Source organism: Bacillus sp. TH25, from assembly GCF_016650935.1.
Lineage (GTDB): Bacteria > Bacillota > Bacilli > Bacillales > Bacillaceae_G > Bacillus_A > Bacillus_A mycoides.
The window spans coordinates 1095761-1211103 of sequence record NZ_JAEKEU010000009.1; the positions used below are offsets into that span (position 1 = coordinate 1095761).

96 protein-coding genes and 18 pseudogenes (1 of these 114 cut by a window edge) are annotated in these 115343 nt (G+C 32.4%); 84 read left to right on the plus strand and 30 right to left on the minus strand.

All coding sequences use genetic code 11. The features are described 5' to 3' along the window. Together JFT89_RS10015 and JFT89_RS10020 are read right to left on the minus strand one after the other, a co-directional pair. Window positions 1-61, minus strand: partial view of a hypothetical protein gene (locus JFT89_RS10015; RefSeq protein ID WP_201039886.1) — the start only. 893 nt of this gene lie to the left of the window's left edge; 61 of the gene's 954 nt are visible here — the first part of the coding sequence; the start codon lies at window positions 59-61; its stop codon lies beyond the left edge, outside the window. A gap of 706 nt (window positions 62-767) precedes the next feature. Further along, window positions 768-1901 (minus strand): hypothetical protein, encoded by a 1134-nt coding sequence (locus JFT89_RS10020; protein WP_201039887.1) that lies wholly within the window; start codon window positions 1899-1901, stop codon window positions 768-770. 2090 nt (window positions 1902-3991) lie between these two features. On the opposite strand from JFT89_RS10020, the gene JFT89_RS10025 reads away from it, so the two are divergent. Continuing rightward, complete coding sequence (locus JFT89_RS10025; RefSeq protein ID WP_002069459.1) at window positions 3992-4732, plus strand: MerR family transcriptional regulator; 741 nt, start codon at window positions 3992-3994, stop codon at window positions 4730-4732. 34 nt (window positions 4733-4766) lie between these two features. On the opposite strand, the gene JFT89_RS10030 is transcribed toward JFT89_RS10025, so the two are convergent. Together JFT89_RS10030 and JFT89_RS10035 are read right to left on the minus strand one after the other, a co-directional pair. Next, window positions 4767-6221 carry an FtsZ/tubulin family protein gene (locus JFT89_RS10030; protein ID WP_002069458.1) on the minus strand — a complete coding sequence of 485 codons (1455 nt, stop codon included), beginning with the start codon at window positions 6219-6221 and terminating at the stop codon, window positions 4767-4769. Window positions 6222-6235: 14 nt separating this feature from the next. Then, a complete protein-coding gene (locus tag JFT89_RS10035) occupies window positions 6236-6649 on the minus strand; it encodes a hypothetical protein (RefSeq protein WP_002069457.1) in 414 nt (137 codons plus the stop codon). Window positions 6650-8194: 1545 nt separating this feature from the next. Between JFT89_RS10035 and JFT89_RS10045 the strand changes: the two genes are divergently transcribed. From JFT89_RS10045 to JFT89_RS10060, 4 genes are all read left to right on the plus strand, one after another. Then, on the plus strand, window positions 8195-9478 hold the full coding sequence (locus tag JFT89_RS10045; protein ID WP_201039888.1) for a replication-relaxation family protein: 1284 nt from the start codon (window positions 8195-8197) through the stop codon (window positions 9476-9478). 190 nt (window positions 9479-9668) lie between these two features. Further along, window positions 9669-10061, plus strand: coding sequence for a hypothetical protein (locus JFT89_RS10050; protein WP_016096937.1), 393 nt, complete (start codon window positions 9669-9671; stop codon window positions 10059-10061). Window positions 10062-10078: 17 nt separating this feature from the next. After that, window positions 10079-13576 carry a DNA translocase FtsK gene (locus JFT89_RS10055; RefSeq protein WP_201039889.1) on the plus strand — a complete coding sequence of 1166 codons (3498 nt, stop codon included), beginning with the start codon at window positions 10079-10081 and terminating at the stop codon, window positions 13574-13576. A gap of 97 nt (window positions 13577-13673) precedes the next feature. Further along, complete coding sequence (locus JFT89_RS10060) at window positions 13674-14300, plus strand: CPBP family intramembrane glutamic endopeptidase (protein ID WP_002069449.1); 627 nt, start codon at window positions 13674-13676, stop codon at window positions 14298-14300. 28 nt (window positions 14301-14328) lie between these two features. On the opposite strand, the gene JFT89_RS10065 is transcribed toward JFT89_RS10060, so the two are convergent. Next, entirely contained in the window at window positions 14329-14814 is a 486-nt protein-coding gene (locus tag JFT89_RS10065; protein ID WP_033707478.1) for an LMxysn_1693 family intestinal colonization protein, read from the minus strand. A gap of 358 nt (window positions 14815-15172) precedes the next feature. On the opposite strand from JFT89_RS10065, the gene JFT89_RS10070 reads away from it, so the two are divergent. The 3 genes and pseudogenes from JFT89_RS10070 to JFT89_RS10080 form a co-directional block, all read left to right on the plus strand. Further along, the gene (locus JFT89_RS10070) at window positions 15173-16156 is read left to right on the plus strand and encodes a hypothetical protein (RefSeq protein WP_002069446.1); all 984 of its coding nucleotides are present in this window, start codon (window positions 15173-15175) and stop codon (window positions 16154-16156) included. A gap of 9 nt (window positions 16157-16165) precedes the next feature. After that, window positions 16166-17092 carry a hypothetical protein gene (locus tag JFT89_RS10075; RefSeq protein ID WP_033707477.1) on the plus strand — a complete coding sequence of 309 codons (927 nt, stop codon included), beginning with the start codon at window positions 16166-16168 and terminating at the stop codon, window positions 17090-17092. A 75-nt stretch (window positions 17093-17167) separates the two neighbouring features. After that, a pseudogene (locus JFT89_RS10080) lies at window positions 17168-17533 on the plus strand (RNA-guided endonuclease TnpB family protein); the annotation flags it as partial. Between the two features lie 28 nt (window positions 17534-17561). On the opposite strand, the gene JFT89_RS10085 reads toward JFT89_RS10080, so the two are convergent. After that, on the minus strand, window positions 17562-18509 hold the full coding sequence (locus tag JFT89_RS10085; protein WP_002069440.1) for an AraC family transcriptional regulator: 948 nt from the start codon (window positions 18507-18509) through the stop codon (window positions 17562-17564). A gap of 177 nt (window positions 18510-18686) precedes the next feature. On the opposite strand from JFT89_RS10085, the gene JFT89_RS10090 reads away from it, so the two are divergent. From JFT89_RS10090 to tnpB, 12 genes and pseudogenes are all read left to right on the plus strand, one after another. Next, window positions 18687-19718: a Gfo/Idh/MocA family protein gene (locus JFT89_RS10090; protein WP_201039890.1), complete on the plus strand. Its 1032-nt coding sequence runs from the start codon at window positions 18687-18689 to the stop codon at window positions 19716-19718. A 14-nt stretch (window positions 19719-19732) separates the two neighbouring features. Next, window positions 19733-20770 (plus strand): Gfo/Idh/MocA family protein, encoded by a 1038-nt coding sequence (locus JFT89_RS10095; RefSeq protein ID WP_434087959.1) that lies wholly within the window; start codon window positions 19733-19735, stop codon window positions 20768-20770. Then, window positions 20771-21739, plus strand: a complete 969-nt coding sequence (locus JFT89_RS10100) for a sugar phosphate isomerase/epimerase family protein (protein ID WP_002069434.1) — start codon at window positions 20771-20773, stop codon at window positions 21737-21739. 261 nt (window positions 21740-22000) lie between these two features. Then, on the plus strand, window positions 22001-22288 hold the full coding sequence (locus JFT89_RS10105; protein WP_016096929.1) for a hypothetical protein: 288 nt from the start codon (window positions 22001-22003) through the stop codon (window positions 22286-22288). Window positions 22289-22724: 436 nt separating this feature from the next. After that, window positions 22725-22988: a hypothetical protein gene (locus tag JFT89_RS10110; protein WP_016096927.1), complete on the plus strand. Its 264-nt coding sequence runs from the start codon at window positions 22725-22727 to the stop codon at window positions 22986-22988. A gap of 101 nt (window positions 22989-23089) precedes the next feature. Continuing rightward, on the plus strand, window positions 23090-23212 hold the full coding sequence (locus JFT89_RS30465) for a hypothetical protein (protein ID WP_002069431.1): 123 nt from the start codon (window positions 23090-23092) through the stop codon (window positions 23210-23212). A 267-nt stretch (window positions 23213-23479) separates the two neighbouring features. Beyond that, window positions 23480-23764 carry a hypothetical protein gene (locus JFT89_RS10115; protein ID WP_016095224.1) on the plus strand — a complete coding sequence of 95 codons (285 nt, stop codon included), beginning with the start codon at window positions 23480-23482 and terminating at the stop codon, window positions 23762-23764. 67 nt (window positions 23765-23831) lie between these two features. Beyond that, complete coding sequence (locus tag JFT89_RS10120) at window positions 23832-24023, plus strand: hypothetical protein (protein ID WP_002068896.1); 192 nt, start codon at window positions 23832-23834, stop codon at window positions 24021-24023. Between the two features lie 859 nt (window positions 24024-24882). Continuing rightward, the gene (locus JFT89_RS10125) at window positions 24883-25773 is read left to right on the plus strand and encodes an aspartyl/asparaginyl beta-hydroxylase domain-containing protein (RefSeq protein ID WP_016096917.1); all 891 of its coding nucleotides are present in this window, start codon (window positions 24883-24885) and stop codon (window positions 25771-25773) included. A gap of 103 nt (window positions 25774-25876) precedes the next feature. Continuing rightward, window positions 25877-26779: a DMT family transporter gene (locus JFT89_RS10130; RefSeq protein ID WP_113937390.1), complete on the plus strand. Its 903-nt coding sequence runs from the start codon at window positions 25877-25879 to the stop codon at window positions 26777-26779. A gap of 163 nt (window positions 26780-26942) precedes the next feature. Next, window positions 26943-27407, plus strand: a complete 465-nt coding sequence (locus JFT89_RS10135; protein ID WP_201039892.1) for a hypothetical protein — start codon at window positions 26943-26945, stop codon at window positions 27405-27407. 157 nt (window positions 27408-27564) lie between these two features. Beyond that, window positions 27565-28496, plus strand: a pseudogene (tnpB, locus tag JFT89_RS10140) (IS200/IS605 family element RNA-guided endonuclease TnpB); the annotation flags it as partial. A gap of 269 nt (window positions 28497-28765) precedes the next feature. Here tnpB and JFT89_RS10145 read toward each other — a convergent pair. The 3 genes and pseudogenes from JFT89_RS10145 to JFT89_RS10155 form a co-directional block, all read right to left on the minus strand. Further along, a pseudogene (locus JFT89_RS10145) lies at window positions 28766-29588 on the minus strand (tyrosine-type recombinase/integrase); the annotation flags it as partial. A gap of 181 nt (window positions 29589-29769) precedes the next feature. Continuing rightward, window positions 29770-29913 (minus strand): hypothetical protein, encoded by a 144-nt coding sequence (locus JFT89_RS10150; RefSeq protein WP_201039894.1) that lies wholly within the window; start codon window positions 29911-29913, stop codon window positions 29770-29772. A 940-nt stretch (window positions 29914-30853) separates the two neighbouring features. Then, window positions 30854-32563 carry a hypothetical protein gene (locus JFT89_RS10155; RefSeq protein ID WP_201039895.1) on the minus strand — a complete coding sequence of 570 codons (1710 nt, stop codon included), beginning with the start codon at window positions 32561-32563 and terminating at the stop codon, window positions 30854-30856. A 1115-nt stretch (window positions 32564-33678) separates the two neighbouring features. Between JFT89_RS10155 and JFT89_RS10160 the strand changes: the two genes are divergently transcribed. Together JFT89_RS10160 and JFT89_RS10165 are read left to right on the plus strand one after the other, a co-directional pair. Beyond that, window positions 33679-35376 (plus strand): helix-turn-helix domain-containing protein, encoded by a 1698-nt coding sequence (locus tag JFT89_RS10160; protein ID WP_002068881.1) that lies wholly within the window; start codon window positions 33679-33681, stop codon window positions 35374-35376. Between the two features lie 183 nt (window positions 35377-35559). Beyond that, the gene (locus JFT89_RS10165; RefSeq protein WP_201039896.1) at window positions 35560-36210 is read left to right on the plus strand and encodes an RpiB/LacA/LacB family sugar-phosphate isomerase; all 651 of its coding nucleotides are present in this window, start codon (window positions 35560-35562) and stop codon (window positions 36208-36210) included. 13 nt (window positions 36211-36223) lie between these two features. Here JFT89_RS10165 and JFT89_RS30895 read toward each other — a convergent pair. Together JFT89_RS30895 and JFT89_RS10170 are read right to left on the minus strand one after the other, a co-directional pair. Further along, window positions 36224-36404, minus strand: a pseudogene (locus tag JFT89_RS30895) (IS256 family transposase); the annotation flags it as partial. A 64-nt stretch (window positions 36405-36468) separates the two neighbouring features. Next, on the minus strand, window positions 36469-38166 hold the full coding sequence (locus JFT89_RS10170; protein WP_002068878.1) for a helix-turn-helix domain-containing protein: 1698 nt from the start codon (window positions 38164-38166) through the stop codon (window positions 36469-36471). Window positions 38167-39257: 1091 nt separating this feature from the next. On the opposite strand from JFT89_RS10170, the gene JFT89_RS10175 reads away from it, so the two are divergent. The 19 genes and pseudogenes from JFT89_RS10175 to JFT89_RS10260 all read left to right on the plus strand — a co-directional run bounded on the left by JFT89_RS10175 (window position 39258) and on the right by JFT89_RS10260 (window position 60640). Then, window positions 39258-40967, plus strand: a complete 1710-nt coding sequence (locus JFT89_RS10175; RefSeq protein ID WP_016096908.1) for a hypothetical protein — start codon at window positions 39258-39260, stop codon at window positions 40965-40967. Window positions 40968-41968: 1001 nt separating this feature from the next. Then, window positions 41969-43068, plus strand: a pseudogene (locus JFT89_RS10180) (conjugal transfer protein). Between the two features lie 8 nt (window positions 43069-43076). Next, window positions 43077-43265, plus strand: a pseudogene (locus JFT89_RS10185) (hypothetical protein); the annotation flags it as partial. Between the two features lie 703 nt (window positions 43266-43968). After that, window positions 43969-44247, plus strand: a complete 279-nt coding sequence (locus JFT89_RS10190) for a hypothetical protein (RefSeq protein ID WP_016096904.1) — start codon at window positions 43969-43971, stop codon at window positions 44245-44247. A gap of 640 nt (window positions 44248-44887) precedes the next feature. Next, window positions 44888-45292: pseudogene (locus tag JFT89_RS10195) on the plus strand (S1C family serine protease); the annotation flags it as partial. 263 nt (window positions 45293-45555) lie between these two features. Beyond that, window positions 45556-46980 (plus strand): ABC transporter permease, encoded by a 1425-nt coding sequence (locus JFT89_RS10200; RefSeq protein ID WP_201039897.1) that lies wholly within the window; start codon window positions 45556-45558, stop codon window positions 46978-46980. Between the two features lie 11 nt (window positions 46981-46991). After that, window positions 46992-47678 carry an ABC transporter ATP-binding protein gene (locus tag JFT89_RS10205; RefSeq protein ID WP_016096900.1) on the plus strand — a complete coding sequence of 229 codons (687 nt, stop codon included), beginning with the start codon at window positions 46992-46994 and terminating at the stop codon, window positions 47676-47678. A gap of 251 nt (window positions 47679-47929) precedes the next feature. After that, window positions 47930-48013 (plus strand): annotated as a pseudogene (locus JFT89_RS30635) (GNAT family N-acetyltransferase); the annotation flags it as partial. Between the two features lie 283 nt (window positions 48014-48296). Beyond that, window positions 48297-48773: a GNAT family N-acetyltransferase gene (locus JFT89_RS10210; protein WP_016096899.1), complete on the plus strand. Its 477-nt coding sequence runs from the start codon at window positions 48297-48299 to the stop codon at window positions 48771-48773. Between the two features lie 711 nt (window positions 48774-49484). After that, window positions 49485-50813, plus strand: coding sequence for a nucleotide sugar dehydrogenase (locus JFT89_RS10215; RefSeq protein WP_016096898.1), 1329 nt, complete (start codon window positions 49485-49487; stop codon window positions 50811-50813). Window positions 50814-50821: 8 nt separating this feature from the next. Continuing rightward, entirely contained in the window at window positions 50822-51979 is a 1158-nt protein-coding gene (locus JFT89_RS10220; protein ID WP_002068789.1) for a DegT/DnrJ/EryC1/StrS family aminotransferase, read from the plus strand. Window positions 51980-51985: 6 nt separating this feature from the next. Further along, window positions 51986-52909, plus strand: a complete 924-nt coding sequence (locus JFT89_RS10225) for an NAD-dependent epimerase/dehydratase family protein (protein WP_201039898.1) — start codon at window positions 51986-51988, stop codon at window positions 52907-52909. Continuing rightward, window positions 52884-54125, plus strand: a complete 1242-nt coding sequence (locus JFT89_RS10230) for an aminotransferase class V-fold PLP-dependent enzyme (protein ID WP_201039899.1) — start codon at window positions 52884-52886, stop codon at window positions 54123-54125. Before JFT89_RS10225 ends, JFT89_RS10230 begins: the two co-directional genes overlap by 26 nt. 11 nt (window positions 54126-54136) lie before the next feature. Continuing rightward, window positions 54137-55018, plus strand: a complete 882-nt coding sequence (locus tag JFT89_RS10235; RefSeq protein WP_201039900.1) for a GNAT family N-acetyltransferase — start codon at window positions 54137-54139, stop codon at window positions 55016-55018. A 3-nt stretch (window positions 55019-55021) separates the two neighbouring features. After that, window positions 55022-55711 carry a WbqC family protein gene (locus tag JFT89_RS10240; protein ID WP_201039901.1) on the plus strand — a complete coding sequence of 230 codons (690 nt, stop codon included), beginning with the start codon at window positions 55022-55024 and terminating at the stop codon, window positions 55709-55711. A 6-nt stretch (window positions 55712-55717) separates the two neighbouring features. Next, window positions 55718-56395 (plus strand): PIG-L deacetylase family protein, encoded by a 678-nt coding sequence (locus tag JFT89_RS10245; protein WP_002068796.1) that lies wholly within the window; start codon window positions 55718-55720, stop codon window positions 56393-56395. Window positions 56396-56406: 11 nt separating this feature from the next. Then, window positions 56407-57342 (plus strand): apurinic/apyrimidinic endonuclease family protein, encoded by a 936-nt coding sequence (locus JFT89_RS10250; RefSeq protein WP_016096893.1) that lies wholly within the window; start codon window positions 56407-56409, stop codon window positions 57340-57342. A 105-nt stretch (window positions 57343-57447) separates the two neighbouring features. Continuing rightward, the gene (locus JFT89_RS10255) at window positions 57448-58845 is read left to right on the plus strand and encodes a M28 family metallopeptidase (RefSeq protein WP_201039902.1); all 1398 of its coding nucleotides are present in this window, start codon (window positions 57448-57450) and stop codon (window positions 58843-58845) included. Between the two features lie 520 nt (window positions 58846-59365). Continuing rightward, complete coding sequence (locus tag JFT89_RS10260; protein ID WP_016096891.1) at window positions 59366-60640, plus strand: MDR family MFS transporter; 1275 nt, start codon at window positions 59366-59368, stop codon at window positions 60638-60640. 179 nt (window positions 60641-60819) lie between these two features. Here the strand turns inward: JFT89_RS10260 and JFT89_RS10265 are convergent, their stop codons facing one another. Continuing rightward, window positions 60820-61287, minus strand: a complete 468-nt coding sequence (locus tag JFT89_RS10265; RefSeq protein WP_016096890.1) for an RsfA family transcriptional regulator — start codon at window positions 61285-61287, stop codon at window positions 60820-60822. A 687-nt stretch (window positions 61288-61974) separates the two neighbouring features. On the opposite strand from JFT89_RS10265, the gene JFT89_RS10270 reads away from it, so the two are divergent. The 7 genes and pseudogenes from JFT89_RS10270 (at window position 61975) to JFT89_RS10300 (ending at window position 69377) form a co-directional block, all read left to right on the plus strand. Continuing rightward, entirely contained in the window at window positions 61975-63615 is a 1641-nt protein-coding gene (locus JFT89_RS10270) for a S8 family peptidase (protein ID WP_016096889.1), read from the plus strand. Between the two features lie 428 nt (window positions 63616-64043). Then, window positions 64044-64391, plus strand: coding sequence for a YxeA family protein (locus JFT89_RS10275; RefSeq protein ID WP_016096888.1), 348 nt, complete (start codon window positions 64044-64046; stop codon window positions 64389-64391). A 233-nt stretch (window positions 64392-64624) separates the two neighbouring features. Then, a complete protein-coding gene (mntA, locus tag JFT89_RS10280) occupies window positions 64625-65032 on the plus strand; it encodes a type VII toxin-antitoxin system MntA family adenylyltransferase antitoxin (RefSeq protein WP_016093855.1) in 408 nt (135 codons plus the stop codon). Then, the gene (gene hepT, locus JFT89_RS10285; protein WP_016093854.1) at window positions 65022-65435 is read left to right on the plus strand and encodes a type VII toxin-antitoxin system HepT family RNase toxin; all 414 of its coding nucleotides are present in this window, start codon (window positions 65022-65024) and stop codon (window positions 65433-65435) included. The genes mntA and hepT overlap by 11 nt, the downstream gene beginning before the upstream one ends. Window positions 65436-65787: 352 nt before the next feature. Further along, window positions 65788-66198 (plus strand): annotated as a pseudogene (locus tag JFT89_RS10290) (hypothetical protein). A 1046-nt stretch (window positions 66199-67244) separates the two neighbouring features. Next, entirely contained in the window at window positions 67245-69002 is a 1758-nt protein-coding gene (locus JFT89_RS10295) for a methyl-accepting chemotaxis protein (RefSeq protein ID WP_201039903.1), read from the plus strand. A 159-nt stretch (window positions 69003-69161) separates the two neighbouring features. After that, a complete protein-coding gene (locus JFT89_RS10300) occupies window positions 69162-69377 on the plus strand; it encodes an alpha/beta-type small acid-soluble spore protein (protein WP_001167047.1) in 216 nt (71 codons plus the stop codon). 75 nt (window positions 69378-69452) lie between these two features. Here the strand turns inward: JFT89_RS10300 and JFT89_RS10305 are convergent, their stop codons facing one another. Next, complete coding sequence (locus tag JFT89_RS10305; RefSeq protein WP_016096884.1) at window positions 69453-69866, minus strand: hypothetical protein; 414 nt, start codon at window positions 69864-69866, stop codon at window positions 69453-69455. Window positions 69867-70515: 649 nt separating this feature from the next. Between JFT89_RS10305 and JFT89_RS10310 the strand changes: the two genes are divergently transcribed. After that, window positions 70516-71613, plus strand: a complete 1098-nt coding sequence (locus JFT89_RS10310; protein ID WP_201039904.1) for an S-layer homology domain-containing protein — start codon at window positions 70516-70518, stop codon at window positions 71611-71613. Between the two features lie 414 nt (window positions 71614-72027). Here the strand turns inward: JFT89_RS10310 and JFT89_RS10315 are convergent, their stop codons facing one another. Beyond that, window positions 72028-72381: a hypothetical protein gene (locus tag JFT89_RS10315; RefSeq protein ID WP_201039905.1), complete on the minus strand. Its 354-nt coding sequence runs from the start codon at window positions 72379-72381 to the stop codon at window positions 72028-72030. Between the two features lie 720 nt (window positions 72382-73101). On the opposite strand from JFT89_RS10315, the gene JFT89_RS10320 reads away from it, so the two are divergent. The 3 genes from JFT89_RS10320 to JFT89_RS10330 all read left to right on the plus strand — a co-directional run bounded on the left by JFT89_RS10320 (window position 73102) and on the right by JFT89_RS10330 (window position 75516). Then, on the plus strand, window positions 73102-73428 hold the full coding sequence (locus JFT89_RS10320; RefSeq protein WP_002068824.1) for an ArsR/SmtB family transcription factor: 327 nt from the start codon (window positions 73102-73104) through the stop codon (window positions 73426-73428). Between the two features lie 447 nt (window positions 73429-73875). Then, window positions 73876-74100, plus strand: coding sequence for a hypothetical protein (locus tag JFT89_RS10325; protein ID WP_207197290.1), 225 nt, complete (start codon window positions 73876-73878; stop codon window positions 74098-74100). Between the two features lie 990 nt (window positions 74101-75090). Beyond that, entirely contained in the window at window positions 75091-75516 is a 426-nt protein-coding gene (locus tag JFT89_RS10330; RefSeq protein WP_002017095.1) for a DUF4879 domain-containing protein, read from the plus strand. A gap of 100 nt (window positions 75517-75616) precedes the next feature. Here the strand turns inward: JFT89_RS10330 and JFT89_RS10335 are convergent, their stop codons facing one another. The 3 genes and pseudogenes from JFT89_RS10335 to JFT89_RS10345 all read right to left on the minus strand — a co-directional run bounded on the left by JFT89_RS10335 (window position 75617) and on the right by JFT89_RS10345 (window position 77711). Beyond that, the gene (locus tag JFT89_RS10335) at window positions 75617-75730 is read right to left on the minus strand and encodes a YjcZ family sporulation protein (protein ID WP_113937363.1); all 114 of its coding nucleotides are present in this window, start codon (window positions 75728-75730) and stop codon (window positions 75617-75619) included. A 563-nt stretch (window positions 75731-76293) separates the two neighbouring features. Continuing rightward, window positions 76294-77488, minus strand: a pseudogene (locus tag JFT89_RS10340) (IS3 family transposase). Window positions 77489-77600: 112 nt separating this feature from the next. Then, a complete protein-coding gene (locus tag JFT89_RS10345; protein ID WP_113937362.1) occupies window positions 77601-77711 on the minus strand; it encodes a YjcZ family sporulation protein in 111 nt (36 codons plus the stop codon). A gap of 247 nt (window positions 77712-77958) precedes the next feature. Here JFT89_RS10345 and JFT89_RS30470 point away from each other — a divergent pair, with 247 nt between their 5' ends. Continuing rightward, on the plus strand, window positions 77959-78093 hold the full coding sequence (locus tag JFT89_RS30470; protein ID WP_002016520.1) for a hypothetical protein: 135 nt from the start codon (window positions 77959-77961) through the stop codon (window positions 78091-78093). Between the two features lie 217 nt (window positions 78094-78310). Here the strand turns inward: JFT89_RS30470 and JFT89_RS10350 are convergent, their stop codons facing one another. Further along, a complete protein-coding gene (locus JFT89_RS10350; protein ID WP_016093847.1) occupies window positions 78311-78775 on the minus strand; it encodes a hypothetical protein in 465 nt (154 codons plus the stop codon). A gap of 143 nt (window positions 78776-78918) precedes the next feature. Next, complete coding sequence (locus tag JFT89_RS10355; protein ID WP_201039906.1) at window positions 78919-79464, minus strand: excalibur calcium-binding domain-containing protein; 546 nt, start codon at window positions 79462-79464, stop codon at window positions 78919-78921. Between the two features lie 273 nt (window positions 79465-79737). Between JFT89_RS10355 and JFT89_RS30475 the strand changes: the two genes are divergently transcribed. The 5 genes and pseudogenes from JFT89_RS30475 (at window position 79738) to JFT89_RS10375 (ending at window position 81448) form a co-directional block, all read left to right on the plus strand. Continuing rightward, window positions 79738-79872: a hypothetical protein gene (locus tag JFT89_RS30475; RefSeq protein ID WP_002016524.1), complete on the plus strand. Its 135-nt coding sequence runs from the start codon at window positions 79738-79740 to the stop codon at window positions 79870-79872. Between the two features lie 389 nt (window positions 79873-80261). Continuing rightward, window positions 80262-80420, plus strand: a complete 159-nt coding sequence (locus JFT89_RS10360) for a hypothetical protein (RefSeq protein ID WP_002069381.1) — start codon at window positions 80262-80264, stop codon at window positions 80418-80420. After that, window positions 80411-80605 carry a hypothetical protein gene (locus JFT89_RS10365; RefSeq protein ID WP_201040020.1) on the plus strand — a complete coding sequence of 65 codons (195 nt, stop codon included), beginning with the start codon at window positions 80411-80413 and terminating at the stop codon, window positions 80603-80605. Before JFT89_RS10360 ends, JFT89_RS10365 begins: the two co-directional genes overlap by 10 nt. Next, a pseudogene (locus tag JFT89_RS10370) lies at window positions 80602-80782 on the plus strand (hypothetical protein); the annotation flags it as partial. The gene JFT89_RS10365 and the pseudogene JFT89_RS10370, both read left to right, overlap by 4 nt. 330 nt (window positions 80783-81112) lie before the next feature. Next, window positions 81113-81448, plus strand: coding sequence for a CopG family transcriptional regulator (locus JFT89_RS10375; RefSeq protein ID WP_242488381.1), 336 nt, complete (start codon window positions 81113-81115; stop codon window positions 81446-81448). Between the two features lie 152 nt (window positions 81449-81600). On the opposite strand, the gene JFT89_RS10380 is transcribed toward JFT89_RS10375, so the two are convergent. Then, entirely contained in the window at window positions 81601-81816 is a 216-nt protein-coding gene (locus tag JFT89_RS10380) for a spore germination protein (protein WP_002069384.1), read from the minus strand. A 253-nt stretch (window positions 81817-82069) separates the two neighbouring features. Here JFT89_RS10380 and JFT89_RS10385 point away from each other — a divergent pair, with 253 nt between their 5' ends. The 4 genes and pseudogenes from JFT89_RS10385 (at window position 82070) to JFT89_RS10400 (ending at window position 84396) form a co-directional block, all read left to right on the plus strand. Then, window positions 82070-82192, plus strand: coding sequence for a DUF3983 domain-containing protein (locus tag JFT89_RS10385; protein WP_087943100.1), 123 nt, complete (start codon window positions 82070-82072; stop codon window positions 82190-82192). A 127-nt stretch (window positions 82193-82319) separates the two neighbouring features. Continuing rightward, window positions 82320-82519 (plus strand): annotated as a pseudogene (locus JFT89_RS10390) (hypothetical protein). Further along, window positions 82516-82782: pseudogene (locus JFT89_RS10395) on the plus strand (ArpU family phage packaging/lysis transcriptional regulator); the annotation flags it as partial. The pseudogenes JFT89_RS10390 and JFT89_RS10395, both read left to right, overlap by 4 nt. Window positions 82783-83025: 243 nt before the next feature. After that, on the plus strand, window positions 83026-84396 hold the full coding sequence (locus JFT89_RS10400; protein WP_201039908.1) for a lytic polysaccharide monooxygenase: 1371 nt from the start codon (window positions 83026-83028) through the stop codon (window positions 84394-84396). A 194-nt stretch (window positions 84397-84590) separates the two neighbouring features. On the opposite strand, the gene JFT89_RS10405 is transcribed toward JFT89_RS10400, so the two are convergent. Beyond that, entirely contained in the window at window positions 84591-85061 is a 471-nt protein-coding gene (locus JFT89_RS10405) for a hypothetical protein (protein WP_002069395.1), read from the minus strand. Between the two features lie 777 nt (window positions 85062-85838). On the opposite strand from JFT89_RS10405, the gene JFT89_RS10410 reads away from it, so the two are divergent. The 7 genes and pseudogenes from JFT89_RS10410 to JFT89_RS10440 all read left to right on the plus strand — a co-directional run bounded on the left by JFT89_RS10410 (window position 85839) and on the right by JFT89_RS10440 (window position 91493). After that, window positions 85839-86618 carry a zeta toxin family protein gene (locus JFT89_RS10410; RefSeq protein WP_201039909.1) on the plus strand — a complete coding sequence of 260 codons (780 nt, stop codon included), beginning with the start codon at window positions 85839-85841 and terminating at the stop codon, window positions 86616-86618. 534 nt (window positions 86619-87152) lie between these two features. Beyond that, window positions 87153-87442 (plus strand): annotated as a pseudogene (locus JFT89_RS30640) (HNH endonuclease); the annotation flags it as partial. Window positions 87443-87759: 317 nt separating this feature from the next. Then, window positions 87760-88269 (plus strand): annotated as a pseudogene (locus JFT89_RS30210) (HNH endonuclease); the annotation flags it as partial. A gap of 57 nt (window positions 88270-88326) precedes the next feature. Then, window positions 88327-88689, plus strand: coding sequence for a hypothetical protein (locus JFT89_RS10425; protein WP_098776523.1), 363 nt, complete (start codon window positions 88327-88329; stop codon window positions 88687-88689). Between the two features lie 68 nt (window positions 88690-88757). After that, on the plus strand, window positions 88758-89087 hold the full coding sequence (locus tag JFT89_RS10430) for a nucleotide pyrophosphohydrolase (protein WP_078205664.1): 330 nt from the start codon (window positions 88758-88760) through the stop codon (window positions 89085-89087). A 147-nt stretch (window positions 89088-89234) separates the two neighbouring features. Continuing rightward, window positions 89235-90917, plus strand: a pseudogene (locus tag JFT89_RS10435) (DNA/RNA helicase domain-containing protein). A 297-nt stretch (window positions 90918-91214) separates the two neighbouring features. Next, window positions 91215-91493, plus strand: a complete 279-nt coding sequence (locus JFT89_RS10440) for a hypothetical protein (protein ID WP_234881326.1) — start codon at window positions 91215-91217, stop codon at window positions 91491-91493. A 444-nt stretch (window positions 91494-91937) separates the two neighbouring features. Here JFT89_RS10440 and JFT89_RS10445 read toward each other — a convergent pair whose 3' ends face one another. The 3 genes from JFT89_RS10445 to tnpA all read right to left on the minus strand — a co-directional run bounded on the left by JFT89_RS10445 (window position 91938) and on the right by tnpA (window position 94262). Continuing rightward, complete coding sequence (locus tag JFT89_RS10445) at window positions 91938-92336, minus strand: DUF3221 domain-containing protein (protein ID WP_002068844.1); 399 nt, start codon at window positions 92334-92336, stop codon at window positions 91938-91940. Window positions 92337-92781: 445 nt separating this feature from the next. Beyond that, entirely contained in the window at window positions 92782-93855 is a 1074-nt protein-coding gene (locus tag JFT89_RS10450) for an RNA-guided endonuclease InsQ/TnpB family protein (RefSeq protein WP_201039910.1), read from the minus strand. Window positions 93856-93860: 5 nt separating this feature from the next. Then, entirely contained in the window at window positions 93861-94262 is a 402-nt protein-coding gene (tnpA, locus tag JFT89_RS10455) for an IS200/IS605 family transposase (RefSeq protein WP_085313281.1), read from the minus strand. A 1091-nt stretch (window positions 94263-95353) separates the two neighbouring features. Between tnpA and JFT89_RS10460 the strand changes: the two genes are divergently transcribed. The 4 genes from JFT89_RS10460 to JFT89_RS10475 all read left to right on the plus strand — a co-directional run bounded on the left by JFT89_RS10460 (window position 95354) and on the right by JFT89_RS10475 (window position 98170). Next, window positions 95354-95974: a DsbA family protein gene (locus tag JFT89_RS10460; RefSeq protein ID WP_201039911.1), complete on the plus strand. Its 621-nt coding sequence runs from the start codon at window positions 95354-95356 to the stop codon at window positions 95972-95974. Between the two features lie 295 nt (window positions 95975-96269). After that, complete coding sequence (locus tag JFT89_RS10465; RefSeq protein ID WP_201039912.1) at window positions 96270-97091, plus strand: MBL fold metallo-hydrolase; 822 nt, start codon at window positions 96270-96272, stop codon at window positions 97089-97091. A gap of 4 nt (window positions 97092-97095) precedes the next feature. Beyond that, window positions 97096-97488 (plus strand): nuclear transport factor 2 family protein, encoded by a 393-nt coding sequence (locus JFT89_RS10470; protein WP_085313303.1) that lies wholly within the window; start codon window positions 97096-97098, stop codon window positions 97486-97488. Window positions 97489-97642: 154 nt separating this feature from the next. Further along, window positions 97643-98170, plus strand: a complete 528-nt coding sequence (locus JFT89_RS10475) for a nuclear transport factor 2 family protein (protein WP_113937350.1) — start codon at window positions 97643-97645, stop codon at window positions 98168-98170. 538 nt (window positions 98171-98708) lie between these two features. On the opposite strand, the pseudogene JFT89_RS10480 reads toward JFT89_RS10475, so the two are convergent. Next, window positions 98709-98936: pseudogene (locus JFT89_RS10480) on the minus strand (IS4 family transposase); the annotation flags it as partial. A 54-nt stretch (window positions 98937-98990) separates the two neighbouring features. Continuing rightward, entirely contained in the window at window positions 98991-99560 is a 570-nt protein-coding gene (locus tag JFT89_RS10485) for a TetR/AcrR family transcriptional regulator (protein ID WP_201039913.1), read from the minus strand. Between the two features lie 401 nt (window positions 99561-99961). Between JFT89_RS10485 and asnB the strand changes: the two genes are divergently transcribed. Then, window positions 99962-101788: an asparagine synthase (glutamine-hydrolyzing) gene (gene asnB, locus JFT89_RS10490; RefSeq protein WP_201039914.1), complete on the plus strand. Its 1827-nt coding sequence runs from the start codon at window positions 99962-99964 to the stop codon at window positions 101786-101788. A gap of 1348 nt (window positions 101789-103136) precedes the next feature. Further along, on the plus strand, window positions 103137-104663 hold the full coding sequence (locus JFT89_RS10495) for an FAD-dependent oxidoreductase (RefSeq protein WP_201039915.1): 1527 nt from the start codon (window positions 103137-103139) through the stop codon (window positions 104661-104663). A 297-nt stretch (window positions 104664-104960) separates the two neighbouring features. Here the strand turns inward: JFT89_RS10495 and JFT89_RS10500 are convergent, their stop codons facing one another. Then, window positions 104961-105233: an HU family DNA-binding protein gene (locus JFT89_RS10500; RefSeq protein WP_001043941.1), complete on the minus strand. Its 273-nt coding sequence runs from the start codon at window positions 105231-105233 to the stop codon at window positions 104961-104963. A 133-nt stretch (window positions 105234-105366) separates the two neighbouring features. Then, on the minus strand, window positions 105367-105732 hold the full coding sequence (locus JFT89_RS10505) for a hypothetical protein (RefSeq protein ID WP_201039916.1): 366 nt from the start codon (window positions 105730-105732) through the stop codon (window positions 105367-105369). 799 nt (window positions 105733-106531) lie between these two features. Between JFT89_RS10505 and JFT89_RS10510 the strand changes: the two genes are divergently transcribed. Genes JFT89_RS10510 through JFT89_RS10520 form a run of 3 tightly spaced genes read left to right on the plus strand, consistent with a single transcriptional unit; the run spans window position 106532 to window position 110215 of the window. After that, the gene (locus JFT89_RS10510; RefSeq protein WP_201039917.1) at window positions 106532-107839 is read left to right on the plus strand and encodes an ABC-three component system protein; all 1308 of its coding nucleotides are present in this window, start codon (window positions 106532-106534) and stop codon (window positions 107837-107839) included. Continuing rightward, window positions 107832-108326, plus strand: a complete 495-nt coding sequence (locus JFT89_RS10515) for a hypothetical protein (protein WP_201039918.1) — start codon at window positions 107832-107834, stop codon at window positions 108324-108326. The genes JFT89_RS10510 and JFT89_RS10515 overlap by 8 nt, the downstream gene beginning before the upstream one ends. Further along, window positions 108323-110215, plus strand: coding sequence for a hypothetical protein (locus JFT89_RS10520; RefSeq protein WP_201039919.1), 1893 nt, complete (start codon window positions 108323-108325; stop codon window positions 110213-110215). The genes JFT89_RS10515 and JFT89_RS10520 overlap by 4 nt, the downstream gene beginning before the upstream one ends. A gap of 300 nt (window positions 110216-110515) precedes the next feature. Here the strand turns inward: JFT89_RS10520 and JFT89_RS10525 are convergent, their stop codons facing one another. After that, window positions 110516-111289: a hypothetical protein gene (locus JFT89_RS10525; RefSeq protein WP_201039920.1), complete on the minus strand. Its 774-nt coding sequence runs from the start codon at window positions 111287-111289 to the stop codon at window positions 110516-110518. 631 nt (window positions 111290-111920) lie between these two features. On the opposite strand from JFT89_RS10525, the gene JFT89_RS10530 reads away from it, so the two are divergent. The 4 genes and pseudogenes from JFT89_RS10530 to JFT89_RS10540 all read left to right on the plus strand — a co-directional run bounded on the left by JFT89_RS10530 (window position 111921) and on the right by JFT89_RS10540 (window position 113863). Beyond that, window positions 111921-112856: a hypothetical protein gene (locus JFT89_RS10530; RefSeq protein WP_201039921.1), complete on the plus strand. Its 936-nt coding sequence runs from the start codon at window positions 111921-111923 to the stop codon at window positions 112854-112856. Window positions 112857-112875: 19 nt separating this feature from the next. Then, window positions 112876-113013, plus strand: a pseudogene (locus tag JFT89_RS10535) (DDE-type integrase/transposase/recombinase); the annotation flags it as partial. 43 nt (window positions 113014-113056) lie between these two features. Next, on the plus strand, window positions 113057-113191 hold the full coding sequence (locus tag JFT89_RS30480) for a hypothetical protein (protein WP_265328786.1): 135 nt from the start codon (window positions 113057-113059) through the stop codon (window positions 113189-113191). 48 nt (window positions 113192-113239) lie between these two features. Continuing rightward, a complete protein-coding gene (locus JFT89_RS10540) occupies window positions 113240-113863 on the plus strand; it encodes a hypothetical protein (protein WP_201039922.1) in 624 nt (207 codons plus the stop codon). 154 nt (window positions 113864-114017) lie between these two features. On the opposite strand, the gene JFT89_RS10545 is transcribed toward JFT89_RS10540, so the two are convergent. Continuing rightward, the gene (locus JFT89_RS10545; protein WP_201039923.1) at window positions 114018-114341 is read right to left on the minus strand and encodes a helix-turn-helix domain-containing protein; all 324 of its coding nucleotides are present in this window, start codon (window positions 114339-114341) and stop codon (window positions 114018-114020) included. Between the two features lie 160 nt (window positions 114342-114501). Here JFT89_RS10545 and JFT89_RS10550 point away from each other — a divergent pair, with 160 nt between their 5' ends. Both JFT89_RS10550 and JFT89_RS10555 read left to right on the plus strand, forming a co-directional pair. Beyond that, complete coding sequence (locus tag JFT89_RS10550) at window positions 114502-114690, plus strand: helix-turn-helix transcriptional regulator (RefSeq protein WP_078205477.1); 189 nt, start codon at window positions 114502-114504, stop codon at window positions 114688-114690. A gap of 115 nt (window positions 114691-114805) precedes the next feature. Further along, entirely contained in the window at window positions 114806-115216 is a 411-nt protein-coding gene (locus JFT89_RS10555) for a hypothetical protein (RefSeq protein ID WP_201039924.1), read from the plus strand. The last annotated feature ends 127 nt before the right edge of the window (window positions 115217-115343 follow it).

Below are 115343 nucleotides of genomic sequence, written 5' to 3' on the forward strand. Positions count from 1 at the left end.
TTGAATTATCCTCACAATACTTTGCAAATCTCTCTTTACTCATGCTTACAATTTCATTCATAGTTCTGATTTCTCCCTTTCAAATGTTATTAATACATAAAAAAAGACACACCGATGGCAGGTTATGTGCCTTCGGTGTGTCCGTTTAGCTAAAGAACGCATCTATTAATTTGTATATTTCTCTTAGTGAATTGTTGTTCATGTATAAGAATACATCTCTGAATTTTAAAAGTCAACAGTTTCAAAAAATTATAATGCTAATATATTCACTTTTATTTTTCTTATTTTTTATGTATCTAATCTAAAGAAAACAATATTTCAAATAAAAATATATTCAAGTATTTTATATAAACAATACAAGAATCATATATAACTAAACTCAATTATTAGATATAAAGAGAAAATACAAGTGCTTATGAATCCTTATATACCATACGTTCTTTTATAATGTATCAAATTACATATCGTACTATCCCCATTACATACAAGTAATGAATCATAAAAAACACAAATTAAGAAGCTAAATATCATATTACTAAGAATTCACAGGTTTTAATATATAGTATTAAGATAATCACAAGTATTGAATCGAATTATAAACAAAATGAATCGTATCCAAAAGCAGCATAAACTGTTTATATATTTACGTAAAAGCGCCGGTAAAGACATTTCCTTAACAAAAAAACATGTCCTCAAATTAAAGAACATGCCAAATAACCCTTGCTTTTATGTGATTTTTTAACAAGGGCTGCTGCTTACTATATTTTTTAAGATTTTATGAAGTCTGGATAGGCACCATTTTGATTATAATAATTCATCATTACATCGTATCTTTCTTCTACAGACAAGCTTTTTTCCGTAAAATTAGTCCAGGATTCTCTAAATTGTACTCGCATAAATGCAGGAATAGAGAATATTTCTTGCTCTTTCGTATAATTTTCAACCTGATCTAATGCATAAGTCATTGCGGTAATCAGTAATACGTTTTGTTTTTCCTTTGTTGGCATGTATGCAGCAATGTCCACAATTTCCTGTTTAAATGCAATCATCATATTTTCACGATCTTTCTTTCGTAATGATTGTCCCATATACTTTAAACGAGATACTGCTTCCTTTCTGCATTTCGCTACTGGCCTATGTAAATCTTTTTTATCATTCTCCATTACACAGTTTGAAGAAAACACCACATTGAACTTTTCAATGATGACTTGCTTCACCTGTTTTCTAACACGCGCTATGCGAGAGTCGCTAGACTTCTTTTCCTTAGAATCAATTGCTGTAAATTTCACAATTGGTTTTAAAATTTCTATGTATTGTCGTACCTTCTTTGCATTACGATTCAATTTATCCTTTAAAAAAGCCATTCTTCTTGTAATCTCGAACTCTTGAATCTGGTGCTTATAATGCTCCATACCAATTTTTCTCGAAAAAGTATTTATTAATTCTAATAGGAACATAATCCCTCTGTTATCACGAGCCTTTACAAGACTACTAAGTATAGTTGTTTGAATAAGATGAAATGGAATTCGGAAATATGATAGTGATATATCTGTAGTTTTTGCAGCAGTATGGTTATACAAGGCATAACCTACAACCTCATATACAGTACGATTTCCAACAGGTGTCTCTTTTACGAGCCTACGCTCCAAGCAAACTTGAAACCCCGTATAAATTGTTGTGTAGGGAATCCCACTTTTCTTAGCAAGATCCATGATTTGAAATTCACGTGGTAGCATACCAATATCATTACATTCAAAGTGAAGCAAGATATAAGTAGCTAAAGCTGAAGATGGTAATTCTTTTCGTTCATTTTCTAGTTTCACGATGTTTAATAATCCATCGAAAAACTTAACCCCATGAACCTTAAAGTTCTGTTGGGAAAAAGCCATTTGCGCATTCATAGTCTTCTTTTACTCCCCTCCCCAAAAACACAAAAAAGACACACCGCTGGCAGGTAATACGCCTTCGGTGTGTCCGTTTAGCAAATTTTTATTTATTTATTTGTATATAACCCTTAAACAATTGATATTCATGTATAGATTATCTTTATAAAATTAAAATGTCAATACATTTTCTCATTTAAATTTTATAAGAAATAAAACCTATAATTGATTTAATTAGAAGTTGTACCGTAGATATCCTCTTACTGTTAATAATATGCGTTCGACTTCCTATCATTTCCATTTGAATAGACTTTCCCCATAACAACCACACTTTTTTTAGCGTAACACTATCAGTATGTCCAAGTTTAGAAGATTACTTGCAAAAACTTTAGAGTTTTTGCACCAAAACCTTTCAACCTTTATATACAGCCGGATTTTCAAAACTACTTAGTACATAATTAACTCACATATTAATGTTATGTAAACAATTAAAATTCATTCCAGAGAATGCATTCACATTAACATATCAACTGACATTAACATGTAATCAAATTCCCGCTGTTAAATGTTGATTTCATATCAATATCTAACAGCGGAGAACAAGTATACACACACATTCATTTGACATCATTAACAACCTTATAAGAAACATTTCTAAATGACTAGAATTATAAATACCTATAGAACCTGCCCAGGCTTGCACCATAGTTAAAAGCTAACAAAATATAATAAAACTTATAAACCAATACATACTTCAGTGTATTAATAACCTCTATAACAAATCTCAATTATTTTTTTGATATATTTCACCTAAATAAACACTACTTCGATGGAGCTTCAAAATTCACTCTTAACTCTATGAAACTAAACCCTTAACAAGTTGTCCTTTTAGTTGATACAAAATTAACAACAAGTATAGCATCGTATTCAAATATCAATCTCTTGTTAATAGCATTATAGTTTCATGTTAATGATAATAATATAGATATTCTTAACAATATCACTCAATAACCGGTCAACATGTTAATTTCATTCTCTTTATTCACTTTGTTATTTGCACACATAATTAATCAATTAACACCGAAAAGGTATTGATCGATTTATTTAGATGATCAAAAGGAAACTTTAGCATATTTAACCTCCATATCAAAGTGTTCTATAAAATCCATCACTATATATTTATTTTATTTATATATTAATCAAAGCGATTATTGAACATTCTATGTTGAAAGTGCCCCTTTATGGAAGACCGCCATAGATACAGCAGGCGCCTATGGTTATTTTAGTTGATAAAACATTAACATTGATAGGAGGCTGTTCTTGTGTAATTTATTTCATATCAATGTCACATTCCATGTTAATGTCAATACAAACCCAAGATTCGCCCCTGGATCGGATGATTTTCACCTTTATTAAAAAACAAGGCGTTTTATGTTAGATAAATAACGTCTTTAAGTTGTTTAAAAGCTACCAGTATTAAATTAACTATGCAAATCCAACCAAGTATCCTATACCATATTAAAATACTCGTACATTTCACATTAATGGCAGCGTAGAGTGGGAATTAACTCTTACAGTTTATTTATCTTGATTCTGATCCTATATCGCTAAGTACATTTAAATTCACCAAATAATACTACTACATTAGTATTATTACCTTTTTCTCTAGTTTTTATACATTATAATTTAAATTCCTTAGTTTAGTATGCTTGTTTTTCCATAGTATACTTTAATTATATCCTTATAACTTATTTACAAAACACCTATATTTCCTTATCATTAATATTAAGTGACATGATTTGTTAATCTCATGGCAACTATCATTAATCTTACTAACATAAAAGATAGGTATTTTCATCGATAGAACATTACCATTTAGACACTTAGAGTTAACAGTAATATCAACAAATCAAGCATATTACGTGTTAACAGTTAATGTTTTGTTAACAAACATTCGGTTACATGTTAATTTTATATTTCATGTCAATTACTGAACAGGTAGGGATTTACATGATTATTATCGAATTAATGCCTAACATGTCAATTTCAGTTTACATGTTAATTACAAATAGGGTGTTTATGAGTTGATTTTTAAGGAGGTAGTTACAGTGATTGACCAAAAAAACGAATCACAAGACCATCAAACTAATGATGATGACATATTAAATGATACTGTTTTTGAAAAAGCATGGCGAATAACTGAATTTTCTAAACTAGTAGGGCGTCATCATAATACTGTTTATAATTGGTTCAACATTCTAGAGGAAAAAGGGCTTCACGAAACTTTAAGAACCCAAAACACAAACGAAAAACTCTATAATACGTTAGATCTTGAAATTGCTCTATTTATAAAACAAAAAAGAGATGAAAAATGGTCTTTAGATGCCATTATTGACCTTTTACCACACCAGTTTGATTTAAGACCAGTTTCACCAGAGAATCAAACAAATGAAGTATCTACCGAATTAAACCTTCAAGCCGCTGCAGAAATTATCGAAAAAATGGTAACTAAGCAGTTAGAAGAAAAAATAAAACATATTGAATCTCATTATGAAGAAAGGGTTGAAAATATACTGAAACAGTTACCACAACCAGAAGATGTAGAAACCATAAAATTACGCCAACGCCAAGATAGACTGGATAATTTCATTATTGAGCATAGAGCACGTCAGGAATTAAGAAAACAAGCAGAAAGCCTGTGGAATAGTAAACCTGAAGAAGAGCGTACTAGAAAAGTAGGGTGGTTTAAAAAAGAGGAAGATTTGGGTAGAAAACAACTCTTCATTGAGCAGTACATACAGGATAATATTATTGATTATATAAAATCTCTTATGAATACTGTGGAATAACAAAAAAGTCTGGATCTTTATCCAGACTTTTTCTTTATTTTGTAGTACCGAACATCTTATCTGGATCTAGGAAATCCGCAAATTCATCATCTTCATTTGCTCCAGCATCTTTATTTTCTTCATCACTACCCATATCAATAAAATCTCCAAATGCAAAGCCTAAGTCGTCATCATCATCTACATTCTCTATTGTACTAATTTGAGACTTTGTGTACTGAATTTGGCTTTGTCTTTCTTTAAACTCATTAAATTCTTCAACTAAACCTTTAGATAACCTTGATGGTAATGCATCAGTTTTATAGAACGTATATACACTTCCTAAGAAATCATTCTTACTTACTAAATACCCGTTAAAAACGGTACCATTTATAGGTAGATTATTTGAAACTTCTACTTTAGCATCATCCATAAAGGAATCATCAATGTTTTTTTGCTCATCTAAGATAGCCAGCATGCCAAAATGATGTACTCTTGACGCTTCAACAGAACCATCGTTATTTTTCTTCATCAAATCAATTGGAGGATGGAATGAGCTTCCTCTTAATGACTCTTGGAACATCTCTATAATTGCATGGCTATTTTCTATCTGGTTCATATTGCGTGAAACCTTATTAATAACTAAACAGCCCGTTTTCTCAAGTAAAATACGTTTAAAGTCTTGAGAATCAAGTATTACAGATGTACCAGATCCATTGGCAGCAGTATTTAACTCATGAATAATCTCACTAATGCGTTGATTTGCATAGTCTCGTGAATTGGCAATACCTTTTTTCTCATTTTCATTTAATTTCTTAAATTCATCATAAAAGTGCTGGTTATCAGCAAATACTACAAATGCTACACCTTTTGATTTATCATTTGCTAATTTCCAAATCTCCTGTGAAAATTTATTTACTTGTCGTAATACATCTGGCCCATCTGCTCGGACAGGCAGTGTTACAACAATCCCCATTTTTATAAAGTCTTTGCGTTCAATAGCATTTTCAAAGGCGATTCTCGTAAACTTCGCTTGATTTGCTTTTATTTCAGCCATTGGGTATTGCTGTGCAACTTTTTGTAATTCTTGTCTAATTACTGGCTTATTATGAAAAGCCGAAAACTCTTCAATGGCCTTAATGATTGTAGAAGTTCCTGTGCCTCCACCAAGTCCTGCAAAAAACAAAACAAGTTCATCAGATGGTCTTACACGTTCAGTTATAAATTCTTTTAATTTTTCTTTTGCGTCATCATTTGAATCAAGAACCTTTACCGCACGCTCAGGGTTTTTACCTAAACCACCTAATTTAAGTGAAACTTGATTGCTTTTTGGTACATTTTTTAGTTCGGCTAGATCCCCATCATTACTATTTAGCGCTAAGCAGTTATATACTGCTGTTCCGTCTGTATGTTTATATTCCGCAAATTTATCTACCATTCTAGTACCAGCTTGACCAAAACCAATCATCGTCATTTTAACTGCTACTTCATTCTTCAAAAAGTTCTTTGCCATTATTTTATCTCTCCTTATTCACTTTTTTTTCTTTTTCCTAATTCAATAAGTACTTGTTGTCCTCTATAAGTTAAGATTAAAAATTTATATGGGTGCATAGTCTTTTCATAAATTAAAGACATTGATGATAATGTACTCACACTTATTTCAGCCGAACGCCTTGATATATTTGTACGTTCAACTTCTAATGAATAAGATTTTCCTTTTGTTTTCTTTACTCTCCTGTCTATAACTACATTTTCCACTATTTCATTAATGGATATGCCCCTCATATATGTTGTCTCTTGAAATTGTTTGTTTACTACGTTTCCTATGTATAGAAATACACTGTATAGTATCTCATCTTGTTCAAGAATATCAGCAAACATGTTTACTACTTCATCTGTAAACTTGATTGTTTGATATTTTTCACTTAAAACCTCGTTCAAGTTGTCCCCCCCTTAAAGCATTGGTTAATTATTCCTAGAAACATAGTACATCATTATACGTCGTATATCAAGTCATTCTATATAAAACTTATATATAAAACTTATATATAGAACTTATAAGTCTCTTAATAAAAGAAATCCTTATTTTACATAGGTTCTTATATACGATGTATATATAAAGCGTATATATGATATATCAATCTCACACTTCATGTAATTCACATTTTAACAAGGATTGATTTACTATCATGACTACATGAAATGAACATATCAAAAAATAGCTCTATTTTATTGACATAAAACTTATAAATTATCAATCCAAAACCTTGTGCATTTTATATATACACTTTGTATATACAGCGTACATTAAACGCTATATATATCAATAAATTCCATTCTTATATATATCAATTTCACATCAACACTACATAGTAAGCGGTACATGTAAGTTGTGTGTATAAGAATTATATGTACCGCTTATATAATAATGAGGGGAAAGTTCTGTATTTTAATAATTAACATTGCACTCATCTATTTATATTGATTAAAAGCTTCCATTAAGTTTCTATAAAAATTCATACTTCATTTTCCCTTCATTAACAATTTGCTTTTACATGATTCATCTCTTGTTAGAAAAGGGATTGTTAATGTTATGTTAATGCATTTCTTCACTTAACTTAACTCTTTTATTAATTCGCACAACTGTGTATGCAGTAAAAACAAGGGTGCTGCATGTGAATCCAATTTCTTATCAATTTCAGTCATTCCTAAAAATCTATTAGGGAAGATTGTTAATTTCATATCCACAAAATTACTCAATCATTTTAAACACTTTGTAGTTTAAAATGATTGAGTAGTTTACTTCGATCGTTCTGACATTTTCACTCCATTATTTTCATATGAACAAAAGACGGTATCTCAAAATTTATTATGTAGTTTTATGGTTTAGTGAATGGGGATCTATATTAAGGTAAAGAGCCCATGGACGTATTTATACCATGCCGTTGATTCAGAAAGAAATAACATTAATTTTCATCTAAGTAAATTGATGATTCAACACAAAAGGAAAAGCCTACAAAAAATTGAATCTCGCACTGAACCAGTAATAGAAGTAGACACTCAATCACAAAAAAGAAATTAATAATCTAATAACGAGGAAAGAAAATCACTCTTTGTTATCAAAATCCTTTTTATAATTCTTGAATAATTTCAATCCATAAAAATCTTAATATTCCTATCTACGTCTTGTTAGGGCGGTATAACATCACTTTATTAGTAATTTTTCTTTTGAATGCTTGTTAGGTATCTAGCAGTACCCCGTCCTAACAATCAGAACAATCTCGTAAATCCCATTAAATCAATAATTTTCTACAGATTTATAAAGCAAGTTATCATCCCAACTTTGGAGTACAAGAGTAGATATCTCTAGAAGGCAAATCCTCTCATTCATTTTTTCTTGTTTTACAACCAATATTTAGATGTACTAGTATATATAAAATGATACTTATTTAGTTTTAGTTTAATTTAAGATACGAGGTGTATATAATGTTCAAAAAACTGTATAAATATAAACGACCAGGTACCCAAAAATATTTTCATCTAAAAGAAGCAGACATATTTGTTTTTACAGTTTTATATTACAAAAGAGCCCTTACAACACGTCAAATCACTACGTTATATAGTGCATTTGAGGGGAGGGAATATTCAGAAGCAAGCGTATTTACAAAACTCGACCGATACTCCCAATATGGTGCTATCCTAACTAAAAAAATAGATAAAAGGGATGACAGTATAACAAAACGCGCTTTATTTTCCTTGAAAGAGAAAATAATTGAATTCTTAAAAGAGATAGGGAAGCTCCCACCTGGCGCTTCAAAAAAAAGATATTCACGTATAAATTCACTTCACACTTTATGTTCACGTGAGGTTCTTGTTCGTACTCTACTAGCTACTACAGAGAAGACACAAAATAATGAGATTTTATATGAATTAGATATCCGCTCTTATTACCTGAAGAAAAATATGAGAATTGAGGATGGCCAGTTACCGGTGATACCTGATGAACACATTTCATATCAAGATAAAAATATCTATATTGAAATGGATATGTGTAAAGAAACCAATTCTACCTTAGTTGAAAAAGTAGGCAAGTATGTAGAATATGCTCAAAAAACGAAGGACAATGTTTCAGTTATTTTTGTCATGTACGACAAATCAATGTTCCTTGCAGAAGAAGCAGAACCACCATACGTACGTATGAAGAATCTATTATTTTCTATGAGGGAGTATCACGAACTTTTAATGACAATACCTAATCTAAATATGTACGTCTGCTCACTTAAAGATGCTGGAGACGTTATTTCAGATATCATTCTTGGAAAAGATGACAACCAAAATTTCGAACAAGATATTCTTGTGCCTTTATCTCAACGTACAGTAGGAGATGCTGAATGGCGTTATGCATTTGTTGAGAACGTACAAATATTTAAGGAACCAATAGATGGCGGTCTACGTCGAACTTATAGGCGAGACAAAGACGTTATACAAGATTTCTTCTTTATTTTTGGGAACGAAAATGATTATCGAATGATCGCTAGATTAGATGACGTCGTGTTTTCAAGAAGAGAAGGGGATGACGGTGTTCCACTTGTAGTTATCTATCCTAAACGTGAAAAGCCCAGAGATATTCTTCTGATGGACACTTATGAAAATGTACGACTGCTATCAATCCAAAATAAAAGTATCCATATAGACATGGATGAACAGATCATGGTACGTACTGCAAATAACGTTCATCCGAAAAGACGTAAACTTGTTGAGTTATATTAATCTATTATTTTTTTATATAACACTATATAATTTTATTGATTTTCATTATTTAAGGTGGTAGAATAACGTTTGAACATATAATTAAAACTACAATCAAATCAGAACATATGAATTAAGGCAAGCGACACACGCTGTTTTTACAGTGGGTGTCGCTTGCCTTTTTTTATTTGGAGAAAGGTGGAAAATGAAAATGAATTTGCAATTTACAACTGCATCAACAGCCAATGGGGGAGTGCTTTCTGTGAGAGAGGCATTAGCAAATCCAGAACTAGTACTTGAACATATTACAGAAGAAGGTGCGGAGTTCAGCGTTTCACTACAAGATATTCAAATACCTGGTAAGCCTAATTATTATTGGTACGACGTATTGATTGAAACTGCAACTGCTAAGAAAATAGAAGTGAATATTGCTGTACTTTCTCAAGAAGAATATGACAAGCTTTGTGAAAAAGCTAGTATCGACCTATATTTAAAACAGACTGAAGATGCAGCAAAGTTCTTTCTAGAAAAGTCAAAAGAGCGATTTAATCCAGAGTTACAAGAACGTTTTACATTCCGCCATAAAGCTCAGCTGTTTCTGTAAGGAATAGGTGAGCCTTTATGAATACGTTTAAGCAAAGGTTGCCTTTATTTACAACTATTACACTAATTAGCGCATTTATTATTTCTTTTGGAGTCGGTTTAATAAACTATATAAAGTTACTATACTATGCATTTGAACTACCGTCTTATCCTATAGAAATTACATATGTACCACTTATCTTAATGTTCTTCTCTTTATTTCTAGGAGAATTTAGTTTTCGTTTCTACAGCCGTATTCCAGCTTTACATGTGAAAAATGGGAAACTTTTCATTCTAATTGCTTCACACATCGCAGTTGATATCCAATTCTTATGGTTTGCAACTGCTCCTATCCATGCAAAGGTTATCCCTTATCTCACGGATAAAGCAACGCATGTTAATTTTGGTGAATATCAGGCAGTAGGCCATGTATTAACGGGGAATTTCCACACATTAACCATGATATTTGTGTTTTTACCTACTGTATTTATGATCTTGTTTACTCTTTGGTATAGCGGGCATATTGTTCGTTACCGGGAAGAAATTTTAAAATGGGTACAAAAATATGAGTACAAAAACCACAAGTTACAAAAATGGTTTAATAGTCAGGAACAACAAATATATCCTGATGTAGAAATTGGTCCTCATATTGAGCATAAAGAAATGGTTCGTATCAAAGGGAAAGATAGAACATTAAATGGAATCATTATTGGTCCAATTGGTTCTGGTAAAACATCTAGTTTAATCATTCCAATGATTAATCAAGATTTACACTGGATGGTACGTTTCATTAATAAGTTCGAGAATGCTTATAAAAAAAATGATTATGATATGGAAGAAGTAAAAGGGACGTTTTTAAATGGTGTCACTGTTATTGAACCGAGTAATGATTTATGTCAAAAAGTATTTAAGTTAGTACAAGCACACAAAATTCCTGAAAGCTCTGTTTACTATATTGATCCAACTAACCCTGATACAAAAAACATAAACATTCTGCGTGGACCAGTTGATAAAGTAGCAGAGGTTTTCGCAATGGTTATTCAGGGTTTATCTGAATCCAATAATGCATTCTTTGAACAAGCACAGCGTAACCATCTTAAGCAACATATCTATTTATTAAAGCTGCACAACCCGCAAAAAGATGTAACCTTCGACGACTTGATAGAGATGTATGATGATGTAGAACGTGTCCATCGTATGCATAAACTGTTAAAAGTACAGGTGGAAAGGTTATACGATTTTGTTCAAACTGGCGCTGCTTCGCGGGACCAGAACAACGAATATAAAATTATAAAAGGGATAGATGAGTGGTTTGATAATACAATTCGAGAAAAAACAGATTCTCAAGGCGAACCTGCGGTTTATAAAAAAGGGAAATACCGCGGGCACCCCATGCATTATGATAGAGAAGAAGAATATGTAAAAGGATTACGTAATATTTTAAAAGACCTTGCTTCGAACGTACTAATACGACGAGTTTTATTTGGTAAATCCGATTTCGATTTTGATGTACATTTAGAACAAGGTGGAATTTTATTAGTAAATACGGCAAAAGGGGAATTGGCAGACCTTTCTAATGTATTAGGAAAATTCGTCTTACTTAGTATGCAGAATGCTGTATTCCGTAGAGAACCAAACGTTTCACCATACCACCATATAATTGTCGATGAATTCCCAGATTACGTTGTCCGCCCGTTTAAAGAATTCCCTGCACAATCTCGTAAATATAAAGTAATCCTGACAATTGCAAGCCAAACACTATCTCAATTAGCTCTCGATTTCACAGAGCAGTACATGTTTACCTTGCTGGGCTCATTCCGTAACAAAATGATATTTGGAGATGTTACGCCATATGATGCAAAGATTTTCTCTGACATGTTTGGCGAAAAAGAGGAATTTAAAGAATCTGAATCTGAACAAGGCATTTCTCCTATGCAAGAGAATCCCGTTAGTCGTTTAGGATCAACCTATCAAAAAACAAAAGAAGTGGTTATGTCGCCAGGGGATATTATGGCACAAGGTGCATTTATTTGTGCTGCTCGTATCGTACAAGATAATCATGTGCAGCCTGTACAACAAATCACAAGTAATTTTGTACCCAAAGAAGAGTTTGCTAAAGCGATTATTCAAGTTGACGAAAAACTAGGGCAATATTGGGGAAATGAGCGTCTCATTCTAATTAAGGAATCTATTACTAAAGCAAATCCAATGAGGCACGTAGATGCGGAGAATATGAAAACAAAAGAACCATTACCACCTATACAGATTGATACGATGAAGCAGAACAATTCTATAGGAACAGACGAGGGACAACAGCAAATTGTCTCATTGGATAATTATAAGGAGAATAAATCTGAACCTGAAACAAAAGAAGTCGAAGATATAGTTGTATCAAATACATCCATTGCTAATGAACAACAGACAAGCCACAACGAGAAAGATGAAGAGGACACTTCTCTATATGAAGAGATTAAAAGCTTCGTAATTGAATCACAGCAAGTCTCGCCATCCCTGCTGCAAAGAAAATTTAGGATTGGCTATATGAAGACAGCGCGATTAATTGAGAAGTTAGAACAAAATCTAGTTGTCAGCTCCTATACAGGAAAAGAACCTCGTAAAGTTCTAATTTCAAAAGACAATAGTAGTCCACTATCGCCAGAGGCGTCTGATATAAATTCTACCGTCTTGTACGAAACAAATCCCGATAAAAGTATTCCTCAAGAAGTAGCCATTCCAAGCGAAGACAAGGAGGCCGCGCTTGAAGAGACAAGCTTTTTTAAAGATATCTTATATGATGATGTTGTAATTTTTGTGAAGCAGTCCAGGGCGGCTTCCCTATCGGCATTGCAGGATAAATTTAATATTGGTTCTACACGTGCCTCACGCTTACTAGATGCCTTACAACGTCATGGAGTCTTAAATGACATAGACACGCAACAAAAGTTGGAATGTGTAACACCTGAAATACATGAAGAGATAGTTGAAGAAATAATCAAGGAAGTAATTGAGCTAAAGCCAGAGGATATAGTAGATTCCTATGAAATAGATATGGATGTGGCCGAACTTAACAAAGGTTTATCCATTTCTATAATGGAACAAGAGTGGAACACAGATGCTTCAATTGAGATGGAGCTTTCAGTTAGAACCGAACCATTCCAAGAAGAGTTACAAGAAGAAGTAAATACACTGCAAATAGCGGAAGAATCAGAAACAGATATTGGTGAAAAGCTGATTCCAGTTATAGAAGCAGTAGATTTTACAGAAGAAAACAAACTAGATGACGAAGTTGCAAAAGTTTACGAATCAATTAGTGCTACTGTTCATAAAAACTTAGAAAAAAACATGGTAGAAAACACAAAAAACACTGAAGAGCAACAAGAGTATAGCCGTATGACCTATAAAGAACGTCAAGAACGCCTCAAGGCTCAACAGAAAAATAAGTATAGTGGTGCACAGCCACTGTCATATAGAAATGAACAACCTAAGAAAAATACATCTAACGTGATGAGCAAAGAATTAGACGAGTTTTTTAATTGATAATTTCATAGAACCCATACTACCTAAAATATGATAAAATAAAACTAATAGATATGTAAAAAATATACACAAATTGAAATTAATAACAGAGGGGCCGATGGATATCAAAAAATCTAAGGATTTATTGTATTGTACCTTAATTTTTATAGGCATAGTTTTACTTTTGAGGTTCTTTGAATATTTGTTTAATATTACAATATATACTCAAATGAGTGATTCTTTTATAATAACTCTGATTTTTTTGATAATGTTTTTTCTTCCTAAAAAGGTAAGGCAGTATATGCTACAAAAAATTCATTGGTCGTTTTTTGTCGACTTTAAAAATTACTTATATGTATTTGGGGGATATATCATAATATTTGTTTTATCACAGACAGGGAATTTAATCGTTATAAAAGATCAAGCAATAGATACCGAGACAATACAGATTACATCCATGACCCACATAGCTATAGTTATTTTAGGCGTGGTTATTATGACACCATTTTGGGAAGAGATGTTTTTTAAAAGAATTGTATTAGATACATTAGAGTGTTACATTCCATTTTGGCTTAGTATCTGCATAGTATCCATTATTTTTGCCTCATTACATAGTATGCCAATGGAGTATCGTATTTTTCCATTTATATTGAGTGTTGTAACTAGTTTTATATATAAAAAAACAAATTCATTATTAGCACCATTTTTTATCCACTGTCTATGGAACTTAACCAGTATTATTTGAAAGAGCCCTTTTTACAAAGGGCTTTCTTTTAAACTGGTACTCTATCAAGAGTTGTAATTCTCTTATTTACTGTTTCGTCAGAAATAAGCTGTCCAATTGGATTATATGTTTTAACTCTTATACGATAATCTTTTACTACAGAATACTCTTTGAATTTACGGCTTGATGAATTCACTTTAGAGCCTCCAAGTTTAACCGTAGCTCCTTTATATGAAAATGATATCTCTCCTGAAAGTGTCGAAGTACTACTTAATGTAACAGTTCCCTTATACGTTCTAGAAACTAAGGATTCAGAAACGATACTACTTTTATACTGATTACAAGTAGCACATAAAAGTTTTGGTTCTTGAACACCGAAATTTGCTGGATTTAATACAGCATTTTCATCTAAAATTTCAATTTCATATGTGTTTTGAGGTTCCATTTCGGCTGAAGCAGACGGGGTAAATCCTACTAAAATAGGTATTGCCAGTAATGAAGTTGAAAGACTAGTTATAATACTTTTCTTTAACAATTAAATCATCCTCCTTTATTATCGTTCAACCAAAAAATAACATATTTGTATTAATAATGGAATATTTTGTTAGCATTTTATATATAGAGATCAATTGGTAATTATTGGTACAGCGGGGATTGTTACTGTTTTTTTATTCCTCTACTTAATGTACTTGTATTATAGATTTAATAATATTTCTACTTACAATTTTTCTATTAAACTCATATTAATTTTATACTTGCAAAATTTTTGAAATACCATTATATTAGAATTAATAACTATATAAATAAACTATAACTTACGTGAAGGACACACCTTACGTACCATTCCAACGGTACAGGTGTGTCCTTTTTTACGTTCTAGGAGGAAAAATAGGATGACAGTAGAGAAAGAAACAACACACGTTGCAGAAGAACTAGGAATGGCTTTTGAACAAGAAATCACAGCAGGGGACACACCAGTAGAAACAAACTTCAACCAATTTGAACGAGTACGTGAGCATGAATTAGAAGAGTTAGCTCGTATGAAACGGGAACGTATTATAGGTAAAGGCTTAATTACAGTAGTCTCTGAAAAGTTGTTCCCAACTAAAAATGGTAAATCAGAACGCATACCCGTACTTACGATGCAAATTGGTACCCATACAACTGCATATTGCCCTATTACAGAGGCAGGGATAACAATTCCTAAAAATCCTCAATGGCTAGTTGGTAAAACAAAACCTGTTATCATTGAGCATTTCCAAAAGACAGAGGAAGGGAACTTTGCCGTTGTATCAATCACAGCAGGAGAGCTCGCATTACAAAAAAGATTATATGATGAAGTAACCTCACAAGGTGGGAATAAAGTATACACAGGAACAGTTTCAGGTCATATTCCAACTGCACAAACCGTTCTGGTTGAAGTCCATGGTGTAACTATAGGGGTAAGGTACTCACATTGGTCACATTCATTTGTACGTCCGGAGGATATTATTATTGGTGATGTTGTAGAGCTCATTATCGATAAAGTAGTAGAAAAGAACGGCCGCTATGAATTTAGAGGAAATAAAAAGAAACTAGAAACAGATCCAATGGAAAAGCTATTAGATCTTAAGAAACGACGTGACCGTTTTGTAGGTAAAATTGTAGGTGTAGATGCCATTGCTGGTATTTTCGTAGAAGTTGCACCAGGTATTCAGTTTAAAGGCTTAAAGAGCCGTAATCTTGCCAATCCAACTCCAGAAGATGCAATTAACCAAACAATCGTTACATGTGAGCTGCTTAATATTGATCCAAAAAATCGCAGAGGAACTGTACGTATTTTAAATTATCCTCAAGGCCAAAGTAAAAAATCTAGTTCTGCAATCTTTCAATTTTAATGAATGACTATGCGTACAATAGAGAATCAAATGTCTCCATATCTCCCTTCCGTCCCACATTTATCAAATGAGGACGCACAGGGACTTCAGGTATATCGGATACATAGTCTGGATAAAACCTATGTATTCCATTCCTATGACGAATTAGTTACGTTTAAGCAGCGTTTAACAGAAGAACAGCATGCAATACTAACTTTCATCGGTATTCATACATCTGTTCGTTTTAATCATTTATTATATCTATTCAAAGATAAGTTTTCGCGTAAGAGAATTAATGATGCACTTCAAGGACTACTTTACTATCGTCTCATTGAAAAATGGCAAGTAGAGAATTTTGATATGGAAATTCTTGAGGAGGCTTATACGTTATCCGATAATGGGTTTAAGCTCTTAAAGTACTGGCAAGGAAATATGTTTTACTTTGCTCCGGAGCGCCTTGATAATCACGGCAAATACGTTCACCTACGTTATTGGCATGATATAGACTTACTCTGCCATCTACGCTATGCTCCGTCCTTTGTGGGGCATATTATGCATCCATCTATAAGTAAAGGGGTTTTTACCCCTCCTTTAAGTTTTGTAGTAAGCGGTGGAGAAGATCGTAAATTTAATTTTGTTGTATACTCCACCTTATTATCAGATACAAAGGATCGATTAAAGCGGATTATCGCTAGATGGAAGACTTTTGTAGAGTCAGGGAAAGATGTTATTATGCAAGACTTAGGGAATAATCCTACAATCTTAGTTGTTTATGTTTCTACTGAAAAACAGGCAAAGCAAATTAATAATGATCTACTACTTGATTTAATTCCTGGTAAAGTATTGCTATGTATAGGAGAAACCTTACATTCTCAAGGATTACAACATGCTTTTTATCAGCCTCTTGCAGAAGGGGAGATTAAACAATTAAATACAAAGCTATTCGCAACAAACTAAGCCATCCTTACAAGCTATTGCTTTCTTTTAAAGGGTGGCTTGTTTACTTTTACAAATAGAGATGATTTGCGTGTTTTATCATTTGAAATCATCAAAAACCATGATGTTATCGGTATAGAAGATTTGCAAGTATCGAATATACTAAAGAATCATAAGTTAGCAAAAGCAATTAGTGAGGTATCATGGTCACAGTTTTGAACCATGTTGGAATATAAAGCAAAATGGTACAGCAAACAAGTCATTGTCGTATCGAAAACATTTGCTTCAAGCCAATTATGCTCTTGTTGTGGATATCAAAACAAAGACGTTAAACACCTAAACCTACGTAAATGGGACTGCCCTTCTTGTCGTAAACACCATGATAGGGATATTAACGCAAGTATCAATCTAAAGAATGAAGCAATACAGCTTCTAACCGCAAGGACTGCGGGGATAGCCTAATAAATTAGAGTTCGATAGAACTCTTTACTTAGGAATCCTCCACTTCTAAACGAAGTGAAAGTGGGGGTAGTTCAATGCTTTGTATTCGCTGCTTAAACTCTTTCGGTAAACAGTTATTTTCTTTTTTAAACAACTTATAAAACTGTGACATGTTTGCAATTCCAACTTCGCATCCGACATCTGTAATACTAAGGTCACTTGTTATTAATAAACTTTCAGCTTGTTTGATGCGCTTATAATTCACATAATCTAAAAAGGAAATACCCATAATTCTTTTAAAGTATTTGATGAAATAATGATAGCTTAAATTTATTAATGCACATGCTTTGGTTACGGTTATCTTTTCTCCTAAATGATCTTCTACATAATCAAGTACTGGTTTTAAACGAGCAAAGTCGTCTTGTTCACTATAATTTAATATGTTATGCGTGTCGTTTCTTACTAGTAATAAAAGTAATTTCTTAATGGCAGCACTAATTGCGATTTCATATCCGTTCATTTTCATTTTTGATTCTGTAAAGATTTCTGTAATAAGAACATAAGCCTCATGTTTCACCACTTCATTTTGTTCAAAAATATAATTTAACTCATTTAAGGATTTTGTTTGTTCTGAAAAGCAATGTAAATATTGTATAATGCTTCGGTCAAAGTGTTGTTTTAAATTTACTTGAAACACAACGTAGTGTAACGAACCTGCAGAAGGTTTATGTGACCGATGCAACTCAGATTTCCCAAAAATAAAAACATCTCCAGGGCCAAGAACAATATACTTATCTTTATTTTGTATGCCTAAATCTCCTTCTATAATTGCTAGAAACTCAATCTCTTCATGATAATGCCAAGGGGCACTCTCAATTTGATTATTATAAGAGGTTTCCATAACAATGTCCCATACCTTTAAAAATAGTAATGGATTTTGATAAATAACCTTTTCTTCAATTGCTTCAGCAAGCTTATTACAAATCCCTTCTGACATAGACGTTTACACCTCCTTATTAGCAATATAACACCTTTATCAAAATGCGATAAGTAAGTTGCCTTATTTCTTATAGAAAAAGGCAACTTTTGATAAAAACATAACGATATATAGCATATTTTTTCAGTAAAAAAATTTCTATAATAATTTCAAATCAAGCAAAAGGAGGATATGATAGTGAATATTTTAAAAGTAGGTGTTATTGGCTGCGGAAGCATCGCGCAGTATCGTCATTTACCAGAATACGAAGCAAACCCATATGTACAGATTGTGGCTGTTTGTGACAGTAATAAAAAGCGCGCAAAAGAAGTTGCCAATAAGTATGGTGTAAATATGTACACTGACTATAACGAGCTTATCAATTGTGAAGAGTTAGATGCAGTGAGTGTATGTACACCAAATGATTTACATGCATCAATTTCTATCGTTGCTTTACAATCGGGCATCCATGTACTATGTGAAAAGCCAATGGCGACGTCAAAAAAAGATGCGGAAATGATGATTGAAGCTACTGAAAAAAGCGGTAAAAAGTTAATGATTGGTCATAACCAGCGATTTGTTACTTCTCACCAAAAGGCAAAACAATTGATTAAAAATGGAGAAATCGGAAAAATATATAGCTTCCGTACAGCATTTGGTCATAGTGGTCCTGAAAATTGGAGTGTAGATGGAAAAGAGAGCTGGTTCTTTAAAAAAGATGAAGCGTTTCTTGGTGCAATGGGTGATTTAGGTGTACATAAAGCGGATTTAATTCGGTATATTCTTAATGAAGAAATTACAGAAGTTGGTGCCTTTGTTGAGACGAGCGCAAAAACATTTTCGAATGTAGATGATTGTGCTGTATGTATGTTGAAAAGCGAAAGTGGCATTATCGGAACACTTGCAGCAAGTTGGTCTTACGTTAGCAAAGAAGATAATTCAACAATTATTTATGGTGAAAAGGCCACTCTTCGACTAGAAGATGATCCGACTTACTCACTCATTCTTCAATATAAAAATGGTGAAGTTTTAAAATATGAGCTTGATAAAATTCAATCGAATGCTGCAGTTGGTCAAAGTAATTCACATGTAATTGAGCAGTTTGTAGAGTCTATCCTTTCTGATAAAGAGCCGTTAATTAATGGTGTAGAAGGAATGAAATCGTTAGAAGTCATTTTAGCAGCCATACAATCAAGTGAAACAAAACAAATTGTTACAATTCCATTATGAGAAAAGGTGAAGACATGAAGAAACTACGCATTGGAATAATAGGGGCCGGAGGAATTGCACAAGGTCGCCATATCCCTGCATTTGTAAAGTTACATCAATATTGTACGATTACGGCTATACATGATAGAAACATAGAACACGCAAAACAAATCGCTGAAACATATAACATTCCTTATGTATTTGAAACGTATGAAGAAGTCTTTAAAGAAGTTGATGCTGTTTGTATTTGTACACCTAATAAGTTTCATGCTGAGATTTCTATCGCAGCATTACAAGCAGGGAAACATGTATTATGCGAAAAACCGATGGCTTTAGCAGCGGCAGAATGCGAAAAAATGATAGAATCTGCAAAAAACAACGGTAAAAAACTTGCTATCGCTTATCATTATCGTTACATGAAAGAGTCGCAAGTTGCAAAACAAATGATGATAGGTGAGATTGGCACACCTCTTGTTGTTCGTGTAAAAGCACTCCGTCGCCGAAAAGTACCAGGCTGGGGCGTTTTCACAAATAAAGAATTACAAGGCGGAGGAAGTTTAATAGATTACGGTTGTCATCTTCTTGATTTAGCACTTTGGTTAATTGGAAATCCAAAACAAACAGAAGTCATTGGTAGTGTCTATAATGCCGTTAGTAAGCAACCAAATCAAGTAAATATGTGGGGAGAATATGATTATAAAACGTTTCAAGTTGATGATCATGTTACCGCATATATAAAGTTTGAAAATGGGGCATCATTGTTATTTGAAACTTCTTGGGCAGCAAATATTAAAAATGATGAAGAACATGTGAGTATTTCCGGAGTAAACGGTGGAATAAATGTTTTTCCAATTGAATTATATACAATAAAACATAATATGATATTAAATAGTGAACCAGTCTGGATAGCAAATAACGGCGATCCTGGAATTTTGCAAGCAGAAAACTTTGTAAAAGCTTGCTTATACGATGAAGAATTAATTGTAAAGCCTGAGGAATCGCTGCAAGTATCGCAAATTATTGATGCAATTTACGAAAGTAGTAACACACATGCAGAAGGGACGGGAAGATAAATGAAATTAGGAGTATTTACAACACTTTTCTCTCACATGGAATTTGAAGAAATGCTTGATTATGTACAAGCAGCCGGTTTGCATGCAGTAGAAATTGGTACAGGTTGTTATCCTGGAGGTTCGCACTGTAACTTAGATGTATTATTAGAAAGTGAACAAGCCAGAAGCGTATATATAGAACATGTACAAAAAAGAGACTTAATCATTAGCGCTTTTAGTTGTCACGGAAATCCATTATCCCCAGATGCTGCTTTTGCAACAGAATCTCATGAAACATTGTTAAAAACCATTCAACTAGCTTCACTACTAGACGTACCTGTTGTGAATTGTTTTTCAGGCGTAGCAGGTGACCATGAAAGCGCAAAATACCCGAATTGGCCTGTTGCACCATGGCCAAATGAATACAATGATATTTTAAAATGGCAATGGGAAGAAAAGCTCATTCCTTATTGGAAACAAGTTGGTGAATTTGCCAAAGAACATGGTGTAAAAATTGGTTTAGAACTTCACGGTGGTTTCTTAGTACATACGCCATATACATTACTAAAACTACGTGAAGAAACATGCAATGCGATAGGTGCTAACTTAGACCCTAGTCATTTATGGTGGCAAGGAATTGACCCTGTCGCTGCTATTAAGTTATTAATGAAAGAAAATGCAATTTATCACTTTCATGCAAAAGACACTTACATCGATCAAGATAATGTAAATATGTATGGTTTAACAGACATGCAGCCCTACGGTAAACTGAAAACAAGAGCTTGGACATTCCGTTCTGTTGGCTGTGGTCATAGCTTAGAAGAATGGTCGCAAATGATGAGTGCACTTCGTACATATGGATATGATTATGTTGTAAGTATCGAACACGAAGATCCACTCATGTCTATTCAAGAAGGATTTAAACGTGCCACAAAAAATCTTCAATCTATTTTAATTGAAGAAAACCCTTCACAGATGTGGTGGGTGTAACTTCGTTTAAAAAAAAAATAAGTAACATTTTTTTCAGAGAAGCCATTCGTAAAAGAATATTAGCTTCTCTTTTTTTTAAAGAAACGTTTAAAAAAGGAAGAAATATTCAAAAATAAATTGCGAAAACTAATTATCCTGTATCTACCTCTATACAAAGTATGGATTTTACGAAATAATATTGTTTGATACCTGTTTCAACAATAATGATATATACAGATGTAATTATTGTTGAAATAGAATATATAAGAAAGGAGTAATACATTGCTACGTATACAAAGAGGGTACATGTACAATCCAGATGATAATAAGGTAATTGTTAATGAAATTTTCTACGATGCTACATCAGAACAAAAGCTAGGAAGCAAAATGGGTGTGTTCGATGCGGTTAAACTACCTACTGCTATTTTTCAAAAGGTCCAAGAAACTGAAAGTATGTCCTACATGGAGACTGTTGAAGTTGAAGCAGAAACCATTAAAGAAATACTTTGTTATTTAGACCAACATCAAAAGCCAGAAAAACTATATTTTGAAATGCAGTATATGAAGTAACACCAAGAAATGAAAATAAGAGGGGATTTATAGCAGGGGAAACAGGGGCATTATTATACAATACATATAACATCTGCATAATAAATTCCTTCTTATCTTCATTTCATTAAAAACAATTGAATATAATATAAAAATAGTTTAATATAAATTTATATTTATTGTTTAATTGATTCCGTTTATTCCCACACCTTATGTGTTGTGGTTGAGTTGTAGAAGCAAGTTGTGTTCTTGTTTCAATTATGAAAGGGCTTCTTTGAGCCGATTAGTGTATATATAGCTTATTTTACTATGCACATTTTAATCGACTTGAAGAAGCCCTTTTTGTGTTGTCTTTAAGTTAGGAAGAACATGTAAATAGACCTTCGGGGCTAATAATATGCTAAATGAAAAAGCACTTATCTTGTGCTTTTTTTGTTTAATTAAGAGGAGAGATAATATGAAATTTTACAAGATAGGAAGTTCAAAAGAGTTTATGAGAGTAATTTATGCTCGAAATTCATATGAGGCAGCTGGGGACTATTTATTAGAAACAAATCACAATTGTACAGACTTAAATGAGTTATTCATTCAAATAACGGGCCTCTCAGAGCATATTCAGGTTCTGTACAATGGTTATCCTGTTACTAAATCTTTACAAGAAATCTCTAAAGAGAAGCGCTTTACAACATGTCCTTGTACTGTAGTAGAGATACTAAACTAAGCAAGAATGAGAAGGCTAGATATTTAGGTATTATAACTAAAAAATACTGTGAAGAAATAGCACATGATTTGTGATTTTTTTATTTGGAAAAGGAGATATTTATGATGAAACATGAACATGCAATTACATTAGATGAACTAGCATTATCACTAGGGGAACTTATATTAACCTTTCAAAATAAAGAAATCACCGAACCCATTAAAAGTCGTTTCCTGCACACTTAGGTGTACAATTTTCTTATAAAAAAGAATCGCAGGAATTCTATTTCTATTATGGAGAAAAACACTTACCAGGTCTTTATCGACTCTTACTATTGTTAAAGATTTTTGAATTTGACAGCAAAGAAAGAGATTAATTTCTAATTTATAGTAAACTAGATAAAGAATGGAATATAAAAATTAAGAACTAGAGTATTTATATACGTAAGATACTTGTTGCAATGCTAAAAGCACAAGGGATTAGAATGTGAAACTTGAGAGGAGTACTTTAATATGATTACAGTTAACCGAGGATATATGTATGATCCAGATGATAATGAGGTCTTAATTACCGAAATTTATTATGAGGCTGCTACAGATACTAAATTAGGAAGTAAAATGGATAGCTTATCTTACGCAGTTATTCCTAATGAAATTAAAGAAAAAATAGAAGCAGCTGCTTCATTATCCTATATGGAAAGCATTGAGATGTCTCAACAATTAGCTGTCGTATATCAAAATGAAATTAACATGTATGGAAAACCTGAAAAATTGTACTTTGAGTTAAAGAATATATAAGAGGGAAAAAGGCATTGGACGAATTTGTTCAATGTCTTTTTTATTAATCTGCAGAGGAGCATATATAATGAATGTTGTAACTGAAATTGAAACGAGTCTTTGGACAATTTGTGTAGGGGATGTTTTTAGCAATGGCCGTATGCCGTACCATCTAAAAGTTGTAAACATTGAAGTAGAAGATATGACGAAACCAGACGATGCCAAGATATTAGCCATGGGAATGAGGAACAGCTTAATCGCTGGTTATCTACCTATATAACTGGCGATATCACGTCTTTTAGAGAATGGTTACTTCATGGTCATGCAGAAGCCATTCATCAACTCATAGCAAAGTTGAAACTATAATTTGAGCGTAGAGAAAGGAATGTAGAATGTCACTTAAGACTCTAATGAAAGAATATAGAGTAAAGTTTAATATGGTTCTGGAAGATGGACGAATTCTGATTTTAAACTAATATGTATAACTAGATTATTACACCAAATAATTAGTTATATAAACACAATAAATATTTCTCAATTTTTTACAAAATTTTCAGTTTTTGCCGATAAAACCGCGTCGCTATAGCATTTTATGGAAGTTTAACATCAATCGAATTCACTAAATTCAGAATTTTTAATGAAATAGATATAGACCTGTTGTTATTTTTTTCCTATAATCAATCTGTAGTTTTGATATTTAACTTTCTGTGAATTCGCGCGAACTAGGAATTGTTTTAAAATATCTTTTACTAAGTAAAATAAAAACTACAAAAATCAATTATCATTTTATGGAAATAAGGTGATTTTTTGTTTGTTTGCAAAGAACATGTATTAGAAGTGATTCAAAATCTAAATGTACCGCATATTTGTGAAACAGACAAAAATATAAAATGTAGGTACTGTGACCATGTCTCTCAATATGAATTGTATATATTTGATTTCAGGAATATATCAAAAACATTAAGAATGATCAGTACCCAATAGGTTATGTTATTTTTAAAAAACACTATATAGATTATTAGTCTATGCAAATAATCTTTTAATCTAGATTCTGAAAAGAATACATAATCAGATTATTACGTCACTTATATTGCGGTTTAGTAATGTTCACATTATAATTAAAGGGGAGAATAGTTAATATGGCATCTTATATCATTGGTAAATTAAATTTAAACGAGGAATTATTAAAGAAAGATTTAGTTACAATCGCGAACTTTCCAGTTATCCCAGAAGAGTATGATGAATTCAGTTCAGGTTATTGGATGAACAATTCTTTATGGAATGCTTCAAATGATAAAAATGATACAATGTATCGTGATTTTGATCATGCAGCGCAACAAACGGAGTACGGTAAGCAGTTACCATACATTAACTCACTTCTTGAAGAATACTTCACTTTTGACAATTTAAAAATGGTTCGTACACGTAATTTAGTGGATGCAATGGTTATCCCACATAGAGATTTCGTTGAATTCTCTCATAGTACAAAACAACGCTTCCGTGTCTTCTTAGCTTTAGAAGATAATGAAAAGGCTTTCCATTCAGATGAAGAAGCAGTATTCCGCATCAGAAAAGGCGAAATTTGGTTCCTTGATGCAGCAATTGGACATGCAGCCGCTAATTTCTCTAAAGATAGCCGCGTTTTCCTTTGCCTAGACTATGTATTTGATGGTGATTTTGATCCATCTGATATCTTCAAAGATAAAAAGACATATAATCGTGATTTAGAAAGATTTATTGTCAAACGCGATACACTAGATGAAACATTTGAAGAGGAGTTAATTACTTCACTATCTAAAGTAATTTCAAGAATTAATTTTAGAGATGTTGTATTCTTCTTATCAAAAATTCATTTTGAAAAAGATATTCCTGTTGCAAAATGCTACGATTGGCTAGATCAAATCGCAGAAAGAAGCGGTGACAAGGCAATTGTTCAGAAAGCAAAACATTTACGTGCGTATATTATTGAACATCGTGATTTAGGTGAGCGTTTCAGTATGGATAACTGGAAAGAAGAAGTTACCGTCTGATTTTAGAACTGGTAATGTATAGTTCTTCACATAAACAACCGATTTTATCAAAATAAAATCGGTTGTTTTACTATTTTTAATGTAGGAAAGGAGAATAGTTCGTATGGAGATATTAATTGGTATATTGTTTAGTATTTTATGGGCATCTGGTGCTATCGCCACAAAAATTGGTCTTTTATCTTCATCCCCTTTAATGTTTGCGACAACGAGGCTTATTAGTGCTGGTCTTATCATGTTTGTCTTTACTTATTTTATCAAATCCAACAGATGGCCTAAAGGAGTAGAGTGGAGGCAGTTAGTTGTACTAGGTATATTAAATACTACTTTGTATGTAGGCTGCTGTTTCTTGTCGCTAAAGTTAGTATCATCTAGTTTATTTAACTTGTTTATCACTGTAAATCCATTTGTTGTTGCTTTGTTGTCTTCTATCTTCTTAAGTAGAAAAGTAACAAAACAAGAGTGGACTGGGATGTGTATTGCAGCGCTTGGTTTATTCATTGCCGTATATCCCTACCTAAAAGATACGCAAGCCACTGTATCGGGCGTCATTATTCTCGCGATTGGCATGTTATCTATGGGGATTGGGAGTGTATGTTTCACAAAATATGATATGAAGATCGATCGCCTGGTCATTAATACTTGGCAAATCATCTTTGGTAGTCTATTTGCGGTTCCTTTAAGTTTCTTATTAGATACAAATCCGTACATTTATTTAGATATGAATTTTGCTATTGGTCTATTTTGGCAGGTCGTGATGACTTCAATTGTATCTATGTTACTATGGTTTTATTTATTAAAGAAAGATCCTATAAAAGCAAACAACTATCTATTCCTAACTCCGATTTTTGGTTATTTACTAGCTTGGTTAATACTCAAAGAAAATATTACAATGTATCATCTATTTGGTGCAATTCTAGTAATAGGTGGTTTGTTGATCTCAGGAACTATGAACATAAAAAAACTACTACGGTCAAAAGGAGGAAGTGAAAAACATAAATCTGTTTAAAGTTGAAATAATCGGCCCCTCAATCCAACTATGTACGTAGTGAATGCTCTTGATAACTTCTAATGGAGTTATCTTGGGCATTTTTTATTTTTTAGATTTTATCCCATTCCATTCAAGAATGTATGCCAAAAAGCTACATACGTTATAAAAGGGAGGGAAAGGAATGAAAAAATCTTGGTTCGTTATTTTGTTTTTTGTTACTATGCTTACAGGCTGTTTTGCAGAAGATTCAAATTTGTATCCGATATCACAAGAAGTCATGGCTACTGCACCAAAAGAACTCCCTTTTCCAATATCATATCCTACTAAATTACCTTTTGAAGTAGATTCGATGACGGTTGCAAATGAAAATGCAGAACATGTTTCCATCGTTTATTCAAGTAAAGAAGATCAGAAACTAATTGTTGAAATAACAAAAGGAAAAGAAGTGCTTCCACAAAAATTCTTTCAAGAAATCAATGCATTTGATAAAACTCGTCAAGCATTCAATCAGACAAAGAATGAATTCCATCATATAGATTGGAATGAAAAAAACGTTCATTATCAGATTTATTCTTCTAATGAAAAGAAGCAACAATTAACAAAAGCAGAACTTCGTGCAGTTCAAAAATCTTTTTCTGCGAAATAGTATATTCACTTTTTCCACGTAAACATCAGATATAACAGATGAAAGAGATGCTGAAAGGATTGTGCGTCATTGTTTAGAGATGAAAATGTACCATGGAAAAAGAGCAGAGCAGCACAAACAAATGCTTATTTAGCTCTTAATTCAATCCATGAAGAATGACACGATATGGTTAAAAGAAGTAGACAGTATTGCTCTTCAATCCACATTAAAACAGCTAGCAGATGCTTTTTCTCGTTTTTTTAGAAACAGAACGATCCTCCACGATTCAAGTCCAAACGCAATAAAATTCAATCTCACACGACGAAACAAACAAATGGAAACATTGCTGTAATAGGTAATCAAATGAAATTACCTAAAATTGGACTTGTGAAGTTTGCAAAGAGCCGTAAGGTAACGGGACGTATTATGAGTGCTACCATTAGACGGAATCCAAGAGGTAAATACTTTATATCTTTGCTAGTTAAGACAGAAGTAAAAGAACTTCCGAAAACAGAATCTTCTGTCGGTATTGATATGGGCTTAAAGGACTTTGCTATTCTTTCAAATGGAACTACATACAAAAATTCTAAATTCTTTCGTACATTAGAAAAAAAGTTAGCGGATGCACAACGCATCCTTCCCAGAAGAACGAAAGGTTCTTCTAACTGGAATAAACAACATGTGAAAGTGGCACGAGTCCATGAACATATTACGAATGCAAGAAAAGATTACTTAGATAAAATTTCTACTGAGATTATCAAAAACCACGATGTAATTGGTATTGAAGATCTACAAGTAAAGAATATGCTAAAAAACAGTAAACTTGCCAAAGCAATCAGTGAAGTATCTTGGTCACAATTTCGAAATATGTTGGAATACAAGGTAAAATGGTACAGGAAGCAAGTTGTAGTTGTCTCAAGAACATTTGCCTCTAGTCAGTTATGTTCAAGTTGTGGTTACCAAAATAAAGACGTTAAAAATCTAAATCTTCGTGAGCGGGATTGTCCTTCTTGTGGCACACATCACGATAGAAATATTAACGCAGGACTGAACCTTAGAAACGAAGCGATTCGGTCCTACTATTCCCAAATTTTTTATCCGTTTTGTTAATCAGAGAATCATATAGTGAGGTTAATATGTGTAATTTAAATCAAATATTTTTATAAAAACCAATCTTAAATCTACTGGAAAAGAATCTAATTTGATTAATCTTTCTTCAAATTAGATTCTTTTTATATTCCGTAGAGTAAGGGTGGTGTAGATATTTTTAATCAAACTTTATTTTAAAACTACATTCGATAGAGTAAAGCCCATAATAGAGGAGAAAAAAATAAATGAGCAAAATGTGTATTATTTTGAACGTGCTTGAGTGGAACTTGTTGTAAATATCGGAAATATCTTTTTAGAGATATCTTAGTTTTGAACCCCATTCTACTTACCAATTCATCTTCATTTATTCCTCATCTGCTGTGCAGAAATACGCCTATTTACCGCCGCACGTTTTACTTCAAGTCGTATCATCTTTTGAACAGCAACTTCAGACAAAGCCTTTGGCGCATCCTTTTCGTACACCCAACGATAAGTACCTCTATTAAAATCAAATGCCACAAATAGGGGATTATCTGTGTGTTGTCGAGGCCTTACCGGTTCCGGAATAGTCGTATAATATTTGTAAAGCTGCTGTGTATCTTCCCCAGGTACCACTAAGGTATTTCTAGCAAACTGTATATGGCTCATATTAAGCGATATAAGCTCTTGCAAGGATAAACCGTAGTTTACTATTAAATTAATTATACAAGCGTTTCTATCCATAATTAGAGGACGATATTTAGCTCGTCTTTCTGTTAATCCCTTTGGCGATAGTACAGTGTGTTTTAAAAGCTTTTCTTCCGCTTCGGTAATAAAATCACTGTCACTTAGTGATTGATCAGGAATTAAGGAGAGGTGAAACTCATCTAATGGACTATCTATCCCTAAAAACATGTTCAATTTCTTTAAAACCACCCATATTCTGTGCCTTGTTTTCTGGGAATATTTGCGCTTGCTTTCTAACTCAGAGAAATACCCCTGATAATCTTTTGGAGATAATTCATTCCACGATTTAATATGAAAAAGTATCTCATTTACTTCTAACCATTTAAAAAAATCCTTAATATCGTAAGAATAACGTTGTATCGTAGAATGTTTTCGACCTTTTTCAATTAAGTAATTAGAAAAAGCTTATAATGTTTCTTCTAACCTAATTGTCTCGTTCATTATAATCACCTAATTTCTTTGGGTATATTATAACAGAAAACAGGTGAAAGACCTGCTACGCAAGGTTGCTGGCATATCAAAAACGCAAACGGACAAACAACCCTTTGCATTTTTGATATGTTGATTATTATTTACAAAGCCAAATGAATAAGGCTATCATAATACTCCAAAAAGGGAGTACAAGTAATAATCCCCAAAAAAACCCTTTAAAAAATCTAACTTCGTTATATTCATTCATTGCTATATTAGTTGTATTCTTTAGTACGACCATGTTTAATCCTCCAATTATTAATTGATTATAAAATGAAAAAAGGACAAACCTCGTCCTGGTAGGGATACGTAGGTTTGTCCTTTTGTATGTGGGTAATGATATGTTTAATTACCATTATTATAACTTAATTAACAAATATTTTCAATTAGGTCAGACTTCTTATTAACAATCATACTAGTAATAATAAAATCTATTATAAATATATATCTTATATATTAAAAAGAAATAAAGATAAAACTTTTATAGGTTATCAAAAATAGGGAAAAGACCTACTCCTACAAGGGATAATTTGATGTTAGAACGTAAAAAATCATAAATAGTAGAAAATGTATCCGTAGATTCAACGATTGTTAGACTTTCAATTCTACAAAAAAGCAGAAAGAAAATCATATGTTTCTACATGAAATCGGAAAGAAATTGATACAAATCATATTATATTTATTCAACCATGGAAATTGGGCTTATTTTCTTTATTTTGGTAAATGGAGCAGTATGTAGCGTCCAATTATCCACAATTTGTTCAGATAATGTAGCTATTTGTTAACATTACTCAGTGTTTACACATAACTCACATTATTATTGATGATTTTTATTAGATAAATGCAACGACACTAGTATTTTCAAGGATATTGGGGAAATATTATTCACATTTGATCATATTTGTCCTCATATCCACTATTTTTATAAATATCTTTCTGATTTTTTGTAGATATAAAATCGGATGTTTTACTACACGTGAAGAATATTCAATGTGTAGTGTGGAGATTCTTCTATAGGTAGAAGAGGATTTGTATAGAAATGTATAAAAAAAGACTCCATTTTACATGAAGTTCTTCTGATGTGGTATTTATAAATAGAGTAGTAGAAAAGGGGTGTTAATGAAACAAATACGAATAGCCCTCTACTTTCGATTTTTTCAAAAATAGAGAGCTTGTTGCTATTATTTTATTTCCATTGCGGTTAGCACCTGATCTGGAGCTGTTATTGTTACACCAGCACGTACTAAACGTTCGAAGGTACGCATAAACTCTAGTAAATTAAACTGCTTTGGCAGCTCAATAACACGAAGTTTTTCTTGTGGCAGCTTATCAATTGCCTCGATAAACCATTCACGTACATCACTTGGAATCGTACGTTCTTTATGGCCACGAACTTTTAATTTTTCACGCATTTCAATTTCTAAAGCGATATATGTATGGAGATTCACTCCCTGATCATATGCATATTTTCTAAATAACGTTTCTTCCTGGTATTTTAGATAATTACGGTGATAAGACTCTTCCGTCACTGGTACCGCAAACTTCTGCTTCAGTAGTGCATGCACACTTTTAAACATCTTCTTAATGTTGCGAAGAGAGTACATGGAATAATGTAGACCAAAATTAAAGACAGCTTGTTCACGGTCACTATTTCTCTCTTTTGGTACATGTTGCGCAATAAGAGGGTAGATGCCTTCTTTCGCCGCAGTATCAAGAATTTGATATTGAGATGTTTGATGTAATAGTTTTTTCAATGTATATACAATTTTAGTTGGATATCCTTCTTTTCGGTCAACCATGTCACGAAGTCCACGAATTACACTGCGAATTTGACGATGACAAGTATACTTTAATACATGAATGAATTTATTCATGTCTGCAGACAGTTCGCCGATATGCATCTCTTGTAAGACTGCTTCGATAAATTTGGCTTTACGAGCATAGGTAGCTTTTGGAGTAAATGGATCCCTGTGCTGCTCTTCTCCAGATTCTTTCGTACATAAGAAGTCCGAATGGATAGATAGATATAATGTTGTATATCGTTTTGTATGCTTTACACCTTTTTGCATTTTGCAAATTTTGAATAGGGGATTACCCGTACATGGTAATGCAGTTGTTAATTCTTCGATAACCGCACGGATCTGGTGCGGATATTTTTTATGTAAGAAACGATACATCCCGCCAAAGTGAGTTATGTTGCCTCTTTCGTCCTGCTTGTCCAAAGAACGCTTTAACGTTGTTTCTGTATGTTGTTGCATAGCAATGTCTAAGAATAGTTTCTTAGCTGCTACAGATAGCTTAAAGAAAGCCTTTGTAAATACAACAGGACTAATATATACGTACGGATTTGCTTTTTCTGTTTCCTCATTCATAAAATGAGTGAGTTTGATTGTATATCGGCCATCTACGCCATTTTCGATAGAGATTATGTTATGTATACTTAATTTCTTTAGAGCAATATAGAACTGAGAATGCTGGATGTATGCAAATTCTTCTTTATATTGCTTGTAATCTTCCCACATCATATGTATCGTTACATTTGGAATGACACCATTAGTAAAGCATTTTTTATGTAGATATAAGAACACTTCAAGATCTGCATTCGTAATACCATATAACTTATGTTTTCTTCCTGTTTTTTCTGCAAGTGCAGACATTGCTCGACGTGAAAAAGATGGTTTCGCTTGTTCGACAAAGCCTTCTACATCCGCAATACGTTCTTCGTATGTCATGTGCTGCAGAATATCTTCTAAATATGTATCTTTATAGCTGTAGTACTTCTCCTCAAATGTTGCAACAAACTTCTGCCAAGATTTTAGTGTAACTAAAACAGCATTTGTTGTTTTTCCATTTAAGCTACGCTGATTTTGAATAATAAATGATTTCCCCATCTTTTTCACCTCCGTTCTGCAAATTCAGAAATATATGTCAAAATACTATAAAATATACCAATTTTGATTATAGCAAATCGAAAATTGGCGAAAGGTGCTCCTTTAAGAAGAAAGATAGCAACTTGCAACAGCTTATAAAGCTAGGTGTATCAAGGGATATGAGAATTCTATTAATTTTTTTTGTGTTAAGGATACCGCAAACGTGTTGCAAGTTGAATTATATGTATAAGAATAAGTAAAAAGTCATCTCCCCACTTGATATATAAGGGATTAGATTGAAAATGACAAAAAAGTTAGGGTAAGGATACCGCAAACGTGTTGCAAGTTAAGAAGTACGCTTATTAATCATGAAATATAACGATTATCGTTGATGTGATAGGTTTAATTAGATTTGTATGGATTACGATAGGGTGAGGATACCGCAAACAGTGTTGCATCTTATGCGAAAAATAAGGGTAAGGATACCGCAAACGTGTTGCAAGTTGAATTATATGTATAAGAATAAGTAAAAGCACCTAATTCCTTGATATATAAGGGATTCGATTAAAAAAGACAAAAAAGTTAGGGTAAGGATACCGCAAACATGTTGCATTTTATTTGAGTAACTTGTTGTAAATATAAAAAAATCACTCAAAAATTTAAAAATAGAACGATTTTTTGTGTAATGTATTAGGTTGAGAAAAAAATATACTGTTGCAAGTTAGACGAAATAGGGTAAGGATACCGCAAACATGTTGCAAGTTGTAGAGGAAAGGAAAGAAAAGCGCAAAAGGAATGCAAGTAAAGAGGAATAGGGAAAAGAAAGAGCAAACATGTTGCAAGTTGAAGAGGAAAGGAAAGAAAAGCGCAAAAGGAATGCAAGTAAAAAGGAATAGGGAAAAGAAAGAGCAAACGTGTTGCAAGTTGAAGAGTAAAGGAAAGAAAAGCGCAAAAGGAATGCAAGTAAAGAGGAATAGGGAAAAGAAAGAGCAAACATGTTGCAAGTTAAGGAATTAAGGAGAAGAAACCGCAAAATCTTGTAAATATCTGTTACAATAAATTAAATATAATAGTAGTAAAGATTTTTATGATGAAAACTACTTTGTTGTGATCCATGGTTTAGGGAGGAATATAAAGTGGATAACTTATTACAAATGTTCCGAGATGCATTGCTAATCTCTGAGCCAATTTATAAAACGAACGAGCTATTATGGAACAAGTGGAATGCGTACTTTAAAGATGTTGAAAATAATAATAACAAAGTACTAACCTCACACTATGCTTCTCCATCATTTACTGCATTAGTATCTTGGTTAGAGAAAAAGCAAGAATCCGGAATTACATTAGTACAAATTTATGCGAAGATTGATTCTTATAAGGAAGAAATATATAAGGAAATTGAAGAGTATATAGAAAAAGAATTTCAGAATGTAGCGCATTCAAATTCCATAATATTAGAAAATGATCAAAATATAGATAAGACAAATATAGTGAACCATGAGGATTATTACGAAGTAAATAATTCTGCTGTTTATTATAAACTAAGAGATGGAATTGCAAAGAATCAATTTGAAGAAGATGAAAAAAGTAAAGTCCTACAGTATCCCATTGAAACGAAGTCTTCTAATGGTGTAGCTCAACTTTCTTCACACAAAGACGAGGATTTAAGACTTACAAACAATGAAGAATCAGCTCGATGGAATACCCTTGTTGATGATGTAATGAGTAATATGGATGATTTGACGGCAGACTGTTTAGATGCAATTACAATACAGTGGATAAATGAGGCGAAATCTCCAGATGAATTCATTGATTTTTCATACGAGCAAGTTTTAGAGATGTGCAATATTCCAAAGACAGTCGTTAAAAATAAAGAATATTATCGAGCGGAAGATAAAATTAAAATAGCGAAGAGGATTGCGGCTTTAGCAAGTATTTTTATCTATTTAAATGATGATAATGAGGTCGTAGTACTAAACGATCGTGATGACGAAGGAGAACGAGTAGAATTAAAGCGTGAGGTTATTAAAAGGTTATTTGTTTTAGATTCGGTTGTATTGTGGAGACATAGTGTTACAAACGAATATATGGGGATTGAATCTTGTCGTATTAAGCCAGGTAGTTTTTTAACGAATTATTTATACGGATCAAATAATACAACAGCATTATTGTCAAAAAAAGCACTTGAATACAATAGTTATAGACATAAATATCATAAAAGGTTAATTCGATATTTAACATGGCAATGGAGAATTAGACAAATGTATTCATCATTGAAAAAGCCATATTCTATAGGAGGGGACAAGGGTTTACTATCAGTAATGGATATTCCAAAAGATTGGAAGCCAAATCGAATTAGAGAACAGCTAGAGAATGTTTTAATGGATTTAGAAAATGAGAAGGTAATTTCTCATTGGGAGTATAGTGACCCGCTTGATGAACAACAAGTTGGGAAACGTAACTGGTTTAAAAATTATTACTCTAACTTAGGTATAACTATTTTACCGCCTGAGGAAATGCTACAGTCAATGGATAGTGGAATAGGAAAGAAATTTATAGAGGAACCACAAGATCAATTACCTGTAGTAACAGTTGTTGAAGAGGTTAGGGAGACTGTGGAACCAGTCGAACAAAGAGAGAAGAAAATCCGGGATCAAATACTGAAAGTGCATAATGAAAAAAATGTAAGTATTCGTGAAATAGCAGATGAAGTTAGTATTTCGCCATCTACGCTGTCTAGATTTTGTAATTATAAAACAAAACGCTTGTCTAAAAAAGCATTAGAAAAGTTAACAAAATGGTGTGAAAGACAAGAAATATTAGAGAAAATGTAACGTAGACTAAAAACTACTTATAGAAATAGTTATAAATAAAATATTGGGATTGTCAAGAAATCTGTGTAAGTTTTTGAAACGAACACATAGAATCGCAAATATTAAGGCAAGATCGCTTCTGTCTTTTTTATCTTCTTTTGACTTTCGGTTTGTGTGATAATTAAATCGAAAGGTCGTGGAAGAATGAAGATAGCGGTGATACAAGCAAGTACCCAAATTAGCAAAAATGAACTGATTTTTGAAGAGACAAAAAGGGCTGTGGCGAGGCATGGATATGAAGTGCTCAATTTTGGTGTTACAGTTGAAGAATCCGAGTTAAGCTATATCCAAGTGTCCTTAGCTGTTGGTCTACTTCTAAATTCAGGTGCAGTTGATTTTGTCGTCACTGGATGTAGTAGCGGTGTTGGTATGTCGATTGCCTGTAATACACTTCCGAATGTCATTAGCGGTTATCTGCCAACTCCAACAGATGCGTTCCTATTCGGTAGGATAAATAACGGAAACTGTGCATCACTGCCACTTGGATTGAACTTCGGTTGGGCGGGCGAATTAAATCTTCGCTTCACGCTTGAGAAATTATTTGAAGAACCGTTCAATACTGGGTATCCTGAAGAATCCGCCGAACGAAAGAAACGTGATGCAGAACTTTTTAAAGCAATCAAGAGTTTTTCACATCATGGCATCGTTGAGATTCTAAGTCAGCTAGATGGAGCCGTTATTAATCCTGTTCTTCAAAAGCAAGATTTAGTGGAATTCCTCTTGCGAAATGGCACCAACACAGATATATCAAATTATCTTATCGAACAAACGAAGCATTTAAATTACGATAGGTAAATACTGTATTTTTTCAATACGTTTTGGCGAATTTATCGTTATCTATAAGTTGATTCAACACCATTGACCACTTGCGGATATGACCGACATTCCATTTGTTTTGGATTTCTTTTACACGTAAAAACAGAACTTTTATTAAGGCGTTTCCGATCGGGAAAGCGCTTTTTCGTTATCTTACGGAAACTTGAATTGACACATTCGGCAACATTACACTCTCTAAAAAAGAAGCAGGTACCTCTTAAAGGTATCTGCTTCTTTTCACATAGATTCTATAATCATTTGTCTTTCATACCACTTGTTAAGTTTTTCATTAACACTTTTTGAAATGCGTTTCATTTTTTTATTACAAAATCTTGATAGCGTAGCAGGGGATAAACCTATTTCATCTGCTATCTCACGCATTGTTTTATTTTGATGCATATGCTGATGCATAATTTTTTCCCGAATCATATCCTCTGATCCTATAGTAGTTTGTTTTACTGTATCTGCAGTATAAGGTTCTTCCTGCTTCTCTTGCATATCTATTGTTTTTTTCTTCACCATACTATCTATATTATTCATCAGTTCTTTTGGAGGTAAGATAATGATTCCCAACTTTTCATAGTAATTCTTAAACCAATTACGTTCGCCTATCTTTGTTTCATCCAATTCTTCTGCATATGCCCAATGTGAAATGACATTTTCTTTTTCTAAGTCAATTAAAACATTTTCCAGTTGTTCTCGGATTCGAGTTGGGCGACCCTTCGTTGTTTTAATACCTATTACAGATAGTAGACCTTTTTCTCCACCAATGGAGTATGGCCTTTTTAAAGTACTGTATTGTTGACGAATTCGCCACTGCCAAGATAAATAACGTATTAAACGTTTATGAAACTTGTGTCTATAGCTATTATACTCTAATGCTTTTTTCGACAATAAAGCAGTTGTACTATTAGATCCATACAAATAACCTGATAAGAAACTACCTGGCTTAATCTTACAGGATTCTATTCCCATGTATTCATTAGTATTCTTATCTCTCCATAACACTACAGAATCAAGTACGAACAGCCTTTTGATTACTTCACGTTTCATTTCGAATTGTTTCCCAGTTTCTGCTTGATCGTTCAATACTACAACTTCATTATCATCATTCAAATAAATAAAGATACTAGCTAAAGCTGCAATACGTTGTGCTATTTTTATCTTATCTTCTGCGCGATAATACTCTACACCATTTGCGGATGCTTTTGGCATATTGCACAATTCCAATACGTTTTCATAACTAAAATCTATGAATTCATCTGGTGATTTAGCTTGATTTAGCCACTGGATTGTAATGGTATCCAAACAATCTGCTGTAAGGTCATCCATATTACTAATTACTCCATCGACCAATATGGACCATCTCTCTGCTTCGTTTGTGTTAACTAGTCTCAAATCCTCATCCTTATGTGAGGATAGTTGTGCAACTCCACTTGAATTTTTCGTTTCTAATGGCAATACCGGTTTTGCTACTGCTTCATCTTCCTCAAAATGATTTTTTGCTATTCCATCACGTAATTGATAGTACATTGCGTCATTAGTTACAGGATAGTAATCATCCGATATATCTGCTATATGTTCTTTTACCTGACTATCTTCAAAAATTGAAATTTGAGTTGGCTCAACTGCTTCAACTTTTCCTCCGAATTCTTGTTCAATGATCTTATCTAGTACATTTTGAATCTCAATTTTATATTTATCCAGATTGGCATAAATGTTCAATACCGATACTCCTTGCTCTTGTTTCTGACCTAACCAAGAAACAAGCGTTGAAAAGGAAGGGGACATATTAGCAGATGTTACTAATTTATCGTGATTCTCTTGTACTTCTTTATAATATTTATTCCATTTGCCCCATAACTGCTTATTTTCTTCATAAATTGGAGCAGCAAGTAGGAGGGCATCACTGAACAATACTAATACTTTTTCCATATTTAAATACCTCCTAACAATGTTAATTACAAACATAATTTGCATCTTAAAAATGTGAAACGTCATAGCTATATGATGGCTACATAGCCTTGAAGTTAAAATATTATCAGAATAGTCCTTACAAGTATCAGCTTTCTTATACAATCTAATTATGGACTCATTTAATTTCTTCTGTGCTTGTCTTTATTATATAAAACTGTTTCTATTTGTAAAATTACTACTTTACAATACAGTTTCAATTTTTAAAAGTAAATTAACTATTTACACTGATTTTCTTCCTACAGCTTAGATAACTTACTACATTAGGTTACACCCTTTATAACCAGCTGCTTCTTACTTGAAATCATACAGCCTTATCATGGCTATAACTCCTTACTTGAAATCATACAGCCTTATCATGGCTATAACTCTTTACTTGAAATCATGCAGCCTTATTGTGGCTGCAATTCCTTATCTTTAATTAGACATAGCTCTATTGTGGCAACAATTTAGTAATTTATGAAACGTTATAGCTATATGATGGCCACAACTATCATCATAAAAACTCATGAAAACCCTTATATACCAAGGGTTACAGCGGTTTTTTATATAAGTTAAGTTGTTTTGAAAACATGAAACGCTATAGCTATATGACGGCAGGAAATATGAAATAAAATGAAACGTTTATAGCGGTATGATGGCTACAACTTTTCAAATAAAAGCAAATCTATATCCCTATATAACAACGTTTATGTGGTATTTACAAAATATTATTATTCAACCAAAACATGAAACGTTATAGCTATATGATGGCTACAACTTTAAAACGAAATCAGCGAAAAACCCTATTAAATCAATGCTTAATAAAGATTTACTACAATTTATACTACGTTTCATATTTACTAAACTTCATAGACCTATGGTGGCAACAAACTTTTTTTCATGAAACGTCAAACCCCTTGTCGCACAAGGGATTGAGGCACGTTTCATTTTTTTGTTTTTCCTCTTAAAGGGACAGATTTCACCAGCATTCGATTTGATATAATCAAAAATGTAATTCTATACCTAATTGTGGGGAAAACTGCAACTTAAAATAAAAGGAGGTGAAAAAGATGGAAAAACCTTTCGTTATAAAGAACAAACGTAGTTTGAATGGTGAAACAACAACACCGGTAATTGTAACAATTAAATCATGGCAAAAGTTAGTAGAAGCTTTGGAAGGTAAGTATTACAGTTTTAAAGATACTTATTTAGAAGACATTGTGAAGTCAATGTCCTATGAAGAACGAATTGCAGATGAAGAGGGGTTTGTTGAACAAGCAAAGCCATCTTTTTCACTGAAAATGAAAAAAGTTTTAGATAAAGTAAGTGTATTTGATAAAAATGAGGGCAGAAAACATAAGCTATATGGTATTACAAATGCTGATTTAGAAGTATTTCTATTTCTTTATAAAAAATGTAATACATATGGTGAGCTTTCGCATGTATCGATCCACATGCTTTGGGAAGATTATAAAAATTATAAAGAAGCATTTGCACATATTCACCACTCACAATTTTATGTGGCTTTGAAGAAGTTAAGTTTCCATAACATCATTACAATCGAAAATGAGTACAGTGGTAAATATAAAATCATCTTAACTGATTTCATGAATAAGGAAACGAATAAAGCAAATGCATATACATTTATTAGCCCGATAGTATTTACCAAAGAATTCTTTGAGTTATCCATTGCAGCTAAGAAACTATTCATGGATGTAGCAATGCAGCAGAAACGCGAAACTACCCTGAAACGTTCTTTATTCAAAGTTGATGAACAAGGAAACTCAACACACTTTGGTGGTATGTATCGTTACTTACATAAGAAATACCCACATCAGATTCGTGCTGTACTTGAGGAATTAGAAACAAAACTTTCTGCTACTGGATCTCCTTTATTTAAAATTTGCAAGTTAGAAAAAGGGAAGAGGAATAAAAAGCAATACACAACATTGCATTTATCTGTACATCCTGATTTCTTATGCGCGAAAGAAGAAGGAGCAGAATACCGTGATCCATTTACACCACGAGATACATATAAGCGTAAAGTTAAATTCATTGAGAACTTGTTAGTTGAAATGAATATTGCTGAATTTGCAAAGGATATGAACCAATTCATTAACGTTTTAAAACACTCTTGTCATCGTCAAATTCGCCAAGTAGTTCGTGGATTACGAGAAATGATTGATCGACAAGAAGGATATCCGAAAAAGCTTGTTTATACACTAAGTAAATTATTAAAGCAATCTTCTCAATATCGTGTATTAGACACAGCCGCTAAAACTGGTATTTATCCTTTAATTACACACAATGTACCAAAGCATGAACAAGAAGAGGCCATTTTTAAATTTGGTACTCATTTTGCTATATACTCTTTACGCAATGTTCAAAAGCTATTCCGGAAAGCGCATGACCTGCTTCATGCGAAATATGCTGTACCTGTAACCATAGATGCTTATCACCGTAATTACATGCAGTATCAAGAGGAATCACTATTTAGGAAATATGCTTATGAGCAAGGAGTAAATATTAACGCATATACAGCATTAGAAATTGAAATTCGCGAACTATTAAAATCTAGTGGGCATAAAGGAAATCAAATCCCTAGCGATATTCGTGAACTGTTCATTGAAAAAATTGATAAATTGCCGAAGGAAAAGATTCGTGTAATTGAGGTCGCTGAAGACTTTGATTTAATTCAGTTTCTACAGTCCTTAGAAGCATATTACCGTTCAACTAGTGAAGTACCGCATACGGTCGATCAGCTGCTTCCAGCAATGTAAAGATAAAGCTCTCTATTTTTGAAAAAACAAAAGTGGAGGGCTATTCGTATTGGAGATAACATGTGGAATGCATTACTTCAAACAAAACAGAGAGAAAGTTTTCAATCTTAATGATTACGACTCTCTATTTTTTATGCAATTACATACATTGCACGTGAAACAAAATGAGATATTCACAATTTTCGAGTTGAAGAATCTGAATTTTTATTTTTTTATGCCATTTCATCTACAAAAAAGCATAAATATTTTTTATTATTCTGTTGATATCTTAATAATTTTGTCCTGATGTGTATAATAGAAAGCTTTAAGTACTGTTCTTATCATGTTCTATCTCTAAATCTACTTAAAATCAGAAAAAATTCTGTTAGTTATGTTTAAAAAGTTGATTCTGTTCCTAACTATGACCAATTTGTTAATAAATTGGTCATAGTTTTTAAGAAATGTGGAAAGTTTGTTCGTAAGTCAGCGAAATTTGCATTTATTATTTATTCATTCACTCGAATCAAATTAACGATGATTATATGTAGATTTTATATACCTACTTTACGATATTTTGTAGTTTTTAATCATCATCCAGCTCATTAAGTACGTTCCCAGTATTTACTTTTTATGATTTTTTGCGGCTAGAGTAATTATGAACCCTTAGCACAGCACTGTTTTAACACTATTTTCCCTCTGTATAAAAGTATTATCTTTTTTCTTTATATATATTAAAGATATATATTATATTAGGTTTTAATATTGTTTAATGCTTACTATAGAGAATAGGTCCTGTGTAAAACCAATTTCATTTCTTAATGGAATTGGTTCTTTTATGTACTGTAATAAACATTTTATTTAGTATTAATCATTCCTAAAAAACTTTGATATAAAATATAAATTTTTTTTATATTCTCTTAGATTTCCGAAAAAAGTAAATCATACTTAAAGTAGATAGTTGATTAATGGAAATTATAATAAAATTTGTAATTTCCTAACCATTTAATAAGAGAGGGGAAGACATGGTAAAAAAGAAATCCCAGAAAAACTCCGAAAAAAAGAAATTCACATTTTTTAAAAAAGCAAAGAATAAAAAAACTGAAATATTAGATATGCAACAAGAAAATTCAGAAGCGCTTAAAGAAAAAAAGAAACGTAAAACAAGGGAGAAAGTTCCAGCTATTACAGGGAAAAAAGTAGGTAAGGTTACATTTTGGTGTGTGATGGGATTCGTGTTTGCAGGAAGCTCCCTTTCATTTATCCAACTTGCCGGTCCTCCTAGAGCAGTAGCTGTTCAAGAAAAGAAGGAGGACCCGTAAAAATTAAAATGTCAGAAGCAGAATTAATTGCATATGCTAATAGTTTTGCCGCTGATTATTTTAACTGGAAGGTTGATATGAATGTAGCTGAAGCGCGGAAAAAACGATTAGAAAAATATTTAGTTGAAGGATTCGATGAGCAAGGAGGATTAAATAGAGATACTTAAAAAAATGCTTCTAGTACTTTAGTTAAGTCGGAAGCAGTAGAAGTCCGTCAAAAAGGAAATGAAGCAGAAGTTACATTGAAAAGCATTCAGAAGCTAGAAACTGTAAATAATCCAGCTCCTGGAACGACTCAAGCCCCAGTTACATCAAAAGAACCTAAAGAGGTTACAAGGTACTTTTCTATTCCTATTTTAATGGAGAAAGGCAAAATGGTAGTTCCTAATAACCCTACTATCGTCCATGGAGAGAAAGCAAAGGCTCTATACAAAGTAGCTACATTCAAACCAGAAGGACGAGAAATTAATGACGATGCAGAAGTGAAAAAAGTAGAACAATTTTTTCAATCTGTATTTAAAGTCTACACAGAAGGAACACCAGAAGAAATTGCTTATTACTTTGAAAAAAGTAATATATCAAACGGACTTAAAGGCATTATGACATTTAGCAAATTAGAAAACCTTCGTATTTATGAAGATAAAGGTTATAAAGTCTTAGTTGATGCAAAATTAAAAGACAACGATAGCAGCTTAGAGTACACATACACATATGACTTAAATTTAGTAAATAAAGATAACAAGTTTTCAATTAGCTCTATGAAAAACTTTGAAAATACGTTAGAGAAAGTGGAGGATAAATAATTATGGAGCTTTTGGGATTAGATATGTTAGTAGAGGATTCAAATCCAGAACACAATGTAGGTTCGGAATATAGTAATGTAACTTTGTTTGAAGTCGATGAAAATGGTAAGTACACTATAATTGCTACTCCTAAATACGATGAGTTAAGGGACAATTACTTTTATGGTGATTACGCAGCTAAAAAAAATATAGAATAGAATTTTAGGTTGAATTATCACAAAGTTCAATCGTTTATTTAATTATATAGACGAAATAATTATTTTCCCTAAAAATATTGGGGACTTAAGGGGATAGAATGAATCTTCTTCAACAATTGGGCGCTATTTTTGAAGAAACCTTAGATTTTTAAACGACTTTATTGTTATATTTTTGAGTACAGTTAAGTATCTTATATCGAAAATTAAACAACTATATTTTAACCCCGTCCTAAAATTAGAACGGGGTTATGCTTGTTTTAGGTTTTAAAAATTTAATAGCTTTATTGTCTTTTTACATTTAACACTTAATCAATTATTTTTGCAACTTTATATAAGGATTTAAATATTTATGAATTATCACGTTGTGTAACCATAATCGGTTAGCAAAGGCGATGGGACAACTGAAGTATTGAACGAACCTATGGAGGATAAATGAGAAGATTCTTAGTCTTCTCTCAACCACCAAACGTAAAGCGAATAGCTAAGATAGATAGAAAATTATATGATGCGGTGGCTTAGAGAGGGTTGAGAGTAATCTTGACCTTGGAAGAGGAACTTTTCCATTTGTTTTTAATAATTTCGCTCTATTAGATATGTGAACTATGGGGAATTTAATAAAACATAACTTTTGAATTATTTAATACAAATATATATAATTATATTGATTTTAATATATTAACTAGTTAAAAATGGAGAAATAAAAATGAAGATAACATTTGAGGTAGTTAAAGATGAAAATTTTGATTTTACTTTATTAGAAACAAAATTGCTTAAAACTTTTAAAGAAGTGGATAATGTAGCAATAGTTGAAAAGGTTGAAGATAAAATTTTTGAAAAAGATGATGTGCAAACCCATTTAGCGGAGATTACTATTAACGTTACAGGAAAGAATATCGGATATAGATTGGTTTCAGCTAGTATATTTATTGTTCTAGAAAGCCTATCAATAAAGCTATTCAATATTAATATTAGTATACATTAAGCATCCAAAATGGGTGCTTTTTTTGTTATATAGAAATTACACATTACACATTAAACATATATTCACACGCATTGTTACTACACGCTAAGGAATAGTAATAAAACGATGAAACTGATGAAACCGTATAAAAACAAAAAGAATCCTAAGATGGGTAGTGTTTTATGAAAGTTGAGCATGATAAACCTCCTTGGGTATATAAAAAATTATAATACATCGTTGGTCTATTTAGAATATTAACCATGAATTGGATGGAATTATGTATGGTTAAATCAATAGAAATTATATATTAAACGTATTTAATGAGTTTGCTAGGTATAAAGATAATTGAGAATCATACAATGATATGGAAGGGTCTTTTCTAGCGTTTTAGTTACCTCAATGTATATGTATCTTTTGGTGCCTGGGCGAGGGTGCTTTTTTTATTGCACGTTATATTACGGACAAGCATATTATGTAATAGGACGAGTTCTTCGTGTCCTATTCAATGCTCAGGATTAACCCCTATTCACGTTGAGAGCATCCAATAGCGAGGGTGCTCTCTTTTTATTGAAAATTATATATAAATGTATATAATACAATTATTGGATTTTGATTTCAATCTGAGGGGTACAAATTTGATGCGACGTAAAAAGGATTTGTTGAAACAATGGAAGGTGGATTTGCAATCCCGATTCATATAGCCAAAACAATCCTAGGGTCTCTTGAAAAAGAGGGAACAGTTAAACGTCCAATGATGGGTGCACAGTTATTAGATGTAGAGAAAATGACAGATTCTGCACGTAATCAATTAAAATTACCAAAAGAGATATCAAATGGTGCCATGTTGGGGAATATCTCAAATCAATCACCAGCAGAAAAGGGCGGCTTACAACAGTATGATGTTGTGATTGCATTGGATGAACAAAAAATAGAAAATGTCGTTCAATTCCGTAAATATTTATATGAAAAGAAAAAATTGGGGGATACAATTAAAGTAACCGTTTATCGAAATGGTGAAAAACTAACAAAAACCGTGAAATTAATGGAACAAACACGTACCGCTTAACAGCCACCTTTCGGTGGTTTTTTCTATTTTACTAGTTTTATATGTACGATCATTCCATTCGTCCTCACTCCACATTAATGGACTGGCTCTCTACCAATATTCAAAGTCGATTGCGTATTCTAATTTGTGTTCCAGTTTTTCTTGCCTAGGTCAAAGAATCACTACACATAAACTCCTTATATCTCTAGATAAACTACTGAGTAACTCCATACAAACTCTAGATAGCGTATATAGAATAACAGCTATCAAGGAGGTTAGGAAAAATGAATTTTATAAAACGTGCAATGCTCAGTATGAAAAAAAGAATAGGAACATCATTAATTTTGATGGCAGTCTTCCTGATTGTTACAAATTTAGTGCTGGCAGGATTCACAATCCAAAATGCATCAAAAAAAGCTGCTGATGCAGCAAGAAAAAAACTAGGTGCAGATGTTACTTTAGGTCTTGATTTTGACAAATTAGGTCAACAAGCTAGGGAAACTGGCGAGATGCCTAAGCCGCCGAAGCTCAACACAAAAGAAGCAGACCAATTAGCGAAGTCCAAGCATGTAAAAGACTATAATTATATAACCAATAATTTCGGAATTGCGGATGGGTTTAAATTAGTAGGAGCTTCAGAAGGAGAAGGAAAAGGAAAAGGTAACGTTGCAATGGTGGGAGGATCAGGTTCAGGTTCAGAAATAGATATGAATTCTTCTCTTATGATAGAAGGAGTTCGCAAGACTTTATTACAAGAAAGTTTTAAAAATGGAAAAAGTAAAATCGTTGATGGAAAACCAATTACAGAACAGATGCAAGATCAGAATGTAGCTTTAATGGAAAAACGATTAGCGGAACAAAACAATTTGAAAGTAGGAGATAAAGTTAAAGTTCAATCAGGGGATAAGAAGGAAACTCTTGAAGTTGAAATTATCGGTATTTACGAAACGAATGAGCAACCAATGGGTCAAAACCCCCCTCCTATGATGAATCCAGCTAATAAACTATATATGCCTTACTCTACTTTAAAAAAATTAGAAACAGATGAAGGTATGAGTAGTAGTATTCAAGTTGTGTACTTATTGAACGATCCACAATACATTGATGCATTTAAACAAGAAGCAAAAAAATCTGATATTGATTTTAATTATTTTAAGTTAGATGTACAAGATTCATTGTACAAGCAAATGATTGGTCCTATCGAAAATATCGCTTCTACGTCTCAAATGATCATCTATATGGTATCTATTGCAGGTGCGATTATCTTAGGATTAATTATTATGTTATCGATTAAAGCACGTCGTAAGGAAATGGGGATTTTATTGTCCATTGGAGAGAAAAAATGGAAACTGATGGCGCAGTTCGTAGTAGAAGTAGTATGTATTGCTATTTTAGCGTTTGGATTATCCCTAACAACAGGAGCTAAAGTTTCTCAATTCGTAGGGGATAACTTACTTTCGGGTGAAATTGCTACAGCAAGTGAAGAAACAGACACCTCACAAAATAGTACTGTAATGGTGGCTGGACCTGGTGGTAGTCTACAAGACCAAAAAAAGGAGCCAATTGATAAAATTGATGTAAGTGTAACGGGAGAGGATGTAGGGAAAATGGGGGGAATTGGACTAGCTATTGCTATATTAGCAACGCTTCTTCCAGCATTATCTATTCTACGCTTAAATCCAAAACAAATTCTTTTAAAAGATGAATAAGGAGGCTCGATATGGAGACGATTTTACAATTTAAAAACTTAGATTATTATTATGAAAGTAATGGGAAAAAAGTAACGATACTAGATAATGTTAATTTTTCTTTTCAAAAAGGGCATTTTTACACGATTTTAGGGCCCTCTGGATCTGGAAAAACCACAACTCTTAGCTTAGGTTGTGGGCTGGACATACCTAAAAACGGTTATGTACTATATAATGGCAAGGATATTCGAAAAATTGGTTTGGATCGATACCGTAATCAAAATGTATCTGTAATTTTCCAATCGTATAATTTGATTACCTATATGACCGCTCTTCAGAATGTACTAACGGCAATGGAAATTACAGGTGTGAAGGTACAAAATAAAAAAGCAAGAGCATTAGAATTATTAGAGAAGGTAGGACTCACAGAAGTAGAAGCGAAACGAAATGTCTTGCAACTAAGTGGTGGACAACAACAACGTGTAGCAATTGCTCGAGCACTATCTTGCAATGTCGATTTATTGATTGCTGATGAACCAACAGGAAACCTTGATGGAGAAACAGCAAATGAAATTATTGAGTTGTTTCAGGAGCTCGCTCATCAAGAGGATAAATGTGTAATTGTAGTTACGCATTCACAAGAAGTTGCAAAAAAATCGGATCGAGCAGTTTATTTAAGGAAAAAGAAGTTAGTAGTAAACGAAATTAATAATATTTAAGAAAAAAGCTAATTTCGTTCTTAATACACGTAATTTTCAAAATTAAAATTTATGGCTGTTAATATTTGTTATATAATATATTTGTCAAAGCATTACCCCTGTAATTTCTATGATGAATCTGTAAGATAGTTTGTTTGTCTCGTATATTCATCTGAAACTAAAAAGAACTTGTAGAGATTCCTACAAGTTCTTTTTGTTTTAAGGGTTAAATGTGGATTTGAAATAAAGTTACGATTTTTTGAGGGGAGGGAATAAATGTAAAAGTTTGTAAAAAAGAGAGGTTTTTAATACGAAAATTTGAGTTCAAAGATTGGCAAGCTGTCCATGAGTATACGCCATCAGGTGGTTTTGGTGCTACATAGCAAGAAGAAATGAAAAAACAGAAATAAAATAACGTATATACCTATTATGTGGATTAATTGGTAAATTTATAGTTTCTATCATATTTTATGATATTTATTCTATAAAATTCGAAAAGATGACAGAGTGTTGGAAACCCAAGAGGATTTCTCAACACTCTGTCTATTACTAAATATTAATATTGTTGTTGATATTGTCTTATAAGAAGGAATTCATTTAAGATATTAATTGAAAATATTAATTGGGAGGATGTTAGAAATGGAATTAAATAATTGGGATGGAATTAGTATAGAAAAAGGTACAAGTATTAACATGGAAGAAATGGAGTTATTATTACTAGCTGATCCCTCAACAGAAGTAGTTAATGGGTATCTTAAAAAGGGGGATTGTTTTGTTTTAAAAAAAGGTGCTGTTACTGTGGGTATTATGATTTTAATTCCTACCCGAACTGAAACAATTGAGATTATAAATATAGCAGTTTCCGAAAAAGAGCAAGGAAAAGGATATGGGAAATATTTACTTAGATTTGCTATAGACTATGCTAAAAAAGAAGAATATAAAACTATAGAAATAGGCACGGGGAATTCTAGTTTAATGCAATTAGGCCTTTATCAAAAATGTGGTTTTAGAATAACCAGTGTGGATAAGGACTTTTTCTTACGCAATTATAATGAAGAAATATATGAAAATGGTATTCAATGTATGGATATGATTAGGTTAACGCAAAATATATAAAAATTATTTGTACATAAAAATCGCAACGTCCATTAAATGTGGAGAGTTGCGATTTTTTGATGTAATGCGTCATTATGATTTGTGGGTAGTAAGAGCGAGTATATGTATTTGTGAATTATTACAAGATAAACAAGTGTTAATAAATGTATCTGTTATGTCAACAATTTGAATATATTTCAAATTGTTTTTTATAATTCAGATAGATTTTTTTCCATTAATTTTAATAAAAAGTAAAAAATATGAAATTCATCCGTTTTAGTTATAATTAAATATTCATTTGAATAATCGTTATGTGTAATTTATTGGATAATGATGAGTGTAATTTTTACTTTATTATGGGATGAAATTCTTACTAAATGTAGATATAACAACTATTATGTCGTTTCAATGATATAAAAATGTACAGTTCTTAAAATTAGAATTTTCATAATAATAAATATTATTATGTATTGAGAAAGTAAAAAATTAGAAAAAAATCAATTGAATCCCATGAAATAACGTGTGAATATTATAGATATAAGAAAACACTTTGATGTTTGAGGTGATTTTTCTACAAATTTAAATGCTTATTACATTAGGAGGAATGATAGTATTAATAATTTAGTTTGTTGCTAATTCAGTATTTTATATGCATCCATGGGCTTTTAGAACGCACAGTTCTTATTTGCTAGTAAGAATTTTAATATTAAATTTCTGGGGAAGTGATAAGTAATGGTCACTGCATTAAATAATGAAATTAAAAAATCATTAGTTGAAAAAATTGTGAATAAAAGTGCGTGTATTGGATATATTGGTCTGGGATATGTTGGACTACCATCGGCTCTTAAATGTTTAGAAGCAGGTTATGAGGTAAGAGGATTCGATAAAAGCACAGCTAAAATAGAAAAATTAGAATGTGGAACAAGTTATATCAGTGATATACAGGATACCGAAATCCAAGATGCTTTACATACAAATAGGTTTTTTATTAGTACAGAAATGAAATATATAAATGGATGTGATGTTGTCGTTATATGTGTTCCTACTCCTTTAGAAAAAGATAGTAAACAACCAGATTTAACATATATTCATTCAGCAGCTAATGAAATAGTCAAGTACATTAGAAAGGGTACATTAGTCATTCTAGAAAGTACTACTTATCCAGGTACAACAAGAGAAGAGATTTTATATAAATTAGAACATGAAACCAATTTTGAAATTGGTACAGATATTTTTGTAGCATACTCTCCAGAGAGGATTGACCCTGCGAATAAATCATTTTCAATCCAAGATATTATTAAAATTGTAGGTGGAGTTACGTCTAATTGTACAGATTGTGCTGCAGCCTTTTACAGTAACCTAATTAATGGGATCCATAAGGTCAGTAGTCCAGAAGTGGCAGAGACAGCGAAGTTATTAGAAAACACTTACCGTTTTATAAATATTGCTTTTATTAATGAAATGACACAAATATGTAATGAATTAAACATTAATATTTGGGAAGTAATTGATGCCTCTGGGACTAAGCCGTTTGGATTTCAAAAATTCTATCCAGGTCCTGGTGTAGGAGGACATTGTATTCCAATTGATCCTATATATTTTAAGTGGATTGCAAATAATAAAGATTTGGCAACAAGAATGATCGATGTAGCACAAGAGATTAACGAAAATATGCCAAATTATATTATTAAAAGGGCATTACAGTTACTACAAGATGAAGATGGAAAGAATGTTCTTATGATTGGCGTAGCATATAAGAAAAATGTTAACGATGCTAGAGAATCGTCAGCTTTGGATATTATGAATGGTTTAATGCTAGAAGGGTATAACGTCGATTACCATGATCCATTTATTGAGGATCTAATTGTGGACAATCATAATGTGAAAAAATCTATCGATTTAACTATGAATGCATTAAATAAATACCATTTAATTATTGTTCATACGGATCATGATTGTATTAATTTTGATTTGTTCAATGAGGCAAATTGCTTAATTTTAGATACAAGAAACATATTTAAAGATGAATCAATATATAAAAAAAATATTATATGTTTGTAGGTGATTATATGGTAGAATTTATTCCTTTTTATCGACCAGAAATAAATGATGAAGATGTTGAGGGAGTTATTCGTGCTCTTAAGTCTGGATGGCTTTCAAAGGGGCCAAAAGTGATAGAGTTTGAAGAGAATTTAAAAGAATATCTAAATACTGAACATGTAGTAAGTTGCAATTCAGGGACTGCGGCGTTACATTTAGCGTTATTGTCTTTGGGGATTGGATTAGAAGATGAAGTAATAGTTCCAAGTTTTACTTTTTGTTCAAGTGTAAACGTTATTATGCATGTAGGTGCAAAACCAGTATTTGTAGACATAGATGAAGAGGATTTATGTCTTGACCTCCATGATGTTAAAAGAAAAATCACTAAAAAAACTAAAGCCATTATTGCAGTTCATTTTGCTGGATACCCAGCCAAATTAAAAGAACTTCAAAAGATATGTAAAGAACACGGGTTATTTCTGATAGAGGATGCGGCTCATGCATTAGGAACTAAGTATGATGATACTTTGATTGGTACACATGGAGATATTATTTGTTTTAGTTTTTATGCTACTAAAAATATAACAACAGGTGAAGGTGGAGCGTTAGTCACTAAAAATGAGGAGATTGCTGAAAAAGCTAGATTATATGGTTGGCATGGCATCACCAAGAATGCATGGAATCGTTATGGCGAAAAAGGAAGTTGGCGTTATGATGTTCTATTACCTGGATTTAAGTATAACATGATGGATCTACAAGCTAGTTTAGGTATTAGTCAGTTAAAAAGAGCTGATGAAATGATTGAAAAACGAAAGAGAATAGCGGAAATATACCAGGAAGAATTAAAAGAAATCCAAGAGTATATAACATTACCTAACTATGTAAACAATCCAAGTATAAAACATGCATGGCATTTATTTGTTATAAAGATTAATCCTAATTCTCCTATCAGTAGAGATCAGATGATTCAAGAAATGAAAAAGAGAAATATTGGGCTGAGTGTTCACTTTATTCCCGTTCATATGCATCCATATTATCAAGAGAGATTTAATGTACATTTACCCAAAACAGAAGAAGTATTTGATCAAATTATTTCATTACCATTGTATAGTGCACTTACAGAAAATGAGGTTGAACATATCGTTACATCTTTAAAAAGTTTATACCAATTAAAGGTAGGGAGGTAAATATTTATGAAGATAGGAGTTATTGGTGGCGGTGGATTTATTGGTAAACATGTTACAAAGGAGTTGATAGCAAGAGGTTATGAAGTAATTATATTTGATAAATTTAAACCAAGTATTGATGTTCCTTTTGAAGAAATTGATATCTTAGATATTGCGACATTAAGAGAAAAGCTTATTAATGTGGATGGGGTCATACATTTAGCTGCATTAGTAGGTGTTGATAATTGTCGTTCAAATGAAGAAGATGTAGTAAGGGTGAATTTTGAAGGCACGAAAAATATTGTAGAAGTTTGTATAGAAAATGGAATAGGTAAGTTATTATTTTCTTCTAGTTCTGAGGTGTATGGGGATGGTGTGAGTGTTCCGTTTAAAGAAAATGATGTCAAAATTCCCAAATCAGCTTATGGAAAAGCTAAATTAATGTCAGAATATTTTTTGAAAGAATATGCTAATAATAGTTTTAAAGTCAGAGTGGTACGTTATTTTAATGTGTACGGTTCACAACAAAATGATAACTTTGTGATTTCTAAGTTTTTAAAACAAACTCATAACGGCGAAAATATTACTATTTATGGGGACGGACAGCAAATTAGATGCTTTAGTTATATTAGCGATATTGTTAATGGAACGATATTAGCATTTGAATATGAAGGAGAGAATTTTGCAGATTTTAATATAGGAAATAACAAGCCTATATCTATGGGGGAATTAGCGGTAAAAATCAATGAATTAATGGGAAACAAAAGTGAAATTGAATTTCTTAATTTAGGAGATGAGGGAGTAAGAGATTCTAATATTGAAATATTCAGAAGGATTCCTTCGATAAAAAAAGCTCAATTATTATTAAACTATCAACCGGTTATTTCATTAAATAAAGGGTTAGAGATAATAATAGAGGAGAAATATGGAAACACAGTATCTATATCCTAAAAACCCTAAAAAAATTAAGTATCCAATATATCCTTCTTTTTGGAGTGTATTTGATCATATATATTTTTTGAAAAATATATATAGATCCAATCATTCTAATCTAAAAGAGAGTCTACAAAGCCTCTACCCTAATTCCGAAATTATATTAACTAATAGTGGTTCTTCGGCATTAGTAGCAGGGTTGAAGTATCTAAAGATAAAAAAAGAGGATGAAGTAATTTTATCAAATTTTAATTGTCCTAATGTAATAGAGGCTGTATTAACAGTAGGAGCAAAACCTGTATTAATTGATTTGACTACTGATTACTCACTTTCTCTTAATAAAATAAAAAAATATTCAAATGAAAATACAAGAGCAATTATTCTTACACATGTGTATGGATGTCATGAAGATTTAGAGGTTATTAATTGGGCCAGAGACAATGATATTTATATAATTGATGATGCAGCACAAGCAATGTTCTCTTATCAAAACGAAGAATTAATTGGTAGTTTAGGTGACATTGGAATCTTAAGTTTTGGGGGAACTAAACCCATTCCAAGTATAGGAGGAGGAGCATTACTTCTTAATCGTACGGTAAATGACTTGTGTGATATGGATGAAGAAAAGAAAGAAGAAGTGCTTTTAGATTATAAAAACCACCTGAAAACGCAATTAGCTTTAAGAATTAAGAAGAGTAGGCTACTGAGTTTATTTACTGATTATTGGGAAAAGTCAGGGATTCTTCCTTCTTATAATGATAGCAAATTGGATTCTTTGCCAGAGGAAACGGAAGTTATATATCCAAAAACAATGTCCACATTACGCTCATTGCTAATTGATAAACACTTAAAGAGAACGAAAAAGATTTTAGAAATTAATATATGTAATGCCAGTTTGTGTTATACGATGCTGCAATCAATTGAAGAAAAGTACGGGGTAAAGATTATATTTTCAGCTCAGAATGTTTATTTGAACTATTTCACTATTATTTTCAAAGAACCCTCTGATAGATATGAGTGTTCCGTATATCTGGCGGAAAAAGGAATACAAACTTGTTGGAATTATCTACCTCTAGGTGAAATCCCTATCTTTTCCAATTATGCTACAGAGTCAAAAAATATAGAATTTTTATGGTCTAGAGTATTATCAATACCTTTTAAATATCCTTTAAGGAAAAAAGACCTTAAGTATATATGTAGTCAAATTCTAATATATTTAGAGAAAAAGAAGTAAAAGGTGATTATATGGAAATCGAAATATGTACTGATGCCCGATATTGGGATACTTGTATGGAAGAATATAATGGTTCCGTATTCCATTGTTATGAATGGGGAAAATTAATGGAATTATTACCTGGTGTTCAATTTTTTCCAGTATTAATAAAAACAAGGGGTACAGTAGTTTTATCTCCTATATATGTACAGGATGGTAGGGTGCTGGGAAGTTTAATTGGTTATGGAGGCCCTGTAATCATTGGCCAAGATAAAATAGATTTTGCATTTTATGAATCGATAATAAATAGGAAGTTTGAGAATAAAATTCAAAAACTTTTATTACCTAGAACCATAAATCCTTTTCAAAGTTATAGTGATGAAAAGTGGGATTATAAAGAAACTTATATATTAGATCTACCAAATGATTTTGAGAATTTATGGACATCGTGTTCAGGAAAAGCTAGGACAAGTGTTAGATATGCACGTAAACAGAATGTTGAAATTCGGCCTATAGCTTTAGAAGAATTAGATGAATTTTACAATTTATATCAGGAACATAATAACAGTATAGGAGCGAGTTACTCATTTAGTAGAGAATTTTTTTATCATTTATTTGTTAATTTAAAAGAAAGAATTCTTTTCTTAGGAGCATTCTTAGAAGAAGAACTAATTAGTTCCAGCATATTTATAATGGATAAACAAGTTTTATATTACTGGATTAATATTAATAATACTAAAGGGAAAAATACACAATCTTCATATTTGCTACTAAATGATGCGTTTGAATTAGCAATTCATAATAAATTAAAGTATGCGGATTTAGGATATTCGCATAATAAAGGAATTGCTAGACCAAAGATATACTGGGGAGCAGTTTTGAAAAAATGTTTTTGTTTAAAAGAGAGGATTTAAACTATGATTATTAGTGGCCACCAACCAAGTTATTTACCTTGGTATGGTTTTTTTGAAAAAATTCATAAATCGGATGTGTTTGTATTTCATGATATAGCACAATTTGAAAAAAAAGGTTTTTTAAATAGAAATCGTATTAAAACTTCCCAAGGAGTATCCTGGTTAACGGTTCCGATGCAAATGAAAAATTATAAAGAAATCCCATTGAATAAGTTAAAGATAGACAATACACAAGATTGGGAGCGAAAGCATTGGAAGACAATAAGAATTAATTACTCTAATGCGCCCTATTTCAATGTATACAAGGATTATCTAGAAAATTTTTATTCAGAAAAATGGGATAATCTCAATAGTATGAATATGAGCTTTATTCATTTTATTATTCAAGAATTAAATATTGATACGGAATTATATTATGCATCAGAGCTAGAGGGGATTACAGGGAAAAAAAGTGATTTTGTATTAGAGATTTGTCAAAAGTTTAATGCCAATACTTATTATTCTGGAAGTTTAGGTCAAGATTATTTAATAGAAAGTGATTTTGAGCATGAAAATATAGAAATCATATACCAAAGGATAAGAGAGTATTCTTACTCACAGTTATTTGGAGAGTTTATACCACATTTATCTATGCTAGATGTTTTATTAAATTGTGGTCCAGAGGAAACAGAAAAATTAATTAAAGGAGTTTAAAATCATATGAATGTACTTGTATTTGCTGCACACCCGGATGATGAAATTATTGGTGTTGGTGGAACAATAGCAAAACACGTGGAACAAGGTGATGATGTACATGTTGTAATCCTTGCAGAGGGGAAATCTTCGAGATCTAAAGAATACAGAGAACTAGATTTAGAGGTTAAGAGCCTGTCTTATAAAGAAACGGAGGGGGCATGTACTACACTTGGTGTAACAAGTTTTGCGAGGTTAGATTTTCCTGATAATCGTCTTGATACATTGCCATTACTAGATGTTGTAAAAGAAATTGAAGAGCACATTAATAAAATAAACCCTACGATTATTTATACTCAATATGGTGGAGATATAAATATCGATCATACTGTTGTTTATAGAGCAGTGATGACAGCTACACGACCTCTACCAAATAGTAATGTTAAATGGGTGTTTGCATATGAAACCTTATCTTCTACTGAGTGGAATTATAATGAGAAAGATAAGTTTCTTCCTAATTATTTCGTAAATATTGAAGAACATTTGGAGACAAAATTAAATGCGATGAAACATTATGAATCGGAGTTAAGGGAATTTCCTCACCCACGTTCAATAGAAGCAATGAAGCACAATGCTTTTGTATGGGGAGCAAAGTCAGGATATAAAGCGGCTGAAGCATTTATGTTAGTAAGAGGAACATGGTAGGTGAAGAGAATATGCTAATACCACAGGTACCATTCTTTGGATTAGATAGCAAACAAATTGATTTAAAATGGGTTGAACAAGGTTATGGATTAGAAGCAAATATTTTTGATGGAGAATCTTTACATGATAAGTCATATACAACAAAGTTTTCAGATGTACTTTCTTTTGTTCAAACACTTAATCCATCTTTATTAACCTTGCATTTTCCAACTGATAATGCAGACTATTTAAATAGTGAATTTATAAAAAAACAGTTATATGAGTTTATTAATCTTGCTATAAAATATAACGCAGCAGGTATAACAGTTCATGCTAATCAATTTATGAACATAGCAGAATTTCAAAAGTATAATCTTATTGATAATAGAAAAAGAATTATAGAGTTCTTTAAAATGATAGATGAGGAAATAAAAGGAACCAATATATGGATAGGTGTTGAAAACTTACCCATCATTGGAAACTTAGGTGATGACTTTGATCCTATATTTGTATACCCAGAAGATTTTAATGACTTGGTAAATTTAGATTTATCTAATGTTGGAATAACGTGGGATATATGCCATTGGTCTATCACTTATCTTACACGTCTAGGTATTTCTAAATTATTAAGACAAGAGGAAATTGAGTATAAAGACTTTCATAAGTATATAAATTTAATGAATCATATCAAACATTTACATTTTAGTTCTTTTAAACATTTGACGATTCCTTATAGTGAGGTACGCTGCTTTGAGGGAGAAAGTCCGACTAATGGTTCTATTAATGAAAATTTATTACATGAAACTTTATTAAAAGTAAAGAATCAAGTTTCAAGTAGAAATATAGGAATTGTATTCGAAGTACAGGAGACTGATTACACAAATAGAGTGAAATCATGGGAGACTCTTAATTGGTTCCAAAAGAATATTACTGGCATACAAGCAAACTCGAATTTTTTAAAGATATAAAAAGAGTTACTGCTTTAATATCATATCAAGTAATTTAAGTTAGAGATGATTTTAGTAAACCTTTTCTTCTAAATAAGTATGTTAGAAGGGAAGGTTTTACTATTAATGTTTTCTAATAAAGGGAGGACAAATGAAAAAATTAGCTATTACAAAAAAATCATTGTAAGTTTTGGAATTCTATTGCTTTTCTTTTTTAGTAATCCATATGGAGAACCAGTAAAAGTAAATGCTATGGTTAATAATAATCTGTATTCTCGTGTGACAGAACAAGTTCGTGCTAGTCGTGCCATTGAACATATACGTTTTCTTTCTGAAAAAATTGGTCCAAGGCCAAGTGGGACTATGCAAGAACATAGAGCAGCTAAATACATTGGAGATACATTGCAGAAATTAGGGTATGAGGTTGAATATCAAGCACTTCCTGTACCTGATCAATATATTGGAAGTATTTCTTTTAGTATGTATGGGGAAAAAGATTGGCAGGTTGGGGCAGCATCTAATGCATTTATATCTAAAAATCCGGTGGTTGGCTCGGTAGTTTTTATAGGAAAAGAGACCAATATTAATAGTTTATCTGAGTCAATCCATGGGAAAATAGTATTATTAGAACAAGCCGATACTATTGAAAAATATAATGAACAGGTTGAGCATGTAGCGATAAAGGGAGCAAAAGGTGTGTTGTTATATAGTACGATTGGGGATAGAGGGAACTATGGAGAAGCTTTTAATCCAATTTTAAAAAAGGAACAATCGATACCTGTATTTGGACTTGCCTATAATCAGGGGATTAGAATGAAAGAAAAGTTATTACATAATCAAAATGTAGTCAGTTTAAAGGCAAAGCAAGAAGTAAATTTGCGCTCATTAAATGTTATTGCGAAAAAAAAGCCTAAACATACGACAGGTGATGAGGAAGTAGCAATAATGAGTGCTCATTATGATAGTGTTATCGGGGCACCTGGAGCAAACGATAATGCTTCTGGAGTAGGGCTTTTATTAGAGTTGGCTTACAATTTTAAGGATATAGAGACTAATAAAGAAATTCAATTTATTGCTTTTGGAGCGGAAGAAAATGAATCTTTAGGAGCTTATCATTATGTTAATCAGTTATCTGCTAAAGACAAAACACGTATTCGAGGAGTGTTTAATGCAGATATGATTGCAACAAGTTATTATCAGGCTAAGGATTTATATGCAATGACGTTAGATGGCTCTCAAAATGAAGTAACAAATACTGCTGTAGCTACTAGTAAAGAATTGAGGAAATCGGTTGTGTTGACTGGAAAGTTTGATTCTAGTGATCATGTACCATTTAATCAAGCTGGAATTCCCTCTGCTTTATTTATATGGATGGATGTAGAGAGTTGGGATCCTCTTATTTATCATGTTGAAAGGGTTTTCCATACACCTCAAGATACCGTTTTAGAGAACATCTCGGCTCAACGTATGCAAGATGCACTGGAGATTATTGGTACGAGTTTATATTATTTTATCAAAAGATAAGTATTTTTATGAATTGGTAGCTTATTTTGCTAAATTTAGATTTTGGTAAAAGTGTTATAAAGCTCTTTACTTGACACTCCCACCCCTAAAGGGGCCAGCTGACTAACGTCAGTGGGATTCTTGCTACCAAAGGCGAAGTCCATTTCTGGTATCGCTGACGTGCAAGATTGCGGTGTGCCATCACCACTCCCACAACAGACCATATAGGTTCGTGGGCTACGGTACTGTGACCATACCATACAGATTATTGGTTCTCAAATGTTTTTACGTCTTTTGCATGACGACTTAATACATTTTACGGAGTAGAAGAATTTGCTACCCCAACCTCATATGTATTCTGTTTTCAGAGAACAGTCGTTTTAGAGTCTTTTGCATGACTATAAATAAAGTATACCATGTTTTGCTATGCAAAAACGCTGCTTTCATCCCACGTCTAAAGACGGACTAAAGTCCTGCGTGGGCTTTCACGCTTCATAAATTCTGTAATAAAAAATATACAGTGAGCATAGGTGAGATATATATGAGAAGTACATGGAAAGAGTTCAAGGGGATGGACCTTAATGTATGGATTCGCTTTATTGGAGAAGCTTTAAATGGTATTGCAATGATGATGTTAATGCCATTTTTCGCATTATATTTAAAGGATAAAGTAGATTCTTTGCTTGAGGTAGGTGTGATCATAGCTTTATCTCCAATTGCAGCAAGTATAGGCTCGTTAATTGGAGGACATATAGCAGATACTTATGGCCGGAAACCAACTATGGTACTCTCTATGGCCAGTAATGGGTTATTAATGCTGTTTTTTTTGTTCATAGATGGTTTTATAGCATATGCAATCTTATCTATCGGTTTAGGGTTATGTAACTCTTTTTTTGAACCAGCCGCATCTGCAATGGTTACGGATGTAACAGAACCAGAAAAAAGAACTGAGGCATATGGATTACTTAGAATGGCTCATAATATAGGAGCAGCGATAGGTCCTATAATTGGCGCAGCAGTTGTAGTTGTATCAAAAGATGTCATCTTTTTGATTACTTCTGGAACCATGCTGTTTTATACAATATTAATGGTACTGTTTTTAAAGGAAACAAAACCTAAAAATGTCATGATACATGAAGAACCACCTGGAAATTCAATAAGATCCACATTAAGAGTTGTTATAAGGGATAGGATATTACTTTTCTATATAGTTACAGGAATCATTATATTTATGGGATTCTCGCAATCGGAAGGTATGTTACCGCTTCATTTTAGTAATGAGAAGACAATGATTTTTGGAAATAGTAATCCATTTCCATATTTAATGACGTTAAATGGCCTATTAGTTGTTTTTTTTCAATTTCCCATTTCAAAATGGTTAACTCACAAATCGATTGGGAAATCAATGCTATATGGCGCAATTCTTTTTGGTATTGGTCTTTTGGCAATAGGATGGTTACCAAAGTGGTTTCAAGTAATAAACACAAACGATTTAGTTATTTTAGTTTCATTATTAATAGCCTATACAGTTTATACTTTAGGAGAAATGATTATGTCACCTGTCCAAATGACATTTGTTGCTAATTTAGCTCCAGAACATTTGAGGGGTACTTATATGGGAGCCGCTAATCTGCAGTGGATTACAGGTAATATATTAGGGCCTCTTTTAGGCGGTTTATTACTGGAGCATCTTCTAGGGCATATATTATTTACAATCTTAGGTGTGGGATGTGTTATGTCTGGATTTGTTTACTTATTATTAGATAAACTTGTTGAGAATAGAAGCAAACAGATACCTATAAAACAAACATCTTAATTTTAAAAGTGTTATCGATTTGGAAAAAATTTCTATTTTATGAATTAAGTAAAGCGCACGTTTATTAACAATAAACGTGCGCTTTACTTAATATCATTTATAATGTATTGAAATTAATTCATACATAGTAATTTTGAGAGGCTACGGTTTTAATATGATAAAAATTAATTTGATTCTTCTTAGTCGACTACAATCAGATTTCTTGTCTTATCGATATGGTTAAATAACATACGATACTCTTCTTCGTATGTAGTTAACCGTTGGAGAAGGGATTTATTCTCTGCCGTTAAATATTCAATTTGCTGTTGTAAATCGTTCACTTCACTCACTGCTTTATAATTTTGTAGAAAGATAATAATGTCATCTAATGTAATAGATAACGAGCTTGTTTCTTTTGTTTGTTGGATGGGGGACTTGTTATTTCCAGCTTTTTGATTTTGTTTAGCCTGTTGTATTTCTTCTTCGTATTGTTTTCGTAAGCATGAGTTCCAACGAAATCCACAAGCAGCAGGTGTCCTAGCTAATTGCTTAGCTCCCTCTTTAAATGCAGCTAATTGTGTTCCACCGTCACGAATATGCTGAAGTACTATTGTTGCGAGAAGTAAATCGTTATCGTTAGTCCAGGAATCTTGTCTTGTAATTACCATACTTCAATCTCCCTTATATTTTTTTATTATATATATGCAATTAATTAAAGAGATAGAAGACTAACCCTTCTTAAAGTGGGAGATTCTTGGGAAGTATTTTACTAGCCATTTATGTTTACCATGCTAACAGGGTAGCCCCTATCCTAAAAATAGTATTTGTACATTGGACTTGAATACGACTACTTACTTCGCTTGGTTTTCACATACTTCAGTAGCTGAGGGTGATTGAACGTTGAAAATTTTACGTTGTAGACGAATTTCCTACAACAAACTCATATCTTCAGTTTTCATAGGGCGATCTGTATAAGTGTATTTTTACATTTTAGATGGTTATTTCAAAGACACTTTGGTGTAAGTCAACCGAAATTCATCTCCCACTTATCGTTGGGCTAGGCCCTTCACACAATTGAATTGAGAGAATTCTTTTTGGAAACCAATTTTCCATGCAAATTTGCATGAAAAATAAGGTTGACTATCCAATATAACTGTAACTATAATGGTTACAGCTATATAACTAGGGTAATAGATTTGTTTACATGAATTATTTGTATTAATGATGTATAACCAAATATAAAAAAATGAATGGAGTTGAAAATATAACCCTAAATATAAGACGCTTGTATAAAAAAGAAGTTAGGTAATCTATAGTTTTTTATAATCATATATAAATTAAAAGAGGTGCACGATTTGAAAATTTTTAAGGGAATTCTAGTTTCTTCAATTGCATTAACAGCATTTAATGGGGTGGGCGGACTACTCCCAAGTGAAAAATCAGAAGTTGCCTACGCAGCTAGTTACGATTATTCAAATAAGCAATTGAATTCTATTGTACATAAGCAAGTTACTAAACAATTAATTTTGAAATTTAAAAATGAAGCAAATTTGCCATATCAGGATGGGATAGAAAAATTCATTAAAGAAGAAAAACAAGACCCTGAATTAATTGGAATTTTAGCCGAATATCAAAATGTAACTATAAATCGACTTTTTAGTTCTTTAAATCCTAAAGAAATTAAAAATCTAGGTAAAGAAATAAAAGACTCTGATCATATTTCTTCTAATTTGCTAAACTATTATATTGTAGAAACCCAAGGTGATATTGATGTACAAGCATTGCTTGTAAAATTTGAGAAATCATCTCTTGTTGAAACGGCATATTTACAGGAAGAAGAAGCTCCACCTGAAGAGCGTTTATCCAATTTATCAGTTAATCCATATGATGAACCTAGACTTACAAGGCAAGGTTACCTCGAACCAGCACCATTAGGAATTAATGCACCTTATGCCTGGAGTATTAAAGGTGGAGATGGAAAAGGAACGACTTTTGTAGATATGGAGTATGGCTGGTTATTCAATCATGAGGATTTAGTGAACCAGAATATCGAATTGATATCCGGGCAGAATAAGAGTGAACACCATGATCATGGTACCTCTGTCTTGGGGATTGTTTCTGCAGAAGATAATAACATAGGTGGAATAGGGATTGCACCAAAAGCTAAGGTAAAGGTTGTGTCTCAGATTAGAGATAACGGTAGGTATAATACAGCTGATGCTATATTAAGTGCGGTTAACAATATGCAAGCTGGAGATATTCTTTTATTAGAAGCTCAAGCAACTTATGAAGGATATGGAGATAAGAACTATCTTCCTGTAGAAGTAAAACCGGATATATTTGATGCAATTCGTCTGGGAACAAATAAGGGAATTATTATTATTGAAGCTGGTTCAAACGGCGGAAATGATTTAGATCAATTTAGAGACCGTAATGGTAAACAAGTTTTAAATCGTAATAGTCCTGATTTTAAAGATTCAGGGGCAATTATGGTTGGGGCAGCTTCTGCAAGAGTTCCTCATAAGCGTTCATATTTCTCTAATTATGGTAGTAGAGTGGATGTGTATGGATGGGGGAATGCAGTAGATACAACAGATGCTAAACCAAGTGAATTTACAACAAATCTATATACTTCTAGCTTTAGTGGAACATCTAGCGCATCACCTATTATTGCTGGTGCTGCTGCATCAATTCAAGGAATTGCAAAAAATAATCAGGGAAAAGTATATACACCAAGCCAGCTTAGGGATATTTTAAGTGATCCTAGTACAGGAACGAAATCCAATGATCCAGCCTCTGATAAAATTGGTGTTTTACCTGATTTAAAAGCCATTGTATCTAAACTTGGCTTTTCGCCAAACTTAAGCAATGATTCTTCCATTGTATTTCCAGAGGAACAAGAAATAAATAAAGGGAATGAAGGAACTACTATTACATTCCCGAAAGAGGATTCCGCTAATAGTGAAGGGAACTCTAACTTCATTTTCCCAGAATAATTGTAGAAATACTTTCTATTTAGTATAAAGGAATCTTATGTAACTAGTTGCTTATGATACCAGTGAGATAGGCTCTTATGTGTAATAGCATAAGAGCCTGTTTGTTGTACTTTTAACTAAAAGAGAAAAATGCTTTAATCAATTTTTTCAAAATGACTTCTATTTATTTTTATAAGAGTTCACATAATTGTTAGCTCCTTTTTTAGCATATACGTTTAAGTTGTTATAAACCGTATCAGTGCTTAAGTGATACTTTCATCCCATCCCTAAAGGCGGACTAAAGTCCGATATGAGCTTCCCCACATCGCGAAATCTGTAAATGATATTTATGATCTTACAAAAGCGTAATGTTAGTGTCACATAAATGAATTTTGCTATTAAGAAGATTAGGATATAATTTTTGTGAAAAGAGATGTGAGGTGAATAATATGAAACGAATTATGCTTATGTGTAGTGTTGTTGTTTTCTTTACAGTATTATTAACAGGTTGTAACTTAAACCGTCTTGGTACAGATACATATTATGTGCAAATTACCAAGGATGGTGAACAATTAAAAGAGAAAAATGTAAATGGGGATACGACTTACCAATATACATTACCTGGATTTGATAAGGATGGCGAAAAGAAAGAAATGGAGTTTACAGCGTTAAAAAACCTTCGTAAAGAAGCATTTTTACTTATATATTACTCTGAGGAAAAAGGTGTGAAATCTTGGGAAGAGGTTAAAAAAGACGAGCTCCCTACAAAAGTAAAAGAAAAATTAAAGTTGAATTAACATATAAAAGACGCCATTGTTAGAGAAATATATCCCCTATTTCTTTAGAGTTTCAAAAGCGAAAGACTGACAGTTATTGTCGGTCTTTTGCTTTTACAGGAATAAGCACGTAATTTTGTGGTGCTTTAAGTACTAAGAAGGCTTAATTTTGTTTATGTATTTGTTGTAACTTAATGGATTTCGTAATGGCTATGATATAATAAAATTCAAGTATAATAAGGGGGATTAATTAAATGATTTTTCAAAGCATGATTACAGCTATTATAGAAAAATTACAAGAGACGGTGAATCCCTATTGGATAATTGTGTTTGGATCAACGGCTGAGAACAGAGAACGGGAAGATAGTGATATCGATATAGCTTATTTAAGTGACACAACCTTAGGGAACTATGAACGTTTTTTATTAGCACAGGAGTTAGCAAACATCGTTAATAGAGATGTTGATTTAGTTGATTTATCCGAAGCTTCTACAGTTTTTCAAGCTCAGATTATACATACAGGAAAGACAATATTTTGTTCGGATGATAAACGTAAGGTCGTTTTTGAAATGAAAACCTTAAAAATGTATTCAAAATTGAATGAAGAACGACAGGTAGTATTTGATGATATAAAGAAAAGAGGTTCAATATATGAAGAATGAGGTTATTTTAAATAAAATTTCTACAATAGAGCGTTGTATAAAAAGAATCCAAGATGTGTATGGAAATGCCCCTGAAAATTTAGAGGATTTTACAAAACAAGATTCAATAATATTGAACATACAAAGAGCTTGTGAAGCGAGTATTGATTTAGCGATGCATATTGTTGCAGGAAAAAAATTAGGACTACCCCAATCTAGTCGAGAAGCCTTTGATTTGTTGGTTACAGCAGGATTACTTAGCGCTGATCTAGCAAATAAGTTAAAGGCGATGGTTGGATTTCGTAATATTGCTGTTCATGATTATCAAAGTGTAAATTTAGATATTGTTCGTCAAATTATTGAAAAACATTTAACTGATTTTAAACTATTTACGAAAGAAGTAATGGGGATATTGGAATTTTAGGCGAAAGAACAAAATAATAGAGCTGAGAAAGAAAGTAATTTATACCAGCTATTGAAACAATTACTTAATTTCGTAAAAAGAAAAGCGGTCATAAGATGAATTTGTTCATGTTGAAGTGAATCTTTGCATGAAATGTATGTAGATAATAGTAGGAGCAATATCCATATACAATTTTATCAACAAATAAGTAAATATTTTTAAAACTTTTTTTGTTTTTGGTAAATTTACAACAGTTAATTAATATACAGTTTTTGAGAAAAATGATGAATCATGTCAAATCATCTTCATTTACACAAACATAAACGTAGTATAAAAATGAAGCATATCCAAAATAATTAAAGGGGCTGAAAAATTGATTAAAAAACTTATTATTGGTTCTATTGCTTTAGGCGCAACAATAGGAGTGAGTATACCTACATTTGCTGCAACACTACATTCTTCATCACAGCTTAAAGAAACTTAAAATTCCCATGTACAATCTCTACATTCTCCATGGCGGTATTTAGGGCAAACTTCAAGGGAACTTCAAATTAAAAGTAACGATCCAAACGTACTAGCTTTTGAACTAGCAAAAGAAGCGCCATTTTACGAAGAAGAATTAGTAGACATATGTTCTGTAATTTTAGATGCAAATGTAGATGTTGTATATTGGACAAGTAAGGAATGGGTTAGATTTGAAGAAGGAAATTATGAGTTTAAACATGAAATTAAAATTTTTAGAGATAAAGAACGTCAGCAATTAATTACTGCACTAGAATCTTAGATCTTTTACAAAAAAGAAGCTATGCTATACTCCCCTTATAGTAGATAGGATAAAGAAAACACATTAACCTGTTTACTATGGAGGGGATTTTTCTATGAGTAAAATTAGCACCACTGATGAAGTAGAATTTAAGAAAAAAGCAGTCGATTTATATTAAAAGAAGGAATGAGATATAAATAATTGGGTCTTTTTTTGTTTAACATGTGTACGTTTATTACTGATGAAAATCGTAATGTAATTAAATCCATGGCTTATATTTTAGGAGTATGTCCTTTAGTATTTATTAATACAAAAGTTTCGTAATAAGAATTTACTGATTTTGCTATTTCATATGACTTTAAGATAATTGAAGAAATATATTGGATTAGGGTAAAAGGGTTTAGGCTAACTTTGTACAAGTGGATATTAAAACACTATAGAAAAATAAGGGAAATAGTTATAAAATAGGAAACTGAACGGAACCGTTCGGTTTGTTTTTGTTGTGCAAGATAAAGATAACCAAAGATAAGGGCTTAGGAATTCTTGTTTTTGTTTAAAACAAACACTTAACGAAGGTATCAGTACAAATGGAAAAGGTGAAGTAGTAGAAGGTTAACGTCTTCCTACTAATAGATTTCCAAAATCAGCTGGATATATAAAAGATGAGATTGCAAATGGGAAAACTGATATTTGTACAATAGATAAGAATTGGCTTCAAAAAATAGAAATTAAACTTTAGCATTATTATTCAAAAGTGTCATAACTATTATTTCTTTAGTGCTGCTATATAAAAGAGTGCTGAAAATTAGCTGCATTTTAATGCTAATCACAATGGTATCATGCTTTTGTATTTGTATACACAAATGCTTAGATTCGTTAAATTATTGCTTTAATTATAGTGAAACTATCAGTATAAAAGGAAAGAAACTCTATCAAACAAAAAAATTGGAACGTTTGATTAAATGACTAGTATGCTATTTTCATGTTCAAGTTAATAACATAAATAGAACCTATTAATATGTTACTACTTTGTTTTTGTATTGTTGAAAATAAGAAAGGTGAAATCAATGAAAAAATATTGGCATAAGCTATCGTTGCTTCAGAAAAATGTATTACTAACGGTAGTAGTAATTCTAACACTTGTGGGAAGTATGGGGTTGTTAAGCTTTAACATGTTTCAAAATAGTATGATGTCTATATTTGAAAGGCAGTCTTTTGAAACAGGAGATACAATAATAAATCAATTAGATCTAGAAATAGTAAGAGATGTAGCAAAAGACCCTACAGCACAAAGAGTGAAGAAAGAAAAATTGACAGAGCAATTAGATAAAGCTATAAAAAATATGAAAAGTGTCGGACAAACATATGTTACAGGGACTAAGCTAAATGATAAAGCTGAATTACAATTAGTTGCTTTGGATACAGAATTAGCAGATACGGTTTCTGTAAAACTAGGTTCTGTAAAAACAGGTGACTATTATGAGCATCCTACTCATTGGAAGAAGACATACTACCAAGTAATGAAAACGAAACAGGCACAAATGACAGAAGTGTATGAAGATGTACTAGGTACATGGGTAACAATTTTAGAGCCAATTACTGATGAAAATAATAATATAATTGCAATTGTTGCAGCGGATTTAGACGCTTCTATTATTCCTCTTACAAAGAAAGAATTTATAGTGCACGGTTTACTATTTATAATCATTTCATTAACAATCGCAATTACAATTCAAATATTCATCTCACGAAAATCTCTATCGCCTTTAAAGGATTTACAAGAAGGGTTACGTAAAGTTGGTGAAGGGGATTTAAGTATTAAGTTGAATGAAAGGTCTGATGATATAGGGATAACTAATATCTATTTTAATAACACTATTAAAAAGTTTAATAGGATTATAGATAAAGTAAGGCAGACTGCTGAACAAGTTTCAACATCCTCACAGGAATTGTCGGTAAGTACCAAAGAGAATAGCATAGCCTTTAAAGGAATTGCAAGTGCTATTACAGGATTAAATTTAGGAGCACATTCTCATGAATATGTAGTGCAAAAATGTTTAGGAATTGTTCAAGAAATGGAAAGTAAGATGGAAGAAATTAAAAGAGCTGCAAAACAAGTTGCGACTGCTTCGGAAGACATGGAACAGCATTCTGTAGAAGGAAAAGATTTGATTAAGCAAATTGTGAATCAAATGAAAAGAAGCCGAGATTTAATTCAAAATGTATCTTCTAGTATTTATGCATTAGAAGCACGATTTAAGGAAATTAGTGAAATCATTACTGTAATTACAAATATTTCAAATCAAACAAATTTATTAGCTTTAAATGCTTCTACTGAATCCTCATATGCTGGAGAGATGGGGAAAGGATTTTCAGTTGTTGTGGATGAGGTACGTATATTAGCGGAAAGAACCGAGGCATCTGCAAGGGATATAGCTAAATTAATTGGTGAAACCCAAGCTGAAACAGAGGAGGCTGTAAGATCCATACAGAATGGTTCAAAGGAAATAGAATCAGGAATAACACTTGTTCAAAGTAGTGATGCTTTCTTTGAAAAGATTTTAGAATCTGCACAATCTGTTACAAATCAAATTAAAGAGACTTCGAATAATTCAAGTGACATTTTAAAAGATAATCAAACTATTGTTCAGATTGTAAATGAATTATCATACATTGCAAATACATATGTGAATAGCAGTAGTAATGTAGAGATAAGTATGAAAGAGCAAGAACTGTATGTACAAGATATTGCAGAGTTGGTAAATTCTTTAAATTGGCTCTCCCAAGAGTTACAGGAGTTAATAGGGGAATTCAAAAATAAGTAGGATAGGAGACGGTATGGGTATGACCTATACCTTTATTTATTCCCACATAAGGGATGAAAGCTTAGGTATATATGTAAAATAGCTAAACGAATAATTTTTTTGCATATTTTGTTGGAAATAGAGCATGATATTACCAAATTCAACGGAGGTGTTTAAAAAATGCAAATTCGCGAAAATAATAATTCAAACGAAATCTTAATAGCAGCTGCAGCAAGTGCAATTGAACAAATGAAATATGAAATTGCACAGGAGTTTGGTGTTACTCTTGGGCCGGATTCAACAGCAAGAGCAAATGGTTCAGTAGGTGGAGAAATTACAAAACGTTTAGTTCGTATGGCGCAAGAGCAGTTATCTGGTCAATATAAAATTCACTAAAGTTAAAGGTATATCCCATGGAAGGGATATACCTTTTTAATTTGCCTTTAAAGAGGATAGTGAAAATTTTTACTGCTAGTTAAATTTAGAGACTGCAAATTTGGCTGTGAAATTCATCTTCTTCATGTAAGAAGAATTTACTCCTGCTTGAAATTGAACCGAAATATTACCGTCTTTTTGTGCTTTGAATACGCGACCGTATGGTGAATTCGCATTGTATGAGCCAATTACTTGATCATCTGCATCAAAGACTGTATAAGAAATTGGGAACCCAGAATTTTGTACAAAGACCGTAAGTTCTTCCCCTTTATTAAGATTAAATGATTCTTTTTGAGAAACCTCATAGGAACTCATAGAGTAATATTTTGTAACTTCTTGAATTTCTAAATTTGTAGTTGCTGCACTCGCCTTAGGTGCCTCTGCTCCTGGTAAGTTCATACCTGATAGTACTGCAATTCCTAATGCCCCTGCTAAAATAACTTTTTTCATAATGCTAGTTCCTCCTTTAATATATTGTGAGATTTGAAAACGAAGTGAAAATACCACCTCTTGAAACCATTATAGTTACAACGAGAATGATTTTCAATGAGATTTAATATGTAATTCTGCATACATAAGATGTCGATATAAGGTAATCTATCCGAAGTTTAAAGTGTTCTTAAAGAAGGAGAGGACAAATCTTCAAAACTATGAATGGGACGGTAACTGCTTTTTGCATGCGTTGGTACTATAAGTAAACAGTTAGTTGGCTTTCTTTTTGTGCATTGTATGTAAATAAACATTTAAATGTTGTACGGGGTTCTTTTTGGTCTATATAATTTTAGTTATTTAAAAATTTTAAGCACTTTGTGATTCATGTAATGCCTTAATGCTATTAAATATTTCAAGATGTTGATAGTAAATTCTGTTTTATTTACTATCAACAAATCTTTTACATACATACTCAACGGAATCTATTTTTAGAGGTATTCCGAAAATAGAACAGATGTTATTAATATATGATCGGAATGGTTTAATTATATATCAATATATAACAATTATTGTATTTTATGTTAATATTAATATGCTAGGAAAGGAATTATATAAGGCAAATGAAATTATTTGTAATAATAAATTATAGAAATAAGGGGATTAAAGTATGAAACTAACAAAAATGCTTTTAATAGGAGCTACACTTGCTACGACGACATTAACATCGTTAGCGAATGTACAAGCAGATACAGTATTTAAAGATGTTCCTGCAAATCACTGGTCTTATGATGCAATTATGCATCTAAAAGATAAAAAAATGATAGCTGGCTATGGAAATGGAATGTTTGGATTAGGCGATAATATTACGCGAGGACAAGCAGCTCGTCTGCTTTATGTGTATCTACAGCCATTACTTGTAGGTGATAGGTTTGAAGATCAATTTAAAGATGTAAAAGGTACTATGTTTGAAAAAGAAATTTATGCTGTTGTCAGTTCTGGTCTTATGAATGGATATGGGGATAATGAATTTGGACCAAATGATGTTTTAACTGGTGAACAATTAGCGGCAATTTTACAAAAAACATTTAATTTAAAGCAACAATCTATTACTACTTTTAATGATGCGGAAAAAAATTATTGGGCTACTGAGGCGATTAGTGCCCTACAAGAGAACAAAATTGCTGTGGGCACAGGTGATAATTTATTTGAGCCTAAAAAAGTAGTAACTCGTGAGCAGTATGCACAATTTCTATATAATGCAATGCGTAAGTTAGAGAAGCCGGGACAACCTGAAGTAATGCCGTTGGGGATACCGAGATCCATGGTGACAGATGATTTCACTTTTGATAAATCGTTGGTTGATATTGTTTCTGTGTATAGTAAATCTATATCTAAAGAGGCGCAGGATCTCATTAATGAGATAAATTTGAAATATGATCTAGATATAAAGTATTGGGAGACAAGTGCTGTATTACATTTAGCTTCATCTAAAATGGCAAAAGAAAATAAAGATTGGTATGGACCATTGAGTATAGATGAAAAGGGCGGTAATAATTTTGCTATTAGCTTCGAAAATCATAAACCATCTATTGAATTGACGAAAAGATGGATTACTATGATGTACCCAGATTTAAATTTAGACAAAGAGATTGATAAATTGGTCAAAAATATAAATATGGAATATGTGTTTGAAAAAGGCCGACATAAAATAAAAATGGGACAAACAGCTAATTATAAGGGCTGGCGCATTTATATTGGTGAATAATTAACCTTTTTCGAGGGTTTACACTGACAGAAGAAGTTATTATTTGTGATTTAATAGATTATAAAAGAAAATATAGAGCTGTTTCATATAATACTGTTAAGAATTAGCAGGAAATTGAAAAAAAGAAGAGTTGATCAAAAAGATTAACTCTTCTTTTTATTTATAATTAAGTTGAATTTCTATACCCGTTATACCACAGTTTGTCCATTAGATTGTATATAAGGTCAATTTCTACTATGAAAAAACTTTATATGGGAATAAATTAGCATTCATAAGCTAAATTTCATAGGAAAATAGAAAAACCATCCTTAAAAGAATGGTTTCTAATAATTATTTTTGGATTATACATTTAAAATTAGGAGATAAGATAATTGGGCAAAGTTAAATCAATAAGAGATATTCTATACATTTGTATTATTTTGGTTCTGGATAATGATTGTAATATGAGATTCTAATAAATTCTTGATAGACATTTGTTAATTTAGCATCTCTAAGAGCATCGTTGAATCTTTGCATACGTACACTACCTTGAGCGTAGCCTCCACCAGGAGTATAAGGATTTCTAGCTTCAAAGTCATCCATAAATACTTTTAATTTTTTATAGTCTTGAGATTGATAGAAAGCAGCGGCTTCTTCAAGTGTAACATCAAAGTAAGAAGGTGATGCTGAGTTATAAGTAGCTGCTTGAGCAGTAGGTGTCTCTAGCATAGTTGCAGCTCCACCAAACATAGTAAGTGCCATAGAAGACACAATGATTTTTTTAAACATAATAAAACCTCCACGTAGAATATTTGGATTAATAGTAATCTTGTAATCATTATAGTTACAATGAAAATGATTATCAAATGCAATGGTGCATAATTTATGATGTGAACGAGAAGTCCCTCCATCTCTATATGAAGGAATGTAACAGGAAATTAATAGATTGAAAGAGGGATATATACTATTGGTGTTAACAAGGAAATAAAAAGGCTTTTTTTAGTTGGAGGAATTTAAAAGGCCCCGTCATTACAGACAGGGTCTTTCAAAAGGGCATGACATTTAACAACTGAAGGTACCATTATAATACCATTAATGGGATTTAAATTCCATTTGTTTGGTGTTGAGAAATAAAAAATATATGTTGTAGGAGGAGAGATGAAGAGATGTTTCTTATAGATTTTGAAATACGAGAAAGCAAATGCCGAATTTAAATCTGTCTTTAAACAAAGGGATAGAAGTATTACTTTTGCTTAGCAAAGCGTGTTAAGCCTCATTCAAAGTCAAGTAATTGACTACAAAATAATTCTCTCAACACAAAATATAGTCTGGTTAAAAAATTAGGGGGATCAAATCATTGAAGCAGTAAAAAAACTGTTTTCAGGATAGGTAACCTTTTTGTTTTAAAAAGAGAATATATTTTCTCAACAGGACAAATGGTAATCATCTATAAGTACTACTTATAAGGATAATAGGAAAATAGAAATTAATAATAAAGGAGAATGCGAAATGAAAACAGTAGTATCTGATAGAAATCTAGCTGAAATCCGCGAAGAAGATGTAGAAGTCTTAAAGGTAATGGCACATCCGGTTCGGTTACAAATTGTAAATGAATTAATGCATCATAAAATGTGTAATGTTACGCAGTTAACGGAAATATTAAGACTCCCACAATCTACTGTTTCACAGCATCTATCAAAATTAAGGAGAACCGTACTCCGTGCAGAAAGAAGAGGGTTAGAGATGCATTATTATATAGATAATGATAAGGCTCGTCAGATTGTAGGAATTTTAGGTTTGTGGGTAAATAATAAGCAAAAAAGTTCCCTTTTATAAAGTAGGGAACTTTTTGCATGTTTATCAAAGTGTGTACCATTATAAAAGAATATGAGATTTAGAAAGGATGCCGATCTAAAATATTTTATATAGGGTGAATGGGGGAAGTGATAAGTAGCGGCTACATTACATTTTAAAATGAAACACATTTGACACTCCCACCCCTAAAGGGGCCAGCTGACTAACGTCAGTGGGGTTCTTGCTACCAAAGGCGAAGTCCATTTCTGGTATCGCTGACGTGCAACATTGCGGTGTGCCATCACCACTCCCACAACAGACCATATAGGTTCGTGGGCTACGGTACTGTGACCATACCGTACAGATTGTTGGTTCTCAAATTACAAAAACAATTAAATTGATACATTTAAGGTGCAAGTTATAAAAAATATTAAAGGGGGAATTTCTATATTTAAGAAATTAGTAGTAGGGGCTTTAGCAACTGTGGTTATGCTGTCTGGTGCTACAGGAGCATCCGCAGCTGTAGACACTGGTAATAAGTTAAATAACAGTAATAATTCAATTGCCGCAACATGTGATTATAAGGCTTTTCTTTATAATAGTAAAGATGATATGCCTATGGTAGTGATTAAAGGGGGGATAAAGCATTATTTAAAAGGAACTGTTATAAACGGTGGACAGTTATACGGGTTATATGAACCTGAATATTGTTAAAGAAAGGACACTCATTTGAGTGGCCTTTCTCCGACTTGAACCATCTTAATTTTATTGTGTTGTTATCATATAAGAAAAGAAGACATCGATTAAGATGTCTTCTTTTCCTTGTACAATTGGTGTTAAGAAGGTATTGTATTGCGTGAACTACTCGCCACTTAGCAAAGCTTGAAGTGGGAGCTTCTCAGTTCCACGACGAAAGTACCCTTTCGTCTCCCTGAGCGTTACTTTGGGGTGTTCCACCCCTAGATGTCCAACGCTTGGACGCTCTTTTGGTACGGTTGATATTTTACGCAGGAACCGAATGGCTTGGTTTTCGCACTCTATTTTCTTCCTGCAACCTCATATATCAAGTTATCAAAGAACTTCATATAGCTAGTTTATCAAAATTTTTTGGCTATGCCAAACCGAAATTCATCTCCCACCTACCGTTGGGCTACGCCCTTCACACGCTTGAGGAAGGAGAATTCTTTCGAGGAATTCGTTAAAAAATATAAAAATATAACAATCATCGAGTAAGCTTATTATAGCATCAATAAATAGGATTTTTATATGTAATATTGCATGTATATAGATTTATTGAAGTTTTATCTATATAGTTTAATTGTCTGTTATTTGTTTTAATTCATTTACTTATATTATTTTTTGAGCGCTCCAGCAATGGAGCCTTTTTTTTATGCAATAAAACATTTTCTTTACATTATTTAGTCGATGTATATTAGCTTTTCCTTCTTAAAAGTTACCTATATTTTACCAAAACATTGTATAGACGACCAGTCTTTTTATGAGAATTTAGTGAGTTAATAGTATTAAATTTGAAAATAGTTTTTATATCAAAAGTAGTAGATGGATTATTCTGTATGTCAATCGATATGCTAAATTGCATATCGAAAAAAGTAGAATTTGTTAACGTTTTCAAAATAAGGGATATTTTTATAAATTTCTGCTAATATCAAACTTGTACTTATTATAAAACAAGGGGATGTTTATATGTTTAAAAAAGTTACATTAGGGATATCATCATTAGCGGTGGCGGCGGTAGTTGGGTTAGGAATGGCATCGGAGGCATCAGCAGGACCAGCAGCACCTCTAACTTCTTTAAGTGTAGTAAAAGTAGAATCACAATTGGGTGGAGTTGAATACATTAATCCTAATAGTTTTAGTACAACTAAAGATCATGGGGGAAGTTACTTATATGTTTACACAAAAGAAATAGGATATGGCCAGTTTCCTTTTGCCAAAATGAATGGATTTGATGTGAAAAGTATTGGTTCACAAATAATTGGTGGTAATCCTATTGTAGGTTGGGAATATAAATGGGACGCATCAAATCATCAAGAAGGGACTTTTGAATATCAAAAGACTTCAATAAATTATCCAAGAGATACGTGGCGCACTTCATTATATATTAAATAATTAGTTTTATATATTCGTAGCATGAAAATTCCTGCACCTTGTGTGGAGATTTTCATAAAGAAAAGGCACCCTTATGTAGGTGCCTTTTCCAATAGTTTGTTTAGCAGAAGCAGCTAGCTCCAACTATGATTAATAAAATAAATAGTACAACTAATAAAGCAAAGCCTCCAGCAAAGCCGCCGCCACAACTACCGCAACTACCACCAAATCCCATTTTAATCTCTCCTTTGAGTAGGAGGGGAAAATTAAGGTCATTCATGTATTTTAACGGGTTCACTTTACCCTATGTTTTTACGGATTAATTGAGCAGGTCCTTTTGAAAATAAAAAAAGACACCCTAAGGTGCCTTCCTCCGACTTGAACCACTTTACTTTTAATAATATGTATTGGACATTAAGTAAACACATCCTATAAAACAGAATCATTTATTTTTACCAGATTGTTAGTGTACAAATACAAGAGAATCGAGATCGTTTGTTTGGCTAGATTAAAGCAACGCCACATCTATATGGTTGAGATGTGTTACGCCTTCTAATCGGAGAATCTGCTTTATAGAACGTGTCCACAATTTATATTTTACTACATGTAATATTTATTTAGTGTAATTTTTTACAAATATGTATAATTGCATAAAGTTTACGAAAAAATGAGAGTATAATTTGGTATTGTGTAATAAAGATAAAGTCCACCTACGGAAATAGGTGGGCTTTTTAATGCATAAAGAAAAGACACCCATATTGGTCTTATCCCCGTCAAGTAGACAGCTTTAAAAAAAGACTAAGCAGCCATTGAGATTCGATATTCAATCGGAGCTCGATGATTGAGTCGTTTTTGGAATCGTTTGTAGTTATAATGATAGATGTATGTTTCAATTGCTTGAATCAATTCTTCTTTTGTTTGATAATAATTGAGATAAAACATTTCAGATTTAAAATGAGAAAAGAATGATTCAATACAAGCATTGTCATGGCAGTTTCCTTTGCGAGAGTGGCTGCCGATGGCACCTAGCTGTTGAAGCGTACGATGATAAGCATGAGATGTGTATTGGAATCCTTGATCCGAGTGGATGATGGTTCCATACACATCTCTTTTTTTTGTTGCTAAATCAAGTGTATCGAGAACAAGTTGTAGATCATTGCGATGTGAGAGTTTCCAGGCAACAATTTCATTATTGTAAATGTCTTGGACGACCGATAAATAGAGAAAATTATCTTTGAATGGCAAGTAAGTGATGTCTGTAACAAATACCTCATTTTGTTTGCGATTTTGGAATTGGCGTTCTACTACATTTGGGAAAATCTTTGAGGATTTCCCTTTAAAAAAGCGACGCTTTTTACGGATGATCGATTGAATTTGAAGCTCTTGCATAAGTCTACATACTTTTTGTGATTCACTAAAAAGCCCTCTTCTTGTAAGGCAATTGTCATACGAGGATAGCCATATTCCTTGTGTTTTATGTGAATCGCTTGAATTTGTTCACGCAGTGTATCATCCTTTGAAAAACGTAATTTTCTTTGCGTACGTGTTGAACGCCATTTATAGTAGCTAGAACGATTTAACTGAGCAATGACGACAAGCCAGATTACTTTGTATCGAGAACGTAGTTCTTCAATAATCTCGTACTTCGTCGTTTGAGCAAGGACACCTCCTACAGATTTGGATACTGCTTTTTTAAGTACGCCACCTGTGCCTTGTAGTATTCCAACTCTTCTTCCATACTATCGAATTTCGTACGAGGACGACCTTTCAAGGGATTTTTGAGGCCCTTATTACCACTACTTTTTCCCCGTGAGTCTGAAATACCGCCTGTTTCTTGATATTTCCTAACCCACTCTATTAATTGTGTTCTACTTTTAAGTCCATATTTCTTCGCTATAGCTGATTGACTACCCTCACCGTTTAAAAAACTTTCTACAGCTTGTATCTTTAATTCATTTGAATAAGTTTGAAATGTAGACCCTTTTTTAGCCATAATAAAATCCCCTCCAAGTAGAAGTGTAACATCCATGTTTGTTCATGGTCTTTTTACACTGTCTACCTTAAGGGGATAATATCATATAAGAGTGTCTTTTCCGATAGTTTGTTTAGCAGAAGCAGCTAGCTCCAACTATTATTAATAGAATAAATAATACAACTAGTAAAGCAACTCCTCCAGCGAAGCCGCCACCACCACCACAACTTCCACCAAAGCCCATAATAGTTCCTCCTTTAGATAAGAGGATAAAACAAGAGGTCACTCATGTATTTTAACGGATTCAATTTACTTTATGTTTTTATGCATTAATGGAGCAAGTTCTTTTGAAAAAAAGAGAAAGCCAATCTAAGGCACTTCTCCTGAATATTAATAAATCGCATATATTAATAAAAACAGACTATTTAATTATATCAATAATAAGATTATTTAATATAATGTATTAATCCTAACAGAAGGGAGGAATAACCATGCAATTAGTTTGTTTCCAAGTAGTAAGTGGACAATACTTCTTAGTTGTAGAAGGTATCCAGATTCCTGTACCAATTCCAGCGTTTGCTGCAGCTCTATTAATTGGTTTAGGAGTAATCCCACTTTGTTCTTAATTTAAGGAATTGTAAGCAGTTTTACCTTTCAATCGATAAGCCCCTAAGTATATAAATGCTTGGGGGTTTTCTTATAAAAAAAAGACACCCTAAGGTGCCTTCCTGCGATTTGAACCAACGTAATATGGTATTGGATGCCAATCCAATTATTATTTTACCACGTTAGATAATTTTGAGTATTGAGAAATAGTAAAAGCACTCTTTCGAGTGCCGCTATTTACTTCACTACTTTATCCATAACTTCTTTATACTTATTAAACTCTTCATCTTTCATATCGCCATTCATCTGTAAAAGGAAATTCCCCTTAGCATATGTATGTGAGAAAAGCATTGGAGCTGAGTTTCCTAGCTCATCATAGTACTTCTTAGCTTTTTCTAAGTCTTCTTTCTTACTAAATTCAAACACACGGCCACCTTTATCCTCACCTAATTTAGGAATTAGGATTCGTTTACCATCTTTACGCATGTTACCGAACTCTTTTTGTGGTAGATCCGTAGCATTTTCAGCTTCTATACCAGCTTTCTTGAACTCGCTAATAAGTGAAGTTGTAGTAACCGGTTCAGGCTTTTTAGCTTCTTGTTTAGGTTTAGATTCAGTTGCAGTCTTCTCATTTGAACCACAAGCGGATAATCCCATAAGTAAGGCGCTACATGCTAATGCTGTAAGTAATCTGCGTTTCATTGTGTTACCCCCAGTATGTATTAGTTATATAAGCTGAAATGTAAGATTTCTTATCTCATGGTAGCAAACAAGTTATTTGTATTTTGTTATATTTTGTCGAATGAGAATAAAAAAAGCACTCACAAGAGTGCTTAACCATAAATCTAATGTTTTTTACTAGATTTTTTATGTCCTTTATTTCGTTCACAAGCCACGCCATCGCCATCGCGATCTAAATGTGAAGCATAAGCTGGGCTATCTGGAGTTATATCATAGTAACCGGCATTATTTGCATCTGTACAGTTTGCAAAGTGCACTTTCTCTTGTTTAGGTGCAGCTTGTTGCTGAGGTGCTGTATTAGCAGTAGCTTTTTGTTGCTCCTGTTCTTTTGCTCGAGCTGCTTCTTGTTGTTTCTTTTGTTCTTCCTGTTGTCTTTGAGCCTCTTCTTGTTTTCGTTGTTCTTCTAATTTCTTTTGCTCTTCAGCCTTTTTCTGTTCTTCTAATCGTTTCTGCTCTTCAACTTCTTTTTGTTCTTCGGCTTTTTTCTGTTCTTCTATTTTCTTTTGTTCTTCTTCCTGTTTTTGCTCATCTTCTTTTTTAGTTTCTTGTTTTGGTTCTTCTGATGTACTTGCTTTATCACTTGAACCACAAGCAGCCAATCCCATAAGTAACACGCTGCATGCTAAAGCCATTAATAATTTCTTGTTCATAATTTAATTCCTCCAAGATATATAAAATGTAATATTTCTGGACAATCTTATCAAAATAAACATTCTTATATTGTCATATTTTGTCGATTGGAAATAAAAAAAGAGAGCCGTATCTCTCATTGGTTAATTTGGTGAATTTTTTACATAATTTCACCTCTAAAAAATGGAAGAAAGTACATTCTTCCATTTCATGATACTGGTACTAGTTATCGGAATTGCAGGATTCATCTACCTGATGCAGATAGACAAACGGATTATGAAGGATGAAAAGTGATGGATAAACAGCAGCGTGACAAAGAAGAAATAGCAAACATAATCAAAATGATACGAGATTTAAGAGCTAAAGGGGTACATAACAGCGCAGATAAGGTAGAGGAAGCACATAAATATATTACTTTAGCTAAATAAAAAAGCCTCGCAGGGGGCAAGGCTTTAAACAGGGTAAAAGAATTGTCGAGTAAATAAGAATTACTTCTTGAGAATGGCTTAATTTTAACACGATAACTCGTATGCATGTGTTACGGAATTATGAACTATTCTGATGTGCGAAGCATCATAAAGGGTGAGAAAAATGCATCCGCTAACTAAAATTAGCATAGTAAAAGGCCTGTGCAGATGCACAGGCTGGTTGATACACATATCGGTAATTAAATGTTAACAGATTTATTGAATAATCGTTATTGAGAAAATAAAAACAGTCGATTACCCCTAATTAGCTATTTCATGAAACGACACAATATTTTGTCCCTCTATTATAACATGGTCGTTTCTTCTAATTAAACAAGGAGTGAAAGCCTATGTTAGATAAAAATCAATCAAAAGTCGTCCTTCCTTCATGGGTATGGAAGGAAGGACGAAATGAAAAAGAAGCAAAAGAAAAAGCGATTGAGTACATTACTCCCAATCGCTATCCAGGATACAAAATCATTGAAATAAGAGGCGATATATCGCTTTAGAAGGATTGGACCTAGTGTTTGATGAAAGCGAAGTGAATCAATTACGAGAAGTGTGGGATGAGGATAAAGATATTCTTGAAATAGCAAAAGGGCTAGGAAGGAATCAACTAGAAATCGCCACATTAATCATGGATCAGGCAGATAAGAACAAAATTAAATCTCGTCCAATGGGGTTAGGGGCATGAAACAACTACCACGGGAGGGATATAGTCGGAATTTTTGATTATACTGCAACAAGTACAGCGGACAAATTTTTGAAGCGTAATAGCGTTATGACGTACTCATTAGAGTTTTATGACAAAGACGAAAAGTGGAAGCGTCGTTGGCTTGAGGCGAAGTCCGAGAGAGAAGCTATAGAAATCATAGGATTATCATAATAGGTAATATATTTCCAAATGTTAGGTGTTGAGAAATCTTTTTATAAATCCTTCATTCGGCACAACAAAGCAATCAGCTTAATTAGCTAACTGCTTGTTGTACAAAAGAAAATTAGGCCCTGCAAGTTAGGATGTGTAACGTTAAGTTACAGTTATAGTGTTAGCAGGACCGGAAATGTTATACGGGGATTAATGTAATGAAAATTTCATTTTGTCGAACTCTATTTGAATAAAGTAACTAAAATTAATTGATTGTATCCAATGCAAGGGATATTTTTGAATAAAGTAACTTTAATCAAAGGGGATATATATATAATGACTGGACAAAACAATCGTGGTGGGAAAAGAGAAGGAGCAGGACGTAAAGCGATCGGTGTAACAAGAAAAGTATCGTTAACTTTACCAACTGAGTTATGGAGTGAGATTGAGTTTCTGTGTGAATACGATGGGGGGAGTCAATCTAAAGTAATTCGAAAAATGTTAGAGGCGCAGATACCGAAAACTCAAATGGTACGGGATATAAAAGAACTTCAGAATGCCAACATTGGTGCAAATATTACAAGTGATGAGGATGCCGTAGATTTTTGCGTGAAACTGGTTCACGAGATCTTTATGCAGAAGAAGCATAAAGATGAACCGGATTTAAAATAAAAGAGCAGCTAGCAAAAGCTAACTGCTCAGTCTTGAAGGAGATCTCGATTAGTACGGTTACACATAAGAGATTTCCGGCTGCTTAAAAGCCTAGCTACAGTATTGACGTGATTTTTAGTTTTATTCAGGGAGGTAGAGGGAAATGAATAAATTTATGCTGTTCCAACTTGGTTTTGGTCTGCAACATCAGCATCAAATGTGTTTGTCGCACTAACACCACTAAAGGTATTAGCAACAAAAGCAACATTGGATGAGCCTGAACCATTATAAGATTTTGTATTTTCCTTTGGAGAGACGTTATAAAAATCACCTAAGTTGAAAGAACCGTTGCTATTTTGTACAACCATGTTTCCAACAATAGATGGCATCAGTTTCACCTGCTTTCTTAGGAAGCGTTTAAATTAGAATATGGTCTATGAGTCTAGATGTTCATCTGAATCTGAAAATTTTAAAATGAGGGATGTTAGAAAACCTAATAAAATAATCCTTTTGTGGGGAAAAAGAATTTATAAAATAGGTACAATTCACGTTTAGATCATTTTTGAATGTAATAAGGTATCAAAAGGAGTAAAACGCTCCAAAATGGAAATGAGAGACGTTTGCATGAAAGGGATGAGAGGAATGGCAAATGCAAAGAAAAAGAAAATAAGAAAAGCTATCGTTCGTCGTGCGATATCCGTTGATAAATACCAAGTTAACAAAGCTTGGAGAAACATCTTTGTGCAGGCTGGTATTATTAAATAAATGAAAACAGAAAACAGAATACAGAATACAGTCCGGCTAGAAAACTAGAGGATACCAATTTTTAGAGCAGCAATAAAGCTGTTTTAAGAAATGGTGTCCTCTTTATTTTTGAAAGGGGATGTGGGGAATGAAGGTATTAAAAAATCAATTACATGAATGGAAAAAGCAATCCAAACAAGGAAAGAAGAAAAACAAAAAAAACAAAAAGAGAAATTAAGTACTCGTGAAATTGAGGATTTAATGGGGATGCATAGACCTTGTTATGAACGTAGACGTGGAACGTTAGACAAAAGTAATTTAAAAATAAAAAGGAGTGGTCTTACATGACTAAACAATTATCTTTCTTACCAAAAATTGATAGAACAGCAACGCAAGAGAAGTTAGAGGGTGTTCTTGAAAGTGTACGCATATATAGACAGTTCGGAATGATTCGTAAGGAAATGAAAGTCACTCCTTCTTATGAAATGAGAGAACACGGTCCGACACATACCGTTGGAAAGCCTTTAGAGGATGTGGCAATCGCTAATTTGCAACAAAGTGAGCATGAAGAGTGGTTGGAGTTAATGTCATTCCGTATTAATCAGTTTTTAATAGTAGATAAGAATAGAAGAAAGTTCAAAAACTGTGCACAATTTCAGTATAAGTTTAATGAATTATCATGTAATAATTTAATTATAAAGCTATTTGGATGTAAAGGAAGTTAAATGAATATTTAAGTATGAAGTTATGAGGTTTCGTTTTTATTTATTTAATCTTTGTAATCTATGTTTTATTATTCTTTTACATCAATGCTCTTAATATAGTAAGAAAATTAATAGGAGGGGACTATTAAAATGAATAAAAAAATTCTAAAGCAGTTGAGAAAAATGACTACAAATAAAAAGGGATTAAGTGCTGCTGTAGTAGCAGTAGGAATTATGAGTACAACTTTAATTCCTCAAAATGCCTATGCACATGGGTTCGTTGAAAAACCAGGTAGCCGTGCTGCTTTATGTAGCCAGAATTATGGAGCTTTGAATTTAAATTGTGGCAATGTAATGTATGAGCCGCAAAGCTTAGAAGCGCCTAAAGGATTCCCACAAGGTGGACCGGTTGATGGGAAAATTGCTTCAGCAGGAGGCCTGTTTGGTGGGATTCTTGATCAACAAACAGCTGATCGATGGTTTAAGAATACGATTAAGGGTGGAGAGAATACATTCACTTGGAAATACACTGCTCCTCATTTAACAAGTCAATGGCACTATTACATCACAAAAAAAGGATGGGATCCAAATAAACCTCTAACAAGAGCGGATTTTGAACCAATAGGAACTGTAAAACACGAGGGTTCTGCAGCATCTAATAATTTATCACATAAAATTAATGTACCAACTGATCGTAGTGGATATCATGTCATTTTAGCGGTTTGGGATGTAGCTGATACCGTAAATGCTTTTTATAATGTGATTGATGTGAATCTAGTTAATAATGAAAAACCAGATACAGAAGCACCAACTCAGCCATCTGGACTACAAGTAGTAAAAGCCACTTCAAATAGCGTAGAACTTAATTGGAAGCCTGCAACAGATAATGTAGGGGTGAAAGAGTATCAAGTGTTACGTAATGGAGAAGTAATTAATACTGTAGCGGGTACTAGTTTAGTTGATAAAAAATTAAGCCCAAACACAGATTACACGTATACAGTAAAAGCAGTAGATGCTGTAGGGAATATATCTAAGGAAAGTGAAGCATTAGTTATTAAAACAACAGTGGAAAAACCAGATACAGAAGCGCCAACCCAACCTAAAGGGTTACACAGTATGGGAATCACTGCCAATACTGTTGACTTAATGTGGAGTCCGTCTGAAGATAACATAGATGTGGATCATTATATTGTATACAGAGAAATTGCAGGGGTTACGAAGGAAATAGGTACTGTTAATACCACATCATTTATAGACAAGAATTTGCAAGCAAATACAACATACAAGTATGCAGTTTCTGCAGTTGATACGGCTGGCAATGAATCAATGAAAAGTGATATCTTAACAGTTACTACGAAGGAACAAGAAAACGCTTATGAGAAATGGGATTCGTATAAAGCATATAAAAAAGGAGATAGAGTAGTTCACGAGGGTAAGGAATACGAGGCGGCCCAAAGCTATCAAGGGAATGGGGATCCGAATTGGATCTTTGCTTTATCTTTATGGAATGAAATAAAATAGTAATTTAATTAGTAGCACATTTTTCATGTAATCAAGTAGATTTGAAATGAATAATTAAGAGGAGACAAAATCAAGTTTTATATTATAATTAAGCGCATCCTCTTAAAAAGAGGGGCATTATTAATAATTTACAATTAAAAACCTTATAATCAAATTAATGGATTATAAGGTTTTATTTTTAATATAAAAATTATTTACTGAGATTTTTTATCGAAGAATAAATTTAAATCTGTTTTGTCTGTGTCTTCTGCTAAAGCGTTGTGTATAATATCGTTTAATAATTGCATTTTTTCTTTTTCAAAGAATGGGACACTTATATGATAAGGTGTTCCGGCTTTTTCAATTCTTAATATTGTTTGAATACCGCTACCTGCAATTCCAATACCTATTATTAGATAAATTAAGCCACCAAGAAAACTACCACTAAAAGTAGCTAATGCGAATAAAATGATTAGTATTCCCAAAATTATCGGTTTAAAATAATATTTCGTAGATAACATAGATCCAGAAATATTTTTTAGAGGAATGTTTTGTTGGTCTTTACCTGCAGGAATAAATCCTAATAATGTGTTTGATAAGTTGGTTTTTATAAACCTATTATCAACGTCTACTCTACCTTTTATCCAAAAGAATAATAGGCTAGTTGAAAATTCAAGTCCTTTCATCTTTTCATCTCCTGTTATAAAATATTAATAATAAAATTGCAATATTGTTATATTAACATGAATTGTAGTATGTGTGTATAAGTTTATATAAAAAGAAAGAATTTTTTTGAGAGAATTTCTTATTTTTATATAATATATGTGGTAAAAAACAGTCCAAGGTTAAATAATAAAGTGGAATGTATGGATCACTGTTAAAGAGACGCAGTTAATTAGTGGGTACATATATTAACTATACTAATAAAATATTGATTTTTCTCATAATTTATTGGAAGTAGAGCGTGATATTCCAAAAATTAATGCAAAAGTCAGTGCACATTATTTAACTAGATCATCTTGATAATAATAACTAAATTATGTAATATATAGGTATATTGTTAGTTTAATTGATTCCGTTTATTCCCACACCTTATGTGTTGTGGTTGAGTTGTAGAAGCAAGTTGTGTTCTTGTTTCAATTATGAAAGGGCTTCTTTGAGCCGATTAGTGTATATAGCTTATTTTGCTATGCACAATTAATCGACTTAAAGGAGTCCTTTTTTGTTTGTTTAAGTGGATATATAGAGTAGGTATTAAGTTAGAGAGAAATATGGTTGTTTAGAAGGAATGTGTAATGATGAATTGAAAAATATAGCATCTAACTAAAAGAGCTATATGGAATCATAGTAAGAATGATCTCAAGTAGAGACGAGAAATCAAAGTTATAAGTACTGGGTTAGAGTAAGTACTCTAACTTTTGAAGGGAACCTAATAATTCATTTATAGAAGAGGAGAAGACGAATTGAGAACAACCCGAGAAAGATACGTAAACAATGGGGAGTATGTAATAGAACGTAAGGATCTACATAATGAGATTATTGAATCATTTTTAAATGAACATTCACAGCAAGAAAAAGAACCTGAAGCCATATTACTTGGTGGTGGTTCTGCTGCTGGAAAAAGCTCAATTGGAGAGTTAGTAAGTAAGGGGTATAAACGTAAGAAGAAACATATGATTTGGATAGATTCTGATAAGATCAAAGAAAAAATACCAGAATATCAACAATTAATGGAATCAGGGGACACAGAACTAATAAAACAAGCAGCCTTTTTGGTTCATGATGAAAGCAGTGATATTACCATGGAACTTTTAAAAATCTGTATGAAGAGAAAAATAAACTTTATGTATGATGGTACAATGAAAAATGTAGAGAAATATAAAAAATTGATTCAACAATTAAGACAAGCTGAATTCAGTATTAATGCAATCATTGTAGATGTTCCAATAAAGGTTGCTTTAGAACGATCAATCATGCGTTTTAAACTAACAGGAAGATTGGTTCCGGAACATATTATTGAAGAAAGCCATATGAAAGTAGCAACTACATTTTGTAAAATTAAAGACTTGATAGATTGTTATAGCTTATATGATAATACGGGTCAGCAACCAGAAATTTTTGCTTTTAAAGAATCAAAACAAGCAAAAGAAATTATTGTTGATGAATCTCGAAATAATCAATTTAACGAAAAATCAGCTCTTGTTTTTTTAGGGAACATACATTTAATAAATTTTATAAAATGATAAATAGATTTAATTTCTATAATCTCCTGACAACTTATAATATTATTGATATAATAAGTATAGGAGGCGATATGAATGGAATTTAAAGAACTTATGAAGTATATAGAAGAAAACAAAGAAGAGCATTTTCATGATTTAATCGCTAAAAATGAACGGGAAATGGAAAAAAAAGAAGAAGAGAAATAAAGAATTTGAAGCAGAGGAGTTGACCTTTTAGGTCAACTCTTTTGTTTGCATAAATGAGTATTTAGTTAAAACTCTCCATTTATCACAAAAATCAATAATAGCGCATGTGCTGATTTTGTAGATATTTGTGTGATATGTACTTTATTGTAAAACTACTATATTATTTTTACATGTTAACATCATTGTATGTGGGATTTAATTTATGAGAAGAAAATCGTATGAAATAAAAAATGTATAATTAATTATTAGTAAAAACTTAAATAGGTTATTTGCTAATCGTAGGAGAGTTTTTTAGTATTAAATTAAATAGAAATCAGTGTAGTAAATATACGCTTTAGGAGAGAATATATGAACCATTTTATTGTTATGCAGGGACATACTTATCAAGAAGAAAAGGAATTAGGAATTATTTGGTCACCAAAAAAAGATAGAGGTGGTAATGTACCACATTCATGGAAAAGAATGATGGATGTAAAAAAAGAGATCGAATCTTTCATTATGTAAAAGGGAATATTGTAGCGGTTAGTATTGCTGAAGAAGAGTGTAAGGAATCGAATAAACCATCGATTATGAAAAGTCATGATCAATGGAATGATGAAGGCTATCTGGTGTCTGTGAACTACTCGCCACTTAGCAAAGCTTGAAGTGGGAGCTTCTCAGTTCCACGACGAAAGTACCCTTTCGTCTCCCTGAGCGTTACTTCGGGGTGTTCCACCCCTAGATGTCCAACGCTTGGACGCTCTTTTGGTACGGTTGATATTTTACGCAGGAACCGAATGGCTTGGTTTTCGCACTCTATTTTCTTCCTGCAACCTCATATATCAAGTTATCAAAGAACTTCATATAGCTAGTTTATCAAAAGTTTTTGGCTATGCCAAGCCGAAATTCATCTCCCACCTACCGTTGGGCTACGCCCTTCACACGCTTGAGGAAGGAGAATTCTTTCGGGGAATTCGTTAAATTAATTGAACTAATAAGTGATTCAAACATTTATGAGAAGAAAAATGAGCAATTAGAATTATCAGTTGATGAGGTAAGAAGGACTGAAAATAACACATTAATTCCTGTTATATCTGAAACGGAATCTGAGGTGAAAGCTACAATCCGTATTGGACAGCAAAAATTCAGGAAAGCATTAATGGAGCAGTGGAACGGGAAATGTGCATTATGCGGAATAAATTTACCAGAATTATTAAGAGCCAGTCATTCAAAGCCATGGAAAGATAGCACAAGTATGGAGCGTTTAAATTCTTATAATGGTGTGCTCCTTTGCTGTAATCATGATGCCCTGTATGATAAAGGGTTTATTACATTTGATGGCCAGGGGCGATTGCATATTTCTCCATTGATAGTAGAAACAGATTATTTGATATTTGGATTAACACCCAAAGCTAAGATAGAAATTCGCCCAGAAAATAAATTATACTTTAAGTGGCATAAGAGTAACATTTTTAAAACAAAATAGTATAATTTATAATTTCAAGAGTATGAAGAACATAAGAGAATTGAAGGAGATTGCTACATGTGTAACTGTAATCAATGTGGTTCAGAAATGATTATGCAATTAAAAGATAGATATAGAGAATATTGTCCAAGATGTCATGATCTCAGGCCAAGTAGCTTAGTATATTATAATTTACATGAGCTGCTAGAATATATGGAAGCAAATGAATACATGAGTCAGGAAAGTATGTTACATAACTTTTTAAAATGGGAGTTTGAGTTAACGGAAGGAAGTGTATTCAAGTTATATTTAGATGTAGATAGATATGATCAAGTCGGTGATGAGAGCCTATCAAAGCAATTAGATGCATATATGAAGGGTATCCGATTAAAATTAAATGTTAAATATGAGGACGATTATATCTGGATTAAGGTGAATTAGTTGAGACCCTATATAAAGTGCGTTTTATTTTGAAAAGATAGTACGAAAAAGAGAGGAGATTAATAGTGATGCAAGATTTACAAAAGGCAGTAATAAAATTTCGAGATGAGAGAAATTGGGGTCAGTTTCATAATGCAAAGGATTTGGCAATTTCATTAAATTTAGAGGCAGCAGAATTACTTGAGACTTTTCAATGGAAGTCTAGTGAAGAAGCAACAGAAACTAAAATGCAGGAAATGAAAGAAGAAATGGCTGATGTAATGATTTATTTGCTTATGTTAAGTGATAAATTGAATATTGATTTAGAAGAGGCAGTATATGCTAAATTACTCAAGAATGCAGAGAAATATCCAGTAGAAAAGGCATTTGGAAGTAATAAAAAATATGACGAACTGTAAAGCGATTATCGCTTTACAGTTTTTTGAAATAAATGTGTAAAAGAAGAGGGATGGGATTTTGAGTTGTATGTGTGTATTGGATTCAAACTGTATACAATATTCACTACTCTCAAATATTCTTTAACCAAAAAAGTGGGGGTTATTTAAATGATATCATTTGCAGCAAAATTATCTTTATTTGAAATAATTAAGAAGAAGCGAAAAGCGTTTGAGCAAGGCAGTACGAGAGACTTTGAAATTGATAAAGTACCAGTAGTCTATATTCAACGAGATAAGAAGAATTTATATGTAGGTAAGTCCACAGATATATATGAGCGTTTCGTTGCACATTTAAGTGATGAAAGTAAAACATTCAATGAAGTTATTGTAATAAAAAGCGAATTATTTAATGAAAGTTCGATTAAGCATATTGAAACATTGTTAATTGAATATTTATCTGCAGATGATAAATTTAACTTACTAAATAAAGTAAGGGGCCAAAAGATTCATTCTTATAACGGGATTGAAAATGTTCAGAGTATGTTTAAAGAAATTTGGAATCAGTTAATTGAAGAAGGGATAGCTAGTGAAAATTTAGGTGAGATACATAATAAATTTATTTATAAATATTCACCATTTAAAGAGCTATCGGCTAATCAAATTGAGGTTTGTAAAGACATTTTTAATACGATGCTTACAACATCAAATAGTCGACATTTAATTACAGGGGACCCGGGTACCGGTAAAACAATTGTATTAACAAACATCTTATATGCGCTTGCTTATGACAATAAAACTGGTAAAGCGCGAGAGGGATTGAATTATGAAGATATAGCACTTGTTGTTCCGCAAAATCACTCATTAAATTTATATAAGAGCTTAATGAACAAACTAGGTCTACAAGGTATTACAGTACTGTCACCTTCACAATTTATTAAGCTGGCAAAAAGTAGGGGCACTAAATATAAATATGTTTTTGTGGATGAAGCGCATCGTCTGAAACAATATTTTGGTAAACAAGCACGTGATTTAAAACATTTAGTCACTGATAATGGTTATATAACTGAGTTGGAGTTAATAGAAACATTCGCGTATCACTTAACTGTGGTTTATGATCCATATCAAACAATCCGACCTGCAGATATAGATACAGATGTATTCCAACAGTTGACAGTGAATTATAAGAGACATCCCTTACATAAACAATTCCGTTTAAAATCTGGAGATCAATATCTAGCGTGGCTGCGCAAATATCTACAAATAGCAAATAATGTTGGTGTTTATGAGGAAGGATTATTGCAGGGCTATGACTTTAAAGTAATGGACTCTATTACAGAATTAAATGATTCTATGAAATCTTTAAATAAAGAACATGAATTATGTCGCGTAGTCGCAGGTTATTCTTGGAAATGGGCTACACAAAAGGATAAGAATCTATAGGATATAAAAGATCTTGTTACAGGTGATACATTCAAATGGAACTCGAAGGTAAAAGGTTGGATTAACTTTGAGAATAGTGTAGAGGAAATAGGATGTATTCATACTACCCAGGGCGCTGATTTAAATTATGTTGGTGTGATATTAGGGGCCGAAATTGATTGTAATTACACGGGTGAAGAAAATGGAGACTATGATTTGAATAAAGCAAAGGTCATCGTCAATCCAAAAGAGTATAAAGATCGAAATGGTCTTCCGATTAAGGGAACTGATTTAAATAATGAAGAGTTAACATCCTATATTAAACGTATCTATTACGTATTATTATCTCGCGGGATAAATGGATGTTATGTCTATGCAGTAAATCAAAATATGCAGAGATATCTAAAGGAAATAGTAAAAGTAAGTCAATAAATAAAAAAAGAGCTTTGATAGTAAAAAAGAGCTGGAAATTTAGATAAGTTATGTATAAGATGAGTAAAAATAAGGGGATGTCCTAGGGCGTCCCTTTTTGCTTAAATTTTATTATTGCAAATGTAAATTGTAAACGAAATCTTTATAAATGAGGGGCTAGGTGGTGAGTTAGGCCTAGTGAGCTTGGATCTAATGCCGAACCATGTAAATCCTTTTCTTCTGACAAACACCTCCAAAGTTATTAATCATACCTATTGGACGATACGTGGAACAACAAAAGACAAGGGGCTGAGAAAGGTGCAAATTAAATGTAGTAATTGCGGATTTGAACAATATATGAAAGATCATAGATTCAATAGAGATTATAAAGATGATTATAATAAAGCTTTATTTGTTATGTGTGGAAGAACTGCTTGCGATACTTCCCAAATTAAAATCCCGAATGGTTATATCAGAGAAACAATGTGGCTTGGTTCGTGGTCAATTGTTAGAGATATAACTTTAGACGAATACAAAGGTCTTAAAAGAGCTAAATTTCTTAGGGACTTAGCTGAAGAACAATGCACCAAATTGTAATAGTAAAAATCAAGCTACATTATCAAGAGTAGAACAGTTGTTAGTGATATAACGATGTCGAATTCAGTAGGGAATAGATAAAAAGTGAGTATTAATACTGTATACACTAACACGAAATGTGATCATAAAATATCTTAGTAACGTTAATAGTTTTCATATTGCACAAAATAGACACACAAGGATGTAGTTTGTCGCGTTTCATAGTATTATTAATAGTTGTTTTTATATAAAAATGCACATTTAACATACTTAGAAGAACTTGTTTAATAATTTATTTGTTATATCAGTAGTGAAAATACTAGATCTAAGTCAAGATTCAAATGCATATTAGTAAAGGCACATCGACTGGACGATGTGCCTTACTTTTTTCAAAAAGTCCTTTACAAAGGGTACAGATTAAACGACTCCTTTTATATGGGGCAGCTTTATTATCGGAAATATTACCTACTGAAATACTTTTTCAATGGTAGGCATAACAGCAATTGGTGGTAATGATGCAGTCCAACCAACTGCATATACGTTTAATTTTTCACCTAACTTGTAGTCTTCTCCATTGGAAACTGGAACTCTTAAAATCTTATTTTGAGAAACTAGATCCCACCAATCATGTTGATAAGCAAGCGCTTCATCTTTTGTAGAAGTAGCAGCAACGACTAAATAATTGTTATCTACTGAAATGACATATCCAGTAAAGGGTTCTTGTTTTTGAATAGAATGAATAGGTGTAGTGCCTACGGACGCCTTACTAGAATCAGCAAAGGCTGGTGTTAATCCGAAAGTAAATCCACATCCAAATGTTAAAGCTGTTACGGTTGTTACTAAGATCTGTTTTTTTGTAAACATATTATATAGCCTCCTTATATTTTATCCCTACACTATCCACTTTCAAGTTATATACATATAAAGCCTTTTAATATTAAGATGTTTAACAATCTTGTCACAATAGTTCCATAAATGTTAATATTATCTATTAATAGGAATATTTTTGTGTTATAATTCACTAGGTGAACTATTATTGTTCTTTTCATTTCTTGATGAATGTATGCCCTTCCTTAATTGTAAATATATTTGATTTTATTGGTGAAGAGGGGAGAAATCCCTCTTCTTTTTTCTTTATTAATAAAGGATCCTATTTGACACTCCCACGGCTAAAGCCGCAAGTCCTACACCTTACAGTGTAACGGATGGGATTCCTGAATGACTAAACGTTCGCAGTCCATTTCTGTTTTGAACAGCCTTCAAGATGAGGGTGTGTCATCACCCCTCCTAAGACAGACCATATAGGTTCTTAGGCTGATTGACTATTACCGCCAACCACAGTTGCGTAGCGAATGTTCATCGCTCCAACGATATCGCGGTGTTTCTCAAATCCGCATTGACACTTATATTTTCTATCTTGTGCCTTGTTCTTTTCAGTGCATTTTGGACATGTTTGACTTGTATAAGAAGGGTTCACATATTCAACCTTTATACCAACTAACTTTGCTTTGTACTCGATGAATTGCGCTAGGCGAAAGAATGACCAAGTGTGTAGATTTTTTTCGTTTTTACGGCTTGTTCGTGCCGTCTGTCTGATGTTCGTTAGTTGCTCTAATCGAATGACAGAGATAGTATTATTCGTTGCGAAATCAACGATTTCACGACTCACTTTGTGGTCTTGCATCCACCTTTGTTCCTTATCATCAAGTTGTCGAAGGGCATTTAGTTTCTTAGCTTTTCCTAACTTCTTACGAACACTACGAAACTTACGTTTCATGTATTTGTTTTTCCTACCGTTTCCAAAGAAACGAACTTTATCATCATCTGTGATGGCTACCGCAGGAACTTTGAGACCTAAGTCTACTCCTAGAATTTTCGTTCCTGTTTTTTCTATTGTAGGGACCGTGACAGATATCTGAGCGATCCATTTACCAGATTTCTTTGTGATACGAAGTGTACCTAACTTGTGCTTCAACAAGTCGAAGTTGCGATTATGTTTGTCGATTAATAAAGCACGAACCTTTAAACGTGTTGGCTTGCCATTTACCATAAACGGGATTGAAATGTGTGTATAGTCAAATGAATAGTTTTGGTTATTCCACACACAAACTGGTCTTTTTAAAATCGGAACGATTTTGTATTTACTCTTTTTCACTTTTGTAGAAAATACACTTTTCGCATCTTTAATCGCTTGATTTTTAACCGCACTTGGAAGGTTGGCTTCAATATCCTTTGTGCTTTTCTTCGTACTTTGTTTCGCTTCAACCATTTCAAATACCAGTGTATTGATGAGTTTAATATAATCGGAACTACTTTGTTTCAATAGCCTGATTTGTTCTTTTGTTGGAAGCAATTTAGCTTTGACCGTGATGGTTTGTGTCACAAATTTCACCCCCTCGTTTTTTGACTTTCTACATAATGCTTTATTGTCTCACTTGATACATTCCCAGCAGTAGAAACAAAATAGGAACGCGTCCACAGGCTTGGCAAGTGTTGAAGATGAGGAAATTCCTCTCTTAATTTTTTAGAAGTCACTCCCTTAATTTTCGCCATTGTATCAGCAGGACTAAGTGTTGGAAGTGTATTCAAGAACAAGTGAACGTGGTCTTTGTCACATTCCATTGCGACAATAACAATATCCAGTTCGTTACATATCTCTTGGACCAACTCTTTGAAACGCTCTTCTACTTTTGTGTTAAGAAAAATCTTTCTTCTATATCGTGGGCAAAATACAAAGTGGTAGTTAATTAACGATACGGTTGTTTTAGTTCTTCTATAATCATTCATCATGTTGACATTGTATCAGTTAATCAAACGAACTGCGACAAGAAGGTTAAAAAAATAAATAATACCCACACTTTGGATACTTAAAGTGCCACAAACCTTGCGGTTTTTTGGTAGCACTCCGTATCCAACCTCACTTTCATCCCATGCCTAAAGGCGATGGGCTTTCTCGTTTGGGAAGGGCGGTAATGAACAGAAAAAGAACCCTATAGGGTTCTTTTTCAAGGCATATTAACAGTAAAGAGAGTAATGAAATGCTAATTTCAAATCTTTAGTATGGGTAAAATTTGAAAAAGCTTATCATGTTATTATTTTTACATATATGTAATATAAAGTGAATTGATAATATTTAGACTTATTATTACTAATATTCAAACAAGATAGTTAATACTATATTTATAGTGTTAACTATCTTGTTTGATATGGGATATTTTAAAAATAGAATAATAAATTTAATATCGTTTTTTCTTTTTTGAATTTATTGTTCGTTGCACACGATCAAAAAATAGAACTAATGAATAAAGACTCTTTAGAAAATACAAGATGAAGGGAATGTATAGCTTTTTATCAACAAAATAGTATATATATTTTGAGGGATTACTAAGAGATTTAACAAGTTCAAGAACAAGAAGCCAGTTGTTAATATTAGAATTATAAATGCGTTAGGGTAGAGATTTAATATTTTTGTTAAAAAAGAATTGACTTTCATCTTAGTTGTAACTAGAATGGTTACATGAAGTTGTAATCGAATTAGTTACAACTAATACCTATTTTAAGTGGAAATACGATTTGTATATTTATTTAAAGATGGTGGTTCACACGTTGCCGCTAAGGGTAGATAGTTACTGACATATTAAAAAAAATGCATATTCCGTACTGCAGTATTTTCTACTTTTGGGCAATAATATACATCGTTGTCTTTTGCTAAAAATCTTAGTTGCTCTTTCTTTAAAAGGGTTAGTTTTTGGGAAATATAGTAAGGTTCCTCAAAAAAGAACAAGATACTAAAAAAGATGTACTTTTACAAACCAAAAAGTTGGCTGAGAATTTTAAGTGATAGCTGGACTGGTAAATAAAATTAAAGGTAGGAGATTTAAATGGAAACGAAACAAGATAACTTTATATATGTATGGGACGCATATTGTGGATGGTGCTATGGCTTTTCAGAAAGTATTAAAGGATTTTACCAAAAACACACTGAAGTGCCGTTAACGGTTTTATGTGGAGGGTTATTTTTAGATGATTTAACAATAAAAAATTTCTCATATATAGAAGAGGGAAATAAAAGAATTAATCAACTTACAGGTGCAGAGTTTGGTCCTTCATATCAAAAATTGGTGGAAGAAGGTACTTTTAAAATGAATTCGAAAGATGCTGCAATTGGCTTTTCCGCTTTACGTTCATTAGCGCCAGACCGTTTGTTAGAATTCACTTCGGCTATGCAGAAAGCATTTTATTATGAGGGGAAAAGTCTAAGTGACCCTGAAACATATCGTAAGATTGCAATTGAGCATGGTTTGGATCCTGAACAAGTAATAGAGCGTTTAAATGCTCAAGAAACAATTGTAGATGTACAAAATGATTTCAATAAGGTTCGACAGCTTGGTGTTAATAGTTATCCTTCATTACTTTTACAAAAGGATAATCAAATTATCCCTATTGGTGGCGGGGTAATGACGCCAGATAAAATCGAAGCACGTTTCAAAAATTTATATTAAAAAACTTTAAGTTAAAGTATATAACATTTAACGTTTTAAAAAAGACTAGAAGTGGATGGACTTAAATCTTTCTGATAACAGTTATAGTTTCTATTTGTTATTAAAGAAGGTCCAATTATGATTTTACTATAGATCACAGTAGCAAACATGTTAGCTTACGCCAACCGACATACATCTCCTATCTATTTGCTGGTGCGATTAACTATGCAGGGGAATTGAGGAGGGGCCTTCTGTCGGAACAAGATAAAAATGTGTTATCTATTTAATAACTTTAACAAAAGGAGAATGACATTCTATGTTTAAAACAATCGATACAAATCTAAATGATGTAAAATTGACGGTGTTTAGTTCGGATGAAAAAAGTTTTATGGTAACTGCAACCTTAGTTGAGAAAGCAGGACATGCATTTTTAATAAACTCAAAATTTACTCAATCTGATTCGAAAGAAATTGTAGATTATCTGAAAAACAATAACTTATCCCTAGATAAAATCTTTATTATACATGGGGATCCTGATTATTACTTTGGGTTAGAAAGTATGAAAGCTGCTTACCCAGGAGCCATAGCGTATGCAACAGAGTCTACTGTTGAACATATTGTTCATTCTGTATTAGGGAAATTAAAAGTTTGGAAAGATGTACTAGGAGAAAATGCACCAAACAATGTGGTATTACCTCAAGCTATTAAAGAGAAAACAATTGATTTTCAAGGTTTAACATTTGAACTTGTAGGCTTAGATGATTACAGAACTAGCTTATTTAATAAAGAGCTAAAATTATTGATTGGAGGCATTGATGTATTTAACGAAATCCATGTGTTCTTAGCAGATACTAGCTCAAAATCAGCTATGGAGGCATGGATTGAGAACTTGAAAGTATTACAGGCGTTACATGCTGACATTATTGTACCAAGCCATGGATCAATCGAGAAATCATTAGATAATCAAGCAATTCATGCAACTATGGACTATCTAAGAACAGCACTTCAAGCTTCTGAGGAAAGTAAAACTTCAAAAGATTTTGTAGCAAAACTTGAAACAGCATATCCAGGCTATGCTAATAAAGGTGTATTGGAATTAAGTGCAAAAGTTGTAACAAAAGAAATGCCATGGGGTTAATGCTATGAATAAATATCAAAAACTATTACATGAAACGTATGTATTGACTGGTGAAGGGAAAATGGATGCTTTCAAAGCGTATTTAAATGAGAATGTATCTTGGACAGAAGCCGCTGGATTTCCATATGCAGGGACTTATATAGGTCCAGATGAAGTAGTGAAAAACGTACATGAACGTCTTGGGACAGAATGGAATGACTATAGTGCAAAGGATGAAATCTATGCATTTAATGATAAAACTGTAATCGTTTATGGAAAGTATAGTGGGACATATAAAGCAACAGGAAAATCATTTGTAGCAGATTTTTGTCATCTTTACGAATTTGATGAGAATGATAAGGTTAAAAAGTTTATTCAAATTGTGGACAGTGCAACTGTTAATGAGGTATTGAGTTAGAGTTAATCGTTTCTAACATACCTTGTATAAGGAGTAGTGTTAGGATAAACGGATTTTGCTAACATTACCCCTTATATCACATTTTGGGGAAGGTTTCTCCTTCTTCAAGTATGTTATGGAATATAACTTATATGATTAGAAGAGGTAGATATATATGAAATTAGATAAAAATTTAATAATAATAATTATTTCTGTGTTTATTTTAGGAATTGTGTCGACTTTGATATTTCAAGCTTCCACAGGTAAAAACAAAGGTAACGCAATAAAGAGCGGGAATGTTGCATCAGTATCGAAAGATAATGTGACAGAAAAAGAAAAGAATAAAAAGATGGTAGTTGATTTCTATAATGAAGTTTTTAACAAACATAATATCGATATTATACCTAAATATGTAAGTGAAGATTATAAGCAACATAATCCTTTTGTGGCTGATGGACGAAAAGCTTTCATGGATTTCTTTAAGGAGGATTTTGTTAAAAACTCTAACTCTTCTGCAGAGATTAAACGTGTAGTAGCTGAAGGAGATACAGTTGCTCTTCATGTACATTCTCGTACTAATTCTCAAGATAAGGGAGTTGCTATAGTGGATATTTTTCGTATAAAGGATGGAAAGATTGTCGAACACTGGGATGTAATTCAAGAGATTCCAAATGAGACAGCTAATAATAATACTATGTTTTAGGTAGAAAATATATCTAATTATTAGTTAATTGATAGAGATGTATAGAATTTAGAAATTTAGAGAAGTTATGTATATATGATTAAAATGAAGGGGTGTCCTAGTAGATATGGTACTAGGACATCTTTTTTTGCTTGAACTAGATTTGTTTAAATTAAAGGTTTGTTATTAGATTAGTGAACTACTCGCCACTTAGCAAAGCTTGAAGTGGGAGCTTCTCAGTTCCATGACGAAAGTACCCTTTCGTCTCTCTGAGCGTTACTTTGGGGTGTTCCACCCCTAGATGTCCAACGCTTGGACGCTCTTTTGGTACGGTTGATATTTTACGCAGGAACCGAATGGCTTGGTTTTCGCACTCTATTTTCTTCCTACAACCTCATATATCAAGTTATCAAAGAACTTCATATAGCTAGTTTATCAAAAGTTTTTGGCTATGCCAAACCGAAATTCATCTCCCACCTACCGTTGTGCTACGCCCTTCACACGCTTGAGGAAGGAGAATTCTTTCGGGGAATTCGTTAAATTAAAATCATATTGGCTAACGTAAAGAATACCAATCATTTACTTCTCCTATCAGCACAAGTAAATGATTGGTATTTCTCATTAATATAGCTAAGTCTGAACTACGAGCAGAATACTTTATTTCATTCTTTTTTCCCTTACAGTTTGATCTTGTAATCGCTGTTGTTCTTTTATCAGTCATTCCTACATAAGCGTTGGATATTTTGCAGGTTTGTCCAGAATGAAAAGAGCTTATTAAACCATCCATTATTCACGTTCTTCTTCACATATTTGTACCACAATTATTTTTTTGTTGTTAAAACTAGTTTTTAAGAAGCATATGCTTTAGCAACTGCAGAAATTCTTTATCACTTTTATCATCTTTTATGTAATCCTGTTCGTAGTTAAAAATCATTCGTACTAACATAAAAGCTGTAAGTGGTAATGGTACATTATGCAAAGCTCCTTGTTGATAACCTTTTTCGAGCAAATTACTTATCATTTTAATTGCTTCTTCTTCAGACTTTTTAAAACAAGCTGTAATTTCAGGTGAATGGTACTCTTTATATTCTTGAAAGAGTGTAGAAACAAACGGATCTTGATGATATTCTAGGCTGATATAATGAAGGATTTTTTGTATTCGAAGTAAAACATCTTTTTCCTCTTTATATAAATCAAACAATTGTGAACGTATAAGCTGAATATGACGCATATAGCAGTCACATAATATTTCGGTTTTATCTGTATAGTAATAATAAATAGTACCTTTACCAACTTTAGCTTTCTTTGCAATTTCATCAACCGTTGTGTTACGGACACCACGCGTAGAGAACAGTATTGTAGCAGATTGAATGATTTTAATTTTTTTATTTTCTTTTTCTAATTTGATCATTGTCTACACCCTATCCTTGAAATATTTAGCGAAGTTTTCTTTCATTACATTCTGTATCAGTCCATTTGTAATTTTTTAACTCCTAATAGAAAGTCCTCTATTTGCTTCTTATAGAATAACATACACCATTCTCATTTCTAGTATATAACTATAATAGAATGCAACTTTATAACTTAGGGTAAAAATGAAAGTTTAAGGTAATAACTTTTTAATCGGACGATGAGAATTCAAGTGAAAGGGGACAGTGATTTCTTTCTTGATTGAATTATTTGATTTTTTATTCAATTCGTTTTATTATATAAACATGACTAAAAGATGTTTTTAGTCGGATTTTTTTACGGAAAACCGACTGATATATAATTTTAGTCGGTTTCTATACTATTTGAGAGAAGGTAGACACTATGTGTGGAATTGCAGGGTGGATAGACTGGTCTAAAGACCTGTCTCATGAACAAGAAACGTTAAAAAAAATGACAGATGCTATCACTCACCGAGGGCCTGATGCAGAGGGGCATTGGCTTTCAAAACGAGCAGCATTAGGTCATCGACGTCTCATCGTCATTGATCCTGAAGGTGGCCTTCAACCTATGCTGTATAAAGATGGAAATGATACGATTGGCCTTACGTTCAATGGAGAAATTTATAACTATCAAGAATTACGTAAAGAACTTGAGGGGAAAGGCCATGAATTTCAGACAAGGTCTGATACAGAGGTATTACTACATGCTTATTTAGAATGGCAAGAAGATTGTGTTCAACACTTAAATGGGATTTTTGCTTTTGGTATTTGGGATGAAAGATTTGGGAAATTGATGCTTGGTCGTGATCATCTAGGTGTGAAGCCTTTATTTTTCGCTCAAAGAGGAAGCACAATTCTCTTTGGTTCAGAGTTAAAAGTTTTGCTTTCGCATCCGCTTGTAAATGCAGAAGTAGATAAAGAAGGACTTTCTGAGGTATTTTGTCTTGGACCAACACGTACTCCTGGTCATGCGATTTTTAAGGATATACATGAAGTACGTGCGGGTCATTATATGACGTTTACCTCTAATGGTTCAAATACGACACAGTATTGGAAACTTGAAAGTAAAAAACATATAGATGATATTGATACGACAGTGGAGACAATCCGCTCCATTTTACAAGATACTGTTAAACGCCAGTTAATTGCTGATAGACCAGTGGTATCTATGCTTTCCGGAGGTTTAGATTCAAGTGGTCTAACAGGTTTAGCAGGAAATGAATTTGGGAATAAAGGGGAACGTCTTCATACATATTCCCTGAATTTCATCAATGATGAAAAAGACTTTGAGCAAGACTTCCTTCGTTTTGATCGTGATGAACCTTGGGTGAAACGTGTGGCTGAATATGTAGGAACAAAGCATCACTCTATAGAGTTAGGATCAGATAGTTTAATAGAGCATTTATTAATTCCAATGCGAGCGCGTGATCTACCGGGAGTTGGGGAACTAGAAACGTCTCTTTATTTGCTATTTAAGGAAATGAAAAAAGACGCAACAGTTGCACTTTCAGGCGAATCCGCAGATGAAGTGTTCTCAGGATATCCATGGTTCCATCAAGAGAAGTTTTTAGATGCAGAGATATTCCCTTGGAGTGTTAATTTATGGTATAGTACAGAAATTTTATCAGAGGATTTTAAAGAAAAGATTAGCCCTGAAAAATATCAAAAACAAAAATTTGAAGATGCGGTTGCTGAGGTTCCTTTTTTAGAAGGTGAAAGTGATCTGCAAATGAAGCAACGTCAAATGTCTTACATGTTTATTACACGTTTCTTGCCATTTATGCTAGAACGAAAAGATCGTACAAGTATGATGAATGGCTTTGAAGTACGAGTTCCATTTTGCGATTACCGGCTTGTAGAATACTTATGGAATGTTCCATTCGAAATGAAAAGCATAGACAATATTGAAAAAGGTATTTTACGTCGAGCTTTTGAAAATGTACTTCCAGAGGATGTACTTTATCGCAAAAAAAGTGCATATCCAAGCACAAAGGATGCTTCTTATCTACAAGGTATTAGTGATTGGATGTTACATGTGTTGAACGATCCTCAATCACCTATTTTACCATTAATAAATGTAGAAAAAGTTCGTGCTATTGCAGAAGGAAAAGACGAAGTAATTTCAGGTAATGATGCACGAGGTATAATAGATTATTTACTTCAAGTTAATAGTTGGCTTCAGGAATATAATATTAAATTAGTATGGTAGATGTACTTTTCAAATAAAGAGAATAGATGAATCATCAATGACCTTAGTGAACCGCATCTCCAATGTATTAGATAGTTATCTAACATTTGGAGATGCGGTTTTATTATCTTGATTTGCAATAACGCTAATCAGTTAGTAAATTAGAATTGAATAAGGGACATGGAAAGAACTAGGGGGAATAATATGAATTGGAGGTCCCAAGTAAAGGAGAATACGATGAACCTTTTAAGGAATTCCAAACGGCACTACCTTTCAATCGATAAACCCTTAAGCATATGAATGCTTGGGGGTTTTCTATTAATAAAAAAAAGACGCCATAAGGCGTCCCCACAATTAGGTAGATAAGACTTTAGTTTTCCAATCTAAAGAAATTTTGTATCAGCTCTTTGAAAGTATATCATAATATCTGATTGGCTTATTACGCATTATTACATACTTTTATCAAATCCTCTATTTTCTATTTGATAAAATAGAATTCTAATATTACTAAAAATCAAATAAATATTTCTAAAAACCCTAAATATTTAAAAGGATAACAAAAGTGATACATTTAAGGTGCGATTTATAAAAAATATTAAAGGGGGAATAAAGCAGTATTAAAAAAAGAACTATTATAAGCGGTGGGCAGTTATACAGGTTATATGAACCTGAATTTTGTTGAAAAAGGATACTCATTTAAGTGTACTTTTTCTGACTTGGACCAACTTAATTTTAATAATATGAATGTTGGATGCAGATCCAATATGGGTATATTGAAAGGAATTACCAAGATTGCTTTAGGTATCCTAGCATACAGTAAAATCTTATTATTTAAATGAATTGTATTGCCTAAGCCAAAGGGTTGAAAAACGTATTTAAAATTGTAATACCTTTGCAGAGATAATAAAGTTATCTAATTAAAGTACCTGTTCGTTAAAATGAGTTTTTCAACAGATTACTATTTTAGGATGAATTCTGTAATGATACGGGGGCATTTGTCTATTAGGTTATCAGAAGGATTTAAAATCGTATATCTAAAAAATATAAACATATATATTTTAAGAGAAATGATTTTGAAAATATAACGATAAATGCGCTGGGTTTACTGACACATTTATAACCGAAAAAAACTATTCGAGACCAATGCTATCAGATACTACAATTCTACTGGCCATGTTAATTATTTCTCACTTGTAATAGGGGGAGTGTAGTGTTTTGAAATGTATCTGTTTCCTTATATTAACTATTATATCAACGGGCTCCTTACTGAAATAATGAAGAATCATCATTTGTTTATTCTGATTTCTGGAAAAGTTTTAATAGATTCATGCTGAACAAATATACTTTTTAGGAAGAGGAGAGATTATTGATGGATAATCAATTACTATATCAACAGCAAAAAAGAGAAAAGGCACTCGTGATTGGAGCTGGTATTGCAGGTTTGCTTACTGCACGCGTGCTTTCCAGTTATTTTGAGACAGTGATAGTTGTTGAAAAAGATGAGTTACCTCAAAAACCATCTGAACGTCCAGGTACACCCCAAGACTTTCATCCTCATCGTGTATTACCACGCGGAGAAATAATTATGAACCGTTTCTTTCCTGGATATGTTGATGATTTATTAAATCTAGGGGCCCATAATGTCAAGAATGATAAAATGATTCGATTTTCTCCTTATGGGGCACTTGAACTAGTTATAGAACGAAAAGGTGCAGCGAGCAGTCGAGCGTTGTTAGAATGGACAATCCGCCAACGTGTACAAGAAATTCCTAATGTACATTTTCATTCAAAGCAAGCGGTGACAGGTCTTCTAACTTCGTCTGATCACAAGCGCGTTATTGGGATCAATATTCAAGAACGAGATGAATTAAAAACAAAGCGAACTGTGTTAACTGATTTGGTAATTGACACATGTGGTCGTCAATCTAAACTCAATAAATGGCTTACATCTATGGGATATGATGTTCCAGAACCAGAACGTTTAAAGGTGAATTTTGGATATAGCACGAGATATTATAAAGTACCCCCACATATCAAAGAGAAATTGAGTGCAATTTCTGAAGGAGATCCTGCTAAAAGCGTGGGTGCTGTAGGACTATTATATATTGAAGATAACATAGCTCAAGCGCTACTATTTGTTGCTGGAGGTACGCACTATCCACCAACCAATTCAAAAGAATATGAAAAAGAACTGGATTCATTAGTTACCCCTATGATGAGGGAGTTAATCAAAGAGTTAGATCCAATTAGTGTCCCAAGAGGATTTAGAGCGCATGAATCAACTCGTCAACATTTTGAACAAATGGAAAATTGGCCATCTGGATTATTAGTGTTAGGTGATGCTTTTTGTAACTTTGATCCCATTTATGGACAAGGGATGACCGTAGCCGCCATTGAAGCTGAAATGTTAGATACTTGTTTAAAAGAACATTCTACTCATAAACCCGGATTCGAACGCAAAGTGCTGCAACGTATGCAACAGGCTATTGAGCCGGCATGGTGGCTGAGTTCAATTGCGGATTTACGTTGGGAAGGTGTTGAACATGTAGGAGCAGTTCCACTAAAAGGTGTGAAATTTACACAGAAATATTTTGATTTATATCTTAAACAAGCTTTAAAGCAAGCAAGGGATGGTAATTCTACCATGCTCCAAAAATATATAATGATGAATGGGCTAGTTTATTCGCCTCATGAAATCATTAACTCAGATATGTTAAGCATGTTAATCACTGAGGATGATACTTTGGAAGGGAATGAACTTTTGAACGAACTTGGAGAAGTAGATAAGAGATCACTGCAAGAAAGAATACATGAACTAATCCCTTCCTTTACATTAGCTTTTGAGAATAGCATTCCAAATCTATTCTCTTCCATTTCAATTTCTAATGCCAAATGAGGAAAAGGTAGTACAAATCAATGAATATTTGTATTAGATATACTCTAATTTTGTATATCTTACACACTATATCAAAGAAGAAACATAACCTCTTATTTTCTGCAGGTATATGTTTCTTTTTATCATTTTAGCCAAGAAGACTCCTTCCTCAAGGAGCGTGAAGGGTCACAGACCAGTGGGTAGGTGGGAGAGGAGGAATCATCTAATATATATTGGATGATACTTTTTTATTTTATGAACAAAAAGGCTATTGAAAGGGTCCTGATATGAATATCAAACCCTTTTCAATATGTATAATTATTTCACTGCCTCTTTTAATTCTTTTCCAGCCTTAAAAGCAGGTGCTTTTGAAGCCGCGATTTGCATTTCTTCACCTGTTTGTGGGTTACGTCCTGTACGTGCAGATCTTTCACGTACTTCAAATGTACCAAAACCAAGAATCTGTACTTTCTCTCCATTTGCTAACGCATTTGTTATTGTATCTAATAACGCTTGTGTTGCTGCAGCAGCATCTTTTTGTGTAAGTTCAGCTTTTTCTGCTACTACTTTTGTTAATTCTGTTTTATTCATTTTCTGCACCTCTTCATATGTAATTAGGTGACTATTATAACGTGTGATTACTCATGATGCAATTATACATAGGAAAAGCCATAGCAAGAGCTAGAGGACAATTTCTGTGTAAAAGGCATAAGAAGGATATTAATTATCGCGCTAAACTCTGTTCATATTTCTTTACATCTTCCATAGTTTTAAATATTAACACATCAAAAACTCCTTTTTCATTCCCACATACAACAACAAAACCATCTGTTGTTTCCAGAACTCTACCGACGCCACCATCTGTAAGTGTAATACTGGTGAGATGTTTTACGTTCAGTTTTTCTTCTTTTCGAATGTAAGTAGTTATGGGGGTTCCTACAGGAAATGCGTCTGTGATCTCTTTTGTTGTATATGTGCCATCATCTATTGATTGAGTTTTAGCTGTAATAGAATCAGTTTGAGTGGCACATCCTGTTGAACATATTAAAAGAATTCCAGTAATAATACTTACACAAGCTGTTTTTACCATTCACAAAATCCTCCTATAACTGTTCGTATTGTCAACCCATTTAGGGTAACAAATTATATATACGAAGTTTGTTGGATTATATGAGTCGTGATTCAACAAAGATACAGGTATTTTGGCAGAATGTGTTTCAAGCAAAAGAAAAGACACCCAAAGGTGCCTTCCTGCGACTGGAACCATCGTAATATGGTATTGGATGCCAATCCAATTATTATTTTATCACATTAAGTAATTTTGGTTGTTGAGAAATATAATTCAAATCTATATATTGTTTACTTTTGCTTTATAGACATGATCTAGCAATTGTTTAACAAAAAACTGCATATCTAATTGCTTAAACTGTTCAATAGTTCCAGCCAAGCCATAGTTCAAGATAAAGGCCCTCTTGAAGTGTAGTAGGATATATGTATATTCTTATTATATGGAATAATATAACTAATTTGGAATAAGAAAAGAGATAATCCTTTTATTTGAGGCATTTTCTTTCTCAAATTCCCGATTAAAATGAAGAGGTTAAGAAGGGGAGATGAAATTTGCTAAGATAAAGTTGTTTTAGTAAGTTTGCTTCATTGTTGAAGATTATTTGTTCCAATAACGATTTTGGATTCATTTGCTGTTAATACTCCATAAACAGTTCCTTTATATTTTGCGGTTAATGTCATGTAATCTGTTGAAATTTTTATTTTTGTAATTATCATATTATTCTAAATTTCTAACCTCCATCATTTGATAATATTCCCCTCATAAACTTATTTTTCATGGTAAAATATTCATAAAAAAGAATTTGTGAGGAGAATAAGGGTTGAAGCAAAAAAGATTAATACAAGACCTTCAAGGGCTTTATGCTGATAAAAAATTAATACCATTTGTTGGTGCAGGTTTATCATATCCTTTTAAAATTCCTACATGGGGACAAATGATTAAAGAGATTTCTAATCGATTTAAGGATGATGAAAGCTTTCACAAGCCAGTTGTAGCATTAATTGAAAAAGGTGATTATGATTTTGCCCTTCAATATTTAATGAATATCTACTCTTTAACGGAAAGGGACATTCAAGAAGAAATTAAAAATATAATAAGAGAGAAGCGAATACAACTTGATGCTCCTCGATCTCATAACTATGTGGATTTAGCAAATCTAGATTTTAACACTGTAGTTACTACTAATTATGATGATTTTTTACGAACCTACTTAGGCCAAAAAGGATTTATAGCTCAAAATTTATGTTCTACTACTATTAGTGCCGAAGAATTGAATGATCAGAGTTTTACAAAGAGAATTTGGCATTTACATGGAGACATCCATGATACTGGAACAATTGTTATGACCAATCAGAAATACCAAGATTTATATTCAAATAATAAATTTGAAAGATTTTTCTCTTTGCTATATGCAAATTATCATTTTTTAATGATTGGTTTTTCATTTGATGATGAATATATTAAAAATTTCTTTGAATCTTATGTTACGGATTATCATTCAAAACATTATCTTATTTTAAATAAGCCATCACAATCTCTTATACAGGATTTAAACAGTAGGTATCGAGTTGAGGTGTTAAGTTACGAAGCTACAACCGATGAAGAGCATGTGATAGAAATTCGTAAACTGTTGGAAGAAATAAGTAAAAAAAAAGATAGTGGTGAAATAGATAATTCATCTTCCTCTGGGGGTAGCCATTTTTTAGAGAAGTTAGAATTGGAAGATAAAGAAGAATTAGATAGGAGTTTATTTTGTAAAAAGATAAAACTTGAAGAAATTGATAAGTTTACTTTGGAGTTAAGTAAGGATTATTTCTTTCAGGCAGAATCTTATCTTAGGTATTTGAGAAGAAATAATTATGAGGAAGGGTTTATTAGATCTCTTTTAAGAATAGTAGATATAAAGTATAAAGAGCTATATAAAGCTGAATACTTACCAAAAGGTGAGAGTCAGATATTAATAGATTCAGTACATTCAGCATTGAATTCAGTAAATTATGGACGATACGAAGAACAAATGCATAAGATTAAACCTCTAGAGTCAGAAAATAAGGGATTTGTGCATATACTTGCTGATGATATAAAAGAAGATGTTTGGTGGGGAGAGAAGAGGGAATTGGATGTCTGAACTTACAGGAAATGAAAGGAAATTACCATTATCAATCGACTTTCTATACAATAATAATCTATTAGATATGTTCAATATGCTGTGTGTATTGTATGAATTCCGTGAAAGGAGAAACGGTGTATCTGTAGACGAATTGACATTTTATTTAAGTATTGCTACTTCAGATAATTTCAAACATATTTTAAAGGTTTTTGAACAAGAAAATAAGGATATCTATTCAAGTGTTGAAAATAATTATTATTATTACGAGCCTAAAATTAGATTATTAATATTAAAAGCAAGTAACTTAGAATTAATATCTTTTATACCAACTAAAAAGAAGATTGATTACAATTTTAAAGTGAAAATTTCTTTAATTGGTATTGAAAAAATAGAGAATTTGGAAAATATATTTTTCAAACATTTAATTTCGAGGATGGAAAAAATAAAATTACAAGTGAAATTTAATAAATCCAATTTATCTATATTGCAAGGTGGAATCTTATGAACAAGAAAATAAAAATAAATAAATTAATTATTGAAGGAGATGAATATAAAAGAACCATATCATTCGATAAATCTTTAACGATTATTTCTGGAGATGGTTGGTCGGGGAAATCTTTAGTTCTTAAGTTAATAGATTACTGTTTAGGGAAGAGGGACAAATTTAATTTTAATGTACAAGAAGAATTAGGATTATATTGCAATGAGGTTTATTTAGAAATTGAATTGCCGGACCAACAAATTACAATATTAAGACCACTAAAGAAAAATCATACAAAAATTTACTTGTATTATTCTACTTATGATGAAAGAAAATCTTATTTACCAAAGGTTATAGATTATGGTGAATTAGGAGCTATTTTGTTTGGATTATTAGATATTCCAATTATAAATAGGATTAAGAGTAAGGCGAAGTCAAATGAGAAAACAACTGAGCGCCTATCTTTTAGAGACATTATGAGGTTTGCTTTTATCCCACAACAAGAAATAGGAACTAATATTTTTTTAAAGAATAATGATAAATTTACTTCTTATAAGAATACCCCGACGTTCGAATTAATACATAACTTGTTAAGCCCAGATGCAAATAGTATAAATGAGGAAATAGCTAATACTACAAATTTAATTGAAAAATGTAAGAAAGATATTAATACATTTCAACAGTATTTAGATGTAAGGGATGCTGAAGATATTATCCAACTACAAGAAGATATAGATGAGTTGAATTCTAAAATTGAAGATAAGCAATCCGAAAAACAAGGATATGTATCTGCATATAAAGAAGCTAACAAAAAGCAGTCATCAATGTATGAAAAGCTAAAACAGGAAACATTAGAAGTGGTTAACAAAAAGAAAGAGATTCTTAGGCAGAAAAGAGATTTAAACATTTCTTTAACAAGTAAGGAAGAGTTAATGACTCATTATCAGGAAGAATTAAAACAATTAAGTGCTACTGTGGAAGTTATGCATTTAGTAAAGATTGAAAATCATATAAAAAATTGTCCATTATGTAACTCTGAACTTATACATAAAGATGAAGATATATTTGATTATAATCTTACTGATCAATTGAGAAAACAATTAGAGGGAAAAATAAAAATCTTAGATAATACAATTGCCCTAGTAAATGAAAAAATAAATGATTTAGAGAAGGAATATGCTAATTTTGAAAACCGAGAAAAGGTTCTATCTATTGCATTAGAAGAGTATACTCAAAAAATATCTATACCAAATTTTTCTGAAATTGAAGTGATTAATCGAATTATAATCGAATTAGATAGTAAATTAAATTCATATAAAGAGTTAGTAGGGGTACATAAGAAAATAAGACAACTTGAGATAGAGGAAGAGGAATATAAAAAGAAGCTTGGAGTACTAGAGGCCTCTTTGCAGAGTTTACTGAATGAAGTGGAAGATAAGGAAGTAATATTAGAATTTTTGAATAAGAAATATATTGAATTATTACAGAAATTTAAATATCCTGCGACAGCAGAAAAAGCATATATAGATGAACAATCGTATATGCCATGGTATAATAATGCAAGTGTTTTTTCACATGATAGTGGCGGTCTATTGATGAGTATACAATTATCCTATTTAGGAGCAATCTTACTCTGGAAAAGTAAATTTCCAGAGAGACAAAATCACCCTGGATTTCTGCTATTAGATTCATTAAGTAAATATATGGGGACTAATAGTGAAGGTGAAAATGCAGATACACTAGATCCAGAAAGTTATAAAGCAATTTATGAATTCTTAATTAAGTTATCAGAACATATACAAATAATTGTAGTGGAAAATACCCCACCTCCATTTGTACAAAAATACAATAAGTATAAATTCTATAGAACAGAAATGCGTGGGCTTATTAATCCTAGGTTAAATGAGAAATAATTTTTTATAATGTACCAAAAACTCGCTAAAACTAGCGAGTTTTTATTTTTTAAAAGTTTTTTTCGAATTTGGTTTCCGTTTTGAGATGTTCTATATATAATAACTTTTGTAAGAAGGATAAATACAAAATTTTACAATTAGAAGTGTGATTGAGATGAAAACACAGTACATGGTTAGAAAGCACAGAAAAATAATGCAAAAACAGTTTAAGAAAACAATAGATACGTTCGATGGTATGTCTGGACAACCTTATTTTGGAGAAAAAGTGGGGGAGTCTGTGTATCTTCAATACTGATACTTTTAATTAGAAGAGGATTTTCTTGTTTTCATTTTTGAGTATTTTAAATACACTTTGGATGAAAAATCGCATACATAAAAAGTTCCTTCTTCCTCTTTGTACTTTTCATGGAGTACACTTCTTTTATCATCGAAAATAAAATTGTGTATTAATTCCAACTCTTCTATTTGTTCTTCACTTAAATTTTCTACAAGATATTGTGTTTTATGTTTATCTATCAGTTGTTGATTAAGGTATTTATAAAAAAAGCTCATAAACAAAGGTATGAATATAACGAATAATATAAAATCCTCTTTGTTATTTTGTATTATATTAAAATTGATATTGAAAAAAGCCCAATAAAAAATCATAAAATTGATCATGTTGAGTATGGCAAGCCATCTAATAGCATTACAGAATAGACCGTATTTTTTAGGTTTAATAAAGGGCAGAATAGCTGTTATTATTACCAGTATTAGAAATAAGGAATAAAAAGAGAGTTCAATCCCTTTATGTAATGGTTTTAAAATCAAAAAATAATTATTTGGTATCCTAGGAATGAAAAATTTAAAATAAAGTGCAGGGAGAATAAAAACAAATATTCCTGAAAGGGCTATACTTTGCACAAACGTAAAAATGTCCATTTGCTTACGTTTAGTTTTATCTTTAAATAATTGATCAAATTCTTCGGTTGTAGACGCTTCAAGATAGAGGTTACTAAATCCTTTTATAATCCCCAAAACTCCTACAGCTGCACCTACAATTTTAGCTATGTCAGCAATTTCGTTAAATGACATGTATTTATAAATCCTCCTTTTGGGATGGTTTGAAATATTTATTATTATATCACTATTTATTAATATTTAGGTATCTGCTATGCATAAATCCTTTCTAAAATTGAGATTAAGTATTTTCATAACATTTTGTGGAGATATTCAATCAAGGATTTAATGGGAAAGGGCTTCTGAAAACATACGACTCATTACATAATCAAATGTTTAATCAATCTTATAGAGCAGGAGCACTGACATGCATAGTGTTATTTTTCCAATTCAGTAGAACTTTAATGAATTCGTTATGCTTCATGCCTTATATAAACAAAGATGAATAGCCCAAACAGAATCCACCTTTTTTGTATCATGAATTGCAACAATTTCTAATAATCATATAATCTTTCCTCATATTTTTATGTTTCTGTTTGTTTTTTAGGGAACTTTGCAACAGAACAATGAATAGCAGAAATTGTTAGTAATGTAATTAGAAAACATTTTTAAAGAATTGGGCGAGCCACGCATGATGTTATGAAAAGTTTATGATATATTTATCTAATATGATAAATATATGTTAATAAATTTACGGATTCTATTATGAAGCGAAAAGATTCATAAGTTTAGCTACCGATTTAATTAAAAGGAGATGAAGCATTCAATGCTATTTGAAAGTTTTATAGATGAGTGGAGAACAAAAGACATTAATTTTGTAGTGGATGTTGTAGAAAAATTTTGTATTAGAAATAACTTGAATGGTATAGATGGAATAAATGGTTTGCTCAGTTATGTGAAAAAGATTATAGCAGATGAAAAGTTTGAAGAGAATAAGCCCCTATTAAAATCTTTTGGTGAAACTGCATATACTTTATGGGCATTGGATAAATTGGAAAACGGTCATTTAGCAGATACCGTTGCTAAAAATATGCTGGTTGGTGGAGATTTTGGCGAAACAGGTGCCTATCAGTCCGGCGAAACTGGCAATTATTTTAGAAACTTTGAACTGCAATTAGCCATTGCAGTAAGACTACTCGAAGGTGGTCTAAGCTTTAATGAGGGGGGGGAGGGGGAACCCGATTTTATTTTAAACACGGGGACATTTGTAGTAGAAGTAAAGGCACCTGCTTCTAAGTTAGCTCTTTTACAGAACATAATAAAGGCTGTTAAACAAATAGAAATGTCTGGGGAAAAGGGAGTGATTATTGTAGTTTTAGATCATATGGTTGTACGAAATATGGTACAAGGTGTGATGGAAGATTTGCCTATACAAATTCAAGATATTATTTTGTCAGTTTTACCCAAAGATCCTGATTTTAATACTATTGGTGTCATTGCTGAATGGGTGAATTGGGAAGAGGATGATCAACATTTATCAACTATTCAACCAATTATGAGCAATTATAAATTTATTGATGTAGAGAATCGAGAAATTATAAAAAAGGTTTGGCAGGCACTCTCTATAGATGATATATCTGAATTTCCTATTTTACATAGAGAAACACAGAATAGTTTCAACTATAATAAGGATTTAATACAGAATATCGATATATCAAGGGAAGGCAAAGAGTTTTATCAGTCTATATGGGGGGAAGATTAAATAAGCACGGATGATGCCACTTTTATCAACCAATGGTTCTTGGCGAGTCAAGGATGCGTATTTGAAAGTCAAAGATCAATGGACGTACCTATACCGTGTTATTGGTTCAAAAGGAAATACAATTGGTTTTTATTTAAGCAAAACAAGAGATCATAGGGTTTACTAAAGATATAATTAATGATTAAGAGAAATAGCTAAAAATGAGAATTGTAGACAAATATTCGAGTGGAGAAGTAATAGATTTAGATATTGGTGATCTAACGGAAAAAGAGAGAATAAATTTTGAAGAAATGGTTATGGATTATAAAACAGTAGATAATCGTATATATCAATAAAATAAGAATTACTACTTTTTACAACAAAAGAATGGAGAGAATGTACTATTGGAAATTTTGAATTTTATAAAGCAAAATGCTTTCTTACTGACGGTAGTGAGCATTTGCTTAAGTATCTATTTTTATCGAAAGAACAAGAAAAAGAAAGAATTATCATATCAAGAAATATCTACGACACCGCTAATTACACAAATGCATAAAAGAGTTAGTATTCATATTGATGATATTGAAGTTAAACATAATTTGAATTTGGTTATATTAAAAATATCAAACAGTGGTAATGAACCTATAAGAAAAGAAGACTTTGAAACGGATATCTTAATCAATTTTACAGATTACTATAGAACAGCCAAAGTGTTTGATGCAGAAATATATAAGAAGAGTCCAAATGATTTACAATGCATCATTTATAACGATAATTCTGGAGAAAATTTGGGAATCAAACCTTTGTTGTTAAATCCAAAAGATGAATTAACTGTAAAGCTCCTTGTAGGTGATTATGATAAATTAGAATTATCCAGCAGAATTGTTGGTGGTAATATCATTCGTATAAACAAAAAAACTAAAACATGGAGAGAGAGACTCAACGAACCTAATTTAATGTTTGCTTTGATCTTCGTTGCCTTTATACTGAATTATATATATCAAATAGTAACCACAATTTACAAGTGATACTATAAGAAAAGGGTAGTGACAAACTACTCTTTTTTTTTAACAACTAGAAGTTCGCACGAAATAATAATTTGATACGGTTTCTACAACTATGACCCCGGAGAGGGTCGAACTCAAGACCTCCCCCTGTCAAGGTGGCGGTCTTTTAAATAATCTAGTCTTCTCTTTGTATTATAAACTCCCAAAACCTTTTTAATTCCTCACGCTTTTGAGGAGTCGCATTTTTTATATCTTCAAACCATTGATAAAGCTCAGGATCTTGTACGTCTGTAATTTGTCTTATTTCAGTTGTACCAAGGAGGTAATCAATAGATACTTCAAAAAAGGTGGCTAATTTTATCAATGTATTATAATCAGGTTCTCGATTTCCTTGTTCATACATTGCATATGTAGTTCGAGCAATCCCTAGTTGTTTTGCCATGTCTTCTTGACGCAGTTTGCGTTCTTTTCGAAGAGTGTGTAGTCTAGTGCCAAACATATGCTACCTCCTTTTAGGTGTTTTCTACATCAATTATAACGTCACAATATGTAACATTTAATAAAGTACACGAAATGTGTAAAAAATATTGATTTTAAACTTATTATTATGTAATATAATCATTAGTTACACATTTTGTGACAATGAAAGAGGGGGAATAATGAGGTTTTGGTTATTGGAAAAACGTAAAAATAAAGAGAAAACACAAGATTATATTGCATATAAGGCAAGAATATCTAGAAGTATGTATGCAATGATTGAAAGTGGTGAAAGAAATCCAAGTGTTCCTGTCGCAAAGAATATAGCTAGGGTACTAAATTTTGATTGGACTCTTTTTTTTGAAGATTAATGTCACGATACGTGTAATTAATAGGGTGAGAATTTCATTTCTATATTGTTTTCCTAAAACGAAATAATTTATTAATTATTTTTAAGAAAATATTAGATAAGGGAAGTGTTTAAATATGAATATGAAAACATTTGAAATGCGTGAAAAACGATTAGCAGAACTATTAGGTGCAAAAGTACTATGGGAGTTTATAAGTGCTGTAACAGAGGAAATTGAAAAGCAGGAATTAGAATCTACACCAGGTTTACTAGAAGATCTATTCATACATGTAAAAGAAACTATTCAAATTCAAAATATGAATCAACGCATAACAAAAGCCTCTGTAAAAACAGAGGCTGATGATATAAATAAAGATACATTATTTATGGAAGCATATGTAGAATTAATTAATCATAAGTTTATTATTTCTGAATTAGCTGTAGAGCTTTCATCTGTTCTAAAAGAATTAAATTGTTTTGTTCAATCATCTTTGCCACAGCTTCAAAGTGAGCTTGATTCTCAAGAACCTCAATCTGCTTCTCTTTAGGAAGTGATTGAAGTATTTCTTTTATTTCTTTACATTCGTATAAATTATTCTGCGAGTCTTCAATTAATTTATTACGGCGATTGGTGTATTCAAGTGCACCTAAAGTCGCTAATGCTCGAGGATCTAA

Bases quoted from the DNA above. Each gene is read 5' to 3' on its own strand.
- JFT89_RS10020 (WP_201039887.1), bottom strand. From the start codon at position 1,901: ATGAATGCGCAAATGGCTTTTTCCCAACAGAACTTTAAGGTTCATGGG.
- JFT89_RS10030 (WP_002069458.1), bottom strand. From the start codon at position 6,221: ATGGCAAAGAACTTTTTGAAGAATGAAGTAGCAGTTAAAATGACGATG.
- JFT89_RS10045 (WP_201039888.1), top strand. From the start codon at position 8,195: ATGTTCAAAAAACTGTATAAATATAAACGACCAGGTACCCAAAAATAT.
- JFT89_RS10050 (WP_016096937.1), top strand. From the start codon at position 9,669: ATGAATTTGCAATTTACAACTGCATCAACAGCCAATGGGGGAGTGCTT.
- JFT89_RS10055 (WP_201039889.1), top strand. From the start codon at position 10,079: ATGAATACGTTTAAGCAAAGGTTGCCTTTATTTACAACTATTACACTA.
- JFT89_RS10060 (WP_002069449.1), top strand. From the start codon at position 13,674: ATGGATATCAAAAAATCTAAGGATTTATTGTATTGTACCTTAATTTTT.
- JFT89_RS10070 (WP_002069446.1), top strand. From the start codon at position 15,173: ATGACAGTAGAGAAAGAAACAACACACGTTGCAGAAGAACTAGGAATG.
- JFT89_RS10075 (WP_033707477.1), top strand. From the start codon at position 16,166: ATGCGTACAATAGAGAATCAAATGTCTCCATATCTCCCTTCCGTCCCA.
- JFT89_RS10085 (WP_002069440.1), bottom strand. From the start codon at position 18,509: ATGTCAGAAGGGATTTGTAATAAGCTTGCTGAAGCAATTGAAGAAAAG.
- JFT89_RS10095 (WP_434087959.1), top strand. From the start codon at position 19,733: ATGAAGAAACTACGCATTGGAATAATAGGGGCCGGAGGAATTGCACAA.
- JFT89_RS10100 (WP_002069434.1), top strand. From the start codon at position 20,771: ATGAAATTAGGAGTATTTACAACACTTTTCTCTCACATGGAATTTGAA.
- JFT89_RS10110 (WP_016096927.1), top strand. From the start codon at position 22,725: ATGAAATTTTACAAGATAGGAAGTTCAAAAGAGTTTATGAGAGTAATT.
- JFT89_RS30465 (WP_002069431.1), top strand. From the start codon at position 23,090: ATGATGAAACATGAACATGCAATTACATTAGATGAACTAGCATTATCA.
- JFT89_RS10115 (WP_016095224.1), top strand. From the start codon at position 23,480: ATGATTACAGTTAACCGAGGATATATGTATGATCCAGATGATAATGAG.
- JFT89_RS10120 (WP_002068896.1), top strand. From the start codon at position 23,832: ATGAATGTTGTAACTGAAATTGAAACGAGTCTTTGGACAATTTGTGTA.
- JFT89_RS10125 (WP_016096917.1), top strand. From the start codon at position 24,883: ATGGCATCTTATATCATTGGTAAATTAAATTTAAACGAGGAATTATTA.
- JFT89_RS10130 (WP_113937390.1), top strand. From the start codon at position 25,877: ATGGAGATATTAATTGGTATATTGTTTAGTATTTTATGGGCATCTGGT.
- JFT89_RS10135 (WP_201039892.1), top strand. From the start codon at position 26,943: ATGAAAAAATCTTGGTTCGTTATTTTGTTTTTTGTTACTATGCTTACA.
- JFT89_RS10150 (WP_201039894.1), bottom strand. From the start codon at position 29,913: ATGGTCGTACTAAAGAATACAACTAATATAGCAATGAATGAATATAAC.
- JFT89_RS10155 (WP_201039895.1), bottom strand. From the start codon at position 32,563: ATGGGGAAATCATTTATTATTCAAAATCAGCGTAGCTTAAATGGAAAA.
- JFT89_RS10165 (WP_201039896.1), top strand. From the start codon at position 35,560: ATGAAGATAGCGGTGATACAAGCAAGTACCCAAATTAGCAAAAATGAA.
- JFT89_RS10170 (WP_002068878.1), bottom strand. From the start codon at position 38,166: ATGGAAAAAGTATTAGTATTGTTCAGTGATGCCCTCCTACTTGCTGCT.
- JFT89_RS10175 (WP_016096908.1), top strand. From the start codon at position 39,258: ATGGAAAAACCTTTCGTTATAAAGAACAAACGTAGTTTGAATGGTGAA.
- JFT89_RS10190 (WP_016096904.1), top strand. From the start codon at position 43,969: ATGAAGATAACATTTGAGGTAGTTAAAGATGAAAATTTTGATTTTACT.
- JFT89_RS10200 (WP_201039897.1), top strand. From the start codon at position 45,556: ATGAATTTTATAAAACGTGCAATGCTCAGTATGAAAAAAAGAATAGGA.
- JFT89_RS10205 (WP_016096900.1), top strand. From the start codon at position 46,992: ATGGAGACGATTTTACAATTTAAAAACTTAGATTATTATTATGAAAGT.
- JFT89_RS10210 (WP_016096899.1), top strand. From the start codon at position 48,297: ATGGAATTAAATAATTGGGATGGAATTAGTATAGAAAAAGGTACAAGT.
- JFT89_RS10215 (WP_016096898.1), top strand. From the start codon at position 49,485: ATGGTCACTGCATTAAATAATGAAATTAAAAAATCATTAGTTGAAAAA.
- JFT89_RS10220 (WP_002068789.1), top strand. From the start codon at position 50,822: ATGGTAGAATTTATTCCTTTTTATCGACCAGAAATAAATGATGAAGAT.
- JFT89_RS10225 (WP_201039898.1), top strand. From the start codon at position 51,986: ATGAAGATAGGAGTTATTGGTGGCGGTGGATTTATTGGTAAACATGTT.
- JFT89_RS10230 (WP_201039899.1), top strand. From the start codon at position 52,884: ATGGAAACACAGTATCTATATCCTAAAAACCCTAAAAAAATTAAGTAT.
- JFT89_RS10235 (WP_201039900.1), top strand. From the start codon at position 54,137: ATGGAAATCGAAATATGTACTGATGCCCGATATTGGGATACTTGTATG.
- JFT89_RS10240 (WP_201039901.1), top strand. From the start codon at position 55,022: ATGATTATTAGTGGCCACCAACCAAGTTATTTACCTTGGTATGGTTTT.
- JFT89_RS10245 (WP_002068796.1), top strand. From the start codon at position 55,718: ATGAATGTACTTGTATTTGCTGCACACCCGGATGATGAAATTATTGGT.
- JFT89_RS10250 (WP_016096893.1), top strand. From the start codon at position 56,407: ATGCTAATACCACAGGTACCATTCTTTGGATTAGATAGCAAACAAATT.
- JFT89_RS10255 (WP_201039902.1), top strand. From the start codon at position 57,448: ATGTTTTCTAATAAAGGGAGGACAAATGAAAAAATTAGCTATTACAAA.
- JFT89_RS10260 (WP_016096891.1), top strand. From the start codon at position 59,366: ATGAGAAGTACATGGAAAGAGTTCAAGGGGATGGACCTTAATGTATGG.
- JFT89_RS10265 (WP_016096890.1), bottom strand. From the start codon at position 61,287: ATGGTAATTACAAGACAAGATTCCTGGACTAACGATAACGATTTACTT.
- JFT89_RS10275 (WP_016096888.1), top strand. From the start codon at position 64,044: ATGAAACGAATTATGCTTATGTGTAGTGTTGTTGTTTTCTTTACAGTA.
- mntA (WP_016093855.1), top strand. From the start codon at position 64,625: ATGATTTTTCAAAGCATGATTACAGCTATTATAGAAAAATTACAAGAG.
- hepT (WP_016093854.1), top strand. From the start codon at position 65,022: ATGAAGAATGAGGTTATTTTAAATAAAATTTCTACAATAGAGCGTTGT.
- JFT89_RS10295 (WP_201039903.1), top strand. From the start codon at position 67,245: ATGAAAAAATATTGGCATAAGCTATCGTTGCTTCAGAAAAATGTATTA.
- JFT89_RS10300 (WP_001167047.1), top strand. From the start codon at position 69,162: ATGCAAATTCGCGAAAATAATAATTCAAACGAAATCTTAATAGCAGCT.
- JFT89_RS10305 (WP_016096884.1), bottom strand. From the start codon at position 69,866: ATGAAAAAAGTTATTTTAGCAGGGGCATTAGGAATTGCAGTACTATCA.
- JFT89_RS10310 (WP_201039904.1), top strand. From the start codon at position 70,516: ATGAAACTAACAAAAATGCTTTTAATAGGAGCTACACTTGCTACGACG.
- JFT89_RS10315 (WP_201039905.1), bottom strand. From the start codon at position 72,381: ATGTTTAAAAAAATCATTGTGTCTTCTATGGCACTTACTATGTTTGGT.
- JFT89_RS10320 (WP_002068824.1), top strand. From the start codon at position 73,102: ATGAAAACAGTAGTATCTGATAGAAATCTAGCTGAAATCCGCGAAGAA.
- JFT89_RS10325 (WP_207197290.1), top strand. From the start codon at position 73,876: ATGCTGTCTGGTGCTACAGGAGCATCCGCAGCTGTAGACACTGGTAAT.
- JFT89_RS10330 (WP_002017095.1), top strand. From the start codon at position 75,091: ATGTTTAAAAAAGTTACATTAGGGATATCATCATTAGCGGTGGCGGCG.
- JFT89_RS10335 (WP_113937363.1), bottom strand. From the start codon at position 75,730: ATGGGATTTGGTGGTAGTTGCGGTAGTTGTGGCGGCGGCTTTGCTGGA.
- JFT89_RS10345 (WP_113937362.1), bottom strand. From the start codon at position 77,711: ATGGGCTTTGGTGGAAGTTGTGGTGGTGGTGGCGGCTTCGCTGGAGGA.
- JFT89_RS30470 (WP_002016520.1), top strand. From the start codon at position 77,959: ATGCAATTAGTTTGTTTCCAAGTAGTAAGTGGACAATACTTCTTAGTT.
- JFT89_RS10350 (WP_016093847.1), bottom strand. From the start codon at position 78,775: ATGAAACGCAGATTACTTACAGCATTAGCATGTAGCGCCTTACTTATG.
- JFT89_RS10355 (WP_201039906.1), bottom strand. From the start codon at position 79,464: ATGAACAAGAAATTATTAATGGCTTTAGCATGCAGCGTGTTACTTATG.
- JFT89_RS30475 (WP_002016524.1), top strand. From the start codon at position 79,738: ATGGATAAACAGCAGCGTGACAAAGAAGAAATAGCAAACATAATCAAA.
- JFT89_RS10360 (WP_002069381.1), top strand. From the start codon at position 80,262: ATGTTAGATAAAAATCAATCAAAAGTCGTCCTTCCTTCATGGGTATGG.
- JFT89_RS10375 (WP_242488381.1), top strand. From the start codon at position 81,113: ATGACTGGACAAAACAATCGTGGTGGGAAAAGAGAAGGAGCAGGACGT.
- JFT89_RS10380 (WP_002069384.1), bottom strand. From the start codon at position 81,816: ATGCCATCTATTGTTGGAAACATGGTTGTACAAAATAGCAACGGTTCT.
- JFT89_RS10385 (WP_087943100.1), top strand. From the start codon at position 82,070: ATGGCAAATGCAAAGAAAAAGAAAATAAGAAAAGCTATCGTTCGTCGT.
- JFT89_RS10400 (WP_201039908.1), top strand. From the start codon at position 83,026: ATGAATAAAAAAATTCTAAAGCAGTTGAGAAAAATGACTACAAATAAA.
- JFT89_RS10405 (WP_002069395.1), bottom strand. From the start codon at position 85,061: ATGAAAGGACTTGAATTTTCAACTAGCCTATTATTCTTTTGGATAAAA.
- JFT89_RS10425 (WP_098776523.1), top strand. From the start codon at position 88,327: ATGTGTAACTGTAATCAATGTGGTTCAGAAATGATTATGCAATTAAAA.
- JFT89_RS10430 (WP_078205664.1), top strand. From the start codon at position 88,758: ATGCAAGATTTACAAAAGGCAGTAATAAAATTTCGAGATGAGAGAAAT.
- JFT89_RS10445 (WP_002068844.1), bottom strand. From the start codon at position 92,336: ATGTTTACAAAAAAACAGATCTTAGTAACAACCGTAACAGCTTTAACA.
- tnpA (WP_085313281.1), bottom strand. From the start codon at position 94,262: ATGATGAATGATTATAGAAGAACTAAAACAACCGTATCGTTAATTAAC.
- JFT89_RS10460 (WP_201039911.1), top strand. From the start codon at position 95,354: ATGGAAACGAAACAAGATAACTTTATATATGTATGGGACGCATATTGT.
- JFT89_RS10465 (WP_201039912.1), top strand. From the start codon at position 96,270: ATGTTTAAAACAATCGATACAAATCTAAATGATGTAAAATTGACGGTG.
- JFT89_RS10470 (WP_085313303.1), top strand. From the start codon at position 97,096: ATGAATAAATATCAAAAACTATTACATGAAACGTATGTATTGACTGGT.
- JFT89_RS10475 (WP_113937350.1), top strand. From the start codon at position 97,643: ATGAAATTAGATAAAAATTTAATAATAATAATTATTTCTGTGTTTATT.
- JFT89_RS10485 (WP_201039913.1), bottom strand. From the start codon at position 99,560: ATGATCAAATTAGAAAAAGAAAATAAAAAAATTAAAATCATTCAATCT.
- asnB (WP_201039914.1), top strand. From the start codon at position 99,962: ATGTGTGGAATTGCAGGGTGGATAGACTGGTCTAAAGACCTGTCTCAT.
- JFT89_RS10495 (WP_201039915.1), top strand. From the start codon at position 103,137: ATGGATAATCAATTACTATATCAACAGCAAAAAAGAGAAAAGGCACTC.
- JFT89_RS10500 (WP_001043941.1), bottom strand. From the start codon at position 105,233: ATGAATAAAACAGAATTAACAAAAGTAGTAGCAGAAAAAGCTGAACTT.
- JFT89_RS10505 (WP_201039916.1), bottom strand. From the start codon at position 105,732: ATGGTAAAAACAGCTTGTGTAAGTATTATTACTGGAATTCTTTTAATA.
- JFT89_RS10515 (WP_201039918.1), top strand. From the start codon at position 107,832: ATGTCTGAACTTACAGGAAATGAAAGGAAATTACCATTATCAATCGAC.
- JFT89_RS10520 (WP_201039919.1), top strand. From the start codon at position 108,323: ATGAACAAGAAAATAAAAATAAATAAATTAATTATTGAAGGAGATGAA.
- JFT89_RS10525 (WP_201039920.1), bottom strand. From the start codon at position 111,289: ATGTCATTTAACGAAATTGCTGACATAGCTAAAATTGTAGGTGCAGCT.
- JFT89_RS10530 (WP_201039921.1), top strand. From the start codon at position 111,921: ATGCTATTTGAAAGTTTTATAGATGAGTGGAGAACAAAAGACATTAAT.
- JFT89_RS30480 (WP_265328786.1), top strand. From the start codon at position 113,057: ATGAGAATTGTAGACAAATATTCGAGTGGAGAAGTAATAGATTTAGAT.
- JFT89_RS10545 (WP_201039923.1), bottom strand. From the start codon at position 114,341: ATGTTTGGCACTAGACTACACACTCTTCGAAAAGAACGCAAACTGCGT.
- JFT89_RS10550 (WP_078205477.1), top strand. From the start codon at position 114,502: ATGAGGTTTTGGTTATTGGAAAAACGTAAAAATAAAGAGAAAACACAA.
- JFT89_RS10555 (WP_201039924.1), top strand. From the start codon at position 114,806: ATGAATATGAAAACATTTGAAATGCGTGAAAAACGATTAGCAGAACTA.